The following is a 115,343-nucleotide window of genomic DNA, read 5'->3' as shown; positions in this document are numbered from 1 at the left end:
ACCCCCACCGGCCATGGTGATCTGCTCGCGCTTGCCGGTACGGCGGTCACCGCGCACGATGAACATCTCGTACTCTTCGCGGTAGGCCAGCGGGTCGCCCGCTGCGCCGCTGATGCCACCGGCGTTGCGCAGCGGAATGGCCACCTTCTTGCGGGCACCGTCAGGGCCGATATCGAGCGTGATGCCGTTGCCACCATTGTTCAGCGTGTTCTTGAAGCGGAACTGAAAGGTGATGTCCTCCGCTGCGTCGCCGTTGTTGTCGATGTGGATCTCGTACAGCGCATTCGAGTCCAGGCTAAAGTAGTTGGGGCCGCCATAGGCATCCTGCAGCGGCAGGTAGTTGGCGATCATGGTGACAAAACCCGCTCGACCCGGTTCGTAGCTGTTGAACAGGTAGAAGTCACTGCCGTCAACCTTGGGCTGGGTCGTGATGAACGGCGCCTCGCGGTGGCTGGACGCCAGACTGACGCCCGCTGCGCTGGCAGCCAGAACAGCCAGCACGGCCAGACTGATTTTTTTCAATGGCATGGGGATCTCCTCGTAGGTGGATGGTGGGGTGCCAAGCACCCCACCTTGAATACGACGAAGAGAAACCCGTGGATTCAACGGTGGCGACTATTCTTTTCTTTTGCCACCGGTTCTTCCAGACCTGTAAGCAACTGCCTGGAACCCGGGTGTCAGGTGGCCTTGCGGATCAGAGCGCCCTTGAACAGCACCGGCCCGGTCGGGCCTGTGGCGCTGGGCACACCCCCCTTGGGCTCCAGACTGATGGCCAGCGTGGGGACTTCTTTCACATCGCCCTCCTGGGCCACCAGCTTGAGCAGCTTGTCCTGTCCCAGCACGCCCAATGAGCGCGGGCCGCCAGCGGGCGGCAGCGCCCACAGTTGCAAGGACTTGTCCGCACCCTCCTGGAAACCGCCCACGCGCTGCAGCACGAGCTGGTTGTTCTTGGGGTCGAACGTCACCAGCATCGACGCGTCGGCCTTGTCATCGGCCAGCACCGCCACGTACTGGATCTGGGGTGTGGCTTGCAGTTGTTGCTGCAGTGCGGCGATCTGCGCGCCCGTGGTGGCACGCAGGCCTCCATTGACCTGCACGCCCACCACCACAGCCGCCAGCGTGGCGATGGCGCCCGCAGCCGCCGCACCGCGCCACACCAGCAGGTTGCGCCACCAGCCGCTGGGGGCCTCTGCGGCCTGGTGCACACGGGCAGCCTGCATGGCGGACGCAGCCCGGTCGGCCTGCACCAGGTTGTCGATGCGCGTCCACACGGCGGGCGCGGGGTGGATGGCGGGCTGCAGCTCGGTCAGGCCGGACCAGCGGGTCTGCCAGACCAGCGCGGCAGCGCGCACGGTGGCGTGTTCGCGGGCCAGGCTTTCAAATCGGCGGCGGGCGCCGCCACGCAGTGTGCCCAGGGCGTAGCTGGCAGCCAGGCGGTCGAGCAGTTCGGGGTGTCGGGTAATGTTCATGGCAACCTCACGCAAAACGCGCCATGCAGGTGCGCAGCTGTTCCAGGCCCCGGCGGATCCAGGTCTTGACGGTGCCAAGCGGCAGCTTGAGTTGCTCGGCCAGCTCGCCGTGGCTCTGGTCGCGCAGGTAGGCCAGGCTCACTACCTCGCGCTGCTTGTGATCGAGCTTTCCCAGACAGTGGTGCAGCGCAAAGGCCTGCTCGCTGGCATCGGCGGCGTCCATAGGGTTGGGCATGTCGCCCTCCAGCGTCTGCGCCATCTCGTCATCCAGCTCGTTCATCAGATCGGACCTGTCGGTGGTGCGCTTGCGCAGGGCATCCAGCGCCCGGCTGCGCACGATCAAACCCATCCAGGCCATGGGCGGACTCAGCGATGCGCGGTAGTTGCCCGCGCCGCGCCAGATGGTCAAAAACGCCTCCTGCAGCACATCCTCCGCCGCGTCGCGGTTGCGGACGATGCGCAGGGCCAGGCCAAAAAGCTGCGACGCGGTGCGCTCGTACAGCTTTTTCAGCGCGGAGTCGTCCTGCGCGGCGATGCGGTCTAGGAGGTCCATCAGTTCACTGTCTGGGTGGAGGGTGCTCATGCGCCCATTCTCGGGGATTGGTTGGGTGGGAGGTGCCTGCGGGGCTTTGCTGTGTGTGAATACGCCACTGCGGGCACTTTGGATGCGGCCGGGCACAAAAACAGGGCCCTGGCTCGGCAAATTGGTGTAGTCGGGGTATCGGGCACCCCAACCGCAACGGGCATGAATCCAGGCGGCGGGATCGTCCGTACTGCAAGAGTCACCTCTGCCCACAACGCTCGCGCTTTCCACCCCATGCTCCCCGCCATGCCTCTGCCTCGCCCACTGTTCCCTGTTCATTGGGTTGCCGTTGCGGCCACCTTGGTGTGGGGGGCCCACAGCCCCGTTGCGGCCCAGTCGGTGGAGCGTGGCGCTGCGCTGTACGCGGCGCATTGCAGCAGCTGCCACAGCCCGGACCAGCATGGAGACGGCCCGGCGCACCGGGGCGTGGTGGGGCGCCGCGCGGGCGCACTGAAGGATTTTGACTACTCGCCCGCGCTGCGCGCAAGCAAGCTGCTGTGGACGCGTGCCACGCTCAAGGCCTGGCTGACCGACCCCGAGGCGCTGATCCCCGGCCAGGGCATGGACTACCAGCTCGACGACGCACAGGGCCGCGAGGACGTGGTGGCCTACCTGGCCACACTCAAACGTCTGCCGGCGCCGACGACGGCCGCGCGGTGAAGGGCTTTCAGCCGCTCAGGCCGTGGGAAAGGTACCGGGCAGCAGGATCGACGAATCAACGTTGTTGATGTTGGTATGGCCACAGAACGCCATGGTGATGTCCAGCTCTTTCTGGATGATCTGCAGCGCACGCGTCACGCCCGCCTCGCCGTAGGCCCCCAGGCCATACAAGAAGCTGCGGCCGATCAGCGTGCCCTGCGCGCCCAAAGCGCGGGCCTTGAGCACGTCCTGCCCGCTGCGGATGCCGCCGTCCATCCACACCTCGATGTTCTTGCCGGCTGCTGCGGCAATGCCTGGCAGTGCGGCAATGGAGGATGGCGCGCCGTCGAGCTGGCGCCCGCCGTGGTTGCTGACGATCAGTGCGTCGGCACCGCTGTTGACGGCCAGGCGCGCATCTTCGGCGTCCATGATGCCTTTGAGGATCAGCTTGCCGCCCCAGCGCTTCTTGATCCACTCCACATCACCCCAGTTGAGCTGCGGGTCGAACTGTTCGGCCGTCCACGACGACAGCGACGACAGGTCGCCCACACCCTTGGCGTGGCCCACGATGTTGCCGAAGCTTCGGCGTTTTGTGCCCAGCATGCCCATGCACCAGCGCGGCTTGGTGGCCAGGTTGATGAGGTTGGCGATGGTGGGCTTGGGCGGGGCCGAGAGGCCGTTCTTGATGTCCTTGTGGCGCTGACCCAGGATCTGCAGATCGAGCGTGAGCTGCAGCGCCGAGCAGTTGGCCGCCTTGGCGCGGTCGATCAGGCGTTCGATGAAGTCGCGGTCCCGCATCACATACACCTGGAACCAGAACGGGTGGCGGCCCGTGTGTTCGGCCACGTCTTCGATGGAGCAGATGCTCATGGTCGAGAGGGTGAACGGGATGCCAAACGCCTTGGCCGCCTTGGCCCCCAGGATCTCGCCGTCGGCATGTTGCATGCCGGTGAGGCCGGTGGGTGCAATGGCCACGGGCATGGCTACGTCCTGGCCCACCATGGTGGTGCGGGTCGTGCGGCCTTCCATGTTCACGGCCACGCGCTGGCGCAGCTTGATGCGCTGGAAGTCGCTCTCGTTGGCGCGGTAGGTGCCCTCGGTGTACGAGCCCGAATCGGCGTAGTCATAGAACATGCGCGGCACGCGGCGCTCGGCAATGACACGCAGGTCTTCGATGCAGGTGATTTTGGACAGATTGGGCACGCAGGCTCTCCAGGATGGGGAATGCGCCGAATGGTAGGCGGTGGCGCGGGGGGCAGCCATCAAAATTTTTTCGACGGCTTGCAACAAATTTCCAGCGACGGACAGTGCCATGCCACCCGGACGCCCGGCTTCAGCAGGTGGACTACTGGGCCGCGGCCACTTGAGAGGGCTCGGGCAACACCACCTCGGGATCGGCATCCGGGCCCTGGTACAGCATGAAGCGCATGCGCCCGCCGCGTTTGGCCGCATACATGGCGCCGTCAGCATGGCGCGACAGCTCATCGAACGTGCTGCCGTGCTGCGGGAACAGCGCAATGCCGCCGCTCACGCCCACCCGCACCGGCTGCCCAGCCAGATCAAACGCTGCGTCACAGGCCGCCAGGATCTTGCGCGCCACCAGGCAGGCGGGCTCCACCCCATCCAGCCCCGGCAGCAGCACCACAAACTCATCGCCCCCCTGCCGGCACACCGTGTCGGACGCACGCACCGCTGCCTGCAGGCGCTGGGCAAACTGCACCAGCAGGACATCGCCCACATCGTGGCCCAGGCGGTCGTTGACTTCCTTGAAGCCATCGAGGTCCAGATACATCACCGCCAGAGACTTGCCGTCACGCCGCGCCTGGGCCATGGCCAGATGGGCGCGGTCCTGCAGCAGCACGCGGTTGGGCAGGTCGGTGAGCGCGTCATATTGCGCGAGGTGGGACATGCGCTCGGCCATGGCCACGGCCTCGGTCACATCGCGCAGCACCGCCACCGCGCCCGTCACCGCGCCATGGCGGTCGGTGATGGCACTGGCCGTCTCCTCCACCTGGAAGCGCTGGCCGCTGGTGCGGTGTACCAGCACGCCCCGCACGGGCTCTGTGGCCGCGCCTTGCTGAATCGCGGTGCGCAAGGTGTTGGGCAAGGGCTCGTCGTTGTCGGGGCAACGCAGGCTGACCACTTCGTCTGCGTTATGCCCGGCCGCATCAAACGCCTGCCAGCCCGTGAGGCGCTCGGCCACGGGGTTGAGGTAGGTCACCATGCCTTTGGCGTCCGAGCAGACCACGGCATCGCCGATGGATTGCAGGGTGAGGCGCACGCGCTCTTTCTCGTCGAACAGCTCGTTCTCCATGCGCTTGCGCTCGGTGATGTCCGTCACTTGCACAAAGAGCCCGGTGACCACGCCGCGCGCATCGGTGTCAGGCAGGTACGAGACGATGCTGTGACGCGGCTGACCCCGTGCGTCCTCGTCCGTCCGCTCAAAGCGCTGTGGCATTCCTGCCAACGCCAAGTCGTAATTGGGCTTGCTGGCCGCGTAGCGGGCCTCGCTGAGCAGCTCGCTGATATGGCGGTCCCGCACCGGTGCCGGGTAGGTGCCGAACTCCTCCAGCGCCGCACGGTTGGCAAAGCGGTTGTGCATGCTGGCATCCCAGTAGGCAATCATCGAGGGCACGTTGTCGAGCGTCGTGCGCAGGTCGTGTTCGGCCTCGGCCAGGCGCGCGGACACCTGCTGGCGCAGCAGGAGCTCGCGCACAAACATCAGGGCCAGCCCCAGGCTTCCCAGCATCAGCAGCACGGCGAAGCCCCCCAACACCCAGGCACTGCTGCTCCACTTGGCCAGGATGGTCTCTGTGGACTGCGCCACGTTCAGGATCAGCGGGTAGTTGCCCACAGGCCGGAAGGAGTAGAGGCGCTCCACGCCGTCGAGCGCCGCCTTGCCCACAAAAGAACCCGTGCCCTCCTTCTGAAAGCGCAGCAGGTTGGGGGAGCCGGCAATCGTTTTGCCCACATCCGAATCACCGTACGGGAAGCGGGAGATCACCACCCCGTCCTGACGGAACATGTTGATACCGCTGTTCGGGCCCAGGTCCAGCGAGCCGAACAGTTCGTTGAAGTAGCTCAGGCGGATGGCGCCGACCACTACCCCGGCAAAGCTGCCGTCTGCGTTGTAGTAGCCCCGCGAGATGGGCAGGATGTTCAGGCCCGTCACCCGCGAAGGCACAGGCTTGCCGAAGAACAGCCCCTGTTCGCCCCGATCGCGGAAAGCCAGAAAGTAGTCGCGGTCGGCAAAGTTGACCCGGCGGGGGGCATTGGAGCCCGAGTCCAGGATGACATTGCCTTGCGCGTCCAGCACCAGCACATCACCCGCGCCGCGCGCGCGCAGCGAGTTGTCAAACACCACCCGCGAGCGCAGGTCGGGGGGCAACGCCCACACCTCCGGGCGCGACACCTCGCGGGCCACGCCCTCCAGGGATTTATCGAACGAGTCCAGCGACCAGGCCAGGCCCTGCTCCAGGGTGCGGGCCAGGTTGGCGTTGGTTTGCACCGCGTAGCTCCACTCGTCGTTGCGAATGGTCCAGATGGTGCGGGCGAACAATGCCCCGATACCCAAAGCCACCAGCAAAGCCAGCCAGATCAGGCGGTGAGAGAAAAACTGGCGAAGCGAGGGCATAGAGATAGTTTGTAACTATTTTAAACAGTCGCCTGAACCGGGACTTGGCCCGAATTCACACCGTATTCCTCGGATTTGTCAGCGTCAATGCGCACCTGCCCGGGGGGGCGCCGCCACCACACCGGCACCACGCACCTCCAGCCGGACTTCGTCCAGCACCTTGCCCTGGGCATCGGTGATCTGCACGACATGCCGCCCAGGCCACGGCATCCAGGCCACCCGAGGCCCCCGGCCCAGGGTTTTGCCGTCCAGCCGCCACTGCACGGCATCGCCGGTGGCGGTGAACTGCAGGCGCTGGCGCATCGGCGGGATGTCCGGGTCCAGCGCGATCACCGTGCCGGACGCCGGGGCGGTGATGCGGGCAGAGGCACCGGCAGGAAGCGCCATAGGGGTCGAGGCAGCGTTTTTGGAGACTTTTTGGCCAGATGCGCTAGTGGAATATGGCTCGGAAGCTATTGAATCAATAGCAAACAAAGACTGCTGTGTGCCAGGCACAAACCATTCGTCGCGCGCAGCCTCCAGCGGCTGGAGCACGCCTGCAGAGGGCGGCTGGCCCGGACCAAACCGCACAGCCGCCCTGACCAGACCCCCAGGGGCCTTGGGGGCCCGGCTGGGCTCGCGGGCGTGCAGAAAGCCCATCACCGCTGCCCAGATGGGCGCCGCACCACTGGTGCCGCTGACCTCGTGCATGGCCGCGCCACTGGCATTGCCTACCCACACACCCACCGTGTAGCGCTCGGACCAGCCCACCGCCCAGTTGTCGCGCATGTCCTTGCTGGTGCCGGTTTTCACCGCCGTCCAGAAACGGGTGGCCAACACGCTGTCGGTGCCGAAGGTGCGGGCGCGTGCATTGCCGTCGGACAGGATGTCACCCACGATGTAGGCAGCGCGTGGGTCGATGGCCGGGGCCGCGGCGCTCACCCGCCCGCCATTGGCGAGCGTGACTGCAACAGGACTCGCCCGCCCGCCGTTGGCGAGCGTGCGATAGGCATTGGTCAGGTGCAGCAGCGGTACCTCGGGGCTGCCCAGTGCCAGGCTGTAGCCAAAGTAGTCGCCACTTTCACGCAGCGGCAATCCCATGGCCCCGAGCTGCCGGTGGAACGCATCGGGCGTGACCATGACCAGCGTGCGCACGGCGGGCACGTTGAGCGACGCCGCCAGTGCCGTGCGCACCGACACCCAGCCCTTGAACTGGCGGTCGTAGTTTTGCGGAATGTAGAGCCCGCCCGCCGTGGTGATCTGCGCGGGCGAGTCCTCCACCAGCGAGGCCGCCGTGAGCCGCCGCTCTGCAATCGCCTGGGCGTACAAGAACGGCTTGAGCGTGGAGCCCGGCTGGCGCAGCGCCAGCACCCCATCGACCTCGCTGGCCTGGCTGAGCTGGCCGGATGACCCCACCCAGGCCAGCACCGCGCCCGTGGCGTTGTCCAGCACCAGTACCGCGCCGTCTTCCACATGGCGCCCGCGCAACTCGCGCAGGTGCTGCTGCAGGCTCTGCATCGCAAAACGCTGCAACGGCGCGCGCAGGGTGGTGGCCACCCGCTCGGGCACAGCGCTGTCCTTGTCCCGCTGGCGCAGAAGGTAGCGTGCAAAGTGCGGCGCCACACCCTCGCTGGCATCAAAAGCGCGGCGTTGTAATGCGGCCGTGGTGAACAGATCCAGCGCATCGCAGTCCACGCGCACCGCCGGTGCAGCGGGCGAGGCGGGGGTGGAGGGGCGTTGCTGCATGTCGCGCAGCACGCCGCAGGCACGCTGTGCCACCAGCGCAGGCCTTGCGTTGGGTGCGCGCACCAGGGCCGCTGCCACCGCGGCTTCGCGGTCGTCCAGGCCGTGGGCCGCCTTGTCAAACAGAGTGCGGCTCAGGGCATCGATGCCCACCAGCTCGCTGCGAAACGGCACCAGGTTGAGGTACGCCTCCAGGATCTGGTCCTTGCGCCAGCGCCGGTCCAATACCTGGGCGGCCACGGTCTGGCCGACCTTCTGCACCACCGTGCGCCCCCCGGGGCCCTGGCGCCAGTCCCCGTCCAGCAGGCCCGCGAGCTGCATGGTGATGGTGCTGGCCCCGCGTGTGCGCTGGTTCCACAGGTTGCCCCAGGCGGCGGCCGACGCAGCACGCCAGTCCACGCCGCTGTGTTCAAAAAAGCGCTTGTCCTCGCTCAGCACCAGCGCCTGGCGCAACGCGGGCGACACATCGGCCAGTGGCACCCACTGGCCACGCCGCACGGTGGCGTCGGTGCGCAAGCGCTGCAGCACCTCGCCTTCGCGCGAGAGGATCAGGGTGTCCGAGGGCTTGAAGTCCGCGCGCACCTCGTCAAACGTGGGAATGGCCCAGGCGCCCGAGGCGCAGGCCGCCAGCACCAGAGTGGTGGCCTGCGTGCGCATGCGCAAGGTGGGGAAGGAAGCGAAAGGAAGGAACACAAACACACAGAAATGAAAGCACTATCAGCGCGCTGCGCGCAGGCGCACGGCGTCGCACCAGCGCTGCGCCACGCCCGGCACGGTGACACACACCGCGTCGTGCGTGGCGGTGGTCACAGCGCGCTCCAGCAGCTGGATGTCGGCCTCGTGCTGGCGCGCCACATGCGGGTCCTCAAAAAAAACGGCGCGGTGGCAACGACGCTCCAGCACCAGGTCGGCAATCTGCGCATCGCCACCCAGCGGCCCGCTGTTAAAACGCTGCACCCAGGGCTGCCCTTCGGGCCAGCCCTTGCTCCACGCCAGGGCGTTCAGTCGCTGGCCCGTGGTGCCGGTGGCCACCCGATGGCGAAACTGCGACAGCACATCAAAGTTGCGATCCGCAAAGTCGAGCATGGCCTGCTTGCACGCGTCGTGCGCAATCAGGGCCAGCGTCTGGGGGCCATGGTCATGAAACCGGTCGGCCTGCGGATCGGGCGGCAACCCGGCGTGGATGCGCTCCATCTCGATCCAGTCGCGCGCGCTGGCCACGGTGGAGAGAAACGGCTTGCCGTGGATCACACACTGCCGCTTGAGGGCCAGCGCCTCGGGGAAGATGGAAGAAGGGTCCACGGGGTCGGTGAGGTAGATCGCGCCATCGAGCGTGCGCCCTTCCCCCATGCCCACCACCTCTGCCACCACTTTCATCAGTCCACCGTCGCGCCCGTAGGGATAGCGCACCAGCGGCCGGTACCCCTGCAGCATGCCCGCAGCGACGATGGCATCGTGCGTGCGGCCCACGGCGTGCAGCCCCAGCTGCAGTTCCCGGATGCCCGCCTCGCAGGCGCGCAGCCAGGCAAAGAGCGCCGCATCTTCGGTGTGGTGGTGCAAGCGGTTGGCAGCGAGACCCAGGATCATGGTGGGTTGACTTTCTGAAAACGAAGGGATCTGAACATCGTAAGCGCCTCACGACTCAACGATCGGAGTGCTCCCGGTCAAACCGCCCCTCGGCCTCGGTCAGGTGGCGCAGCAGCACATGCGAGATCAGGTTGACGCCGATACCGCCGAACACCACCGGCAGCAGGTACAGCGCAATCGTCAGCTCGGAACTGAACCACGCATCATCGGCCAGCGACGGCGTGCTCTTGGCCTGTGCTGCCATGGACTGCAGCAGGTACACATCCACCCCCGCGATCAGCACCAGGGCCACCCCAAACCCCAGCACCGCCCAGCGCGAGATCGACCGCGTGACCAGCAGCAGCGCATAAATGCCCACCGGCAGCACCAGCGAGAACCCCACCAGCAGCCAGAACCGCAGCTCCAGAAAGACGCTGAGGCTCATGGCATGCAGGCCTGGGGTGGGCGATGGGCAAGGCTGTGCATGGCGACGTTATGACGAAGTGGCGTTGGGGTGTGGCGACTTATTTGGCCACCTGCACCTTCACCCGTGCGTTGGGCGACTCGCCAAACATCTCGGGCGCATACATGGCCTCGACGCGGCTCGGTGGCAGCGCAAAGTCGCCCGCGTTGTTCAGGCGCACGGTGTACTCCATCTTGACGGTGCCCTTGGGCAGGTACTCGTAGTAGCTGCGGAAGGACTCAAAACTGCGCTCCTCGAACGCGGGCCAGCCTGCGCCGCTCTTCTTTTCGCCCTGCGTGGCGATCTCGGAATCACGACCCAGGCCACTGCCCAGGATGGTGGCGCCACCCGGGATGGGGTCGGTGATCGCCACCCAGGTCATATCGGCCGTGGCGTTGACCTCCAGCGTCACGCGCAGCACGTCGCCCCGCGTGTACTGGCCGGCGGGCAGCGACTTGTTGGCCTGCTCCACCGGGGTGATGGTCTTCTTGATCGCATAGCCCGCCGCGAACGGGGCCTTGAGATCAATGGCCGCCACCGACTGCAGCGTGAGCCAGGGCTTGCCCGGGCCCTGGTGCGTGACGGCCAGCTGCTCCTTGCCGCCCGCCTTGCCCGCAGCACTTGCCCAAGGCAGGAACATGCCGTTGTTCTTGAGGTTGCCGGGCGATGCGGGTGCACCAAACCAGGTGATCTGATTGGGGGCGCCGGTGGCATCCGACGCCTTCACGCGGTCAACCTTGCTCCAGTCCACGCTGGCGGTGTTGCCACCCATGCTGGCCTTGGTGGTGCCCGACACGGGTGTGGCCTCGAACTTGGCGCTGAATTTTTCCAGCGCCAGGCCGCCCCACAGGTTGGCGGTGGTGGTGTGCCAGGCGCCTGCCTGCTGGCGGCTGATGAACCCGTTGGCCAGGCGGCCCATGTCGTCCTTCCAGGCCGGGTCGTCCATCACGGCCAGCATCAGGCGGGCGGTGTTCACGTCGCCGTTCTGCATCAGCCACCACCAGTAGTCGTCCTGCTCGTTGCTGAAGATGAGCTTGGTGCCCTGGAACGACAGGCGGCCGCGCAGGATCTGCAGGGCTTCGGCCAGGCGCTTGTCGCGCTCGGGCACATCGGCCACGCGCTTCAAGACATTGACCCAGTCGATCACCGTGTGGGTGGGCCACTGGTTGGGCGCGATGGTGATGCTGCTCACCATGCGGCCCTGGGCCTTGCCGTAGCGCGACAGCGCTTCGAGTGCGGCCACCTTGCGCATGTCCAGGTCCTTGCGCGGGCTCCAGAAGTTGCGCTGGATGCGGCCTTCCACAAACGCGATCAGGCCACGCTCCATGGGCGCGCGGGCCTCGTCGGGCAGTGCAAACGCGGGGTTGATGCTGGCGGCCTCGTGCGTGGCGGCCAGCACATAGGCCGTCAGGGTGTCGCTGCCCCGGTTGGCGTCGCCGTCGCGCGGCGGGAAGTAATTGGCCAGGCCATCGCTGTCGAGGTAGGTGGGCAACTGCGCCACCACGGTCTGCCACAGCGCCCCATCACGCAGGCCCACGGCCTTGCTGGTCTTTTGCTCCAGGCAGGCAAACGGGTAACGCGCCCACCAGTCGCGCACGCCGGGCAGGCCTTCGGCCAGCTTGGGCTGCAGCGACATCTTGAGGCCGCCCCGGCCGGGCAATGCGTCGGCGGGTGGGTTCACATCGAGGTTGTAGCTACCGTCCACCTGCACCAGCGTGGCCTGTTGCACCGTGAGCGGCACCGCCTGCACGATGCGCTGGCGGGCCTTGAGGGCATCGCGGGCGCCGCTGACCTGGTCCTTGGCTTCGATCTCCCACAGGATGGCCTCGGCGCGCGTTTGCGCCAGCTGCGCGGGGGCCGTTACGTCCCAGGCCACCTCACGCGCCTCTCCGGCCGGGATGTCGATGGTCTGCGGCTTCAGGTCCAGCAACGTGGCGCGTGGTGCCACCTCCACCTTCATGGCGGCCTTGGTGGTGTTGCGCAGCGTGATCTGCGCGCGGAACTGGTCGTCCTCGCGCACCAGCGGCGGCAGGCCACTGATGATCTGCAGGTCTTGCGTGGCGCGGATGCTGGTGCTGCCGGTGCCAAACAGCCCAGTGGACGCATCGGCCACCGCCACGATCTTGAAGGTGGTCAGCGCATCGTTGAGCGGCACGGTCACCTTGGCCTGGCCGTTGGCGTCGAGCTTGAGTGCGGGCTCCCACAGCAGCAGGGTGTCCAGCAACTCGCGCGTGGGCGACTTGCCCCCACCACCCCCAGCGGGCACGGCCTTCTTGCCGTAGTGGCGCCGGCCGATGATTTCCATCTGCGCGGTGGATGTCTCCACACCCCAGCTGCGGCGCTGCAGCATGGCTTCGAGCAGGTTCCAGCTGTTGTTGGGCATCAGCTCCAGCAGCGCCTGGTCCACGGCGGCCAGGGCCACTTCGGCGTTGGCGGCGGGCTTGCCGCCCGGCAGCGTGGCGGTGATGGTGACCTGGGCCTTGCCACGCACGGCGTAGCTCTCCTTGTCAGCCTGCACCTTCACATCAATTTGGTGGGCCTGTGTGCCCACGCGGATTTCAGCCACACCCAGACGGTAGGCGGGCTTGGACAGATCCACCAGCGCCGTGGGCGCCTGGTATTCCTTGCCTTCGTACCAGAACGAGGTCCACCACTCGCGCGGCGCCTTGAAGCCCCAGGTGAAGAAGCTGTACCACGGCACTTCGCGCAGGCGGCCCCGCAAGGCCAGCACGCTCACGTAGACATTGGGGCCCCAGTCGGGCTGCACCTTCAGGCTCACTGTGGGGTCCTGGCCGTTGAGCTGCACCACCTGCGTGTCGATGATGCCCTCACGTTCCACGGCCACCAGGGCCGTGGCAAAGCGGAACGGCATGCGCACCTGGAACTTGGCGGTCTCGCCGGGCTGGTAGCTCTTCTTCTCGGCCAGCAGGTCGATGCGGTCATGGTCTTCGCCGCCAAACCACAGCTCGCCCTGGCGCGTGACCCACACCGACGAAGCGGCCACGCTGGTGTTGCCGTCCTTGTCCGTGGCCGTGACCACCAGTTCCACCTCGCCCGCCTCGTCGAGCTTGGCCTCGCACAGCAACAGGCCGCGCGCGTCGCTTTTGCCGCTGCACAGTGTGCCCAGGTCCTTGGTATCGGTCTGGTTGTCGTAGCTGTAGAAGCCACCCACCATGCGCTTGCGCGTGGTGGTGGTGATGCGGGCCATGGCCTGCACTTGCAGCGCGGTGTCGGCCGCCGGCTTGCCGTTGTGTTGCAGCGCCAGCGCCTGGAAGCGGATCTTCTGGCGCGCAGACACCCAGCCCTCGGTCTTGATGCCCGCCACCACACCGGCGGGCCACAGCGTCTGCGTGCTGCGAAGGGTCTGCACCTCGCCATTGGGGTCGGCGTAGGTGGCCTCCAGCAGCAGTTCCTGCGGCTGGCGGGCCTGGGGCACATTGTCGATGGTGACCTTGCCCGCACCGTTCTTGTCGAGGGTGAGCGGCAGCTTGTCGGCAATCACGCGCGCGTCCTGGCTGGCGGTGGCCTCTTCGTCGTCGCTGTTGGCGTTGCTCTGCTCGCGCTTGCGGGGCGGGCTGAAGCGGAAGGTGTCGTAGTCGCTGAACTCCAGGGACTTGCCGCGCACCAGGGCCGACACGCGCACCGGCAGGTTGGCAGCGCCGCCACCGGCCACGTAGTTGATCTGAACGTCGGTGGGCACCGAACGCACGCGCACCAGCGCCTTTTTCTCGACCGGGGCGATGCGGCCTTCCAGCACCGGCAGGCGGAACTCCTCCACGCGGAACGAGCCCGACGCCAGGCTGCCATTCACCGTGCCGTTGCCCCCCAGCTCAACCTGATACACGCCCAGCTTGGCAGCGGGCGGAATGGCAAAGGTGCTTTGCGCACTGAGCCCCCCGGTGGCCGTGCCGCGCCACACGAGGGGTTGGGTGAACTGCTGGCCGCTGCCCAAGTGGGTGATGACGAGGGTATCGGGACGCGATGCCGACAGGGCAAAACCCTGGCGCGTTTCGGCGCGCAGCAGGTGCTTCATCGACACGGTTTCGCCCGCGCGGAACAGCGTGCGATCGAAGATGGTGTGGACGCGCTCGTCCGGCGAGGGTGCCCGGCTGGTGGGCACATTGAAGCGCCAGGGCTCGATGCCCCGCTGCCAGTCGCTCCAGGTGAAGGCCATGTCCTCCACGCCATCCACCCCCTTGTGGCGCGCGCTCACAAAGTACGACTGGCCGACCTCGTCCTCAGAATTGGAATTGCAGCCGGGCGGTTCGGACGAAAGGCCCTCCACACGGGCAATACCCTGTGCGTCGGTCACGGCCTGCGCCAGTTCGTTGCCTCGGCAGTCCGACACGCGCACCGTGGCGCCCTGCACGGGCTGGCCCTTGTCCAGCGTGGTGACCCAGGCCATGGCGTTTTCGCGGCCCAGCTTGAAATGCACCCCCAGGTTGGTCACCAGCGCCGAGGTGCGCACGTACATCGTGCGGCCTTCGCCATGGCGGTCGTCCAGCAGCGAGGCGCCGAGCTTTTGCGACGCGATCTCCACCACATGGAAGCCGGGTGTGAGCGGAATGCCCACCACCTCGAACGGGCGCGGGTCGTTGCTCGATGGCTTGGGCAGGTCCAGCGTCTTGACGCCGCCCTTGCCTGCCAGCAGCGACAGCATGCGCGACTGCACGTATTCCTTGTCGTCATCCAGCACCTTGGGCAGGGGGCCGGTCACGTCCTGGCGCGCCTGCTTGCGGTTGACCACGTAACTGTCATAGCGCTGCACCTTGCGAAACCAGGCAATGATGTCCGCGTCGGTGCGGGGCTTGAGCGTGCTCACCTTGCCCGCCGGTGCGGTGGCTGTCGCAACACCCGCTTGCAGGCCCTGCACGCGCAGGGCAGCCTCCACGTTGCGCAGCGTCACGGGCAACAGCGCAGGCGGGTTGTCCGACGCGGGGCCTTCGGCAAAACGCTCCACGATGCCAAATGGCGCCGCTGCAAACTTGGCCAGCGGCGGCATGCCGCCAGTGGACACCTTGAGCGGGAAGTTGTCCGCATTGCGCAGCGCGCGGCCCGAGGCGTCCTTGAAGTCCTTGGGCAGCTCGATGGTGAAAGCGGTGTTCTCGGCCAGCGGCGCGTTGAACTGCAGGCTGTTGACCAGGGCATCGGCCTGGGCACCTTCTGCGCCGCCATCGATCTGGGGCTTGAGGGTTTCCTTGGCGGACTTGAGGCGAATGGCAGCCGCCAGCTTGCGCGGCACGGGCGCATTGAACGACAGCATCATCGGCCGGATCGGCAGGCAGGCAGCCTGGGCGTTTTCGCGCTCGCAGCTGAACTCGGCCGAGAACGGCTCACGCACCTTGAAGTCAAAGCGTTTTTCCACCGTGTTGGCGACTCCGCTGGGGGTGGCCACCCCCTTGCCGAACACGATCTGCATGCGCGAGCCCGAGGTGAACCGGCGGTTGCAGGCCAGTGTGGCAAAGGACAGGGGCTCGCGTGCTGCGTCTTTCTCCAGGCCCAGGCCCTTGAGGATTTCGGCGCGCTGCGCCCCCTCGATCAAACGCACGGGGATGCGCTCGCCCACGCCTTCGGCCGTGCACCACACGTTGCTCTGCACGCTGGCCGTGGTGGCCGGACCATTGAGGAACAGCACAAAGAACTGCTCTTCGTCGATCTGCTCGTAGGTGCTGGGGCGGAGGTTCTGCACAAATGGCCCGCCGCTATTGAACTGATAGCTCTTGGCGCCCGTCAGTTCTGCGCCAGCGGGCGATTTGAAGCCCGGCTTGACGCTGGCGGTGCAACGCACGCCTGGCGGCAGGTCGCGCTCGAAGTCAAACACCCACTCGCGCTCGCCAGTCCAGCGGCCCGTGCCCTTGGTCACACTGGCGTCGCTGCAGCTCAGGCTCAGCGGCGCGGCCGCCTTGGGGTCCCCAAAATTGACCGCAGCAGCGTCGAACTTGGCCACCGCCTGGCGCACGCGCGCCACCTCGCCCTGGGGCGAGAAGCTGGTGATCTGCAGGGCCTGGGCCCCCCAGGCCACCAGAGACAGGCTGGCGGCCAACATCCATTTTTTTGCGTTCACGCTATCCCCTCCGAAGGAACCGGCAAGCGTAACAAAGTGCCATGTCGCCCGGGTGTGTGTTGCAAGCACTTACGTATCGGCCGGGCAAGCCGTCATCACCCGCGCCCGACGACGCGCCGATGGGGCCATGTCCTACCCGCTGGGAACGCTCAGCGCCCAAAGATGGTGGCTTCGTTTTACCCCACGCACCACCCAGGAGCGCCCATGGCACGACCCCCTACCTCGCGCAGCGCGGCCCACAAATCGCCGTCTGCCCTGCCTTCTTCCACCCAGTCCGATAACTTTCGCGGCAACGCGGGCGAGCTGCAGCAACAGGCGGGCGGCAAACACCCGGTGCTGACCACGCAGCAGGGTATTCCGGTTGCCGACAACCAGAACTCGCTGCGCACTGCGCCGCGCGGCCCCACGCTACTCGAAGACTTCATCCTGCGCGAGAAGATCACGCACTTTGACCATGAACGCATTCCCGAGCGCATCGTGCATGCACGGGGCACGGCAGCCCATGGTTTCTTTGAACTCACGCACTCGCTCAAGAAGTACACCACCGCCAAGGTGCTGACCGACATCGGTGTACAGACCCCTGTATTCACCCGCTTTTCGACCGTAGCCGGGGGCGCAGGCTCGGTGGACACGCCGCGCGACGTGCGAGGCTTTGCCGTCAAGTTCTACACGCCAGAAGGCAACTGGGACCTGGTGGGCAACAACATCCCCGTGTTCTTCATCCAGGACGCGATGAAGTTCCCGGACCTGGTGCACGCCGTGAAGATGGAGCCCGACCGGGGCTTTCCGCAGGCGGCCAGCGCGCACGACACCTTCTGGGACTTTGTCTCGCTGATGCCCGAAACCCTGCACATGGTGATGTGGGCCATGAGCGACCGCACCATTCCCCGCAGCCTGCGCATGATGGAAGGTTTTGGCGTGCACAGCTTCCGCCTGCTGAACGCGGCGGGCGAGAGCACGTTTGTGAAGTTCCACTGGCGGCCCAAGCTGGGCATCCAGTCCACCGTGTGGGACGAGGCCGTCAAGCTGCAATCGGCCGACAACGACTACCACCGGCGCGACCTGTTCGAAGCCATCGAGGCGGGCGACTTTCCCGAGTGGGAGCTGTCGGTGCAGCTGTTCACTGAGCAGGATGCCGAACGCTTCCCGTTTGACCATCTCGACCCCACCAAGCTCATCCCCGAAGAACTGGTGCCCCTGCAGCCCATTGGCCGCATGGTGCTCAACCGCTGGCCCGACAACTTTTTTGCCGAGACCGAGCAGGTGGCGTTCTGCCCCGCCAACGTGCCGCCCGGCATCGACTTCAGCAACGACCCCCTGCTGCAGGGCCGCCTGTTCTCGTACCTGGACACGCAGCTGTCCCGCCTGGGCGGGCCCAACTTTGCGCAGATCCCCATCAATGCCCCCAAGTGCCCGTTCCACAACATGCAGCGCGACGGCCACATGCAGATGCAGGTGCCCAAGGGCCGCGTCAACTACGAACCCAGCAGCCTGCAGCCTGACACGCCCCGCGCCTCGCTCGCGCAAGGCTTTCGCCACTTCGCGCAGGCCGACGATGGCGTGAAGGGCCGCGTGCGCGCCGAGAGTTTTGCCGACCACTACAGCCAAGCGCGCATGTTCTACCGCAGCCAGAGCCCGCTGGAGCAGGCGCACATGGCCTCGGCGCTGGTGTTCGAGCTGTCCAAGGTCGGCACACCCCATGTGCGCGAAGCGGTGGTGGGCCATCTGCTGCATGTGGACGCAGACCTGGCCCAGCGCGTGACCGATGGCCTGGGACTGCCAGCACTGCCCCCTGCACCGGCCACCACCGAGCCGGTGCAGGACCTGCCCCTGTCGCCCGCCCTGCGCATCATCGACCGCATGAAGCCCACGCTGCAGGGTCGCTCCATCGGCATTCTGGTGGCCGACGGCTCCAACGGCGCCTCGGTGGCCAACCTGCGCAAGGCGCTGGAGAAAGTCGGCGCCACCGTGAAGATCGTGGCCCCCAAGGTGGGCGGTGCCGTGCTGAAAGACGGCACGCTGCTGCCCGCCGACGGTCAGCTGGCGGGCACACCATCGGTGGTGTTTGACGCCGTGGCCTCCATCCTGTCGCCCGACATGGGCGCACAGCTGGCCAAGGAGGCGGCGGCCGTGGACTGGTTCCGCGACGCGTTCGGCCACCTCAAGGCCATTGCTGCCTGCAAGGGCACCCGAGCCATCCTGCAGGCCGGTGGTATCGAGCCCGATGCAGGCGTGGTGGACCCGGCCGACGCCCAGGGTTTCATCGCCGCTGCCCAGACCCGCCACTGGGAGCGTGAACCCAAAGTGCGCACCCTGGCCTGAAGCCCCACCTTTTCGTTCACCCCACCACCCCAAGGAGCCCCCATGCCCAAAAGCCACTACGACAGCCATCAACTCGACGACCTCGTCCTGCAGATGATGGAGACCGAACTCGGCGGCGAACAGGTGTACCGCACCGCGCTCACCTGCGCCATCAACCCCGACCTGAAGAAGGAGTGGCAAGGCTATCTCGAAGAAACGCTGGCGCACCAGAACGTGGTGCGCGGCATCTGCGATGCGCTGGGCCTGGACCCTGATACGCAGTCGCCCACGCGGGCCGTGGTCAAGCACATTGGCACGTCCCTGGTGCAGGCGATGCAGCTGGCCAAAAAGTCTGGCAGCCCCGACGCTGCACAGCTGGTGGCCTGCGAATGTGTGGTGCACGCGGAGACCAAGGACCACGCCAACTGGGAACTGCTGGGCCAGGTCGCCAAGGTGGCCACGGGCGATGTGGGCCACACCCTCAAGGTAGCGCACAAGGCCGTGGAAAAAGACGAGGACCACCACCTGTACCACACCAAAGGCTGGTGCCGCGAGCTGGCCATTCAGGCCCTGGGCATGCCCGCCGTGCTGCCCCCGCCCGAGGAGGTCAAGAACGTGGAGACCGCCATTGGCGCATCGCGCGCCGAGCAGCAGCGCACGGCCATGCTGTGACCGGGTTGCGGGGCTGCACGACGACAGGCCCGAGGCAGTAAACGCTCCTAAAAATATAGCTGCAAGCGCTTTATGTACTAGCGCCTGCAGCTATTTTTGCTTGATTTTCATGCAAAACATGCTTCTCAGGCCAACGGCGGCGGGGTCTCCTGCGGCAACTCTGCAGCGCCGGGGGCTTCGGCCAATGTGGCCAGCCCTTTGCCGCTGCGCTTGCTGGTGTACAGCGCCCGGTCAGCACGGTCCATGAGCGCGGGCATGGATTCCACAGCAGGGCCCTGGAACAAAGCGACCCCAACGCTTGCGCCGGTCAGCACGTGTTGGCCACTGTCGAGTCCAATGGGTGCCACCAGCGCTGCCAGCACCTTGTGGGCCAGTTCCATGGCGGCCTCCGGGGACGCCACAGCGTTCAGCACCAGTGCAAATTCGTCGCCGCCCAGGCGGGCGGCGGTGTCATTGGCGCGGGCCAGCCCGGCCAGACGCTGCGCCACACGCACCAGCACCTGGTCGCCACTGCCATGCCCCAGGCTGTCATTGACCGCCTTGAAACCATCCAGGTCCACCAGCAGCAACGCGCCCGCACGGTGGTCACGGTAGGCCGTCAGCACCGCCTGCGACAACCGGTCTTCAAACAGGCGCCGGTTGGGCAGCCCCGTCAGGCGGTCGTGGCTGGCCAGGGCCAGCACCTGCTGGTGGGCGCGCACCAGCCGTGCGCTCAACAGCCCCAGCACCAGCGCGAACGCGTAGGCCAGCATCACCACCAGCGCGGGTGCACGGCCTGCAGCCCCCCAGCCGCCGGTGGGGACCGCGCCCAGGATCCAGCTGCCGCCGCCCGGCAACGGCACATCGAGCGTGGCCGGCTCCTCGTCGAACAACTGAGGGCGGCCGATGAACACCGCGCCCTGCGCGCCCATGGCGTCCAGGCCGCGTGCCGCCACCTGAAAACCCATCTGGTCAGAGTTCAGGCCCACATCGGCGAACAGGGTGTCGGCATTGACGGTGAGCGACACGATGCCCCAGTACCGTGGCCCGCCCACCGGTGCACGCCCCGGCGGGTGGGCCAGAAACACCGGCGTGCGGCTGATGATGCCGAGCCCCCCTTGCACCAGCGGAATGGGACCTGCAACGACGGTGCGGCGGGTCTGGATGGCCCGCTCCACCGCGCCACGCTGCTGCGGGTTGTCCAGGTACCGCAGGCCAATCGCTCGCTCATTGCCCACGCGCGGGTACACATCGCTGATGACGTTGTCGGGCGCCAGAGCCAGGTTGCGGATATTGCGCTGGTGCTCCAGCAGGCGGCCCACCACGGTGGCAAAGATGTCGGGCGACATGCTGCCCTGTGCGGCAATGAAGGCGGATACCGTTTCGGGCACCGACAGCGTGCTCTGCAATTGCCTGTCCAAGCGGTCGCGGATCTGCAGCAGGTGGCTTTGCGCCTGCGCAGCAATCTCGGCGCGTGCCTTGGTGTGGGAGATATCGATGACCACCCAGGCCAGCAAGGCGGCCAGTGTGCTGCTGCACACGCCCACCGCGAGGGGCAGGTACCGGTGATGGATCCAGTTCGAAGGGAGGCGGCTGGTGGGCATGAATGAGGTCCGGGATGGGTGCCGGATGGTGCCATGGTCTGTGCAGACCGGCCAGCACCGACTGCGCAAGGCGGCCGCTTTGGAGACACCCAGCCGGTCGGTGAGACGGCCCCTTGTGACCACAGCCCCACAGCACGGACAGCACGTACCACACGCACAGCACGCACCGCCGGTGATGCGAATGCGGGCGGGGTCAGGCGGCTTCGCAGCAGCCCTCCCCGTCCTTTATTGCGCTACAAACCCGCTGGTCTTGATGATGCGCGTCCAGGCCTCGGTGTAGGCCTTCTCGCGCGTGGCCAGCTGCTGGGGCGACATGTAGCCCACTGTGAGGCCCATGGCGGTGAGGTGCTCGCGCACATCGGGCTGGGCCACCACCTTGGCCAGCGCGTTCGAGAAGTCGGTGATGAACTTTTGCGGCGTGCCGGTGGGTGCGTAGATGCCGTAGTACGGGAGGTCTTCAAAGCCCTTGAGACCCATCTCGTCGAACGTGGGCACGTCGGGCATGGAGGCCTGGCGCTTGGTGCCCAGCACGCCCACCACGCGTACCTTGCCGGCCTTGTGGTTTTCCATGAAGTCCTGCACCGAGGCCACGCCCGCGCTGATCTGGTTGCCCAGCATGTCAGCCATCATGGGGGCGCTGCCCCGGTACGGTGCCGAGACCAGGTCCAGCTGGTACTTTTGCCCGACCAGCTTGACCAGAAACTCTGGAGTGGAAGCTGGCGCAGGAATACCCACCGCGCCCTTGCTGCCACCGGCCGTCTTGACCCACTGCACGTATTCGGTGAACGACTTGGCCGGCGTGCCGCCCGACACGGCAAACGCATTCACAAACGTGGCAAAACCGCCCACCGCCACAAAGTCGCGCGCGGGTTCGTAGCCGGGGTTCTTCACCACCTGGGGCAGGATGGAGATGGTGTGGTCGTGCGTGAGGAACAGCGTGGTGCCGTCGGGCGCCGAGGCCTTGAGTGCCTGCGCGGCAATCTGGCCGCCCGCGCCGGGGCGGTTTTCGACCACCACGGGCTGGCCCAGCTCGTCCTTGAGCTTCTCGGACAGCGTGCGCGCAATGGCGTCCGTGCCGCCGCCGGGAGGAAAGCCCACAAGCAGGCGAATGGGCTTGGCCTGCTGGGCAGACGCCAGGCCCACGGCCAGCGCGGCGCCCACAAAAGCACCTGTGCGTACAAGGCGGGACAGCAGATTACGGCGGGAAGTCATTGTCATGGCGGAACTCGTTGATTTGAATGGTGTGGCTGCGGGGCGCGACCGTACAACAAGCACGGTTCAGGCCAGCGGCAGCCGCGCAAGGGCCGCCCCGCCGCGCTGGCTGCGTCTCCCTTCCCGAATTGCACAGCAATTCGAGAGAAGGGGGATGGCGCGCAGCGCCTCAGGGGGTTGACTCATTTTTCCAGGCGGGCGCGGTGGCGCGCCAGCTGGGCACGCACCTGCGCCGGGGCCGTGCCGCCCAGCGTGTTGCGGGCGTTGAGCGAGCCGCGCAGGCTCAGGCACTCGTACACATCCTTCTCGATGGCAGGGTGAAAGCCCTGCAGCACGGTCAGGGGCAACTCCGACAGATCACACGCATGGGTGGTGGCCGCCTTCACGGCGTGGGCCACCGTCTCGTGCGCATCGCGGAAGGGCAGGCCCTTCTTGACCAGGTAGTCGGCCAGGTCGGTGGCCGTGGCATAGCCCTTGAGTGCGGCCTGCTCCATGGCCTGGGCGTTGACGGTGATGCCGCCCTCTTTCTTGCCCGTGGCGGGGTTCAACTGGCCGCCGACCATCTCGGCGAAGATGCGCAGCGTGTCCTTGAGCGTGTCCACGGTGTCGAACAGCGGTTCTTTGTCTTCCTGGTTGTCCTTGTTGTAGGCCAGGGGCTGGCCCTTCATCAGCGTGATCAGGCCCATCAGGTGACCGACCACGCGGCCCGTCTTGCCGCGCGCCAGTTCCGGCACGTCGGGGTTTTTCTTCTGCGGCATGATCGACGAGCCGGTGGTGAAACGGTCGGCGATCTTGATGAAGCCGAAGTTCTGGCTCATCCAGATGATGAGTTCTTCGGACAGGCGGCTCACGTGCACCATGCACAGGCTGGCGGCGGCGGTGAATTCGATGGCGAAGTCGCGGTCGCTCACGGCGTCCAGGCTGTTCTGGCACACCACGGGGGACCCGTTCGCATCCACCATGCCCAGGGTTTTTGCGACGCGCTCGCGGTCCAACGGGTAGGTGGTACCGGCCAGGGCCGCGCTGCCTAGGGGTAGCACGTTGGTGCGGCGGCGCACGTCGGCCATGCGCTCGGCGTCGCGCTTGAACATCTCCACATAGGCCAGCATGTGGTGGCCAAAGCTCACGGGCTGGGCCACCTGCAGGTGGGTGAAGCCGGGCAGGATCACCTCGACGTTCTGCTCGGCCACATCGACCAGCGACACCTGCAGCTCTTTGAGCAGGTCGCCGATCAGGTCGATCTCGCCGCGCAGCCACAGGCGCACGTCGGTGGCCACCTGGTCGTTGCGGCTGCGGCCGGTGTGCAGGCGCTTGCCAGCGTCGCCCACCAGCTGGGTCAGGCGGGCTTCGATGTTCAGGTGCACGTCTTCCAGGTCCAGCTTCCACTCGAAGGCGCCGGACTCGATTTCCGACGTGATCTGGGCCATGCCGCGCTGGATGGAGGCGTGGTCTTCGGCACCGATGATGCCCTGTGCGGCCAGCATCTCGGCGTGCGCCAGGCTGCCGGCAATGTCGGCCTGCCACAGGCGCTTGTCGAAGAAAACGCTGGAGGTGTAGCGCTTGACCAGGTCGCTCATGGGCTCGGAAAACAGCGCCGACCAGGCCTGGGCCTTGGTGTCGAGCTGGTTGTGGGACGGCGCAGAGTCGGCGCTGGTGGCTTGGGCTTTGGACATAAGGAGGGCAATAATCCGGTGGTTCAGACACCCGGACTGTCCGGATGCCGCAATGCAAAACACCCAAATTTTATCGACCCAGCCCCCGCCGCCGGATTCCGCCCTGCCAGACAGGCCAGCGCGCAGCGTGCGGGCCGCTGCGGGCGCCGGGCCGGGCGGGCAGCCGCCACGTGGGCGGGCCCTGGTGTTCGATGCCTGCCAGGTCGGTGTGGTGCTGCGGGCCGTGCTGTTTGTGGAGGTGGTGGTGGGCGTGGGTGCCATGTATGGCGCCAGCAGCCCCGTCGAATGGCTGGCCAGCCTGGCACTGCTGACCGGCGGCGCGCTGCCGGCCACGCTGGTGTGGCTGATCACGGCCTGCAGCCTCAAGACGGTGCTGCAACGCCTGTCCACCGCGCAGCAATATGCCGCCGGGGTGCTGCTGGGGGCCGTGGCCGGTGCCTATGCCTGCGCCATGCTGGCGCTGGTGGGCCTGTCGGCATCGCCGCCGTGGCTGGCCAGCGCAGCGACAGGCGCGTTGCTGGCGGCCATGCTGGTGGCAGCGCTGGTGCTGCGCGCCCGGGGCCGCACCCCGGCCGCCACCACGGCGCGCCTGACCGAGCTGCAGTCGCGCATCCGCCCGCATTTTTTGTTCAACACACTCAACAGCGCCATTGCGCTGGTGCGTGAGGAGCCGGCCAAGGCCGAGTCGCTGCTCGAAGACCTGTCGGACCTGTTCCGCGTGGCCCTCATCGAGCAGGGCGAATCGACCACGCTGGCCGAGGAGATCACCCTGGCGCGCCGCTACCTGGGCATTGAGCAGGTGCGCTTTGGCAAGCGCCTGCAGGTGCAGTGGAACCTGGACCCACGCACCGACAGCGCGCGCCTGCCGCCGCTGCTGCTGCAGCCGCTGGTGGAAAACGCCGTCAAACATGGCGTGGAGCCCAGCGCCCGGGGCGGCAAGCTGCGCGTGCTGACCGAGCTGCGCGGCACCCGCGTGGTGGTGCGCATCACCAACACCCTGCCCCCCAAAGAGGGCAAAACCGGCAAACACGACGAGCCCAGCACGCGGGGCCATGGCATCGCACTGGCCAACGTGCGCGCGCGGCTGGCCTTGCTGCATGACGTGCAGGGCGAATTCACCGCTGGCGTGCAGGACGGGCTGTACCAGGTGCGCATCACATTGCCCGCCGCCGACCCCACCCCTGCCGCCCGCCCGCGCACGCCCTTGCGCGGGCGTGGCGACCTGCGGGGCGGCTACCGCCGAGGCGCGGTGGCGCCGACCGAACCTACCCCTTCCAAACCCCATGAACATCCTGATCGTTGACGACGAAGCCCTGGCGCGCAGCCGCTTGCGCACCCTGCTGTCCGACTGCTCGGACATCCAGCGCTGCACGGTGGCAGAGGCCTCCAACGCCGCCGAGACCATGGCGCTGCTGGGCCCCACCGGGGGGCGTGGGTACGACCTGGTGCTGCTGGACATCCACATGCCCGGCCAGGACGGCCTGGCACTGGCCCATGCACTGCAGGCCCTGCCCCAGCCCCCGGCCGTGGTGTTTGTGACGGCCCACGCCGACCACGCAGTGAGCGCGTTCGAGCTGGATGCCGTGGACTACCTGACCAAACCCGTGCGCCGCGAGCGCCTGCAGCAGGCCCTGGCCAAGGTGCAGCGCACCAGCCGCCCCGCAGGACCCAGTGCCGTGCCCAGCCTGCCCGAGGGCGAGACCCTGCTGATCCAGGACCGGGGCCGCACCGAACGCCTGCCGCTGACCGAGGTGCTGTACTTCAAGGCCGAGCAGAAATACGTGACCGTGCGCACCACCACGCGCAGCTACATCATGGACGGCTCGCTGAGCGAGCTGGAAGCCAAGTTTGCACCGCGCTTCCTGCGCATCCACCGCAATGCGCTGGTGGCGCGCCGCGCCGTGCGCGCGCTGGAAAAGCACTACGACCCTGAGGAGGGCGAAGGCTGGGCGGTGCGGCTGCAAGGCTCGACCGAACTGCTGGCGGTGTCGCGGCGGCAGGTGGCGGCCGTGCGCGAGGAGCTGGCGCGCTAGCAGCAGGGCTGCACAGGCCTTTGAGGGCCTTGGAACACCCCTACAGATATTTTTTGAACCATTTTGGCCGCCAGTGCTAGTTCCATATGCCTGAGAAGCTATCAATTAGATAGCAAATCTCCTGTGACTGCAGGCGGTGCGGCCACCAGCCGCCCCAGCGCCTCCACGCCCACAGGCGGCTGTGCCAGCCAGGGCAGCACGTAGGTACGCTGCGCCAGACCGCTGGCGATGCGCGCGGCCTGCTGTTGCTCGCCCGCCAGCCGGGCCTGCAGCAAGGGGTCGCTGGTGCCGGTGGCCGCCACGCTTTTGTTGATGACCCAGGCCCAGGGCTCGATGCGGGCGCGGCGCAGGTCGTCCTGCAGCGCGGCGGCTTGGCTCACGGGCGTGACCTCGGACAGCGTGACGATGACCACATGGGTCATGTCGGCGTCTTGCAAGCGCATCAGCGGCGTGATGATGTGCTTGGCGTTCACGTTGCCTTCGTACTGCTGCGTCATCTGCCGGTGGTAGGCGCCGGTGGCGTCCATCAGCAGCAGGCTGTGGCCGGTGGGCGCCGTGTCCAGCACCACAAAGGCGCTGCGGGCCTCGTTGACCACGCGGCTGAAGGCGTGGAACACGGCTACCTCTTCGGTACAGGGCGATCGCAGGTCTTCCAGCAGCAGGGCGCGGCCCGCGTCGTCCAGCGCCTTGCCGCGTGTGGCCATGATCTTGTCGATGTAGGCCTGGGTCTCGGCGTGCGGGTCGATGCGCCCCACCTTCAGGCCCGGCAGGCTGCCATCGAGCTGGCTTTGCACATGGGCCGCCGGGTCGGTGGTGGTGAGGTGCACGCTGTGCCCACGCTGCACCAGGCCCACGGCCAGCGCGGTGGCGATGGTGGTCTTGCCCACGCCGCCCTTGCCCATCACCATGATGAGGCCGTGGCCCTTGGCGGCCAGCGCGTCGGCCAGGGATGACAGCGGTTCTGCCTGCAACAGCACACCCGCCGTGGCAGCAGGCGCGCCCAATGGCACATCGCCACCGCCCAGCAATGCCCGCAGCGCAGGCAGGCCCACGGTGTCGAAGGCACGCAGCGGCACCTCGTCGCGCGGCAAATGCGCCAGCGCATCGGGCATCTGGTCCATGGCTTCGCGGCCCAGGGCCTCGATGGCGTCGGCCGCCGCGTCCTGCCCCGGCTGGCTGGCATGGAACACGCCGTTGATGGCCAGGCGCTGGTTGGCCAGGCCCAGGGCGCGCAGCTCCCGCGCGGTGCGCGCGGCCTCTTGCATGGGGCGGGGGTCGGGGCGGGTGACCAGCACCACGGTGGTCAGGGCCGGGTCGCTCAGCGCGGCCAGGGCGGCGTTGAAGCGCGCCTCCTGCATCTTGAGGCCCGAGTGCGGCCCCAGGCACGAGGCGCCCCGATCATTGCCGGCCAGGAATCCGGTCCAGGCCTTGGGCAGGCTCAGCAGGCGCAGCGTGTGGCCGGTGGGTGCCGTGTCGAAAACCACATGGTCGAACACATGGCCGGTGTCACTGCCCTCGCTGGCCAACAGCGCGGCAAATTCGTCAAATGCAGCGATCTCGGTGGTGCAGGCGCCCGAGAGTTGCTCGCGCACTGTCGCGCGTTCATCGCTGGTGGCGGTGGCCTCCAACTGCGCCAGCACACGCTGGCGGTAGGCCTCGGCGGCGGTATCGGGGTCGATGTTGAGCATGTGCAGCCCCGGCACCCCGGGCACGGCCACCGGCTGGTTGGACAGCGGCACGCCCAGCATTTCATCCAGGTTGGAGGCCGCATCGGTGCTGACCAGCAGCACCTGGCGACCCGCATCTGCCAGGACGATGGCCGCAGCCGTGGACAGCGATGTCTTGCCCACCCCACCCTTGCCCGTGAAGAAAAGGAAACGCGTGGGCTGGGCGAGCAGTCCGAGGGAGATGGGGGTAGCGTGTGGGGCAGTCATGGGCCCAGCATGGCAGAACCGTCCGGCACTGCCTTGAGCCAGGTCAAGTGCGTCAGTGCGCGTGCGCCGCCCCGCTCACCAGCGTGACCACCGCCATGCCGGCAATCAGCCAGGCAATCTGCAACACGGTTTCGCGCGCGGTCAGGCGTTTTTGCAGCTGGGGGATCAGGTCGGCGAGCGCCACGTACACAAAACTGCTCGACGCCACGGCCAGGAAGTACGGCAAAAAGTCTTGCAACTGCCCCACCAGGAAGTAGCCCACCACCCCGCCCAACGCCGTCACGGCCCCCGCCAGCGACACCTTCACCAGCGCCATGCGGCGGTTGGGGCTGGTCTGGCGCAGCACCACCAGGTCGCCCATGTGGTGCGGCACCTCATGCGCGAGCACCGACACGGCGGCAATCACCCCCAGGCGAATGTCGGCCATGAAGGCCGAGGCGATCAGGATGCCATCGCCAAAACAATGCACGCTGTCGCCCGTGAGCACCGCCCAGCCTCCCGAGCGCGGGCCGTGGTGGTGGTGCGCGTGGCCGTGGTCATGGCCGGTTTCGTGGCCATGGTCATGGTGGGCATGGTGAGCATGGCTATGGGCAGCGGTCTCTGCGTGGCTGTGTTCATGCCCGTGGTGCCACAGTTCCGCCTTGTCCAGCAAAAAGAAGAACACCACACCCACCAGCAGGGTGGCAAACAGGTCATGGGCGCCCGCCTGGCTCTCGAACGCCTCGGGCAACAGGTGCATGAAGGCCGTGGCCAGCAAGGCACCCGCGGCCAGGCTGAGCAGGTGCTGCGGCCCCACGCTGTCGCTCCGCCCACCCAGGCCCAGCCGCATGAGCAAGGCGGCCAGCCACACGCTGCCGATACCAGCGGCCAGTGTGGCCAGAATGATTGCTACCAAAGTCATAGCTTGTTGCGCTTTATCTTTAAGCCTTGGCTCATTTTTTTTTCAGGATCTGCACGCCCGATGCAAGATGAAAAAAGCCGCCCCGGGTATGGGGCGGCTGCGGGTGGCCTGGTGGGCCGGGGGTTTGTGCATCAAACCACACCGTGCGTCTTGAACCAGGCCAGCGCACGCTTCCAGCCGTCTTCGGCCGCTTCCTTGCGGTAGCTGGCGCGGTAGTCGGCATGGAAGGCATGCGGTGCATCGGGGTACACCACAAATTCCGACGCCTTGGCCTGTGGCGAGCCACTGGACAGGGCCGCTTTCATCTTATCAACCGTGTCAAGGGGGATGCCGGTGTCTTTTTCGCCATACAGGCCCAGCACCGGCGCCTTGAGGATGGGCGCCAGGTCCACAGGGTGCTTGGGGGTGAGCTCGCTCGCTTGCCCCACCAGCCGCCCGTACCATGCCACGCCGGCCTTGACGGGGCCGTGTGCGGCATACAGCCAGGTGATGCGGCCACCCCAGCAAAAGCCGGTGATCCCCACCCGGGCGCCATCGCCCCCGTTGGCTGCGGCCCATGCCACAGCGCCGTCCAGGTCGGCCATCACCTGGGCGTCGGGCACCTTGGACACCACTTCAGCCATCAGCTTGGCAATGTCGGTATAGGTGGTGGCATCGCCCTGGCGCGCGTACAGCTGTGGAGCAATGGCCAGGTAACCCGCCTTGGCAAAGCGGCGGCAGGTGTCGGCGATGTATTCGTGCACGCCAAAAATTTCCTGGATCACCAGCACCACGGGCAGGCCGGTCTTGCCAGCCGGTGCTGCGCGGTAGGCCGGCACCTTGAAGCCATTGACCGTGAAGCTCACTTCCCCCACCGTCAGGCCGTCTGCCGGCGTGGCAATGGCCGTCTGCGCCATGATGGGGGCGGCCGCCGCCGCATAACCCAGGCCCAGCGCTGCCTGCAGCGCAGTGCGGCGCGTGGCGCCCGCTTCGGTGGTGCGGCCCGGCAACAGCGCCTGGGCGTCGGCATGGAGGTCGTCATTGAACATCGGTTTTCTCCAAAAAAAGGGGGGATGGGCCACGGGGTGGAAACTGCCAGCCCCGGAGTCTATGGGGTTTGCACCGCCTCCGCATTTTCGGATACCGAAAAACGGGGAGCACTGCTAGACTTTCCGCGAGCACCGTCGCCGTGGGCATGCGCCACCGACCCGCTACCGCGCAAACGCCTGCTCGCCCGCCCACATTTGCTTTTTTCTTTCTTCGTCCACCCGCCCACTTCCCGCAGACCACCCGCACCGGCCCGAGCGCATGCCCCCTCATCCCACACCACTCCCCCTGCGCGGACAGCTGCTGGTCCGACTGGTGGTCGGGATTTGCGGCGCGGGGGGCTTGGGGTTGCTGACCTGGGCGCTGGCCCGCCAAAGCATGGACCCAGCCATGCGACTGGCCAGCGCGGGTGCCGGGCTGGCGCTGGTGGCCAGTGCGGTGCTGTGCTGGTGGCTGAGCCTCCGGTTGCTGGCGATGCATGCCACCGCCAGGGCCGCCCAGGATGCTGCGCAGCGGGCTACCAACCAGCTGTGCGCCACGCTGGACATCCTGCCCGACGGGCTGGCCATCTACGACGCTGACGACCGCTTGGTGCTGTGCAATCCCCGGTACCGGGAAGTCAGCCCCGGCACCACCATGGCGGTCGATTACGGCACCCGCTTTGAAGACGTGCTGCGCCGCGCTGCCGAATCCGGCCACATCGTGGCTGCGCGGCAGGACACCAATGCCTGGCTGGCCGACCGCATGGCCCGCCATCGCTCGCCCGGCCAGCCCGAGGTGCAGGAGGTCGAGGGCGACCGCTGGATGCTCATCACCGAGCGCCTGCAAGAGGGGGGCGGCATGGTGGTGCTGCGCGCCGACATCACGGACGCAGTGCACAAGGAACGTGCACTCAAGCAGGCCCTGCACGACGCCGAACGTGCCGAACGCAGCCTGCGCGAGGCCGTGAATGCCATGCCCGCCGGGCTGGACATCTATGACGAGCAAGACCGGCTGGTGCTGTGCAATGACCAGATGGCCCGCCTGCGTCCGCACCTGCCCGTGGCTGAGTCCCTGGGCAAGACGTATGAGGAACTGCTGCGCGAGGGCCTGCGCTACGGCATCCCCGAGGAGGCCAAAGACCAGGAAGAGCTCTGGCTGGCGCATGAGCTGGCCATCCGGGGCCATCGGCCCGGCCCCGAAGTGCGCCACTACCCCAACGGCACGTGGATGCACATGCACGAATGCCGCACCCCGTCCGGCATGACGGTGTGCGTGCGCCTGGACATCAGCGACCTGATCGAACAGCGCCAGAAGGTCGAGACCGCCCGACAGGAAAGCCAGCGCATGCGCCAGCTGCTGGAGCGCGCGGTGGAGGCCCTGCCCGTGGGCATCGAGATCTTCGACGAGCAGGACCGGCTGGTGCTCTACAACCAGCAGCTGTCCCGCATGTATCCGTACATCAACTATGCGGACCACCTGGGCAAGGGTTTTGTGGACATCCTGCGCTATTCGGTCTCGCGCGGCCTGATCCCTTCGGCCAAGGGGCGCGAGGAGGCATGGATCGCAGAGCGCCTGTCAGAGCACGGCAGCAGCACATCCACCCTGGTGCAGCGTCTGAGCGATGGCCGCTGGATCAACATCTACGAAACCCGCACCCCCGAGAACTACGTCGTGGCCGTACGGCTGGACATCACCAACCTCATCGAGCAGCGCCAGGCCCTGGAGGCCGCGCAGCAGGCGGCGCAGCAGGCCCGCCAGCTGCTGCAGGACGCCGTGGAGTCCCTGCCAGAAGGTTTTGCCCTGTTCGATGCAGAAGACAAGCTGGTGGTGTGCAACGCACAGTACCGGCGCCTGTACCCCATCTCGGCCCCCATGATCGTGCCCGGCAGCACGTTTGAACAGATCGCGCGCTACGGCGCCGAGCGCGGCCAGTACCCCGATGCCATTGGCAACGAAGAGGCCTGGCTCGCCCAGCGCATGGCCGACCACCGCGCGGCCAACCATGCCGTGCTGCAGCGCCTGCCCGAGGGCCGCTGGCTGCAGGCCGACGAGCGGCGCACCCCCCAGGGCGGCATCGCCGGTGTGCGCACCGACGTGACCCAACTGGTGCGCAAGGAGCAGGAACTGGCCGCCGCCAACGCCAAGCTGGCCCTTCTGTCCACCACCGATGGTGTGACGGGCATTGGCAACCGCCGGCGCTTTGACGAGCGGCTGGCCACCGAATGGATGCGCTGCGGGCGGCACCAGCTGCCGCTGGCCGTGATCCTGATCGATATCGACCACTTCAAGCTCTACAACGACCACTACGGCCATCTGGCCGGTGACGAATGCCTGCGCCGAGTGGCGCAGCTGCTGCAGGGCACCATCCGCCGGGCCGACGAGGTGGCCGCACGCTACGGCGGCGAGGAGTTTGTACTGCTGCTGCCCGATGTGCCCCTGCCCGAGGCAGTGACGGTGGCAGAGCGCTGCATGGCCAGCCTGCGCGAGGCGGCACTGGCCCACCCCCGCTCCCCCACGGCGCCCTACATCACGCTCAGCATGGGCATTGCCAGCCTGGTGCCACGCCCCGGCACCAGTTCTGACACACTCGTGCACGCGGCCGATGCGGCTCTGTACCGCGCCAAGTATGGCGGCCGCAACCGCTTCGAGGTCTTCACGCCTGCGCAGTGACGGTGTTGCCAGCGGGGGTGGCGACGGCCTGAGCAGGTCCGCGCCGGGCCTTCTGGTTTTTGCACGCTTCACCTTCTTTGCAGGACGACGCTGATGAACATTTTGCTCACCGGCTCCACCGGTTTTGTGGGCCGCACCGTGGCTTCCGCACTCACCCGTGCAGGACACCAGGTGCACGGCGGCGTATCACCCCGGCACCAGTCACACGGCGCCTTGCAGGTGCCCATGGACTTTGCGCGCGACACCTCGGCCCAGGCCTGGCTGCCGCGCCTGGCGGGCATCGATGCCGTGGTGAATGCTGTGGGGGTGCTGCGCGACAGCCGTGCGCGCCCCATCGACGCCGTGCACCAGCACACGCCCGTCGCGCTGTTTGATGCCTGCGCCCAGGCGGGTGTGCGGCGCGTGGTGCATGTCTCGGCCCTGGGCATTGAAGGCAGCGCCACCCGCTATGCCACCACCAAACGCGCGGCAGACACGCACCTGCTGGCGCTGGCCCAACAAGGTGCATTGCACCCCGCCATCCTGCGCCCCAGTGTGGTGTTTGGCAAAGGCGGCGACAGCAGTGCGCTGTTCATGAACCTGGCGCGCTTGCCAGTGGCGCTGTTCCCCGGCCCCATGCTCACGGCGCGGGTGCAGCCCGTGTCGGTGCACGATCTGGCCGCCGCCATCGTTTCACTGCTGGGGCCCGCCATCTCCACCCAGGGGATCGTCGAGTGCGCTGGGCCGGAGGCCCTGACCATGGGCGATTTCATTGCCAGCTTGCGCCAGCAACTGGGCCATGGCAAAGCCCATGTGCTGCGCCTGCCCGACCCGCTCACCCAGCTGAGCGCTCGCCTGGGCGACGCAGTGCCCAGCGTGCCCTGGTGCACCGAAACCCTCACCATGCTGGGCAGCGACAACGTGGGCAACCCCGCCGTGTTCGAGCAGCTGCTGGGCCGCAAGGCGGTGCATTACAGCCAGCTGGTGGCGACCGCCTGGCACTGACGCGTACCGGCTGTGCCCTCGTCACTGGGGCACGAAGTCCGACGGATACCGCAGCGAATCCACCAGCAGGTGCGACATGCGCATGCCCAGATTGATGCCATTTGGAGGAATGGGCTGGGTGAACCACTTGTCGTACAGGCGGTGCAGCTCCCGCGTCTGGATGAGCCGCCGCAGCTCCGTATCGACCACGGCCTTGAGCGCAGGGTCGTTGCGCTCGAACGCCACCGCATAGGGCTCGATGGTCATGGGCTTGCCAATCACCTTCAGGTCCTGCGGGCGGGCATGGCTGGCACGCAGGCCATAGAGCAGCACATCGTCCATCGCAAAGCCGTCCACCCTGCCATCCACCACCCAGCCAAAGCCCTCGGCATGGTCACGGGCGGGCTCGATCCGCAGGCGCACTGATTTGTTGGCAGCCTCGCGCGCCAGCGAATCGATGTTGGTGGTGCCCACCGTCGAAGCCACGGTCTTGCCGTCGAGGTCTTCGATGCGCTCGAAGGGGCGCTGGCTCTGCACCACGATGCGTGATGACGCAATGAAGTGCGCAATGGTGAAAGCCACCCGCTGCCTGCGCGCAGCCGTGTTGGTGGTGGAGCCGCATTCCAGGTCCACATCGCCGCGCTCGATGGCCTCAAAGCGGTTGCCCGACGTGACCTGACGGTAGTCCACCCGCAGGTCGCGCCGCTGCAGATGGCGACCGATGGCCTGTGCGATCTGCAGGCACACGTCCACGCTGTAGCCCACGGGCACCCCATTGGCCACATAGGACATCGGCAGAGAAGATTCGCGGTGGCCGATGACCACTCTTCCCGTGGCCTGGATGCGCTGCAGCGTCTGGCCCGGAGGCTCCGCTGTGCGCGCCAAGGCGGGGCTTGGCACTTCCGCCTTCGCTGAGGTCGATAGGTCCGCAGCGATCCCCGTGTTCTGCGCGATGACTCCCGCCGTCGCACACGCAGCGCAGGCAGCAGCCAGCGCACGCACCATCCCAAACCTCGCGGGGTTCGCTTCACATGTCATGGCTTGCCTCTTCGAAGTTTTCGTGATGCCGCCTGGGCAATGGCCTGTGCGCTGGCTGGCGTACCGGGGCGCAGCGGCACGAGGGCTCTACAGCGCTATACCGCAGCCCGCGAAGCTGAAGGCGCAGTGGGGGGCGGGGCTTCCATGCCCGTGTTTCCGTACGCATGCCGCGCCAAGGCAGCCGCCAGCACCATGGACGGGTTGACCAGCGTCAGCCCCTCCAGCCGGGGGTGCTCTGACAGTGCGAGTGGAATTTCTGTGCAGCCCATGATGAGCGTGGAGACCCCATAGCGCTGCTGCAGCACCAGCGACACGGACTCGAACCGCTGGCGGGCCAGCGCGTAGTTGCCGGCCTTCACGCCGTCGTAGATGCCCTGCATCAGCTGATCGCGCTCACGGGGTTCGGGCACAAAGCAGTCGATGTCGCGGTGCTCCAGTTCGCGCTGGTACAGACCCGCCTCGTAGGCACCCCGCGTGGCCAGCAGACCCACGCCATGCACCTTGTGCAGCGCCAGGTCTGCAGCGACCTCTTGCACACCATGCAGCACCATCAACTGCGGAAAGCGCTGCTGCAGCAGGCCATGCCAGGCATGCGCCGTGTTGCAGGCAATGGCCACCACGCGCGCGCCCAGGGCCGCCAGGCGGCCCGTGGCCTGCAGCATCGGGTCTGCAGGCTGGTGGGCCCCGGGGCGGGTGTCGTGCAAGGCCGCCGTGCGGTCGGGAATGGGCACCTGCGCCAGCCAATGCTCAGGGTAAGCCTGGTCGTGCACAGGGATGCCCAGCGCCGCCATGCGGTCAGTGCAGGCCTGCACAAACAGGCGCACAAAGTCGGCACCCGCAGCAGGCCCCATGCCCCCCAGAATACCCACCACCTGCGGGGCCGGAGGGTGCGGGGTGGACGGCAACATGCTCACACCCATCACAGCGCAGGCTTGTCGCTCTGGGCCACCAGGTTGTCGCGCAGCTCCTTGCTCATGGGCAGGTTGAGGTTCTGGCCGCGCGGGGGCACTGGCGACATGAACCACTTGGTGTAGAGCTTGTCGAACTCGCCCGACTTCATCATCCCGCCGATCACGCCGTTGACCAGCGTCTGGAACTGCGGGTCGTCCTTGCGCAGCATGCAGGCATAGGGTTCGACCTGCAGCGAGTCGCCCACCACCACCCAGTCGGCCGGGTTGCGCGTGTTGCCCATCAATCCAAACAGCAGGATGTCGTCCATGGCGAAGGCCTCTGCACGGCCGGTGTCCACCAGCAGCAGCGAGTCCTCGTGGTCCTTGCCCAGCACGATATCCATGTCCAGGTTATTGTCGCGGTTGTACTTGCGGATCACCTGCGCGTTGGTGGTGCCCGACGTGCTGGCCACCTTTTTCTTGGCGAGGTCGGCGTAGTTCTTGACGCCCGAGGCCTTCTTGGTCAGTAGCCGGGTGCCGGTGTAGAAATAGTTGATGGCAAATTGCACATCCTTGCCGCGCGCCGTGTTGTTGGTGGTCGATCCGCACTCGAGGTCCACGGTGCCGTTGGTCAGCAGCGGAATGCGGTTTTGCGAAGTCACGGCCTGCAGCTCCACCTTGATGGCAGGGTTGTTCAACCGTTTCTTCACCGCATCGACCACGGCGTTGGAGATGTCCACCGACATGCCCACCGGGTTGCCCGGGCCTGCCAGATAACTGAAGGGCACCGACGACTCGCGGTAGGCCAGCGTGATCTTGCCGGAGTCGGCAATCTTCTTGAGGGTGTCGGCACTGGCCACGGTACTGGCCAGCACACCGGCGACCACGAGGACAGCAGCGGTGACAGCGGAGAGCTTCATGGGAATCCCTTTGCAAAAAATCAGGTGAACAGACAGTCGGACAGACGAGAAAGCAAGATGCAGGGGCACTGTAAAAATTTGCGGCCGTCTTGAACAATTCATTTGCGCGGGTCCACCATGATGAAAAGTTATGGCTCTGTTTCGGTGCACCTCCGCGCACCATCGTGGATCGTCCTGCCTTCTTTGCGGCCCTTGCATCCCGGTGCCCCCACCCCTCTCCCGGCGGCCCATCCTGAAAACACCAGGCGCTGACCAGTGCATAACTTCCTGGCATGGCAAGGCACTGCTTTGGCATTGTTCAGCAGGTGCACTGCCGCCTACATTCGTTGTCATCTCCTCCAACCGTTTCACTCTCTCCGATGCAGGTATGTGTATTGGGCGCAGGCATCGTCGGCCTGGCCACGGCGTATGAACTTCGACAGCGCGGCCTGCAGGTCACGGTCATCGACCAGGCGCAGCCCGGCACGGGCGCCAGCGGTGGTAATGGCGCGCAACTGAGCTACAGCTATGTACAACCGCTGGCGGACGCCAGCATCTGGCGGCAGCTGCCACGGTTGCTGCTCTCACCCACCTCCCCACTCAAGCTGCGCCTGCAGTGGGATACCCACCAGTGGCGCTGGGGGCTGGAGTTTCTGCGCGCCTGCAACCGGCAGACTTCCGAACGCAGCACCGCACAGCTACTGGCCCTGGCCGCCCTGAGCCGCCATCATCTGGAAACCATGCTGCAGGCAGAGTCTCTGGACTGCAATTTCTCCAGCACCGGCAAGCTGGTGCTGTACGACACCGCAGCCGGCCTGGCCGCTGCCCAACGCCAGATGGACCTGCAGCGCCAGTGGGGCAGCGAACAGCAGGCGGTTTCGGCCCAGCGTTGCGTGGAGCTTGAGCCAGCGCTGCAGCACTACCACCCGCGCATTGCCGGGGCCATCTACACCCCCAGTGAATGCGCTGCCGACTGCCTCCAGGTCTGCCAAGGCTTGCAGGCCGTGCTGGCCGCACGGGGGGTGCGCTTCATGCTGGGCGCCACGGTCCAAGGCTTTGTGCGCGAGGGATCCCGCATTGCTGCGGTGCAGACCAGTGCAGGAGCCATCGAGTCGCAGCAGTTTGTGCTGGCCCTGGGCAGCCGCAGCCAACAGGCGGCGCAGACGCTGGGGTTGCGCTTGCCGGTATACCCTCTAAAGGGCTACAGCATCACGCTCGATACCACCCCCACACCATCGGCAGCGCCTCGCATCAATGTGACCGATGCTGCACGCAAGGTGGTGTTTGCGCGCATCGGCCAGCGACTGCGGGTGGCGGGCATGGCCGAACTGGTGGGGCACGATGCACGCATACCTGCCGCGCGCATCCAGGGCCTGTGCGATGCCACCCGCGCCGTTTTCCCAACCTGCCATCAAGGCGGAGAGCTGCATGCCTGGACCGGCATGCGCCCCGCCACGCCCACCGGGCTGCCGGTGGTGGGCAGTTGGGTGGGGGCACCGGACAACTTGCTGCTCAACACAGGCCATGGCTCTTTGGGGTTCACGCTGGCGTTTGGCACGGCGGCGCAGGTGGCCGAGCTGCTGGCACCCGCCTGACTCTCCCGCACTCCCACGCTCCGCAGCCGCACAAGGCACCACCCGCCTCGGCAGGTGGCGCGTTCACTCCACCTCGGGCTGCAGGCCCACCGCTTCCAGCGTCTCTGCCACCGCCTGGCGCATGCATTGCGTCATGGCACTGGCCAGCAGTGAGCTGGGGCGGTTGACGGTGCGCAGCGACTTGATGGGCACGGCAATGTGCGGCGCCAGCGCCAGTACATCCACCTTGCTGCGGTCGGCCGATGCCGCTGTGCAGGCGTCCACCAGCGCCACCGCGTGACCATGGTGCGCCAGCGCCAGCGCCGCATGGTAGGTCTGCACCGTGAACGCCGTCTGCAGGCCCACGCCCGCCTCGCGGCACGCGTGGTTGACCACCGTGCCGATGGGGTCGCGCACATCCAGCCGCACCACCGGCGTGTCTGCCAGGTCGGCCAGATGCACCACACCGGCCGCCACCAGCACAGCACCCAGCATGCCCTTGGGAGCCACACACACCATGCGCCCATCGGCCAGATGCTCCTGCGTGAGCGCGGGGTGGGCGATGGCGCTGAACACAAAGCCCACATCCGCCTCCTGCAGCACCAGGGCCGAGACGATCTGGGGCGAGTGCAGCGCGTCGATGGTCACCTGCACATCCGGGTGCTTTTTCCTGAAAAAACGCAACGCACGCGGCAGCACCTCGTAGCTCAGCGCCAGCACGCTCAGGATATGCAACTCACCCTCACGCCGGTCGCTCTTGAGGCTGTTGGCCAGGCGCTGCACATCATCGAGCTGGGTGAACAGGCGCTCGATGTGCGGGTACAGGGTCTGTGCCTCGGTGGTGGGTACCAGCTTGCCCTTGAGCCGGTGGAACAACGGAAAGCCCAGCTGCAATTCAGCATGCGCCAGGATGCGGCTGACCGCAGGCTGCGTGACGTTGATGAGGCGGGCCGCCGCGCTCACGCTGCCGGTGAGCATGACGGCGTTGAAGACTTCTATGTGGCGAAGGCGCATATGCTGACGATGCAAGGAATGGGCCGCAAGCGCAATCCTTGCATGTACCCATTGCGAAATCGCGCACTCAAACCGCGCGCCTCGCACGCGCTTGCAGCTAAAGCGACATCGACGGCCGCAGCGCCATGGCCGCACGCCAGCGCAGCAAGTGCGGGTGCTGCTCGCCGGGCTTGTGCTTGACCACACGCGCAAAGTCCACCGCCACCACCGCCGTGATGTCGGCCACGCTGAAGCGGTCAGTGGCAATGAATTCGCGGCCCGCCAGGCGCTCATTGAGCAGCTGAAAGAACTGCCCCACACGCACCAACCCACGCTCGGCCAGGGCCGGGATTTGCGGGTAGTCCACCGCGCCGGGCAAGGCCCGGTTGGCCATGGCGGGTGCGCTGTTGCGCAACGCCTCGGCAATGGCCAACAGGCCCTCGAACTCCATGCGCCAGTTCCAGCTGGCAATCTCGGCCTTTTCTGCAGGCGTTTCGCCCAGCAATGCAGGCTGCGGGTAGCGCGCCTCGACATACGCGGTGATGGCCGCGTTGTCGGTCAGCAGCAAACCCTCTTCGGTGCGCAGCGCGGGCACCGTGCACTGCGGGTTGATCTGGCGGTAGGCATCGCCCAGTTGCTCGCCATTGCGCAGGTCCACCTGCACGGTGTCGTGGGCCACACCCTTTTCTGCCAGCAGGATGCGCGCCCGGCGCGGGCTGGGGGCGGTGGAACAGTCGTATAGGGTGATCATGGAGACGCCTTGCAAAAACACTCAACGTGCGGGTAAAGAAGCTGCCGCCGCCTCGATCTTGTCCTGCGTCTTGGTGTCAAAGTCGCTCGCGTCATGCCGCTCGCGCAACTGGCTGGCCAGATCACCCTGCACGCGGTTCACCTTGCGCCCCCGCTGCACTGCCGGGCGCTTGGCCACCTGTTCGGCCCAGCGCACCACATGCGTGTATTCGTGCACCTGCAAAAACTCGCCTGCGTTGTAGGCCTGCCCTTTCACCAGCAAGCCATACCAGGGCCAAATCGCAATGTCAGCCACCGTGTATTCATCGCCCGCCACGTACTCGGTCACGGCCAGGCGCTGGTTCAGCACATCCAGCTGGCGCTTGGCCTCCATCGCGTAGCGGTCAATCGCGTACTCGATCTTGACCGGGGCATAGGCATAAAAATGACCAAACCCGCCGCCCACGAAAGGTGCACTGCCCATCTGCCAGAACAGCCATGACAGGCACTCGGCGCGGGCCGCGCCGTCTTTGGGCAAGAAGGCGCTGCCGAACTTCTCGGCCAGGTACATCAGGATGGCGCCGGACTCAAACACCCGCACCGGGTTGGCCGGGTCGGTGCGGTCCAGCAGCGCGGGGATCTTGGAATTAGGGTTCACAGACACGAACCCGCTGCCAAACTGCTCACCCTCATTGATGCGGATCAGCCACGCGTCGTACTCCGCCCCGCTGTGGCCCAGCGCCAGCAGCTCTTCCAGCATCACCGTCACCTTCACGCCATTGGGCGTGCCCAGCGAATACAGCTGCAGCGGGTGACGGCCTACGGGCAGTTCCTTGTCGTGCGTGGCGCCGGCAATGGGCCGGTTGATGCTGGCGAACTGGCCGCCGTTTTCTTTGTTCCACTGCCAGATGGCGGGGGGGGTGTAGGGGGTGGACATGGGACTCCAAACAATGAGGGGGAGGCTAGCGAACGGACTCGCCAGCCATTACCAAATTAGTTTAGCGATGCTGCTTGTTCTGCGCTGGCCCAGGGTGAATGGCCAAACAAGACGTTTGTCCGCGACTTCATCGGGCACTCAAGTAGTAGTCAGAGACCTGCCTCTCTGCCATGCTTCCAGGAGCGATTCTCGAAATTGTCAGTGACACAAGCCCAATAACCTTAGCAAAAACTGTCTCTCGACTCTGGTCTCCACCCGGTTCCAATGACATCCAAATCGGCTTGCCGGAAAAGCTTCGATAAAAGGTGGAATTGGCAGTACTGAAGTCAGCCTCTATGAGATGTGTCCAAGTCTTGGTCTCCGGTCTAGCCGTATGTGTGTAATGCAGGAGCGTATCGGCTGCAGTCTGGAAGGACGGAACCAAAGCGAATCCATCAAGTGTCCAGACGAAATCCACCAAGCTCTGCTTTTCAACGATCAGTTCGGAAACTTCGCGTCCGAAATTACTGAAACCAGAGTTAAGACCCACAACACCGATAAGCGGCTTATCACTCGAGCTATTGTCAAATCCGACGTACTTGTTGTATCTATTGAGTTCCCTGTCAGTCTTCAACGTCGAAGCACGGCCAGTTGAATCAATAACTTTGGCCAAATGATCAAGGGCATCCGCGAGAGTCTTTTTAGTGAGTGTGCGTTTTGCCTCAATCAATCCAATAGTTGCCTCGATCGGAAGCACTTCTATTGTTGAACTAGACAATTGCAGTAGCGGTGGAATGTGGTTGTCCGCAATCAACAAATCGCACTGTGGAAGATTCTTCTTTTCTGCAAGCAGCTCCGGGGTAGCAATGTATCCGCTGGTCACACGAAACTGCCCAGGAACAACATATTTGGAAAATGTTTGACGCAGGAACTGTTCGCACAGAGAGCCACTAGTCTTCAGCTCACCATCTAGCCCCCCCCTCCTTCTGCAACAACAGATCTGATTCAGCTAGAACCAACTCCAACTGCCGAAGATAAACCTTGTGTAGATCAGTAATCGTAGGCATGGAGTGGTCGTCAAAAACTAAATAACTAATCTTGCTATCAAGATGATCGATCTATGGCGCTTGAGTCTCACAATCTCAATGCGCCTTATCCCAGTTCGGCCCCACCCCCACCTCTGCCAATAACGGCACCTTCAGCGCCGCCACTTCCGCCATCAGGCGCGGGATGTGGGTCTTGAGCCAGTCCACCTCGCTCTCGGGCAGCTCGAACACCAGTTCGTCGTGCACCTGCATGATCATTTGGATGCCCGGCTTGTGCGCATCCAGCTCCTTCTGCACGGACACCATGGCCAGCTTGATGAGGTCCGCCGCCGTCCCCTGCATGGGCGCGTTGATGGCCGCACGCTCGGCCCCAGCGCGGCGGGGGCCGTTGGGGGAATTGATCTCGGGCAGGTACAGGCGGCGGCCAAACACGGTTTCGACATAGCCCATGGATTTGGCAGCGGCCTTGGTGTCGTCCATGTACTGCTTCACGCCGGGGTAGCGCTGGAAGTATTTGTCGATGTACGCGGCGGCGGCCTTGGTTTCTATACCCAGGTTCTTGGCCAGGCCAAAGCTGCTCATGCCGTAGATAAGGCCAAAGTTGATGACCTTGGCATAGCGGCGTTGCTCGCTGGTGACCTGATCCACCTCCACCCCAAACACTTCGGCAGCGGTGGCGCGATGCACGTCCAGCCCGGCGTGGAAGGCGTGCAGCAGCGAGTGGTCGCCGCTCAGGTGGGCCATGATGCGCAGCTCGATCTGCGAGTAGTCGGCACTCGCAATGACTCGACCTGCGGGGGCCACAAAGGCCTCGCGCACGCGGCGACCTTCGGGGGTGCGGATGGGGATGTTCTGCAGGTTGGGGTCGTTGCTGGACAAGCGCCCAGTCACAGCCACGGCCTGCGCGTAGTGCGTGTGGACGCGGCCTGTGCGTGGCAGCGCCAGCTGGGCCAGCTTGTCGGTATAGGTGCCTTTGAGCTTGACGAGGCCCCGGTGCTCCAGCAGTTTGGCGGGCAGGGGGTAGTCCTCGGCCAGCTTTTCCAGCACTTCTTCGTCGGTGCTGCGGGCGCCGGTGGCGGTCTTCTTCACCACGGGCATGCCCAGCTTGTCGAAGAAGATTTCGCCCAGCTGCTTGGGGCTGCTCAGGTTGAAGGGCTGGCCTGCAATCTCGTACGCCTCGGTTTCGAGCTGCAAGATGCGCTGGCCCAGTTCGTGACTTTGGGCGGCCAGCGTGGGCGCGTCAATCAGCACGCCGTTGCGTTCGATGCGGTACAGGGCTTCGCTGCTGGCAATCTCCAGCTCGTAGATGAAGCGCAGTTTGTCGTCTGCCTGCAGCAGCGGCCACAGGGCGTTGTGCACGTCCAGGGTCTGGTCCGAGTCTTCGCACGAATAGGCAGCGGCCTTGTCCACCGGCACTTGCGCAAACGGAATCTGGTGCGCGCCTTTGCCGCACAGGTCTTCGTAGGTGATGCCTTTGCGGCCCGTGTGGCGCTCGGCCAGGCTGGTCAGGTTGTGGGGCTTGTGCACTTCGAGCACGTAGCTTTGCAGCATGGTGTCGTGTGTGTAGCCCTGCACCTCGATGCCGTGGTTGGCGAACACATGGCGGTCGTATTTGATGTGCTGGCCCAGCTTGTGGTGCTTGGGGTCTTCCAGCCAAGGCTTGAGGCGGGCAAGCACTTCATCCAACGGCAGTTGCGCGGGCGCGTCGGGGCCTTCGTGCCGCAGGGGGATGTAGGCGGCCTCGCCGGGCTGCACGCTGAAACTGATGCCGACGATTTGCGCGCGCATTTCGTCGAGGGAGTCGGTTTCGGTGTCGATGGCGGTGAGTGGGGCTTTGTGCAGGCGCTCCAGCCACTGGTCGAAGTCCGCCCAGTTCAGGATGGTGTCGTACACCACGGTGCGGTGCTGGGCTTCTTCGGCCACGGTGCTGGCGGAGTGGTCGGCAAACAGATCGCCGCTCTGGCCGGGCATGGCGACGGTGGGGGCTGCTGTGGCCGGGGCTGCAGCACCCTTGATCGCACTGGCCAGGCCCTTAAAGCCATACTTTTCGTAAAACGGCAGCAGGCCGGCGTTGTCCGGCGTGTCCAGCGTGATGTCATCAAACGCGGGCAACCCGGGGATGTAGTCGGCCAGCGCGCAGTCGGTCTTCATGGTGACCAGCTGGCGGCTCAAGGCCAGCTGGCCGCTGGCAATCGCCTCGCGCAGGTTGTTGCCCGCCACGCCCTTGATGGCGTCGGCGTTGGCGATCAGGTTGTCGAGCGAACCATATTCTTCCAGCCACTTGGCGGCCGTTTTGGGGCCCACTTTGGTCACGCCGGGCACGTTGTCCACGGTGTCGCCCACCAGCGCCTGGTAGTCCACCATCAGCGTGGGTGGCACGCCAAACTCTGCTGTCACGCCCGCCACATCGCGGCGCTTGCCGCTCATGGTGTCGATGATCGTAATGTGCTCGTTGACCAGCTGGCTCAAATCCTTGTCGCCGCTGGACACGATGACCTCAATGCCCTGTGCGGCCGCCACGTGGGCCAAGGTGGCGATCACGTCGTCGGCCTCCACGCCGGGCACGGCCACCACCTTCCAGCCCAGCAGGTCCACCACCTCATGGATGGGCTCGATCTGGCTGCGCAGGTCGTCGGGCATGGGCGAGCGCGTGGCCTTGTACTCGGTGTACAAGGCATCGCGGAAGGTGGGGCCCGATGCGTCGAACACGCACACAGCGTAGTCGGCCACCACCTCTTTGCGCAGGGCCTGCATCATGTTGATCATGCCGCGAATGGCACCGGTGGCAGGGCTTGTGGGGTCGCCCGGCGCAGCCCGCAGGTCGGGCATGGCGTGGAAGGCGCGGTAGAGGTAGCTGGAGCCGTCCACCAGCACCAGGGTCTTTTTGTTGCTCATCCGGCAATTGTGCACGGGCAGCGCCCGCCGGGCGGCGCTCTACAATCGCCCGATGCGCGCTGTTCACCTTCTCCTGCTGCTGGGCATGGCCTGCGGCAATGCCTTGGCCCAAACCCCATCTCCATCCCCTGCACCCGCCGCTGCGGGCACCCAGCGCGAGGCGCTGCCCGACCCCGAGCCCCTGTCAGGCCGCACCAACCAGCGCACGGAGCGCATCCAGATCGAAGACGCAGGCAGCCGTGTGGACGAGCTGCGGGTCGGCGGGCAAACCCAGAACATCTCGGTGCAGCCCAAGACCGGCAACCTGCCCGCCTACGAAGTGCAGTCGCCTGATGGCGCGCGCAGCCGCGCCGGTGGCAACAATGGCGCCGAAACCACCACGGCGCCCCGCGTCTGGAACGTGTTCAAGTTCTGATGGGTGGCAGGGTGGCGCGCATGCACTGCGTTGCCACCGGTTAAGCCCCGCCCGTTGTCCCGCCCCTTCCCCTTCTCTTTTCTTCGACCCCCTGAGCGATGGCCGTTTTTACCGAAGTCTCCAATCCCGAGGCGCGCGAGTTGCTGCGCCGTTTGCAACTGGGCGAGCTGGTGGAGCTGCGCGGCATTGAGGGCGGCATCGAGAACACCAACTACTTTCTGACCAGCGACCAGGGCGAGTTCGTGCTGACACTGTTCGAGCGCCTCACGGCCGAGCAGCTGCCTTTCTACCTGTACCTGATGAAGCACCTGGCGCACGGCGGCGTGCCCGTGCCCGACCCGCGTGCTGACAAGAACGGCGACATCCTGCACACCGTGAGTGGCAAACCCGCCGCCGTGGTCAACAAGCTGCGCGGCAAGAGCCAGCTGACCCCGCAGGGCGTGCACTGCGCGGCCGTGGGCACCATGCTGGCCCGCATGCACCTGGCGGGCCGCGACTTTGACCGCCACCAGCCCAACCTGCGCGGGCTGCCCTGGTGGAACGAGACGGTGCCGGTGGTGCTGCCCCACATTGACGACGCACAGGCCGCATTGCTGCGGTCCGAGCTGGCCTACCAGAACCATGTGGCCGCCAGCTCCGCCTATGCCGCCCTGCCGCGCGGGCCCGTGCATGCCGACCTGTTCCGCGACAACGTGATGTTCGAGGGGGAAGAGCTGACGGGCTTCTTCGACTTCTACTTTGCAGGGGTGGACACCTGGCTGTTTGACCTGGCCGTGTGCCTGAACGACTGGTGCATCGACCTGCCCACCGGCGCCCACGATGCCGAGCGCGCCACGCGCATGCTGGACGCTTACCAGGCCGTGCGTCCGCTGACGGCCGCCGAGCGCGAGTTGCTGCCCGCCATGCTGCGCGCAGGGGCGCTGCGGTTCTGGATCTCACGCCTGTGGGACTTCTACCTGCCGCGCGAGGCCTCCATGCTAAAGCCGCACGACCCCACGCACTTCGAGCGCGTGCTGCGCGGGCGCCTGGCCCTGCCCGTACACGCGGGCTGATCCCACCACAGGCGAGCAGCCTCTAACCCCTGGCCCCGCCACCGGTTTGGGGCAGTGGGGTAAATTCGACCTCATTCGCCCCCTCGACATCCGATGCCGCTAGGTGCCCCCCATGGGCGCTGGGGCGCAGTCGGCGGTGCGGGCCCCTCCTCCTTTCCAACGTATTCATGAAACTCCATATCGTCCCCGCGCGCACCGGCATGGCCTGGGTCAAGCTCGGCGTTCGGGCGTTCTGGCGCCAGCCCATGGCGCTGGCTGCGCTGTTCTTCATGACCATGGCGGCCATGTCGCTGGCCACCATGATCCCGCTGGTGGGTCCGGCCATTGCACTGGCACTGCTGCCGTCTGCCACGCTGGCCATGATGGTGGCGGCAGCGCAGGCATCGCAAGGGCGGTTTCCGATGCCCACGGTGCTGCTGGTGGCGTTTCGCACTGGGCGCGAGCGGCTGCGCGACATGCTCACATTGGGTGTGCTGTATGCGGTGGCTTTTCTCGGCATCATGGGCCTGTCGGCCCTGCTGGACGGCGGCCAGTTTGCGCAGGTTTACCTGGGTGGCGCGCCCATGACCCGGGAGATTGCCGAGAACCCGGACTTCCAGCGCGCCATGTGGCTGTCGATGCTGCTGTACCTGCCGCTGTCGCTGCTGTTCTGGCATGCACCGGGCCTCGTGCACTGGCATGGCGTGCCGCCGGTCAAGGCGCTGTTCTTCTCCATCGTGGCCTGCGTGCGCAACTTTGGTGCGTTCCTCGTCTACGGGCTGGGCTGGCTGGGTGTGTTTCTGCTGGGCGGGCTGGTGGTCAGCATCGTGTCGGCCCTGCTGGCCGTGGCGGGGCTTGCGGGATCGATGGCCGGTGGCATCATGGTAGGCGCTGCCATGATGATGGCGGCCATGTTCTTCACCTCGGTGGTCTTCACATTCCGCGACTGCTTCGAGCCCCCCTACACCCCCCAGCAAGAAGAGGCGCCCCATGACAACCCGCCCCCCAGCCCCCCCGGCGCACCACCTGCAAGGCCGCTCTGACGACGAGCTGGTCTGGTTCCAACGGCGCAGCGTGGTGCAGGCTGCCGCGCTGTGGGTGGCAGGCGGTGGCTGGGTGGCCGCCCATGCCCAGGCGCGCAGCAACATCGTGGAGGTGCGCGGCGACGTACTGCGCAATGGCGAGCCCCTGACGGCCCAGCACACCATCACCGCCAACGACCGCATCGAAACCGGGCCGGGCGCCAGCCTGGTGTTCTCGGTGGGTGACAGCGCCTTCATGGTGCGGCAGAACTCACGCATGGCGATGGAGAGCGACACCCCCACGGCCGTCAAGCTGTTGCGCCTGCTCAGCGGTGCGGTGGCCACGGTGTGGGGGCGCGGCCCCGACCGGCAGATTGCGCTGCCCACCGCCACGGCGGGCATCCGCGGCACAGGGGTGTATGCCGAGGTATTTGCCGACCAGGACCAGCGCGGCTACCTCTGCAACTGTTATGGCACGGTGGAGCTGATGGCGGGCGGCGAACGCCTGGTGAGCCAGTCCAGCTACCACCAGTCGTTCTGGGCCGAGCCCGCGCCCCGCAATGGCCGGCTGCTGACACCGGCCGGTGCCATCAACCACACGGACGAAGAGATGGAGTTCTTGGCGGGGCTGGTCAACCAGCGCACCGCGTGGCAGGTGTCGGGCCGCAAGGGCATCAAGGACGGCAGCGGCGGCGCGGCCGCACCGTCCAACAACTACGGAACCGGCAACTCCTACGGCCCGCCCGGCTCCCGGGACTGAACGCTGCTCGGCGGTATTCAGCCGCACTGCCCTGCAGCGCACGCGCCGCAATGGCTGCGCGGCGCGCCTTGAGGTGCCGTTACGCAGTGCGCAAGGCACCGCGTCAAACCGTCACACAAACGTCAAACCACTGTCACGGGGCGTTCCTAGGATCGCGGGCTGGACTCCATGCCACCCGCCTACTACGCCTTTTCCAACAAGGCTCCCGGTCGGATCAGGGCGTGGCATGCCCGTTCGCATACCCACTTGGAAACACCCCGAAAATGACCCAACCGACGATGCCCACCCGCCGCAAGGCCCTGCAACTGCTGGCCGGCGTTCCCATGCTGCCGCTCAGCGCCAGCGCCTCGGCCGCCCTGCTGACCGCCTGCGGTGGCAGCGACTCCGCCGCGCCCGGCTATGTGTCGGCCAGCTTCACGTCGATGGCAGCCCCTACCCTGGCCAACGCCGCTGCCATGGCCACCACCACCGTGGGCTCCACGCTCAACCTCAAGCTCAGCGACGACTCGGTGCGCTCGTACCAGCTGGCTTACCAGCCGTTCTTCGTGACGGGCGACATGGTGTCCGACGGCAAGGGCGGCACCATCCTGTCGGGTGGCTACTACGACATCAACAACAAGCCCATCATCGACGCCACGGTGGCTGGCAAGGAGCGCCAGTACTTCTCGGACTCGCCCGACGGCACCTCGCTGCTGACCGTGGCCAACCCCACCGTGACCGGCCTCAAAGGCAAGGCCGTGTTTGCCGTGGTGCAGTTTGAATACACCACCTGGGCGCAAGACGGCAAGACCGACATGTACGGCAAGCTGCCCTCGCCCATCGCCGTGCTGACGCTGGACCAGGACCAGACCACCGGCAAGCTGAGCCTGGTGAAGTACCACAACGTGGACACCTCCAAGGTGCACGGCCTGTGGATCACCTGCGGCGCCAGCCTGTCGCCCTGGGGCACCCACCTGTCGAGCGAAGAGTACGAACCCGATGCGTTCAGCATCGCCAGCAACGCCATGTTCAAGGCCTACAGCAAGAACCTGTATGGCGACGAAACCAAGGCCAACCCCTACCACTACGGCCACATGCCCGAAGTGACGGTGAACCCCGACGGCACCGCCAGCATCAAGAAGCATTTCTGCATGGGCCGCATCTCGCACGAGCTGGTACAGGTGATGCCTGACAACCGCACGGCGCTGATGGGCGACGACGCCACCAACAGCGGCTACTTCGTGTTCGTGGCCGACAAGGAAAAAGACCTGTCGTCCGGCACGCTGTACGTGGCCAAGGTGGGCAGCGGCTTCTCCATCGACCCCAAGGTGGGCACGGCGGCGCCCCTCACCTGGATCAAGATGGGCTCGGCCACCAGCGCCGAGATCGAGAACCTGGCCAACACGCTCAAGCCCACGGACATCATGACCGTGAAGACCACCGACCCGGCCGATGCCAGCTACACCAAGATCGTGGCCAACGGCAAGACCGAGTGGATCAAGCTGAACCCCGGCATGGAAAAGGCCGCTGCCTTCCTGGAAACCCACCGCTACGCCGCCTACCTCGGCGCCAGCCTGGGCTTCACCAAGATGGAAGGCACCACGGTCAACGCCAAGGACAAGATTGCCTACTCTGCGCTGCAGAACATCCAGTCGTCCATGGTGGCAGGCAATGCCGCCAACGTGCCGGGCAACGGCATCTCGGTGCCCAAGCAACTGGTGGCCGGCGCCGTGATGGCGCTGAACCTCAAGGGTGGCCAGAAGGACACCGCTGGCGGCACCATCAACAGCGAATGGATGCCCGTGGACACCAAGGTGCTGCTGGCCGGTGAGGACATCACCGCCGACGCCCTGGGCAACACCGCCAACCCCAACAACATCGCCAACCCGGACAACCTCAAGTTCTCCGAAAAGATGCGCACCCTGTTCATCGGCGAAGACAGCAGCCAGCACGTCAACAACTTCCTGTGGGCCTACAACGTGGACACCAAGCAGTTGTCGCGCGTGATGTCGATCCCCTCGGGCGGCGAGTCCACCGGCCTGCACGCCGTGGACGAGATCAACGGCTGGACGTACATCATGAGCAACTTCCAGCACGCCGGTGACTGGGGCGCCATCCACAGCGTGGTCAAGGACACGCTGGACCCGATGATCAAGGCCAACTACAAGAACAAGAACGGCGCGGCCGTGGGCTACCTGACGGCAGCGGCCAAGCAGCCCAGCCTGAACCAGGCCTGAACTCAGCCTGAGCGAAGGGCCAACAGGGCTGCACCCGGTGCGGCCCGCTTCAAAAACCAACGGGGCCTCAGGGCCCCGTTGTCATTGGCGGCCCCGGTTTGCTATACAAACAATAGCTACCAGGGCATAAGGTACTAGCGCTAGCAGGCGATCTGGCTCAAAACGCGCTATTCAACCACCGTCAGCTTGGCCACCGACAGCGCCAGCCACTTGGTGCCGTGGCGCGGAAAGTTGACCTGTGCACGTGCGTCGTCGCCGGTGCCTTCAATGGCCAGCACCTTGCCCTCGCCAAATTTGGTGTGAAAAACGGCAATGCCCGCGCGCAGGCCATGCGAGGGCACCGCCTTCTGCACAGGCACCGGGGGGCTGGCAAATGTCTCGGATTTGAAGCCAAATTGGCCTCTAGTGCCAGATCCATATGCGCCACCAGCTCCTGAATTAGTAGCAAAACTGGGCGCATACGAGCCAAAGCCCTGCTGCTTGGGCGTGATCCACTTGAGGGCCGCTTCGGGCAGCTCGTCAAAAAACCGGCTCTTGATGTTGTAGCGCGTCTGCCCGTGCAGCATGCGCGTTTGCGAGTGGCTCAGGTACAGGCGCTTGCGGGCGCGGGTGATGGCCACGTACATCAGACGGCGCTCCTCCTCCAGGCCGTCGCGGTCGCTGGCGGAGTTCTCGTGGGGGAACAGGCCCTCCTCCATGCCGCCGATGAACACGCAGTCAAACTCCAGCCCCTTGCTGGCGTGCACCGTCATGAGCTGCACAGCGTCCTGCCCAGCTTGGGCCTGGTTGTCACCGGCTTCGAGCGCGGCGTGGGTCAGGAAGGCGGCCAGGGGCGAGAGGGTTTCGCCGGTGTCGGCGTCCACGATGCCGGGCACAGCGGGTTTCAAAGGCTCGTCGAGTACGGGCGCGTTCGGGTCCAGCCCTTGGCTGACCACGCTTTGGGCGAGCGGCGTGCCGTGCTCGTCCAGCGGCAGCGCCACCGCGTCACGGCCAAAGCCCTCTTGCGTGACAAAGCTCTCGGCGGCGTTGACCAGTTCCTCCAGGTTCTCGATGCGATCGGCGCCTTCCTTCTCGGTGCGAAAGTGCTCCACCAGCCCCGTGGATTCGAGCATCTGCTCGATGATGCCGCGCAGGTTCAGGCCCTGGGTCTGCTCGCGCAGCACATCCACCATGGCCACAAACGCGCCCAGGTTGGCCCCCGCCTTGCCGGGCACGGCGCTCACCGCGTCGTGCAACGAGCAGCCTGCGGCGCGGGCCGCGTCCTGCAGCACCTCGATGCTGCGCGCGCCAATGCCACGCGGCGGAAAGTTGACGACCCGCGTGAAGCTGGTGTCGTCGTGCGGGTTCTCCAACAGGCGCAGATAGGCCAGCGCGTGCTTGATTTCGGCACGCTCAAAAAACCGCAGGCCGCCGTACACACGGTAGGGCACGCTGGCATTGAACAATGCCGATTCGATCACCCGGCTTTGCGCATTGCTGCGATAGAGCACAGCGATTTCCTTGCGCTCAAAGCCGTCGTTGCGCACCAGTTGCTTGATCTCATCGACCATCCACTGCGCCTCGGCCAGGTCGGAGCTGGCCTCGTACACACGCACGGGCTCGCCCGCGCCCTGCGTGGTGCGGAGGTTCTTGCCCAGGCGGCGGCTGTTGTGGCTGATGAGGTGGTTGGCCGAGTCGAGGATGTTGCTGTAGCTGCGGTAGTTCTGCTCCAGCTTGATCTGGCGCTGCACATCGAATTCGCGCACAAAGTCGGTCATGTTGCCCACGCGCGCGCCACGGAAGGCGTAGATGCTCTGGTCATCGTCGCCCACAGCGATCACGCTGCCACGTGCCTCGTAGCGCCCGCCCACGTCGTTGCCCGCCAGTTGCTTGAGCCAGGCGTACTGCAGCTTGTTGGTGTCCTGGAACTCATCGACCAGGATGTGCTGGAACCGGCGCTGGTAGTGCTCGCGGATCGGGTCGTTGTCGCGCAGCAGCTCGTAAGACCGCAGCATCAGCTCGCCGAAGTCCACCACGCCTTCGCGCTGGCATTGCTCTTCGTACAGCTGGTAGACCTCGACCTTCTTGCGGGCGTCGCTGTCGTGCGTGGGAACGTCGCCGGGACGCATGCCCTCTTCTTTGCAGCTGGCGATGAAGTACGACAGCTGCTTGGGAGGAAAGCGCTCCTCGTCCACGTTGTGCTGCTTGCACAGGCGCTTGATGGCCGAGAGCTGGTCTTGCGTATCCAGGATCTGGAACGACTGCGGCAGCCCCGCTGCCTTGTGGTGCGCGCGCAGCAGCCGGTTGCACAGGCCATGGAAGGTGCCAATCCACATGCCACGCACGTTGACCGGCAGCATGGCCGACAGGCGGGCCACCATCTCCTTGGCAGCCTTGTTAGTGAATGTGACGGCCAGAATGCCGCCGGGCGTGGCGTAGCCGTTTTGCAGCAGCCAGGCAATCCGGGTGGTCAGCACCCGGGTCTTGCCCGACCCCGCCCCCGCCAGGATGAGCGCATGGCCTGCGGGCAAGGTCACCGCAGCCAGTTGTTCATCGTTCAGGTGGGCCAGAAGGGGGGATGCGGCCGAGGGCGCACCGGAGTGTGGGGGCACCAGGGCATCTGGCACACCCGAAAACGGGTCTTGTGGGAACATCCAGCCATTGTAGAAAGCACCCTGCCCCACGCCGCCTCGCACCATGAAAAACATTGCCCTCACCCTGGCCAGCCTGTGGCTGGCCCTGGCGCACGCCCCCCAGGCGATGGCCCAGGCCAGTTGCAGCAGCGACGGCACACCCAGGCCTGTGGCCGTGTTCGAGCGCTTCATCAGCGCCGACTGCGAGTCCTGCTGGGGCGATGCGGCCGCCCCGGCACCGTCAGCCAAGGCAGGTGCCGTGGTGCTGGACTGGATCGTGCCGGGCAAGGCGGGCGACGACGCCCCCCTGTCGGCTGCGGCCTCGACCGACGCGCTGCCCCGCCTGCAAACCCTGGGGCGCAAGCCCCCCATCTCCACCGATGTGTACGTCACCCAGGTCGGTTTAGCCGCGCGTGGCCGGTTGCGTGTGGCCCATGGGGTGGCGTTCAATGACTATGTGGGCACAGGCATCGCCTTCACCCCCTCCCCTGCGGCGCCACAGCGCACTGCGACTGCCACGCCCCTCGCCTTTTACCTGTTGCTGGTAGAGGCCATACCCGCAGGTACTGACGGCACCGTTGTACCCCGCTACATCGTACGCAATCAGTTCGAGGGTGCCTGGCCCCTGGCACAGCGGCCCGCACGCAGCAAGGGCAAGCCGTGGGCATGGATGGAAACCCGCTCTATGCGCATCCCCGATGGCGCACAGGCCGACAGGCTGCATCTGGTTGGCTGGGTGCAGGATGCCTCGGGCAGCATCGTGGCGGCCGCCCAATCCGTATGCAGGTAATACCGGTGCCGTTATGACGGCCCTTTGGCAGGCGGGTAGAATCAATCACCGGGCCCAAGTTTCTTGACGCCCGGTTTTTTGTGCCTGCGCTCAGCAGGGTTCGGAGTGACTGTCACGTCCACTCCCGCAAAGCCGGTCTGACAGCCAAGCGCCCACCGCCGTCGAAATCGTTTGGCGGCGTCCCTTTATGGAGCTTGGAATCTCATGGAAATCTTCGACTACGACAACATCCTGCTGCTGCCCCGCAAGTGCCGCGTGGAAAGCCGCTCGGAATGCGACGCCAGTGTGGAGCTGGGCGGTCGCCGCTTTCGCCTGCCGGTGGTGCCCGCCAACATGAAGACCGTGGTGGACGAAACCATCTGCACCTGGATGGCGCAGAACGGTTACTTCTACGTCATGCACCGCTTTGACCTGGACAACATCCAGTTCGTCAAGGATATGCATGCCAAGGGCTGCTATGCATCGATCTCGCTCGGTGTGAAGCAACCCGACTACGCCACCGTGGACCAGCTGGTGGCACAGGGCATCACGCCCGAGTACATCACCATCGACATTGCCCATGGCCATGCCGACAGCGTGAAGAACATGATCGGCTACCTGAAAAAGCACCTGCCGCAGTCGTTTGTGATTGCTGGCAACGTCGCCACGCCCGAAGCCATCATCGACCTGGAAAACTGGGGCGCCGACGCCACCAAGGTGGGCGTGGGTCCGGGCAAGGTGTGCATCACCAAGCTCAAGACCGGTTTTGGCACGGGCGGCTGGCAGCTGTCGGCCCTCAAGTGGTGTGCCCGCGTGGCCACCAAGCCCATCATTGCCGACGGGGGCATCCGCAGCCACGGTGACATTGCCAAGAGCATCCGCTTTGGCGCCAGCATGGTGATGATCGGCTCGCTGTTTGCGGGCCACGAGGAATCCCCCGGCAAGACGGTGGAAGTGGACGGCGCGCTGTTCAAGGAGTACTACGGCTCGGCCAGTGACTTCAACAAGGGCGAATACAAGCATGTCGAAGGCAAGCGCATCCTGGAGCCCATCAAAGGCAAACTGGCCGAAACGCTCATCGAGATGGAGCAGGACGTGCAAAGCTCCATCAGCTACGCGGGCGGCACCAAGCTGATGGACGTGCGCAAGGTGAACTATGTGATCCTGGGCGGCGACAACGCAGGCGAACATCTGCTGATGTAATTCAGCACCCTGGCGCGGATCGTCGCCCGGTCATCAGGCCCGCAGCAGGTTCTGCGCCATGTGGTGCAGGTCATGCCCGGGCTTGGCCAGGGCATCGACGATGCTGAAGTGGTTCAACCCCGGCAAGGCCACGCTGCGGGGTACAAAATGGCTGCCCCAGGCATCCTGCATGAGCTGGTTCTGGCGCAGGAACTCGGGGCTTTCATCCGCCCCGACGGCGCAATACAGCCTGCCGGTGGGCGGCTCCAGCAAGCGCGCGGGGCTGCATTGCAGCACCTGCTGTTCGGTCAGGTGCAACACCGACTGGTACATGGGCGTGTGCATGATGGGCTCCAGGTCGTGCACCCCCGAGATCGACAGCGCATTGCGCACCAGGCCATCTGGCAAACCCTTTCCGATGAGCGGCCACACGCTGGTCAGCAGCAGCGCCGCCAGTTGCCCGCCGGCAGAATGCCCTGCTACCGTGATCCGCCGGGGGTCGCCACCATGGGCGGCGATCTGGTGCCACACCCAGCCCAGCGCCTTTTCCATCTGCCGCGCGATGTGGGGAATGGTCACCGGCGCATCGGGGGTGCCCGGGCACAGCGCGTAGTTCACCACCACCACACAAAACCCGGCCTGGGTGAAAGGCGGTGCGATGAACGAGTGATCCGATTTGTCGAGTGACCGCCAGTAACCGCCGTGAATGAACACCAGCACCGGCACCGGCCCACCCCCGGCACGGGCGGACGGAAACACGTCCAGGGTTTCCCCGGCACCCGTGCCATAGGCCACATCCAGCGCACAGGGGACAGTGGCTCGCACCTGGGCAGAGTCTTGAGCCCAACGCTCGAAGTAGTCCATGTGGTCAGGGACCAGGGCGCGGTTGTTGTACATGCGCTCCAGCCAGGCAGGGTCGTACAGGGGCAAGGTCATGGGCAAGGGTCTCCGAGTTATGTGGGCTGCCTTCGGTGCCATACCGCAGCCCGGCCAACAGGCTCGGCAGACGCAGGAACGGCGCTGGCGCTGCAGAATCATCTGGCCAATCGCCATACGCTGCAAGCTCCGTGACAGACTGGAGCGCCAAAAAGGCACATGATGACAACAGAGACACCCTTGTATCCCTCTTTGCAGCAGAACAACGCCATGACCACCACACCGCTTCGCATCGCCGTTCTTGGCATTGGCATGATGGGGTTGCCCATGGCCAGGCGGCTCAGCGAAGCAGGCCACAGGGTGCACGCATGGAACCGCACTCGCGCCAAAGCAGAACCGCTGGCGCAATGGGGTGTCACCGTGCACGGCAGCCCTGCCGATGCCGTCAAGGACGCGGACATTGTCATCAGCCTGCTCGAAAACGGTCCTGTCGTGGGCCAGGTTCTCTTTGAACAGGGCGCCGCGCGGGCAATGCGCCCGGGTGCTCTTTTCATCGACATGGCCTCCATCCAGCCCAGCGAGGCCCGTGACCACGCAGCCCGCCTGGGTGAGCTGGGCCTGACCCACCTGGATGCACCGGTATCCGGGGGCACCGTTGGCGCCGAAGCCGGCACTCTGGCCATCATGGCCGGCGGAAGGCCCGAGGACTATGCCCGCGCCCAGCCCGTGTTTGCCTGCCTGGGGCACGCCACGCACGTGGGGCCACACGGTGCCGGGCAGCTGGCCAAACTGGCCAACCAGATGATCGTGGGCATCACGATTGGCGCCGTGGCCGAAGCGCTGCTGTTTGCCGCCAAGGGTGGTGCCGACATGGCCAAGGTCCGCGAGGCCATTAGCGGCGGTTTTGCCGACAGCCGCATCCTGCAGCTGCATGGCCAGCGCATGGTGGAACGCGACTTCGCCCCCAGGGGCCGCATGGCGGTCCAACTGAAGGACATGCGCAATGCGTTGGCCACCGCCCGGGAAACAGGTTTCGACGCCCCCATCACAGCCCTGTTTGAGGCCTTGTATGCCGAGGGTGTGGACCACGGCCTGGGCGAGCTGGACCACAGCGGCCTCTTCGTCGAGCTGGCCAGCCGCAACGCAATGCAATAATTTTTGGGCGCGACTTGCAGAGTGTCCAAAAACTAGTGCATAATTCGAGGCTCTGCAGTGATGCAGACAAATTTTAAAGATTTGGGTTCTTAGCTCAGTTGGTAGAGCAGCGGACTCTTAATCCGTAGGTCGAGTGTTCGAGTCACTCAGGACCCACCAAATCAAGCCGCAAGGCACAAAAAGCCTGCTACCCATAAGTAGCAGGCTTTTTTGTTTCCAGACCGATTGTTTCTCCGCTCGCGGCAACCCGGCCCCATGGCCCGGAGTCGTCTGCCGGCAGCACCATCGTCTGGCCGCCTGGGGCCCACGGCCCCGGTGTCCACCTTCCACGGGTGGCAACGGATGTGTCTTTGCAAGAACCACCGCGTGTTCTGTCCGCCGTCAGCCCGCCAGGCAGCATGCCATCCGCCATGCCATGGTGACCAGCCAGAGCTACAGACGCGCACCGTTTTTTCGAACCATGAATCCAGGCAATCACTCTTCACGTACCTGCTGCAGTCGGGCAACAACACTGCTGGCAAAGCAATTGCAAACAAATGTCCTGCGAAGCGGCACAACCCGGCCCCATCGATACACTTTGTCATACAAGTGACACCACCCAGGCATGGGTCCGATGCGCCCATCCTTCAGGTACGAGCCAGCAAAAAAGAACACTGTGAAATCCACATCTGCAACCCGCGCGCTCCCTCTTTTTGTCGCGCTGATCACTGCCGGGCTGATCTCAGCCCCCGCCCCGCAAGCCAACGCCCAGACCAGCAAGGCCCGCAGCGCTGCGGCCAAGGAAAAGGCTCAGACCCGCCAGGAGCGCGAGTCAGCACGCGCAGTGCAGGCCAACGACAGCGCGATCGGAGCCAGCCCATCGGACACTCCTACGCTGCCCGCACGGCAGTGGAAAGTCAGCCTCAAGGAACTGGGCGTGGGGCGCCCTGTTTCTTTGCGAGGAGTGGAGAGTGAGGCCAGTGTGGGTGTGGGGGTGCGGCGCGACGAGATCGTCGAAGCCGCCAAGCTGCGCCTGACCTTCACACTGTCACCTGCGCTGATCCCGTCACTGTCGCATCTCAAGCTGATGCTCAATGACGAAACCCTGCAGACCGTGGTGCTGGACAAGGAGCGCCTGGGCACCCCGCAGACGGTCGAGCTCAACATCGACCCGCGCTACTTCACGGATTACAACCGGTTCCGCTTCCAGTTCATCGGCCACTACACGATGGAATGTGAGACGCCAACCCATTCCAGCCTGTGGGCAACCATCAGCAACGACAGCCAGCTGGAGCTTTCGTTGCGGCAGATCCCTCTGCGAAATGACCTCGCGCTGCTGCCTGCGCCGTTTTTCGACCCCCGGGACAACCGCCCCGTCAAGCTGCCGTTTGTGTTCGGCAATCAACCCAGCACCGGTACGCTCAAGGCGTCAGGCTCCATCGCCAGCTGGATTGGCATGCTGGCAGGCTACCGAGGCAACCAGTTCCCGGTGCTGGAAAACCAGCTGCCCCGCTCGCACGCCGTGGTGCTGGCCACCAACAGCCACCGTCCCGCGTTCCTGCAGGACATGGCACCTGTGACCGAGCCCACGATCTCGGTGGTCAACCACCCCGAAGTGCCAGGCGCCAAACTGCTGCTGGTGCTGGGCAAAGACGATGTTCAGCTGCAGATGGCGGCAGATGCCCTGGCCCTGGGGAAAGCGGTTTTGTCCGGGCAAACCATTGCTGTCAAATCGCTGGACTATCCCGCGCTGACCAAGCCCTATGACGCGCCTCGCTGGATCACCACCCAGAGGCCCGTGAAACTGGCCGAGCTGGTGGGCAGTCCTTCGGACCTGCAACTGCGTGGCACGGTGCTCAACGACACGGTGAACATCTACACCCGCATGGCCCCGGACCTGTTCACCTGGAACGCCAAAGGCGTGCCGCTGGACCTGGCCTATCGCTACACCCCCAGCAGCGTTTCGGACCATGGCAGTCTGAACATCTCTATCAACAACCAGTTCATCCAGTCCTATCCACTGCAGTCGCGAGACGACCGCACCAGCGGCAAGAACACGGTGATGTTGCCCCTGTTCGATGATGGGAACGCCCAGAACCGTTCGGACCTGAAGATTCCTGCCTTCATGATTGGCGGCGACAACCAGCTGCAGTTCGCATTCCAGATCCCGCCCAACGACCTGGGCCGTTGCAAGTCCGCGCCGCCCACCGAACTGTTTGCGGCCATCGATCCGCAGTCCACCATCGACCTCACGGGTTTTCGCCACTACCTGGCCATGCCCAATCTGGCGGCCTATGCCAACAGCGGCTTTCCGTTCACCCGGCTGCCCGACCTGGCCCAGACGTCCATCATCCTGCCCAACCAGCCCAGCACCGCAGACATCGAGGTCTTCCTGACCTCCGTAGGCCGCATGAGCGCTTCTACCGGCTATCCAGGCACCCGCTTTCAGCTGCTGCGTGCTGCGGACGCCAACAAGGCGGGTGACACGGACATCCTGATCGTGTCGCAGGCCGACGCCGATGGTTTGCTGGAGCAATGGAAGAACCATCTGCCGGCGCTGCTGGCCGCTGGCGCCCGGTCGGTGCAGCCCCTGGAACGCGCACTGGGATCGTTCATTGAACTGTTCAACCTGGAATCCGAACACCGCCTGTCCGCCTCAGGCGGGCAAGCTGTGCTGCAAGGCACAGGGCCGCTGGCAGCAGTCACCGGCTTTGAATCGCCCTTGCACAGTGGTCGCAGCGTGGTGGCGCTCACCGCCACCGACAAGGAAGCCATGGGGCTGCTCAGCCAGAGTCTGAACGATGCGGGCAAGATCAAGAGCCTGCGCGGAGATCTGGGCTTGATGCGCGGCGACGCCATCGAAAGCTTCCGCATCAAGCCTGTGTACTACGTGGGCGACCTGCCATGGTGGCAACGCCTGTGGTTCCACCTGCACAGCCACCCCTTGCTGCTGGCCTTGGCGGGCATCGCCACCGGCCTTCTGCTGACCTTTATCGTTTATGGCGCTTTGCGCACCATGGCGCGCCGCCGACTGGCATCCCAGCATGACTGAGTCCCTTCGTCGGCGCACGGCCCTGCAGGCTGGCGGCGGTGCTGTACTGCTGTCCTGGCTGCCAGGCCTTCGCGCGCAACCCCAATCCACGGCAGAACGCCCCGGGTGGCCCGCCTGGGAAGCGTTCAAGGCGCAGTTCATCAACGAAGGCGGCCGCGTCATCTCGGATGATGCGGGAGGAGGACAGACCTACTCCGAAGGCCAGGCATACGCCTTGTTCTTTGCCTTGGTGGCCAATGACCGAACCACCTTCGACAAGCTGCTGCGCTGGACGGAAAACAACCTGTGCGACGGCGATATGACAGCCCGCCTCCCGGCCTGGCTATGGGGTAAACGCCCCGATGGCACTTGGGGTGTCATCGACAGCAACGCCGCCTCGGACGCCGACCTCTGGATGGCCTACGCGCTGGGCGAGGCAGGCCGCCTGTGGAATGTGCGCACCTACCGCGCACTCTCTGCCTTGCTAGCGGCCCGCATCCTGCGTGAAGAAACCGCGCAACTGCCCGGCCTGGGACTGACCCTTCTGCCAGCGCCCCAGGGCTTTGCACAGAAGGACGGACGCTGGCGCCTGAACCCCAGCTACATGCCCATGCACCTCATGCACTGGCTGGCAGCAGTGGACCCACAGCCCGAATGGAAGCAACTGGTGGACAGCTCGCTCAAGGTCATCCAGGGCGCTTCACCCAAGGGCCTCACGCCCGACTGGACCGTGTACGACCCTAAGCAGGGCTTTCTGGTGGATGACAAGGGCAAGGAAAAAGGCCAGGGCAGCTACAACGCTATCCGCGTCTATCTTTGGGCGGGCACGTTGCACGCCAACGCTCCCGGTCGCAAGGCCTTGCTGGATACCCTGCAGCCTATGGCACGCTTCGTGCGCGAACAGGGATACCCGCCTGAGTCCATCGACATCCTGACAGCCCAAGCCTCGGGCCCCGCCCCCTCCGGGTTCTCGGCTGCAGTCCTGCCATTTTTGCGGGCAGTGGGCGACGACCGCACCCTGCAATCGCAGCGCATGCGCCTGGAGGCCCGCCCCTTGCGTCCCACGGCCTACTACGAGCAGGTGCTCGGCTTGTTTGGGCTGGGCGCCATGGAGGGGCAATATCGCTTCACTGCAAACGGCCAACTCACTGTGCGATGGAAACCGTGAAACGCCGCGCACACCGCTGGCTCCCCTCCCTGACCTTGCTCGCCGCCGCCTGCCTGCCCGGGCAGCACGGCGTGCACGCCAGCACCCCACCCGCCATCGAAGCTGAGCTGCTCAGCGGCGCCCGCCTGTGGGCCAGCAAAAACCGGCCGGATATGGCCCGCCAGCTGGTGGACAAGCTGCTGGCCATGGACCCGAACTCTCCCGAAGGGCTGGCGACGCTGGGCGACTTAGCGCTGCGCGAAAAGAAAAGCGACGAGGCCCAGCGCGTGCTGGCCACCTTGCGCGCACGCCACCCCGGCCATGTGCTGACCCAGGAACTGGAAACCCTGGTACGCGTGTATGGCCCCGACCGCGAAAAACTGGCCCAGATGCGCTTGATGGCGCGCGCAGGCCGCAAGGCCGAGGCCGCCGACTTGGCGCGCGAGCTGTTCCCGCAAGGCCCGCCCACGCTCGGCGGACTGGCGCTGGAATACCACCAGATCATGGGCTCCACCGCCAAGCAGAGCACCGAATCCCAGCGCCAGCTAGCCAGGCTGTACCAGCAGACCGGGGAGTCCCGTTACCGGCTGGCACAACTGGAGCTGCGCATGTACCAGGGGGGCAACCCGACGGCCGTGGTGCAGGAGATCGAGGCCCTGGCAAAGCAGCCCGATACCAACGCCCCACAGCTGCAAGACCTTTGGCGTCGCGCCCTGGACCGGCTGGCCAATACCCCGGCCAACCTGCCCCGCGTGCGCGCATTTCTGCAGCGCTACCCGGCTGACAGCGCCATGGTGGAACGATTGGCCGCCATGCAACAGGCGGTCGAGCGCGCAGAGCGCGCGGCCCGTGACCCCGCCAACATCGCCCGCCAGGCAGCGCGCACTGCCCTTGACCAAGGTGATATGGAGTTGGCGGAAGAGCAGGTCCAGGCGACGCTGGCTTTGCGCCCCCAGGACGGAGAAAGCCTGGGAAACCTGGGATTGATCCGACTGCGCCAAGGCCAGCATGCACAGGCGCAGGACCTCTTCAGCCAGGCCTATGCGCTCACACGCCAGAGCCGCTGGAAGGACTTGCAGGCCACTGCCAGATTCTGGGGACTGCTGCGACAGGCCGACAGAGCCGTCGAACAGAACGAACTGGTCACGGCAGCCAGCCTGGCCGAACGCGCGCTGCAGATGCAACCCCAAAGTGCTGACGCATTGACCACCCTGGCGAGCATTCGCGACCTGCAAGGGGACCATGCGCTGGCAGAGAATTTCTACCAACAAGCCATCCAACAGGAGCCCAACAGCACCTCCGCCATCAAAGGCCTGGCAAGTCTCTATGCCCGCACCGGGCGGGTGACCAAAGCGCTGTCCCTGCTGGCCGAGGCTGCCGCACGTGACACCACACTCTCAGAAAAACTCGCCAGTGCCCAGGCCGACGTGCTGGTGGCCCAGGCGGAGGACGACCTGCAGGCCCAGCGCCTGGGCCCCGCACTGCGTGCCTTGGAGTCGGCAGTGGTACTGACCCCCGACGATGCTTGGATAAGACACCGCCTCGCACGTATTTACATACGCCTGGGCCGCCCCCAAGAAGCACTGCACGCCATGGATGAGGGTGTGGCGCGTATTCCGTCCGGCGCCGTCGGTGCCGAGATGTTGTATGCCCGCGCCCTGATACGTTCTGCCCTGGACGAAGACAGCGCTGCCCTCGCGGACATGCAGCGGATACGCTCCGCCGATCAGACAGACGCCATGCGCTCGCTGGTGCGGCGCTCTCAGGTCAAGTCGCTCGTCACTCAGGCCCTGAAACCCCTGCCGGCAGCTGAAGTCGAGGCACTGCTACAGCAAGCGGAACGGACAGCAGGCAATGAAGCAGACCTGCTCTACAGCGTTGCCAATGCCTGGTTTCGCCGCGCACAGCCCGCGCGGGGCGTGGCAGTCTTCCATCGCCTGGCAGCGCGTGTCCCCACGCTGGCGCCAGACACGCAGCTGGACTACGCACAGCTGCTCAACCGGGCGGAGGACGATGCCGGCCTCGCCGAGCAATTGCCTCGTCTGCTGCAAGCCAAGGGCTGGAGCGCGGAGCAGGAAGACCGGCTGGTAGCGCTGTATGCAGCGCACCAAGAGCGGCTCATCGAGAAGCAGCGGCAGGCCGGACGTACCAACGAAGCCTCGCGCCTGGCACGCCAGGCGACACCCCTGCCGGACACACTCTCCACACCACGCCAACGCAGCCTAGCCCAGGCACGGTTGCTCATGGCTGCAGCCGAATATGCCGATGCCGCCCAGTTGCTCAAGCCTTTGGCATCCGCACAACCGGATGATCTGTCTGTTCGCATGGCGCTGGCGGACACCCTGTCACGACTGCAGGACACCGGAGACCGGCGGGCTGCGGCCAATGAGGCCGACTGGTTGAAAGACCGCATCCCTCCGAGCGATGTGGGGCAGCAACTGGCACTGCTACGCATCTGGCAACGTATTGGCCGCATGGACGAAGCGCGTGCATTGGCGACCCGTCTGCTGGACGGTTTTCCGCAAGACAGTGACGTGCTGCTGCATGCAGCGCGCCTGGAGCGGGCCAACCGCAACTACGCACAGGCCATGGTGTTCTTCCGCAGTGCGCTCATGCTGGAGACGCGCGGAAAGATCACCCCCCCTGCTGCAACGGCCCCAGAAAGCCAGGCCCCGGTGCCGATTGATTCCGACCGACCACTGGCTCTCCAGCAGAGTTACACACTGTCCGTCCCCGCCGACCCGGCCGTCGTTGCCAAGATCCAGGGCGAGATCGATGCCATCGAGGCACGGCGTCAGCCTCGGATCGAAGCGGGACACCAGGCGCTGAGCAAGCGCTCCACGGACGGAATCTCCAGCCTGCGCGGCTGGGAACGTCCTGTGGTGGCGTGGATGCCGCGTGCCTACGACGGGCACTATTTCTTGCACGTGGATCGGGTGCAGCTGGATGCAGGCGATCTCCCCGCCGATGGTCCAGACCTGCTCACTTACGGGCAGGTGGCGGCACTACCACCCGGGTCCTCCTTTGCCACCGAGCGACGCCAACGGGGCCAGGGCACCAACCTGGGTTTCGGCTATGTGGGAGACGATGTCCAGTGGGACATCGGAACCACTGGGGTTGGATTTCCGGTGACCAATGTCGTAGGGGGCCTGTCCAAAACCGGCGATCTGGGCCGCTATAGCTACAAACTCGAAGCGTATCGGCGCCCCATCACTGGCAGCCTGCTGTCGTACGCAGGGGCACGCGATCCCATCACAGGCCAGGTATGGGGCGGCGTGGTAGCAACGGGCGCTGCAGGCCGTCTTTCTACCGACATTGGGCCCTACAGCACCTCGCTGAGCCTGAGCCTGGCCGCCCTCACCGGAAAAAATGTGGCAACCAATACCCGCGCCCAGCTGCGCTGGGCACTGGACCGCGATGTATGGCGCCACAACGATAGCGTGGTCAACCTCGGTGTTGCCGTCTCAGCTTGGCACTATGGCAAAGACCTGTCCGAATTCAGCTTCGGCCACGGCGGCTATTACAGCCCACGCAACTACGTATCCGTCGCCCTGCCACTGGAATGGAGTGGACGCCGCGGCGCACTGACCTGGCTGGCACGCGGGTCCGTCTCTGTATCGCGCAGTAGCAGTGGCGACAGCGACTATTTTCCGCAGAGCGCACTCCTGCAGGCACTGGCGCGTGCCCGGCTGGCGGCCGACGGTGGCGTTCCGGTGTACGCGGGCAGTTCGGGCTCGGGTTTCGGGCGTTCGTTCCGGGGGGCACTGGAATACCAGGTCACACCCCATCTCGCACTGGGTGCACAGCTGGAGCTGGATCGCTCGGCCTACTACGCGCCCACCAATTTCATGGTGTATGGCCGCTACCGCTTTGAGCCCGGGAACGCTCCACTGGACAACCGCCCACGGCCGGTGCAGACCTATTCCAGCTTCTGACATGTTCCCCGCCCCTTCATCCCCACGCAAGAGCCCACCTGCAACAAGTGTGCTGCACGCGCTCGCCCAGCACCTTTGGCCCTCTTTGGGTACAGCCAGCGCCATCCAGCGACCGACAAGCATCGGTATCGCAGGCCTGCCAGACGGCATTGGCCAGTTGCCATCCCATGTGCCCGTGTCTCTGGTTGCCGCCGACAGCAGAAGTGCTGCAGCATGGTTCCCCGCGCTGATCGAAGACGCTTTGGCCGCTGGCCCCTTGGGGCTCGTGGCGTCCAGCACACAGTGGCTGGACGAGTTGCTGGAGTACCCCGAGCTGCGAGCGGCTTACCGCGCTGGTCGGCTGAAGCTCTGGGTGCTATCGTCTGGGTTGCAGGCGCAAGTACAGCGCCATGGACTCAGTCCACTCGTGCAGGAGCTTGAGCAGACCGGCCTGCTGCCACAGCACGCGCTGTATCTGTGGGACGCACAGAACCTGCTGTCCGGACTGAACGTTGCCCAACTCGCACATGTCAGCGACCAGCTCAGCGCCCTGTGCCGTCAACGGCAGCGCCCGGTGGTACTGGGGTTCACCCCGCCGCTCGATGCCACCGCCCTTTTGCCAACGCTGCGCAACCTGTGCCAGATGTCCATGCACATCGCCACCTTGCATGCCGACGCTGACCGCTGGCGCCTGAGCCTGGACCGCTGGGGTTCGGACACCGGGGCGCTGTTTCAGACCGGCTTTGGCCTGGTGCAAGACGCCAGCACACACCGACTGACTGCCGACGGCACGCGCACCCAAGGCGCCACCCCCGAACTGGTCACTGCAGCCGACCAATGGGGCGTGCTGGCCACCCGTGCATCGGTGGAGGGGCAACGCGGTATCCCTGGCCACTGGCGCATCGTCGATGGGCTGGAGGACATCGAAGTGGCTGCTGCGACCTGCGTGGCCTCCACGGTGCTGATCGACGCGGGCTCTGCGGGCGATTTTGAATCCCGCGCACGCCTGGTGCACCACCTGCGTCTCTCGCGCCCCCCAACGCTCAAGATTGTGGTGCGCGAGAACCTCGGCAAGTTGCGCACCCACAGCGAACAGGCAATGCTGCAACTGGGCGCCAGCGCGGTGGTCTACAAAGAGGTGGGTTTCTCGCGACTGCTGCAACTACTGCAGGACATCAACGCTCAGAGCCACACCCGCAAAGTCCACCCCGACTACGCTCAGGCGCTCGACAGCTTCATGCCCCCCCGCGAGCGGGGCTACCAGGCCCCGGGACGATTCTGTACGTTGGTACGCGGCATGCTCGACCGCACCCATGACATTGGCCTGTCGCACAGTCTAGTACGGCTCAACATGCTGGACCGGATGCCGCACCTCGATGCTTTGCGCGCCTGCCACACCTCGCGCGATGGCGACTTGTTCACGGCCGACCACGAAGCGATCTACGTGTTCCTGTTCGCCTGCCGGGAGCCCGATGTAGAGCTGGCACTGCAACGGGTATTCGCGCTGCCGCTGACCCAGCTTTTCACTTCGCAAGCTACGGACTGCTCAGCGCCGGGCATACGCGCGATGACTGAACAGTTGCAAGAATCCCTGCGCAAGGGCGTACCTGACTACAGTGCCATCTTGGCAACAGTCAGCGCCCCCACACCTGCCGCCCTGGAGGCTCCTCCTGCCACGCCCTTGGCGCAGTTAAGAGAGGATGCGCTGGCACTGCCAAAGCACACCAACATAGAGAACCAACAGTCCGCGGCCTCGCCGCTCGTTGTGACAAGACCGCAAATGCGACCACGCCCTATCGGACAGCGCGCCGCGCCACGCCCCCTTGGAAGGACGTCTGCATGACGGCATGGATGCTTGTTTACGTGCTGCTGGGTGTCTTGCTGGCTTGGCCGTGTGGTTGGCTGCTGCGCCGCGTGCTGAAGGCGCGCCAGCCGTTACGCTGCGTGCAGCCCTATCGGCCAAACCTTCCGCAAAGCGAATCGCCCATTACCCCAAAAGGTGGGATGACCAAAGCCCCATGAACAAAGAGTTTGCATGCGCGTGATTGCTGTCGTTTCGCCGCTCGGCGGGTCCGGGCGCACCACCATGGTCGCCCACCTGGCGTCCATTGGTGCCCGTCAAGGCCAGCACACCTTGGCCGTAGAACTCTGCGCCCAGAATCTGCTGGGCATACACCTGGGCATGCCCCGCCCCGCCAGTCAGGGATGGGCAGCACTTGCTGCCACAGGCTCTTGGTGGGCAGACGGCAGCTTCGACAACACGGACGGCGTCTGCGTTCTGCCCTTTGGCCCAGCGGCACCAGAAACCATCACGACGCTCCACCAGTTGCTCGCTGCCAACCCACAGTGGCTGCAAGACCAGGTGGAACTGCTCGACGTGCCAGAGGATTGCACGGTGCTGCTGGACACACCGCAATGGCCTTCGCCGCTGGCCCAGGCGGCGCTGCGCTGCGCAGATGCGGTGTTGGTGGTCATGGAAGCGTCTGCGCGCGGATGTGCCAGCACGGACGCCGTACGCGCCATGCTGCAGGCGTCGCCAGCAACGCCCAACGTGCAGGGCATCGCAGTCACGCGTTTTGACCCGCGCCGCGTATCGCAACGGGAGGCGCTCAGCACATTGCGCCAGCAGTGGGGAAGCCAATTGCTGCCCTATACCGTGCATGAAGACGAGAACCTTTCACGTGCACTGGCCGCATCGCAATGCGTGAACGGCATGGCACCGCATGCACAGTCCGCGCACGATCTCCAGGGCATCTTCCATTGGCTGTCGGCAGTGCCTCCGTTGGCGCCGCTGCCTGCGCCCGCAGCTGGAGTGGTTGCACCATGACAGACCAGGCGCCCTCGGGCACCACCACACCTACCCCGGCCACCGAACAAGCGGACGCACTGGTGCCCACTCGCAAGGCACTGATGTGGCTCGGGCGCCAGCTTGAGGTCGGGCATGAGGCTCCCTGGTGGATGTGGTTGTGGCGCTGTTTCGTTCTGCCACCCTCGCCACAGCGCGCATTGCGCCCCTGGTTGCTACGCCCAGTGCGGGGGCTTTGGGCAGGCCTCGGCTGGGCCATGCGCTGGCTCTGGCGAGTCCTGGCACTGGCGCTGACACTGGTTTTCTGGCCCATCCGGCTTTTCCTGCGTGCCATGGACCGCCTGGCCACCCACGTCAACGTGGGCAAGGGCATGCGACTGGCAGACCAGTGGCTCACACCGGCCCTGGAGATTCCTGGCCTGCGCTGGGTGATCCTGGCGGTGGGGGCGGTCACCGGTCTGGTCGTCATGACCACCCCATTCAACTGGTTCGGGCAACTGTTGTTCATGCTGCTCTGCTGGGGACTGTCCCTGGTGCTCCGGCGCCTGCCAGGCCGCTATCCTTCGCTGGCGCTTGCAGCGATCAGCCTGCTGGCGATGGGGCGTTACGCCTGGTGGCGCCTGACTTCATCGATTGAATTCGACTCGGTCATCGAGTCCTTCCTGGGCTACGGCCTGCTGGCGGCAGAGGCCTACACCTGGTTGGTGGTGGTGCTGGGCTTCATACAGACTGCCTGGCCCCTGCACCGCAGTCCGGCGGAGCTGCAAGGCGCGCCCGCGTCCTGGCCCACGGTGGATGTGTACATCCCCACCTATAACGAGCCGCTGAGTGTGGTGCGCACCACGGTGCTGGCGTCGATGGCACTGGACTGGCCCAAAGACAAGGTCAAGGTCTTCATCCTGGACGATGGGCGGCGCGAGGAATTCCGTGCCTTTGCCGAATCCATGGGCGTGGGCTATATCGTGCGGCCCGACAACAACCACGCCAAGGCTGGCAACCTGAACCATGCGCTGGGCAAGACCGATGGTGAGCTGGTCGCCATCTTCGACTGCGACCACATTCCCACACGCTCCTTCCTGACCACGGCCGTGGGCTGGTTCCAGCGCGACCCGAAGTGCGCCATGCTGCAAACGCCTCACCACTTCTTCTCACCCGACCCGTTTGAGCGCAACCTGGGCACCTTCCGCCGTGTGCCCAACGAAGGTGCCCTGTTCTACGGTCTGATCCAGGATGGCAATGATTTCTGGAACGCCACGTTCTTCTGCGGTTCCTGCGCCGTAATACGCCGCGGCCCACTGCTGGAGGTGGGCGGCATCGCCGTGGAAACGGTGACCGAGGATGCGCACACCGCCCTCAAGCTGCACCGGCGCGGCTACACCACGGCTTACATCAACGAGACGCAGGCCGCTGGCCTGGCCACGGAAAGCCTGTCGGCCCATGTGGGCCAACGCATCCGCTGGGCGCGCGGCATGGCGCAGATCTTCCGCGTGGACAACCCCTTCCTGGGCAAGGGCCTCACGATGTGGCAGCGCATCTGCTATGCCAACGCCATGGTGCACTTCTTCTTCGGGCTGCCGCGGCTGGTGTTCCTCACCGCGCCCATGGCCTTCCTGTTTTTTGAATGGCATATCATCAACGCGGGCGCCATCATGATCGCGCTGTATGTGCTGCCATACATCCTGCAGTCCAACATCGCCAATGCGCACGTGCAAGGCGAGCACCGGCACACGTTCTGGGCTGAGGTCTACGAAACGGTGTTGGCCTGGTACGTGGCCCTGCCCACCACGGTGGCGCTGATCAATCCGCGCCTTGGCAAGTTCAACGTGACAGCCAAGGGCGGGCTGGTGGATGAGCCGTACTTCGACTGGGTGATCTCCCGCCCCTACACCGTGCTGGTCCTGCTCAACTTCGCAGCCTTCGGCATGGGGCTGCTGCGCCTGTTCTTTTGGAATACAGAGGAAACCGCCACCGTACTCCTCAATCTGCTATGGACGGTCTACAGCATCCTCATGCTGGGTGCTGCGTTGGGTGTGGCATCCGAAGCACGCCAGGTGCGGCGAATGCACCGCGTGGCCACGCAATTGCCCGCAACCTTGTACCAGGACGACGGAACCGTGCTTCAGGCCCTTTGCATCGACTTTTCCATGACTGGTGTAGGCCTGCAATTGCCTGAAGGCACTCCACTGGCCGTGGGAGACAAGGTGCAGGTGGGACTGTGGCGCAACGATATGGAATGCACCTTTCCAGCCACGGTGATGTTGCACAGAGGCCAGAGCGCCACCGGTTTTCAGTTTGACCCCATGACGCGCGAACAACAAATCGACCTGGTGCAGTGCACCTTTGCCCGCCCCGACACCTGGAGGCAATGGAACGACAGCCACGATACCGACCGACCTTTGCATGGCCTGCAGGAAATCGCGCAGCTGGGCGTGCTGGGCTACCGCAAGTTCTGGACTTCGCTGGTGGAGTCGGCACGCAGCCGATGGCCCCTTCGCAAGCAGCGCGGGCAAGAAAGGCTGCCGGCATGAGCTTCTGGCATTTGATTTTCCTTGCCAAGGTGGGCCTGTACTTTGGTGGCTATATCGGCTTGAACTGGTGGCTGAACCTGCTGTTGTGGGCGTCCATGCTGCCCCCCATTGCGCACAAGGGGTGGCGCCGTGTACGCGCTGCAGTCGCCGTAGCGGCTGCCATCGCACTGCTGTATGCCGACTCTTACCTTCCCAGCCCAGGACGCGTGCTGTCGCAGCTCAAAGCGCTGAGTGGCTTCAGCGCGGACTACTGGCTGGAACTTGCCCAGCGGGTGTTCAACCCTGAAATGCTGCTGGTGGGACTGGTCGGCATCGTGCTTTATGCAGCACTGGCCCGGCGGGTGCGTGCGGGGACGTTTGCATTGCTGGCGTTGTTGAGCGTACCGGTGGTAGCGGCCCTGCAGGAGCAGGCGGCTACGCCCCAGGCCACCATGGCCGCAGCAAGCGGATTGAACTCGGCCGCCGCGCCCAACGACAATCAGGACACGTCGCCAGACGCTCTGCTGCAACGCTTTTACGCGAGCGAAAGCCAAAGGCGCGTCCAGTTCACCGCGCCCAATACGCCCCCGGCATTCGACATCGTCCTGCTGCATGTGTGCTCCTTGTCGTGGGATGACATGGACTTTGTAGGACAGCGGGACAACCCATTCCTCAAGCGTTTTGATGTGTTGTTCACCAACTTCAACAGCGCTGCCAGCTACAGCGGGCCAGCCTCTTTGCGGGTATTGCACGGCACCTGCGGTCAAACACCACACAACAAGCTGTACGAGGGCATTGATCCGCAGTGCTACGTGTTTCCCAACCTGGAAAAAGTGGGCTACCAGACCGCTGCACTGCTCAACCACGACGGGGTGTACGAAGAGTTTGCCCATGCGCTGGAACAGCGCGGAGGCCTTGCTGGCAAGCTGCAGTCCAATCAGGGCGCGCCCGTGCACATGCAGAATTTTGACGGCTCGCCCATCTATAACGACCACGCCTTGTTGGCGCAATGGTGGAAGAAGCGCAGCACTGACCGCAGCACCGGGCCCGTGGCGCTGTACTACAACACCATCTCCCTGCACGACGGAAATCGCGTGCCAGGCATGGCTTCGCGCAACAGCCTGGAGACATTCAAGCCCCGCCTGGTACAGCTGCTCGCCGACTTCGACAAGTTCATCTCCGAACTGGAGGCAGCAGGCCGCCCTGTGGTCGTGATGCTGGTCCCTGAGCACGGCGCATCGCTGCGCGGAGACAAAATCCAGATGTCGGGCATGCGGGAGATTCCTGGACCCCGCATCACCCTGGTCCCCGCTGCGGTGAAGCTGGTGGGCATGAAGCCATCTGAGGCATCCGCCCCAGCAGCGCCCGTGGTTGTGAACCAGCCGATGAGCTACCTGGGCTTGTACACCTTGCTAGGCGATCTGATTCGCGACAACCCTTACGTCGACTCCGCGCGCCCGTTGGCGGAGCGGCTCGCAGCCCCGGTCACTACCCCCTTTGTGTCAGAGAACGCCGATGTGATCGTGATGCGCAACATGGAAGGCAAGTACGTGATGCGCTCGGGGAACGGTGAATGGGTTCCCTACAACTATTGACTACGTTGGCTTGAAGCCCGAACGGGGCGTGACGAGGGGTTGCGCGACAGCCCCCTTCTCCGCACCCTGCCGCATGCGTCCCGCATAATCCATCCGCACTGCCGCGCCATCCCGCGATGCCACGGCGGTGCGATGTCCTTCGCGTGCCCGCAACCCCCATCTGCCACCACTCATGAACCCACAAGCCCATCTGCTCTGGAAAGCACCCCGCTGGGCGCTCGCGATCCTGCTGGCGGTGCTGGGCATGCTCGGGCCTTTCTCCATCGACACCTACATCCCCGCGTTCTCAGGCATCGCCGCGGCGCTGGGAGCCACACCGGTGGAAATGCAGCAGACGCTGTCCGCCTACCTGTTCGGCTTTGCGTTCATGAGCCTGTTCCACGGCGCGCTGGCAGACAGCTTTGGGCGCAGGCCCGTGATCTTGTGGGGCATCGCCGTGTTCACGCTCGCTTCCGCAGGGTGTGCGCTGTCGCAAACGATCGGGCAACTGGTCTTTTTCCGGGCACTGCAAGGCCTGTCCACGGGAGCAGGGATCGTGGTCTCCCGCGCGGTGATCCGCGACATGTTCCCTCCAGCACAAGCGCAGAAGGTTATGAGCCAGGTGACCATCTACTTTGGAGTGGCTCCAGCGATTGCTCCCATCATCGGAGGCTGGCTGTTTGTCCACACCGGGTGGCACAGCATTTTCTGGTTCCTGACCTTCGTGGGAGTGGCCCTTTGGACCGCCAACTTCAGGCTGCTGCCAGAGACCTTGCATGTGGAGCAGCGCCAGCCCTTTCATGTGCGCCATCTAATGCGCGGCTACGTGCAGTTGGGCACCAGTGCGCGCTTTGTGCTGCTGGCGCTGGCCAGTGGCGTGCCCTTCAATGGCATGTTCCTGTACGTTCTCTCGGCTCCAGCATTTCTTGGCGATCACCTGTCGCTGGCGCCTACGCAGTTTTTCTGGTTTTTTGTCCTGACCATCTCGGGGATCATGGGCGGTGCGTGGCTCAGTGGACGGCTGGCAGGGCGTATCCCGCCCAAGCGCCAGATCCGCCACGGATTTGTCATCATGTTTTCGGTGGCTGTGTTGAACCTGGTCGCCAATCTGCTGTTCACACCCCACGCTTGGTGGGCTCTGGCGCCCATTGCGGTCTTCTCTTTTGGCTGGGCACTGATGGTGCCGGTGGTGACGCTGCTGGTGCTGGACCTCTACCCGGAGCGCCGAGGCATGGCCTCATCCATGCAGGCGTTTGTCGGCTCTTCGGCCAATGGCCTGGTGGCAGGCGTCATCGCTCCGCTGGTGATGCACTCTACCGTTTTGCTGGCGCTGTCATCACTCCTGATGTTGTGCATTGGCATGCTGTCCTGGATCTGTCTGCACCATCGCTGGCCCGAGATCGGGCGTACGCCGGTCCATCTCTGATCAATACCCGACCGATCAAGGACTGGGCTGCCGCCGGTCCACGTTTTTTTGCTGGTAATAGCGGTTCTTCTCCGCATACATCGCCTGGTCTGCGCGATGGATCGCCGCTTCTACCGCATCTCCAGACTGGCAACAGGCAATCCCCATGGCCAGGCTCAGATGCTGGCCAGGGTAGAACTGGTTGTTGAGTTCGAGCATCGACAAAATGCGTTCCTGCAAAGCCATGGCTCCTCGCTCATCCGTGCCTGGCAACAACACCGTGAACTCGTCACCACCAATGCGGGCTGCGCAGGCCGGAGCATCCACGGCCTTGGCCAAGACCTCGCCAACGCGGCGCAGCATGGAGTCCCCCGCCGCATGGCCTTGCTCATCGTTCACCACCTTGAGACCATTCAGGTCGATGGCGATGATGGACAGCGGCCAAGGGCCCTTGCGGGTCAGGCGGTTGAGCTCCTCTGCATAAAAGGCTCGGTTGCGCAATTGCGTGAGCACATCGTGCTTGCCCAGGTACTCTAGGTAAGCCTCGGCCTTCTTGCGTGCCGTGATATCCACCAATGACAGGAGCACCAGGCCCCAGTCGCTCATGTGATCGGCCAGCACCGAGAACTGCATGTGGATATGCACGGCATCCCCGGACAGTGCGTAGTTAACCACTTCGCGCTGCTGAAAGGTCTTGCCCTCCCACAGGTCCAGCAATTGCTCCGCAAAGGACTCGTGCATCTCACCGCGAAACACCCGGCCAATGTTGTTCAGCAGCATTTCTTTGCTCTCTGCGCCAAACATGCGCAGGGTCTGCTGGTTCACATCGATCACCCGGATTTCGTGCATGCAGCGTGTCACGAACTCGGGATGCACCCGGATGAAAGTCTTGAAATCATCAATACCCTGCGCACGGACACCATCGAGCAGGCTCTTGACCGCACTGAAGTCCTCGACCCACAAGGACACGGGTGAGTGCTCGAACAAATCGCGTGCGTACCGCTCGCTGCGTCGCAGCTCGGCACCTGCACGCACGGTGGCCGTAACATCCTCCAGAGACACCAGCACACGGCTCCAGTTGTCCTCGTAACCGGGCAGGATGCGCGCACGGATCTGCACATCCAGCCGACGTCCGTCGAGCGCGTAGTTGACTGTTTGGTTAGAAAACTCCAGCTGCCCGTCCCACAACTGAGACAGCTCATCCGCCACCGCGTCGTGCATGTCGTCCCTGAAGACCTTATCCAGATTGGCTTCCAGTACCTGCTGGCTCTCGGCGGCAAACAGATCCAGCGTGCGCTGATTCACCTTGAGCACCTTCAGGGCTGCACTGCAGGCCCGCAGGCGGGCCGGGTCCTCTGCTAGGAACTGGCGGATGTCGGTCACGCCTTCGGCGCGCCACTGCTCAAAAAGCTGCTTGAGCGCACTGTAGTCCTCCAACCAGAGCGACACTGGCGCCAGCCCGAACATGTGCTCAAAGTCCGCACCCGAAGATAAAGAAGACGACACAGCAGATTCCTCCGGCGGCCATTATTGACGAGGCGCCGTTGGCATCCGCAGCTGAAATAGCCTCCCCAATGAAAAAAGGCCAGCACCTTACGGTACTGGCCTTTGCACAAAGGGCGGCGCTAGCGCCACACAACAATCAGCGCGCGGGGCGTGCAGGACGCTTGCGGGCATCGTGGGCCACAAAGGGCTTGCCACCACCACCGGCAGGCTTGGCAAATGCAGGCTTGCGAGGAGCGAAATCGCCGCGCGGTGCACCCGTATCGCCACGAGGAGCAAAGCCACCACGGCCTGTATCACCAAAACCAGGCTTGCGGCCATAACCGTCACCGTCACGACGCGGCGCAAAACCACGGTCGCCGCCACGGTCATCACGGCCAGCGAAACCGCCGCCGCCTTCACCACGGGCAGGGGCGCCACGGTTGTCACGACCGGCAAAGCCGCCGCCAAAGCCACCACCGAATCCACCACGATCATTGCCACCACGTGCGGGACCACCGAAGCGACCGCGCGACTGGTTATCACGGTTGTCATACGAACGGCCCGGGGCGCCACGGCCACCACCAAAATCGCCACCGCGAGGTGCCTGCGGAGCGCGCTGTGAAGGCTCCATGCCCGGAATCACTTCGGCCTTGAACTGCTGGCGGCTGTACGACTCAATGTCGTAGATCTTGCGGCGATCGCGGAACTCGGCAAACGTGATGGCCAGGCCATCGCGGCCCGCACGGCCGGTACGACCGATGCGGTGGGTGTAATCCTCAGCCTTCATGGGCAGGCCGAAGTTGAACACGTGGGTGATGGTAGGCACGTCGATGCCCCGTGCTGCCACGTCAGTAGCCACCAGAATCTGCACCTGACCTGCGCGCAGCGCCATCAAACGGCGGTTGCGCAGGCCCTGGCTCAGGGCGCCATGCAAAGCGACGGCCGAGAAGCCTTCTTGCTGCAGGTCGTTGGCCAAACCGTCGCACTCCACCTGGGTGCTGGCAAAGACAATGGCTTGGTTGATCGTGGTGTCACGCAGCCAGTGGTCCAGCATCTTGCGCTTGTGCTGGGCATTGTCGGCCCAGTACAGAACTTGCTTGATGTTGGCGTGCTTCTCTTGCGGAGAATCGATGGTCACCTTCTGCACAGACGAACCACCGTCGTGCATCACGCGCATGGCCAGTTGCTGGATGCGGGGCGCAAATGTGGCGCTGAACATCATGGTCTGCTTGCGCTGCGCGGTCAGCTGGTTCAGTTCAGCCAGGTCATCCGAGAAGCCCAGGTCGAGCATACGGTCCGCTTCGTCAACGACCAGGAACTGCACCTTGTCGAGCTTGATTTGCATCGAGCGCTGCAGGTCCAGCAGGCGGCCAGGGGTTGCCACCACGAGGTCAGCGTTTTGCAGTTTGGCGATCTGCAACTGGTAAGGCATGCCACCCACCACATTGGCCACACGCAGGCCACGGCAATGCTTGACCAGGTCGATGGCATCGTGCGCGACTTGCTGCGCCAGTTCACGGGTCGGGCACAGGATCAGGGCACCAGGGGTGGCAGCCTTGAAGTTGCGCGAACTGGTAGGGTCCTTGCGTTTGGCGCGCTTGGGAGCAGGTTCGCCACGGGCAGTGGCTTCGGCCACGGCGCGTTCAAAAGCGGCGCGCTCTTCGGCTTCGGCAGCAGCTTGCTGGTTGATCAGTGTGTGCAGCACAGGCAGGAGGAAGGCGGCGGTCTTGCCGCTGCCCGTCTGGCTGGAGACCATGAGGTCGATGAACTTGGTGGAGTCGTTGCCACCGCCCATCGCCAGAGGGATCGCCTTGAGCTGCACGCTGGTGGGCTGGGTGTAACCCAGATCAGCCACGGCTTGCACGAGTTCAGGGGCCAGGCCCAGCTCGATGAAGCCATTGGGCTCAGCGGTCACACCAGCATCGGCTTCGACGGCTGATACCACGGCGTCCAGGGGAGAAGACTGCACGGAAATGTCGGCAGCAAAGGAAGTGTCTGCAGGCGCGAATTCGCCCTGCACCAAAGAGGTGTCGGTCATGATTTTTCTCTCACGAAGACGGTCGCGGGCGCAGCCCACGATTGGCTTCGTCAAATGGTTAAAAAACATCAACCATCAAACGAAACCTGCGCTGGCTCAGAGAAGGCCGGAGCGGGTGGGCGTTATTCGCCAGTCCTGCACTGTCGATTAACAGTCGGCTGGCAAGCCCGGTGTGTGAGGGGAGATGCACAATCTGCGAGGGATTCCTGCGCAGCCAGAGATTATTGCACGATTAAGGGTTTGCCCGCAATACCCTCCTTCCCTTTTCGCCGGTGGCAATGCCTTCACCGCCAGGAATCCAGTCCCGCGTCGTAAAACACGCGCCCCAAGAGCACGGACCTCACAAGGGCTCCCCCGCCCCTCACAAAAGGGATGAGAAGCAGTGGCTTAAGACGTTTTCACATCCACGGCCAACAGGTGCTGACGGTAATGCGCCAGCTCGTCGATGGACTCATGGACATCGGCCAGGGCCGTGTGTTTTTGCGCTTTCTTGAAACTGGTGTATGCCTCGGGCTTCCAGCGCTTGGCCAGCTCCTTGAGCGTGCTCACATCCACATTGCGGTAGTGAAAGAACCGCTCGAGCTTGGGCATGTAACGCACCAAAAAACGCCGGTCCTGACCGATGCTGTTGCCGCACATGGGCGCAGTGCCCTTGGGCACGTACTGGGCCAGGAAAGCAAGGATCTTCTGTTCCGCTTCCTCCTCCGTCACCGTGGACGCCTTCACCTTGTCGATCAGGCCGCTGCGGCCGTGCGTGCCTTTGTTCCAGGCATCCATCTTGTTCAGCAATTCATCCGGCTGGTGAATGGCAAACACGGGGCCTTCGACGCGGGGTTCCAGGCTCGGACCGGTCACGACCACGGCGATCTCCAGCAGGCGGTCGGTGTCGGGCTCCAGGCCGGTCATTTCACAGTCCAGCCAGACCAGGTTCTGGTCGGATTTGGCAAGCGTGGCAGGGGTGGGGTTGTTGGCTTCTGACATGGCGCGCATTGTCGCCGATGGCCTAAACTAGCCGCACATGCCCACCTCCGACGACATTTCCCCCTCTTTGCTGTTCACCCTGGCCTTTGCAGCCGCGCTGCTTCTGGGCCTGGCCCTCAAGTTCTGGCTGGCGACGCGCCAGGTCCGGCATGTTGCACGCCATCGCGCTGCGGTCCCGGCACCGTTTGCCGAGCGCATCGCCCTGGCGGCGCACCAGAAGGCGGCCGACTACACCATCACCAAGGCCCGGCTGGGCATGCTGGAGATGGCGTTGGGCGCGGCCGTGCTACTGGGCTGGACCTTGCTGGGCGGCCTGGACGCCCTGAACCAGGCGCTGCTTGGCGTGCTGGGCGGCGGCATGTGGCAGCAGATGGCATTCCTGGTCGCCTTTGCTGCCATCAGCGGCCTGATCGACCTGCCCCTGTCGCTGTACCAGACGTTTGTTGTGGAAGAACGGTTTGGGTTCAACAAGATGACCTGGCGCCTGTGGCTGGCGGACGCCCTCAAGGGCCTGCTGGTGGGCGCCATCATCGGGCTGCCCATTGCCGCACTGATCCTCTGGCTGATGGGCGCTGCAGGCCCGCTGTGGTGGCTGTGGGCCTGGTGCTTCTGGATGGGTTTCAACCTGCTGCTGATGGTGATTTACCCCACCTTCATCGCACCGTTGTTCAACAAATTCCAGCCGCTTGAAGACGAGTCGCTCAAAGCCCGCGTGACTGCGCTGATGCAGCGTTGCGGCTTCTCGGCCAAGGGCCTGTTCGTGATGGACGGCAGCCGCCGCAGCGCCCACGCCAATGCCTATTTCACTGGCTTTGGTGCCGCCAAGCGCGTGGTGTTCTACGACACCCTGCTGCGCCAGCTGGCACCTGGCCAGGTCGAGGCTGTGCTGGCCCATGAGCTGGGCCACTTCAAGCACCGCCACATCATCCAGCGCATCGTGATGATGTTTGCGCTCAGCCTGGCGGGCTTTGCGCTGCTGGGCTGGCTTTCCACACAGGTCTGGTTCTACACCGGACTGGGTGTGCGGCCCAACATCTCGCTGGACCCGGCCATGGCCGCCGCACCCAATGATGCGCTGGCACTGCTGCTTTTCATGCTGGTCGTTCCGGTATTTACCTTCTTCATCTCGCCGCTGTTTTCGCAACAATCGCGTCGCCACGAGTTCCAGGCAGACGCGTATGCTGCGGCCCAGGCCAGCGGCGCAGACCTGTCGTCGGCCTTGCTCAAGCTGTACGAAGACAACGCCTCCACGCTCACTCCAGACCCGGTCTACGTGAAGTTTTACTACTCGCATCCACCCGCCACAGAGCGGCTGGCGCGCATGCAAACCCCTGCTCACCCATGACTACCATGTTGAAGAAAAAAGACTGGTCCACGCTGACCCGCCGCGCCCTGACAGCTACAGAAATAGTAGCAAACCTGGCCAAACTGGAGGGCTGGAGCCTCAGCGGCGACGGCGCCAACGTCGCCATCGAGAAAACCTACCACTTTGCCAATTACTACGAGACGATCTCGTTCGTGAACGCCTTGGCGTTCATCGCCAATGCGCAAGACCACCACCCCGATCTGTCTGTGCACTACAACCGCTGCGTGGTGCGACTGAACACGCACGACGTGCATGGCTTCTCCAGCACCGACTTCGAGTGCGCCACCCAGTTCGACGCACTGGTCTCACTGTGAGGCAGGCCCACCATGGCTGAACGCAGCGCCCTCACGGAAGGTACCGTGGTGGCCAGCCATGGGCGCCACTGCATGGTCGAGACCCCGGATGGGGAGCGCCGCATCTGCCACCCCCGCGGTAAAAAAAGCCAGGCCGTCGTTGGCGACCATGTGCTATGGCAGGCACCGCCGCCCGGGCAAGGCGAAGAAGGCACCATCGAAAAGGTCAAGGAACGGCGCAACCTGTTCTACCGACAGGACGAGATTCGCACCAAATCTTTCGCCGCCAACCTCGATCAGGTACTCATCCTGATTGCGGCGGAACCGGTGTTCTCCGAAAGCCAGCTATCACGGGCACTGATTGCTGCAGAGGCGGAGGGCATCAAACCCATCATTGCACTCAACAAGAGTGATCTGGTCGAACCCTTCGCCCGCGCATGGGAGCGACTGCTGCCGTACCGGCACATGGGCGCCGGCAAACACTATGGCGTGCTGCCGCTATCTCTGGCGCTGTCCAGCGATGTGGACCGTGCCCTGCTCATGGAACACTTGCAGGGCAAGACCACGTTGGTGCTGGGCCCGTCGGGGTCCGGCAAGAGCACGCTGATCAACCTGCTGGTGCCGGGCGCCTCGGTGCTGACCGGAGAAATCTCGCAGGCCCTGAATTCAGGCAAACACACCACCACCAGCACCCACTGGTACTGGATGGATGCGGCGCGCACCACGGCACTGATCGACTCGCCAGGGTTCCAGGAATTCGGGCTGCACCATATCGCCCCCATGCAGCTGGCGGCCTGTATGCCCGACATCGCCGAGCATGCAACGGCCTGCAAGTTCTACAACTGCACCCACCTGCATGAGCCGGGGTGCGGTGTGCTGGATGCAGTCAAAAAGGGCCAAGGCGCTGGAGGTATAAGCCCCTCTCGCTACAAAATATATAGTGATTTGTTTGAAGAGTTGAGTCACACCCGGTATTGACCGGCGTATGCCAGCGGCGCCATGCGAGATGGCGCGACAGGTGAACGGGCTAGCCGAGCAACCGGGCCAGCGTCAGCAGCGCCAGCAGCAGCATCCAGACCACCACCGAGCGCCACACCAGGCCCACCACGCTGCGAAGGTGGCCTACTTCAGGCTCGCGGCCGGGGGTGGAGTCGCTGTCGCCCATGTCGGCATCAATCTCCAGACCCTGTGGCGCATGCAGCTCGGTGCGCGCCTTCAACGCCTCACCGCCCAGGCGCACATTGATGGCCCCTGCAGTGGCGGCAAGAACCACACCATCGTTGTCGTTGGGAAACCGCTGCGCATGAAAACGCCAGCCTTCAATCGCTTCTTCAAAACTGCCTACCACCGCAAAGCTCAGTGCCGTGAGCCGCGCAGGCAACCAGTCGATGGCAGTCCAGGCCTGGGCGGACGCCTGCTGCAAGGACTCGCTGGCGGGCAATGCGCCCGTGCGCTGCTTGTAATGCCAGTAGCGAGAGACAAATTCAGCCAGGCGATACAACACCGCCCCCGTCGGCCCCAGACCCAGCGCAGCCAGCACCGAGAACCACGCCAACACCCCAAATACATGCCGGTGCGCAGCCAGCACCGAATACTCGATCACATGGCGCACGATCTCGCTGCGCGGCAGCGCGCCCACATCCACCTGTTGCCAGTGCGCGAGGCGCTCGCGCGCCGAGTCTTCGTCACCCTCTTCCAGCGCATCGCGGATGCCGGTGAAGTGGTGGCTGAACTGCCGAAAACCCAGCGTGACATATAGCACCGCCACGCTCCAGAGCACCGCAAACGGCCAGCCGAGACCCCACAGCAGCAGCCAGTGGATGCCCAGTGTGACCAGTGCGGGAACGAGTACCGCGAGGCTCCACGCCACCCACCCGTGGTGCGATTTGCCCGCGTCGAAATTGCGGCTCACGGACAAGGCCCATGCACGCAGCCCCGCGTGGATGGGATTGCTGCGAGCCAGAGGGCGTGCCTGCTCGATCAGCAGAGCGAACAGGATGGCAAAGAAACTCATGGGGGGCAATGATACTGGCGCCAAGCCACGGGAGCACGTGATTCCGCCGAACCTCAGCAACACATCCTCCAATGAAGCGGGGACCCCACCCGCAGCCCTCAAAGCCCACATGGCCGAAGCCAGAGCCCCACGTGAGGGGTCGCGCTGCCACACACCGGGTGCGTCCGCGCGAAGCGCCTCAGGGGTGCTTCATTCAGCCATCATGAACCGGTAGAAATTGCGCAGCATGCCAGCCGTGGCGCCCCAGATGAAATGGGTCTTGTCGCCTTGCTGGTAGGGCATGGAGAACCATTCGCGGTGCACGCCATCGCGGTCAAACACATGGCGGCGATGGTGAGCTGGGTCGAGCAAAAAGGCCAGCGGTACCTCAAACAGGTCGGCCACCTCATACGGGTTGGGCCGAAGCACACAGTCCGGCTGCACAAGGGCGACCACCGGGGTGATGATGAATGACGAGCCGGTCACGTAGGTGGGCAAGGTCCCCAGTACCTCGACAAATTCACGGTCCAGGCCCACCTCCTCCTGCGCTTCGCGCAAGGCGGTTTCAGCAGCACTGGCGTCTTCCGGATCAGCCCGCCCGCCCGGGAAGGCCACCTGCCCGGAATGGGTGGACAGATGTGCGGTGCGCTCCGTCAACAGCACCATGGGTTGCTCGCGCAACACGATCGCCAGCAACACGGACGCGTGGGCTGGCTCGCGGTTCATGAACTTCTTTTCCAGCACCACCTCCGGCTCCCACTGGGGTGGCTGTGCAAAACGCGCACGCAGCGCATCAGGCGTCTGCACAGCCAGGGGCACGGCGGGCAGGTGCACGTCCACCCCGACCACTGGCACCGTGCGAGGGTCAAAGTCGGGCAGGCTCGACAGAGGCGCAATGACCGATGAAACAGCAGGAGGAGAAGAAGTGTTCACAAAAAGCAGGTTCTACGGACCAAAAAACAAAAAGCCGCTACAGGCAGATGCTGTAGCGGCTTGTCAGGACAGGCCCTCGCCTTGCTTGAATTAAGCGGCGGTAGCAGCAGCCTTGACGCGCGAAGGCAGCTTTTCCTTGATACGTGCCGACTTGCCGCTGCGGTCACGCAGGTAGTACAGCTTGGCACGGCGCACATCACCGCGGCGCTTGACTTCGATGCTGGCAATCAGCGGGCTGTAGGTCTGGAACGTACGCTCCACGCCTTCGCCGCTGGAGATCTTGCGCACGGTGAAGCCGCTGTTCAGGCCACGATTGCGCTTGGCAATCACCACGCCTTCGTAAGCCTGCACGCGCTTGCGGGTACCTTCCACCACGTTCACGCTCACGATGACGGTGTCACCAGGGGCGAATTCGGGGATGGTCTTGTTCAAGCGGGCAATTTCTTCCGCTTCCAGGGTCTGGATCAGGTTCATGTGAGTTTCCTAGTGATCTTGTCCGCGCCAAAAATGGCTGCGTCGGGATTGACGTCTCAGTGTTTTGCGGGAGAACTCCCAGTCAAAACGGCCGGCCAGAGGATCGAAAAGCCTTTGATTATAGCAATTCAGCCGAGCTTGGCCAATACAGCTTCATCGGCGGGCGCCAAACGCCCCGCTTTGCGCGCGGCGTCGATGAGATCAGGCCGGTGGCGGGCCGTGGTGGCCAGGCGCTGATCACGCCGCCAGCGCTCGATCTGCGCATGGTGACCCGACATGAGGGCCGCTGGCACCTGCTGCCCTGCCCACTCTTCGGGCCGCGTGTAATGCGGGCAGTCCAGCAGGCCATCGAGCGCGGGATTGAAGCTGTCGAGCCGGTGGCTGCCCTCATCGTTGAGCACCCCGGGCTGCAGGCGCGCCACGGCGTCCAGCAGCGCCATGGCGGCAATCTCGCCGCCCGAGAGTACGAAGTCGCCCAGGCTCATCTGAACATTCACATGGGTGTCAATGAACCGCTGGTCGATGCCTTCATAGCGTCCACACAGCAACACAGCCCCCTCGCTGGCAGACCAGCGCTCCACGGCGGCGTGGTTCAGCGACTCGCCGATGGGAGAAAAAAGAACCAGCGGCGCCTCGCCGCCCTCGGGCTCACCGCGCTCTGCCCGGATGGCCGCAAGGCACCTCGCCAAGGGCTCGGCCATCATCACCATGCCCGGGCCACCGCCAAACGGGCGGTCATCCACCCGGCGGTAGTTGCCGTCGGCGTAGTCGCGCGGGTTCCACAGGCGCACATCGACCTGGCCGCTGGCATAGGCGCGCCGGGTCACACCGCTCGCCAGGAAGGGCGCGAACAGCTCGGGAAAGAGGGTGATGATGTCAAAGCGCATAGGGCGCGGCTCGTGACGGCGCGGTCAGTAGTCGGGCTGCCAGTCCACGGTGATGCGTTTTTCAGCCAGATCCACCTTGTCCACGAAGGCCGAGACAAACGGAATCATGCGCTCCTGTGCCTTGCCGTCCTGCTCAAAGGCCAGCACCAGCACGGTCTGTGGACCGGTGGACATCAACTCGCGCACCTCGCCCAGCGCCACACCTTCACGGTTGAAGACCGACAGACCGATCAGATCGACCCAGTAGTACTCGTCTTCTGAGGTGGATGGAAAACTGGATCGCGGCACAAAAATCCGCGCACCGCGCAACGCCTCAGCACCATTGCGGTCATCAATGCCCTGCGCCCAGGCCACCACGGAGTCCGAATGATCCTTGGCCTGGCGGATGGGCAGCAGCACGGTGCCGCTGAAGGTCTTGGCACCACGCTCGGAGGGCTGCAAATACCAGCGTTTGGACGAAAAAAGCGCCTCGGGATTGCTGCTGTGCGACAGCACCTTGAACCAGCCCTTGATGCCCCAGGCATCTGCGATGCGCCCCACTTCAACGGCGTCGGCAGGCAGTTCTGCGGGTTCGAGGGTCAACGGTGTGGTGGCCATGGCAGTGAGTCCAGAATGAGAAAAGGGCGGGTTCCGCCAGACCAGCCGACGGAACCCGCCCTTTTCAGGGAGCTTTAAGCAGCCTTCTTGGCGGCTTGCTTGATCAGGCGGTCCACCGTGGGGGAGGACTGGGCGCCAACGCCCACCCAGTAAGCCAGACGGTCTTGCACGATGCGCAGGCCTTCTTCAGATTCCTTGGCGGTGGGGTTGTAGAAGCCGATGCGCTCGATGAAGCGGCCATCACGGCGCACGCGCTTGTCAGCAACGACGATGTTGAAGAAAGGACGGCCCTTGGAGCCGCCGCGGGAGAGTCGAATGACGACCATGATTTATCCTTCGGGTGGTGAACTCCGGCAACATTTGCCGTAAGCCACAGTGTTCGCAACCATATTCGCAACGCTTGAGACACGCGACATGGCCACCCGGCCAGCGACACGCTGCAAAGCCTGCGATTATATCCATTTCCCCAAAATGCCCTCTATCCGCCCCAGCACTGACAGCGATATTCCTGCCATCACGGCCATTTACCAACACCATGTGCTCCACGGCACGGGCACCTTCGAGATAGATCCCCCCTCCGAAGCCGACATGGCAAGCCGCCGCGCTGACGTGCTGGCGCGTGGCCTGCCCTGGCTGGTTGCGGAGAAAGACGGTCAAGTGCTGGGCTTTGCCTATGCCAACTGGTTCAAGCCCCGCCCGGCCTACCGCTTCTCGGCCGAAGACTCGATCTACGTGGCCGATCAGGCCCGCGGCATGGGCCTGGGCCGCAAGCTGCTGGCCGAGCTGGCGGTACAGGCCGAAGCGGCTGGCGTGCGCAAGCTGCTGGCGGTGATTGGAGACTCTGCCAACGCAGGCTCGATCGGCGTGCACCGGGCCCTGGGCTTCACCGATGTGGGCATCATGCGCTCAGTCGGCTGGAAGTTCGGCGCCTGGCGCGACATCGTGCTCATGGAAAAGACCCTGGGCGCGGGCGACACCACTTCACCCGAATAGCGCAGCACCCATGAAAAACAAAACCGTAGCCGCCTGGCTCGCCTTTGTCGGCGGCCCCCTGGGCCTGCACCGCTTTTACCTTCATGGCCTGTCCGACATGCTCGGCTGGTTGTTGCCCATCCCCACGGCGCTGGGCATCTATGGCATTCAGCGGGTGCAGCAACTCGGCCAGGACGACCACTACAGCTGGGTGCTGATACCGCTGCTGGGCTTCACGATTGCCGCCTGTGCGCTGCGCGCCATCCTGTACGCGCTGATGACACCCGAGGCATGGAATGCGCGCTACAACCCCAGCGCCGCACCGGACGCCGCGCCGGGCAGGACGCAATGGATCACCGTGGGCGCCATCGTGGTGTCCCTGCTGATCGGGACCACGGTACTGATGGCCAGCCTGGCGTTCAGTTTCCAGCGGTACTTTGAGTACCAGATCGAGGAAGCGCGCAAGATCTCGCAGTGATCCGCTGGCAGGCGCCAATGCAAACGCCCCATCAAATTCACACTCAATGGGGCGTATGCGCTAGTGTTGATTGCCTTGAATGCTATCTATTCAATAGCATTCACGGCAACTCCGCCATCAGAACAGCTGCAGGCTGATCCAGTAGGCGACGGCGGCCACAAAGGCGCTCGCCGGGATGGTCAGAATCCACGCCCAGATGATGTTGCCGGCAACGCCCCAGCGCACGGCGCTGGCGCGCTGGGTGGAGCCCACACCGACGATGGCGCCCGTGATGGTGTGCGTGGTGGACACCGGAATGCCGAGCGTGGTGGCCAGGAATAAGGTCAGCGCCCCGCCCGTTTCGGCACAGAAGCCGCCCACAGGCTTGAGCTTGGTGATCTTCTGGCCCATGGTCTTCACAATGCGCCATCCGCCAAACATGGTGCCCAGGCCAATGGCCACGTAGCAGCTGATGATGGCCCAGGTGGGGGGCGAGGCATCAGACGCCGACGCATACCCGGTGGCAATCAGCAGCAGCCAGATGATGCCGATGGTCTTTTGCGCATCATTACCGCCGTGCCCCAAGCTGTAGGCGCCGGCAGATACCAGCTGCAACCGGCGGAACCACTTGTCCACCTTGCTCGGGCGCGTGCGCCTGAAGATCCAGGCCACGGCCACCATCATGAGCGAGCCCAGCGCAAAACCCAGCAGCGGCGAGACAAAGATGAACGCCACGGTCTTGAGGATGCCCGCCGAGATCAGCGCGCCCGCACCAGCCTTGGCAATCACAGCGCCCACAATGCCGCCGATGAGGGCGTGCGAGGAGCTGCTGGGGATGCCGTAGTACCAGGTGATCACGTTCCAGGTGATCGCACCCACCAGGGCGCCAAACACCACGTGCGTGTCCACAATGCCGGGCTGCACGATGCCCTTGCCCACCGTCGCTGCCACGCTCAGGTGAAAGACAAAGATCGCCACAAAGTTGAAGAAGGCGGCAAACAGCACCGCCTGCGCGGGCTTGAGCACGCCGGTGGAGACCACCGTGGCGATCGAATTGGCCGCGTCGTGGAACCCGTTCATGAAGTCGAACAGGATTGCCAGGGCCACAAGCAGAACCACAACCCAGAGGGCCGTCTGTACGGTTTCCATACTGGTCAGCCTGCGCGGATCAGGAGTTCTCGAGGACGATGCCCTCGATGCAGTTGGCCACGTCCTCGCACTTGTCGGTGATCGTCTCCAGCAGTTCGTAGATGGCCTTGAGCTTGATCACCTCGCGGACATCGGGCTCCTCGCGGAACAGCTTGCTCATGGCGCTGCGCATCACACGGTCGGCGTCGGATTCGAGCTTGTCGATCTCCTCGCAGGTCTTGAGCGCGGCCTCGGCCACAGCCGGGTCGGCGATCTTGTCGAGCAGCTTGACGGCATCGCGCAGGCGCTCGCAGCACTTGAGGCTCAGGTCCGTGAGACGGGTGATTTCTTCCGTCATGTGCCGCACGTCGTACAGCGCCATGGTTTCAGCCGAGTCCTGGATCAGGTCGGCCACATCGTCCATGGTGTTGATCAGCGTGTGGATCTGCTCACGGTCGATGGGGGTGATGAAGGTCTTGTGGATGGCCTTGTTCACCTCGTGCGTCACTCGGTCGGCGGCACGCTCGGCGTTGTCCACATCCTGGTTGTACTTGTCGCGCAGGTGCGGGTCGCTGTAGTTGGCCACCAGTTGCGAGAAGGCCCGGGCCGCCTCGACGATGCGGTCCGCATGCTGGTTGAACATTTCGAAAAAATTGCCTTCGCGTGGCAACAGCTTGGCAAACAGCATGGAGACTCCTGGATCGGGAACGAATGGTGAGAAAAGGCCGCGCCATGACAGAACCATGACGCTTTCGTGACCCGGCGAGTTTAACCGTGCGCCCTGCAGGGACTGATGCCGCTGCCTCATGCAGTCATGCGCACGGCGCCGTGGGCGACGACACACTGGCCGTTCAGGCCCTGTGCCTTCAGGCGCCCCGGAAGATGAAATACACCGCCCCCACCAGGCACAACCCCGCCCAAAGGTAGTCCCACTTCAGGGGTTGCCCCATGTAGAACACGGCGAAGGGCACAAACACACCCAGCGTGATGACCTCTTGCATGATCTTGAGCTGCCCCACGTTGAACTGGGTGAAGCCAATGCGGTTGGCCGGCACCTGCAACAGGTATTCAAACAGTGCGATACCCCAGCTGACGAGGGCCGCGACATACCACGGCGAAGACGCCAGGTTCTTCAGGTGGCCGTACCACGCAAAGGTCATGAAGATATTGCTGGCAGTGAGCAGCAATATCGTTTGCAAAGAAATAGGCAGGGATTGGAGCGCGTTCATGGTGGAGCGGCAGGCTGGGGAAGTGAACGAAGCGGCCGATTATGAACAAAACCGATCGATTGCGCTGGTGTTACATACCTTGCCAGCTATATTTTTAATAGCAATTTACTGCAACACTACTCCCATCAACAGACACAAAAAAAGGCACTCCCGAGGGAGTGCCTTGCTGGACAGCCGCCGCACCACACCAGCGGTGCGCAGGCTTGCGGTCGCTTATTCGCCCAGGTAGGCAGCGCGCACCTTGGGGTCATTGAGCAACTGCTGGCCAGGGCCCGACATGGTGATCAGGCCGGACTCCATCACGTAGCCGCGGTCGGCAATCGCCAGCGCGCGGCTGGCGTTCTGCTCGACCAGCACGATGGTCACGCCCAGCGCGTACACGTCGCGCACCACCTCAAAGATCTTGTCCACCATGATGGGGGACAGGCCCATCGAGGGCTCGTCCAGCAGCAGCACCTTGGGCTGGCTCATCAGCGCGCGGCCCATCGCCAGCATCTGCTGCTCACCGCCCGACATGGTGCCGGCCAGCTGGTCCTTGCGCTCGCGCAGGCGCGGGAAAATGGTGAACATCTTCTCGATGTCAGCCAGGATGCCGGCCTTGTCGGAGCGCGTGTAGGCGCCCATTTGCAGGTTTTCGGTGATGGTCATGCGCGCAAACACGCCACGGCCTTCCGGCACCATCACCAAGCCCTTCTTCACCAGGTCCCAGGCGCCCTTGCCCTTGATGCTTTCGCCCAGGTACTCGATATCGCCGTCGTTCATGGCCAGGGTGCCAGTGATGGCCTTCATGGTGGTGGTCTTGCCCGCACCGTTGGAGCCGATCAGCGAGACCAGCTCGCCTTCACGCACTTCGAAGTCCACGCCCTTCACGGCCTGGATACCGCCGTAGGCCACTTTCAGGCCCTTGACCTGCAGCAGTACCTTATTGGATTTTTCGGCCATTCTCAATGTCCTCCGGTGCCCAGATAGGCCTCAATCACTTTTTCGTTCTTCTGCACTTCGGCAGGGTTGCCTTCGGCGATCTGCTTGCCATAGTCGAGCACCGTCACACGGTCGCACAGGCCCATCACCAGCTTCACGTCGTGCTCGATGAGCAAGATGGTGCGGTTGTCTTTGCGGATGCGGTCGATCAGCTCGCGCAGCAGCACCTTCTCGGTGGCGTTCATGCCGGCGGCGGGCTCGTCCAGCGCAATCAGTTGCGGATCGGTGGCCAGGGCCCGGGCGATCTCCAGGCGGCGCTGGTCGCCGTAGCTCAGGGTGCGCGCCTTGTAGTCGGCAAACTTGCCAATGCCCACGTAGTCGAGCAGTTCCTGTGCGCGCTTGGCGATGGCCAGCTCTTCTTCCTTGAAGCCCTTGGTACGCAGCACAGCGCCCAGCAGGCCAGACTTGGTACGGATGTGGCGGCCCACCATCACGTTTTCCAGTGCCGTCATTTCTGCAAACAGACGGATATTCTGGAAGGTGCGCGCGATGCCCGCCTTGGCCACTTCATGCACGGCCGTCGGCTCGTAAGGCTTGCCAGCCAGTTCAAAGGTGCCGCTGTCGGGGGTGTACAGGCCGGTGATCACGTTGAAGAACGTGGTCTTGCCTGCGCCGTTGGGGCCAATCAGGCCATACACCTGGCCTCGCTCAATGGTGATGCCCACGTCGGAGAGGGCTTGCAGGCCGCCGAAGCGCTTGGAAATGCCCGCAACCCGCAGCACCACGTCGCTGGCTGATTTCTGAATGTTCTCTGCCATGTTCTAACTTTCTGCGGTGTTCAGGTCTTCTGCGTGAGGCTCTTGCCATGGTCGGGCGCAGGCCACAGACCACGGGGACGCATCAGCATGATGATGATCATGGCCAGCGCGATCAGCAGCTGGCGCAGGATGGCGGAGTCCAGGCGACCGTCCGTCATGGCCTGCAGAGGGCCTGCCACATAGCGCAGCACTTCGGGCAGGGCCGACAGCAGCACGGCGCCCAGGATCACGCCAGGAATGTGGCCGATACCGCCCAGCACCACCATGGCGACGATCATGACCGACTCCATCAGGCTGAACGACTCGGGCGACACAAAGCCCTGGAACGCACCGAACATCGCACCCGACACGCCGCCGAACGAAGCCCCCATGCCGAAGGCCAGCAGCTTCATATTGCGGGTGTTGATGCCCATCGCCTTGGCAGCGATTTCATCTTCACGGATGGCCATCCAGGCGCGGCCGATGCGCGAGTCCTGCAGGCGGTAGCAGATGATGATGGACACCACCACCAGGGTCAGGAACAGGTAATAGTACAGGGTGACGGAATTGATGTCGAAACCGAACACCTCCAAGCGCTTGCCCAGGTCCAGGCCAAAGATCTTGACCGAGTCGATCTGGCCCAGGCCCTTGGGGCCGTTGGTCAGGTTGACCGGGTGGTCGAGGTTGTTCAGGAAGATGCGGATGATTTCGCCGAAGCCCAGCGTCACGATGGCCAGGTAGTCACCGCGCAGCTTCAGCGTGGGCGCCCCCAGCATGGCGCCAAAGAACGCCGCTAACAACGCCGCCACCGGTATCACGATCCACAGCGAGGTGTGCAGCCCGTTGGGGAACATGGCGGCAAACGCCGCAAAGTTGTCCGCCAGGTGCGGCGAAGCCATCAAGGCAAACAGGTAGGCGCCCACGGCGTAGAACGCCACGTAGCCCAGGTCCAGCAGGCCGGCGTAGCCCACCACGATGTTCAGGCCCAGGGCCAGCAGCACGTACAGCAGGGCCAGGTCGGCGATACGCACCCAGGCGTTGCCGAAGGATTGCAGAATCAGCGGCAGCACCAGCAGCGCGACGGCGCCGATGATCCAATTGGTTTTGGTGTTCTTCATGGTGTGAGGCTCCTCAGGCGCGATCGGCCACACGCTCACCCAACAGGCCCGAGGGGCGCAGCGTCAGGATGATGATGAGCACGATGAACGCAAAGATGTCGGTGTAGTGGCTGCCCAGCAAACCGCCCGTGAGCGTGCCGATGTAGCCGGAGCCGATGGCTTCGATGAGGCCCAGCAGGATGCCGCCCACCACCGCACCGGCCAGGTTACCGATACCGCCGAACACCGCCGCCGTGAAGGCCTTGAGCCCCGGCAGGAAGCCCATGGTGTGCTGCGCCGTGCCGTAGTTGGAGGCATACATGATGCCGGCGATGGCCGCCAGGATGGCGCCGATGATGAAGGTGGCCGAGATCACCATGTCGGGCTTCACGCCCATCAGGGAGGCCACGCGGGGGTTCTCCGCCGTGGCGCGCATGGCGCGGCCCAGGTTGGTGTGGTTGACCAGATAGACCAGCGAAGCCAGGGCCACCGCCGTCACCCCCAGGATCAGGATCTGGGTGGGAGTGATGTAGGCACCACCCAACTGGAACGGCGTGCTGGGCAGCAGCGTGGGATAGGGCTTGTAGTTGGGCTTCCAGATGATCATGGCCAGCGTCTGCAGCAGGATCGACATGCCGATGGCAGTGATCAGGGGGGCAAGACGGGGGCTGGTGCGCAGTGGCTTGTAGGCCACCTTTTCGATCACGAAGTTGAGCGTGGCAGCGACCACGCAGGCGATGAGCGTGGCCAGCAGCAGGATGACCCAACCCGGCGCGCCGGGCATGGCAGCCTGCATCATTCCAATACAGCTCCAGCTGGTGAGGGCGCCGATCATGAGCACCTCGCCATGGGCGAAATTGATGAGTTGAATAATGCCGTACACCATCGTGTAGCCCAAGGCTATCAAGGCGTACATGCTGCCGAGTACCAGACCGTTGATGATCTGTTGCAGCAAAATGTCCATAAGAGAAGTCCTTCGTTTGTGACGTACCCACCGCTTTGGCACCGGAATCGGTACAGCCTTGTGGGCCCGACTGCCATCTAGCAAAAAACCCGCCAGGAATGCAGCTGTGCGGGTTTGTGGACGGGATTGTAGCGAGTAGTCACAACCGCCCCAATCCAAGCCGGGCGGGGTTTTCCCTCGGGTTTTGGTCACATCAGCGCGCCACGCACTGCATAAGGAATTTTGATGCACGCAAGATAATTGATGTGCAAACTTATTACCTTGATCATGCAGAATCGGCATAAAGCAGGCTGCGCAGCACCTTGGGCCTGCCGCAGGACATGCGCGGCCACCTCGCCCCACCGAGCAGGTCTCGGATCAGGAGGCGGTGTCTGAATCCTGAAGGCCGGGAGTGGCTGCTGCGGCATTGCGTTCGCGCAGCTCACGCAGCTTCAGGGCAATCTTGATTTCGAGACCCCGCTCCACGGGCTGGTAGAAGCCAGGCTCTGGCATGCCTTCGGGCAGGTAGCTCTCCCCCGCCGCAAAGCCACCCTCTTCGTCGTGGGCGTAGCGGTAGCCCTTGCCGTAGTCGAGCTCTTTCATCAACTTGGTGGGCGCATTGCGCAGGTGCATGGGCACCGGGCGTGTGCCATCCTGTTTGACCCAGGCCCGCGCCGCGTTGTAGGCCTTGTAGACCGCGTTGGACTTGGGCGCCACCGCCAGGTACACCACGCATTCGGCCAGCGCCAGCTCGCCCTCAGGGCTACCCAGGCGCTCGTACACCTCGCTCGCGTCCAGTGCCAGGCGCAATGCGCGCGGGTCGGCCAGGCCCACGTCCTCGGCTGCCATGCGCACCAGCCGGCGCGCCATGTAGCGGGGGTCAGCACCGCCGTCGAGCATGCGCACCAGCCAGTACAACGCAGCGTCGGGGTCAGAGCCCCGCACCGATTTGTGCAACGCGCTGATGGTGTCGTAGAACTGCTCGCCGCCCTTGTCGTAGCGGCGCATGCGCTCGCCCAGCACCTTGAGCAGCCAGGCATCGGTGATCTCGGAAAGCTTCTCCTGCGCAGCCGCCATGGCCAGGGTTTCGAGCGTGTTGAGCAGGCGACGCGCGTCGCCATCGGCATAGGCCACCAAGCGGTCGATTGCTACACCTTCGATAGCAGGTAGCGCATCTTCCTCCTGCGCCAGGGCCACAATCTGCTTCAAATCTTGCTCAGACAGCGGCTGCAGCACGTAGACCGCCGCTCGCGACAGCAGCGCGGAATTCACCTCAAACGAAGGGTTCTCGGTGGTGGCGCCGATGAAGGTGAACAGGCCTGATTCAACGTGTGGCAAGAACGCGTCTTGCTGACTCTTGTTGAAGCGGTGCACCTCGTCCACAAACACGATGGTGCGCTGCTGCATCAACCCATCGCGCGCGGCCTGGGCCTGCTCCACCGCCTCGCGAATGTCCTTGACCCCGCCCAACACGGCGCTGATGCTGATGAACTGCGCATCGAACGCATCGGCCATCAGGCGCGCAATGGTGGTTTTGCCCACTCCAGGTGGGCCCCACAGGATGCAGCTGTGCGGCCGGCCTGACTCGAAGGCCAGGCGCAGCGGCATGCCCGGGCCCAGCACATGCTGCTGCCCGATCACCTCGCCCAGCGTACGGGGCCGCAGGCGTTCTGCCAGGGGCTGATGGGCGGAGGGTTGTGCCGGAGAAGGGGCGGAGGCACCGCGTGCTGCCATGTTCGTATCCTGTCTACAGTACGCTGATTTTCAAGCCAAATTGGCTTCTAGCGCCTAAAAATCATGCGTTGGCAGCTATTGTTTCAAGAGCAGAAACTACTGCTTCACCACATCAGCCCCTGCCGGAGGCTTGAACTGGAACGTGCTGGCAGGCAGCGCCGCATTGGCCTGCATACCGGTAAAGCGAATCAGCGAGCGCTGGCCAAAGCTGTCCAGAATGTCCAGGGCCGCCAGCTGCTCGCCCGCAAAGCCCACACGCACGCTCTTGAGCTGGCCGTCCTTGGTCCTGGGGCTGGCCAGCACCCATTGCAGGCCATCCGCATCCGGCGAGGCCTCCAGCGTGAACTCGGCCTTCAGCGCCGACAGGTCCGGCGCGGACGCCAGCAGCGCAGCGGGCGTGCTACCCAGCGCCTGGGACTGCGAGCGCTGCGTGACCTGGTTCAGGTCCACGTCGTACAGCCACAAAGTCTGGCCGTCAGCCACGATGGTCTGCTCAAAAGGTTTTTTGTAGACGAACTTGAAGCGCCCGGGGCGCTGGAACTCAAAGCTGCCGCTCGATGTCTTGGTGCGCGCGGTCTGGCCGTCCTTGGGGGGCGAGGTCACAGTCTGGGTGAAGTCGGCCTTGCCCGTCTGCGTGCCCTTCATGAAGGATTCCAAGCTTTTCAGCCCGTCAGCGCTAGCCATGCTTGCCGCAGCAGCTATCAAAATTGCAGTAGCGATCTTTTTCAACAGAAACTCCTGTGGGGTAGGGTCCGGCCTTGCGGTCCGGCCGATCATTCGCTGCGGTTGGGTACCAGCACTTCACGCTGGCCGCTGGTGGTCAGGCCACTGACGAGTCCGGCCTTCTCCATGTCTTCCAGCAGCCGCGCCGAGCGGTTGTAGCCAATGCGCAGCTTGCGCTGCACGTAAGAGATGCTGGCCTTGCGGTCTTTGAGCACCACTTCGACGGCTTGGTCGTACATGGGGTCCTTCTCGCCCCCTTCGCCGCCACCGCCCTCCCCTGACAGATCACCCTCGCCATCCACAGTTCCACCTTCGAGCACGCCTTCTATGTAGTCCGGCTCCCCTTGTTCCTTGAGGTAACTGACGACACGGTGTACTTCTTCGTCCGACACGAAGGCGCCATGCACCCGGATCGGCAGGCCCGTGCCGCTGGCCATGTAGAGCATGTCGCCCATGCCCAGCAACGCCTCGGCACCCATCTGGTCGAGGATGGTGCGGCTGTCGATCTTGGAGCCCACCGAGAACGCGATTCGGGTGGGGATGTTGGCCTTGATCAGGCCGGTGATCACATCCACGCTGGGGCGCTGGGTGGCCAGGATCAGGTGGATGCCGGCCGCGCGCGCCTTTTGCGCCAGGCGGGCGATCAGTTCTTCGATCTTCTTGCCCACGACCATCATCAGGTCGGCCAGCTCGTCGATGATGACCACGATGTGCGGCAGGCGCTGCAGCGGCTCGGGCTCCTCGGGTGTGAGGCTGAAGGGGTTGTAGATGAACTCTTCCTTGGCCTTGGCCTCGTCGATCTTGGTGTTGTAGCCCGCCAGGTTGCGAACGCCCAGCTTGGACATGAGCTTGTAGCGGCGTTCCATCTCGGCCACGCACCAGTTCAGGCCATGGGCCGCCTGCTTCATGTCGGTGACCACGGGCGCCAGCAGGTGCGGAATGCCTTCGTAGACCGACATTTCCAGCATCTTGGGGTCGATCATCAACAGACGCACATCGCGCGCCTCGGCCTTGTACAGCAGCGAGAGGATCATCGCGTTGATCCCCACCGACTTGCCCGAGCCCGTGGTACCGGCCACCAGCACGTGCGGCATCTTGGCGAGGTCTGCCACTACCGGGTTGCCCACGATGTCCTTGCCCAGGCCCATGGTGAGCATGCTCTTGGCCTCGTGGTAGACCTGCGATCCCAGGATTTCGGACAGGCGGATGGACTGCCGCTTGGCGTTGGGCAGTTCCAGCGCCATGTAGTTCTTGCCGGGGATGGTCTCCACCACGCGGATCGACACGAGGCTGAGCGAGCGCGCCAGGTCCTTGGCCAGTCCCACGATCTGCGAACCCTTCACGCCCGTGGCGGGTTCGATCTCGTAGCGTGTGATCACCGGGCCGGGCATGGCCGCGACCACGCGCACTTCCACGCCAAAGTCCTTGAGTTTTTTCTCAATGAGTCGGCTGGTCATCTCCAGCGTCTCGGGGGCTACGGTTTCCTGGCGCTGCAGAGGGCCGTCCAGCAGGTCCACCAGCGGCAGCTTGCTGTCGGGCATCTCGGTGAACAGGGGCTTCTGGCGCTCTTTCACCACACGGGTGCTCTGTGGCACATCCACCAGAATCGGCTCGATGATTTGCACGGGCTCTGGGTGGTGCACCTCGCTTTCGGTGCGCTCCTCCAACACCACCACTTCGCGCTCGCGAGCCGCCTTGCGGCCCACGGCGACGTCCTTGGCCACCTCGCGTTTTGCCAGGCGCGCCTGTACCAGCGCATCAAGGCGCCCTCCGAGAAACTCCGCCACATGGCCCCACGAGAAGCGGAACACCAGCGCCGCCCCCGCCACAGCCAGAACGATCGCCAACAAGCCGGAGCCCGTAAATCCCAGCCACTTCACGCCAGCTGGCCCCACCAGGTACCCCAGCACGCCACCCGCATGTCCAGGCAGGAACGATTCAAACCGGTACAAACGCGACCATTCCAGCGCCGTGCTGGAACACATCAGCACCACCAGTCCACCCCAGAACGTGGCCCGGCGCACAAGAGGGCTGGCGGCGCCCGCCACCACTTCGCCCCCGCGCATCCAGCGCGCCAGCGACGACAGCCAGGCCCGCACGCCAGCCGCCACACACCACCAAACTGAAAACCCCAGCGCAAAGTAGCTGCCATCGGCCAGCCAGGCGCCGAAGCGCCCCGCCCAGTTGGCAACGGAGCGCGCGTCGCGGGCGCCCGAGGTGGACCAGGCCGCATCCTGGGCCGAATAGCTGACCAGCGCCAGCAGCCAGAAAACCAGGGCCAGCAAGCCCACCACCAGGGCGATTTCGTGGCCAAAACGGGCGGCGCCCGTGCGGGGCGGCGACTTGGCCGCCGCCGATGCATTCAGGGTATTGAGGGAATAGGTCATAAACGTGCAGGGTGAGCTTACCCCATGCGTTGCGCTGGGCGCACCTCCCGGCGCAGGGTCCGCCCCCTCGATTTCAGCCCAGCGCGTTCAGCCGGTCCTTGAGCAGGGTAGCCCCGCTGGGCAGCGCCTCGATGAAGCCGCGCTCCTCCAGGTCTTTCATCACGCGGCTGACCATTTCGCGGGAAGCTCCCACCATCTTGGCCAGGTCCTGGCGGGAGATTTTGTCCTTGATCAGCAGCTGCCCCTGCGCATCGGGCACCGCAAAGTCCAGCAAGGCATGGGCCACACGGCCGTACACATCCAGTAACGCGAGTGACTCAATCTTGCGATCGGCATGGCGCAGCCGCTTGACCAACCCGCGCATCACCACCAAAGACATGGACGCGTTCTCGGTGAGACAACGCGCAAACTCCGCACGTCCCAGCATCAGCACGTCGGTCTGCACCTCGGCACGCACCGTGGCCGAGTGGGGTTCGTTGTCGATGATGCTCATCTCGCCCAGGTAATCGCCCTGGGCGAGGGTGGCCAGGATCACCTCACGCCCCCGGCTGTCCGAGGTCATGACCCGGGCGCGCCCTGTGAGCAGGATGAACAGGGCATTGGACTTTTGCCCCTGCTCCACCAGCGCCTCGCCCCGCTTGAAGCGGCGTTTGATCACTGCGCCGCTGATCACCTCGGCCTGCGCCACCGTCAGCAGCGAAAACAAAGGTACCCGGCGCAGCAGGTCGAGGTTGGACAACATCGTGGACATGCAAACATCTCCTTTCAGGGGTGCGACCCAACCGGAGCCGCAACGGGTTATCAATGGGTTCTTACAATCACCGTGATTGAAAACGGGGCCACTCTCGCGAGCGGACGCCGGTTGATACTCGGCGGCTCAACCCCCAGCTTTCCCAACAGCGCCCCATGTAGCGGGCGCAAAACACAGGCTTTTACCATGTCCACCACCCAACACGCGAAAGTTCTGATCCTCGGCTCGGGCCCTGCGGGCTACACCGCAGCGGTTTATGCCGCCCGTGCCAACCTGAACCCGGTGCTGATCACCGGCATGGCCCAGGGTGGCCAGCTGATGACCACCACCGAGGTGGACAACTGGCCTGCCGACGTGCACGGCGTGCAGGGACCAGAGCTGATGCAGCGTTTTCTGGAGCACGCAGAACGCTTCAAGACCCAGATCATCTTCGACCACATCAACAAGGTCGATTTCAGCAAGCGGCCCTTCACACTTACCGGCGACAGCGGTACCTACACCTGCGACGCATTGATTCTGGCCACTGGCGCATCGGCCAAATACCTGGGCCTGCCTTCGGAAGAAGCCTTCATGGGCAAGGGCGTGTCCGGCTGCGCGACCTGTGACGGCTTCTTCTACCGCGAGCAGGATGTCTGCGTGGTCGGTGGCGGCAATACGGCGGTGGAGGAAGCGCTGTACCTGTCGAACATCGCCCGCAAGGTCACCCTGGTGCACCGCCGCGACAAGTTCAAGGCCGAACCTATTCTGGTGGACAAGCTCAACGAGAAAGTCGCAGCGGGCAAGATCGAACTCAAGTTGTTCCACACCCTGGATGAGGTGCTGGGCGACAACACGGGCGTGACCGGTATCCGCATCAAGAGCACGAAGGACGGCAGCACGGAAGACATCAAGCTGCAAGGTTGCTTCATCGCCATCGGCCACGCGCCCAACACCGAGATCTTCCAGGGACAGCTGGAGATGGAAAACGGCTACATCATTACCCAGGGTGGGCTCAAGGGTTTTGCCACACAGACCAGCGTGCCCGGCGTGTTTGCCGCAGGCGACGTGCAGGACCATGTGTACCGCCAGGCCATCACCAGCGCGGGCACCGGCTGCATGGCCGCGCTGGACGCCCAGCGCTTCCTCGAACAAGAGTCTTGATGAAAAAATGAGCCGCAGGTTATAATCTGCGGCTTTGCTGAATTCGGCCCGTTTTTGCGGTCCTCCGAAACCGGCAAATCGGGTTACCGCCACCCTTTCTGGCGAGGTGAGGCCGCAAGCCAACCTGGGCACACAGCCCAGGGCTCAGCGAACGGCCGTTAATCAGTATCGGAGTGTCCTCATGGCACGCGTCTGCGACGTAACGGGCAAGAAGCCCATGACGGGGAACAATGTTTCCCACGCCAACAACAAAACCAAGCGCCGGTTCCTGCCGAACCTGCAATACCGCCGTTTCTGGGTCGAGACCGAAAACCGTTGGGTGCGCCTGCGTGTTTCGAGCGCTGCCCTGCGTTTGATCGACAAGAACGGTATCGACTCGGTGCTCGCAGACCTGCGTGCCCGTGGCCAGGCTTAAGGAGTAGCACCATGGCAAGCAAAGGCGGACGCGACAAGATCAAGCTGGAATCCACTGCGGGTACCGGTCACTTCTACACCACGACCAAGAACAAGAAGACCATGCCCGAGAAGATGCTGATCATGAAATTTGATCCCAAGGCTCGCAAGCATGTGGAATACAAGGAAATGAAGCTGAAGTAATTCAGTCTCTTTCTTGTCATCCCAAAAGCCGCCCGGCATTCAGCCTGGCGGCTTTTTTCATGGCTGCAATCCATGCAGCCCGATGACTACAGCACCGCCTCCCGCCATCGACGACTTGTTCACCACCAACTTCGAGCGCCAGCAGGTCCACAGCCAACAAAAAACCGCTGAGGGCACAAAGCCCTGCAGCGGTTTATGGGGAGGTGCGCCATGGTCAGGGGTCCGACCGACAGCGCCACCAAGGCACTACATCAGGCCCGTGCAGCGCGCAGACTGATGGAGAACTCGCGCAGAGTGGCAATACCGCTCTCCTCGGCACGACGGCACCAGGCCTGCAAGTCGGCAGTGAGTTGCTCACGGGATTGCGAGGTATTGAGCCACAGCTGACGCAGTTCTTCGCGCATGGTCACCATCTTGTCCAGGGCCGGATGCGCAGCGCGGGCCTGAGCCAACTGGGGCAAGGCCCCCGCCGGCACCTTCTCGGCATCGCGATGCAGCCAGCGCTTGGCTGCCTTGAGCACCGATACATCGGCCTGACGGGCCTGCAGCGCGGCAATCTCATCCTTGCACGCCTTGCGCACACCGCGCGCATAGCCCGCCATCACTTCATAGCGGTTGGCGATCAAGGCCTCCAGCGTCTTTTCATCAGCCACCGGCTTGACATCGCCCAGTTGCAACTTGGGTGGCACCTTCTTCACGGTAGCCCAGCCGATTTTCTTCATGAGGCTGATGTACACCCAGCCAATGTCAAATTCATACGGCTTGACCGAGAACTTGGCCGACGTGGGGTAGGTGTGGTGGTTGTTGTGCAGCTCTTCGCCGCCAATGATGATGCCCCAGGGCGACAGGTTGGTGCTGGCGTCCTGCGCCTCAAAGTTGCGGTAGCCCCAGTAGTGGCCCACACCATTGACCACCCCTGCTGCCCAGAACGGAATCCAGAGCATCTGCACCGCCCACACCGCGGCGCCGAGGGCGCCGAAGAGGGCCAGATTCAGGATGAGCATGAGGCCCACGCCTTGCCAGCCGTAGCGGGTGTACACATTGCGCTCCATCCAGTCATCGGGCGTGCCGTGGCCGAACTTCTTGATGGTTTCCATGTTCTTGGACTCGGCGCGGTACAGCTCAGCGCCGCGCCACATCACGGTGTCCAGCCCGCGGGTCTGGGGGCTGTGGGGGTCATCCACGGTTTCACACTTGGCGTGGTGCTTGCGGTGGATGGCCACCCATTCCTTGGTCACCATGCCGGTACCAATCCACAGCCAGAAGCGGAAGAAATGCGAGGGGATGGCATGCAGGTCCAGCGCGCGGTGTGCCTGCGCGCGGTGCAGGAAGATCGTGACCGCAGCGATGGTGATGTGGGTCGTGGCAAGGGTGTACAACACGATCTGCCACCAGGACAGGTTCCACAACCCATTTCCCAGCCAGTCAATGGCGGCGTTCAGTACAGCCCAGTCGGGTAACAGCATATTCACAAAAACCTTACTACAGAGAACCCGCTCACCAACGAAACAGGTCATTAATTTTAGAGGGCCCGTTTCTGAACGGATCAGGGGAATCCACAGTATTTACGCTGGTTTAGGGTGTTTAGAGCCCTACCTCCAGCGTTTCAGTCCTTTTTGGCCCAGATGGCGGCAAAAAAACCGTCGGTCTGATGCAGATGGGGCCATAAGCGCAAATAACCACTGCCCGATGCACCCCCGCTGCACAAACCCTTGGCCCCCTCGACCTTGAGCTGCTCCAGCAGTTCACCAGCATCCAGCAGCTGGAAGTCGGGGTGTGTTGCGCTGAAGGCCTCGGCAATGGCCTCGTTTTCTTGCGGCAGGATGCTGCAGGTGGCATACACCAGACGGCCGCCCGGCTTGAGCAGGCGGGCTGCGCTGTCCAGGATGGCCGTCTGCTTGGCCACCAGCTCCTCGATGGCCTTGGGCGACTGGCGCCATTTGAGGTCGGGGTTGCGCCGCAGGGTGCCCAGGCCCGAGCAAGGCGCGTCCACGAGGACGCGGTCGATCTTGCCCGCCAGGCGCTTGACGCGGTCGTCGCGCTCGTGGGCGATGGCGGCGGGGTGCACGTTCGACAGGCCGCTGCGGGCCAGGCGGGGCTTGAGCGCATCCAGGCGGTGAGCTGACACGTCGAACGCGTACAGGCGCCCGGTACTGCGCATGCTCGCACCAATGGCCAGTGTCTTACCCCCTGCACCAGCGCAGAAGTCCACCACCATCTCGCCACGCTTGGCGTCGAGCAGCAGGGCAAGCAGCTGTGAGCCCTCGTCCTGCACCTCGATGGCGCCCCGCGTGAAGGCATCGAGCTTGGTCAGCGCGGGCTTGTCATCAATGCGCAAGCCCCAGGGTGAATACGGTGTGGGATGCGCCTTGATGCCAGCTTTGGCCAGCTCCTTTTGCACATCGGCGCGCTTGTCCTTGAGGGCATTGACGCGCAAATCCAGGGGGGCGCTCTGGGCCAGACTTTCCACCAGCGGCCAGAAGCCATCGCCCAGCTGGTCCTTCAGGGGCTTGACCATCCATTCGGGCAGGTTGTGACGATGGCGCTCCATCAGGTCATCGACCGTGACCGCATCACACTGGTCCAGCCAGTTTTTCTCCTGGTCGGTCAACGCACTCTTGAGGAAATCGCGCGGGCCATAGAAACCCAGGATGGCCAGGCGGCGCTCCTTGGGACCCGAGCCTGACGGGGCCATGTGGTCAAACAGGAGCTTCTTGCGCAGAACGGTGTAAACCGTTTCAGCCAGCGTGGCGCGCTCGCGCGGCCCCAGGCCCCGGTTGTCGCGGAAGAAACGCGACACCACCGCGTCGGCGGGGTGTTCAAACGTGAGGGTGAGCCTGACCAGTTCGGTGCAGGCGTCGAGAAGAACTTTGGGATGCATCCTGCGATTGTCCCATTCCCGGCCAACCTGGCGACCTCGCCCCCACCCGTCCAACGCGGGAGCCAAACCTCAACGGCCAAGTCGCTCCATGCGCGGCCTGGGCGTCAACGGGTATAGATCGGCTCGAACGCCGAGCGCTCGATCTGCTCCAGCGTCGGTGACTCGCCCGCCCACAGCACCAGCGCGGGGCCGGGCAGGCTCAGGTTACGCTCCAGCGCGCGGCACAGGTGGTAGCGGCTTTCATCGTCCATGCCCGGCAGCTCGACAAACACCAGGTAGGCCCTGCGCTGGGGGTACTCGCGCAGATTCTTGCGCACCAGCCAGCAGCGGGCCAGAGGAGCGCAGCGGGCCAGTTCGGACTGCAGTTCGGCCAGCTCGAAGGAGCTGAGGTCGTGCCGCACGATCTGGCTGAAGAACGAGGTGCCCGACAGCTCTTCCCAGGCCCGCTCTTCGGATTCTTGCGCGCGTTCCAGCCGCTTGCGCCACTGCTTGAAGGCGGCTGCATCGTGGTCCAGCCCCAGGCGTGGGGTCTCCAGCTCGGCCAATGCCGTGCGCGCGGCCCAGTAGCGGTCGCTGCTGCCTGTTTCCCACAACCGGTGCAGCAACTGGAGCTTGCCCTCCCGATCATCGTCCGCCAGGCAAGGCACCAGCCCACGCAGCGCAGCGGGGTATTCGGGGCTGCGCTGCAGGGCCAGCTCGTACAGGGCGCGCACATCGGCATGCGGATCCAGGTGGCGCTTGAGGCGGGCCAGTTCCACCAGGTCGGCCGCACTGCTCTGTGCCGTCGATGCCCCCAGGGCCTCGGCGCGTGCGCGCACGCGCCCCAGCCAGGCGTGATGCTGCTTCCATTCGCTGGCATTGTCGCGGCACCATTGCTTGTCGAAATGTGCCACCCAGCGCTTGGCATCCGGCCCCAACAGGGCCAAAGCGTTGCCGCGCGACCAGTCGGGCAGCGTGGGCGTGGCATCCAGTGCCTCGATGCGGTCGCGCAGGCCGGGGTGGGTGTCGTCCAGATTGCTCAGGCGCTTGAGCGCCTGGCGCAAGGCGTCGTTGGCAAAGGCTGCATCGGGGGCCTTGGCCAGGGCACGGCGCATGCTGCGGTAAGGGCCCACCGGCAATGGATTGCCCGCCGCTGCACACCAGTGGCTGCCCCAGAACTCTGCCTGCAGCCACGCGCCCCGGATCTCGATCTCGGCGAGGGCCGCAGCGGTCACGTCGCGACCCAGCAGCTTGCCAGCGATCCGATCGGCTTCGTATTCATCCTGGCGGGCCAGCGCAAAGGTCTTGGCAGAGAAACGCGGAAAGTACCAGCGCATGAACAGCTGGGTGGCGGCAGCGACCGGGCCTTCATCGTCGGCCAGGCTGTGGTTCAGGCGCATCCACGACAGGCGCGTGCGGTAGATCCAGGCCGCAAAGCGGCCATGGTCGCCCCGCAGGTGGCCATACTCGTGCGCCAGCACCGCCAGGAACCGCGGCCGGTCGAGCGCCATCAAAAGGGGCAGGCCAATGCTCAGGTGATTGACGGCGCCGCCCAGCAGCCCAAAACGCGGCAGTTGCTGGATGCTGGCATTGAACTCGTCGGTCAGGGTGACCTTGTGGATGGGGGGACCCTTGATCTTGCGGCGGATGCGCGCCAGCGCTTCAAACAGGTCGGGGGCATCCAGCGCTGTGATCTCCACGCCCTGGGGCTCATCAAACCGCACCCACAGCGCACGCAGGCTCACCCACAGCAGACCTCCGGCACCGAGCAGGGCCCACAGCATCGCGAAACGAAAGCGCCCCTGCAGCAACTGGGGTACCACCCACAGCAAAATACCCACGGCCAGTGCCATACACCCCAGCACCCATGCATAACCCAGGGCGGCAAACGCAGCCACACTGCGGCGGTATGCGCGACTGTTCTCGGCGCTGGCATGCTCGCTCATGCGCACCATGTGCACAAAATCTGCCTGATCCACGGGCGTCCCTCACTCTGGTTGATTTTTTTCAGCCGCCATCCTAACCATTCACGCCACCGCAACACCATGACCGACGACGACCTGCCCGAACTCATCCACACGCCACCCGGCCTGTACCGCCACTACAAGGGCATGCTCTATGAAGTGATCGACACCGTGCGCCACAGCGAAACGCTGGAGCCCATGACGCTGTACCGCGCGCTGTATGGCCAGCGCGGCCTGTGGGTGCGGCCGGCCGCCATGTTTGAGGAGCAAGTGCTCATCGATGGCGTGCTGCGCCCCCGGTTTGAAAAATGGGAGGGCGAAGCTCCCGCCGCCTGAGCCCTACTGATATCCGGCGACAGCGCGCGGAAACACCGCGGCCACCACCAGCCCACCGCCCGGTGCATTGCGCAGCGCCAGTTGGCCACCGTGGCGCCGCACGATGTCGCTGGCGATGGTGAGCCCCAGCCCCACCCCGCCGCTCTGGCGATTGCGCGAGGCCTCCACACGGTAGAAGGGCTCCAAGACCCGGTCCAGTTCCTCGGGCGGCAGGCCAGGGCCATGGTCGCGCACCTCGATGGTCAGGGCGTCTGCCGCATCGCGCAGCGTGACCTCGGCGCTGCCGCCGTAGCGCACGGCATTCCCCACCAGGTTGTCCAGGCAACGCCGCAGTGCCACGGCCTGCACGCGCAAGGGGGCAGCCTGCCCCGCCACGGTGACGGCGTGGCCCATCGCCACCTGGTCGTCCGCCATGCTGTCGACCAGGGCCTGCAGATCCAGTTGCACCCAAGCCTCCGCACCCGCCACGCCGCGCAGGTAATCCAGCGTGGAGGCAATCATGGCGTCCATTTCGGCAATGTCGCGCCGAAACAGCTGCTGCGCCTGGGCGTCGCACAGGCTTTCGGTGCGCAGCCGCAGCCGCGTCAGGGGCGTGCGCAAGTCGTGCGACACGGCCGCCACAAAGCGGTCGCGCTCGGCCAGTTGCTGGCGGATGCGCGCCTGCATCTGGTTGAACACACGGCTGGCGTCGCGGCATTCCAGCGTGCCGTCCTCGGGCAACGGGGTGCGGTGGATGTCACGCCCCAGCTCCTGTGCGGCCGTGGCCAGCCGGCGCATGGGGCGCGACAGCCAGCGCGCAGCCCACCAAGCTGCAGCCACCAATGCGGCCAGGCGCACACTGATGTCCAGCAACAGGCCCAGCTGCAGCGACGGTGGTGCGTTCCACAAGCCCGGTGCGGGCCCCGGCGGCGGCAGTGGGCGCCCATCGGCCGCCAATGCGTGCGGCGGCGGGCCGGGCGGGCGGCCTGGATGGGCAGGGCGCAGCTCGAACATCAGCGTCAGCGCCAACACATGGCTCACGATGACGGCGGCGATGAGCAGCAGGGCGAGCCGGCCAAACAGGGTGTCAGGCACGCAGCGCTGGACTGCAGCGCGCAGCTGCGATTGCGTGGGCGTCAGTGGGGCCACCCTACCTGCCCTTGCAGCGACTGCACGTTGAACAGATACCCGGCACCGCGCACGGTGCGGATCATGGAAGGCGACCGCGGGTCGTCCGCAAGCTTGCTGCGCAGGCGTGACACCAGCAGGTCGATGCTTCGCTCGAATGCATCCATGGCCCGGCCGCGGGCCTGCTCCATGAGCTGGTCGCGGCTGAAAACGCGGCGCGGCATGCGCAAAAAGGTGCACAGCAAACGGAACTCGGCATTCGACAAGGGCACCACCATGCCCCCGGGCGACACCAGATGCCGCTCCAGGCTGTGCAGCGTCCAGCCATCAAACCGCACCACTTCGTCGGGGCCCTGCCGCACAGGTGCCTCGGCGCCGCGCGTGCGGCGCAGCACGGTCTGGATGCGGGCTACCAGCTCACGCGGCTCGAAGGGTTTGCCCATGTAATCGTCCGCGCCCATCTCCAGCCCCAGCACGCAGTCATACGGGTTGGCGCGCGCGGTGAGCATGATGATGGGCACCCGCGAGCGCTCACGCAGCTCCCTTGCCAGCGTGATCCCGTCGGTGCCGGGCAGCATCACATCCAGCACCACCAGGCCGATGGGCTGGGCGGCCATCTGGGCGCGCATCGTCTGCGCGTCACAGGCCGCGTGGGCGGCATAGCCAAAGCGGGTCAGGTAGTCGGTGAGGAGTGTGGTGATCTCGACATCGTCGTCCACCACCAGGATGTGTTGCATGGGCAGGCACAGGCACAAAAGAACGCACCAAGTTTAGGGAGGCTTCGCACCCTGCGCGGGGCAATCTGGCGGGCCTTTGCCCCCCTGTTCATGCCTTGCATCTGCCCTTTGTATCGGCCTTGGTACAAAGCGGACAAACCCTGGAGACACGCGCACCCAAGAATGGGATCGGGCCATGGCTGAGGGCTTCCGCAGTGGAGGGCCCGGCACCGGTCCACCTTTGGAACGAAAGGAACAACGATGACGACCATCAGTAGCGTCAGCAGTGCCTGGTCCAGTGCGAGCGTGCAGCGGGCATCGCGCCCGGGGCCTTCGCCGGAGCGGCTGCTGTCCAAGATCGATACCGACGGTAGCGGCGGCGTGAGCGACACCGAATTGCAGGGCCTGCTGGACAACGTGGCGAAGAAAACCGGCGTCAGCAGCCAGACCAGCGCGGCCGACTTGGTGAAGCAATACGACGCCAACGGCGACGGCAGCCTGAACGCCGACGAGCTGGGCAACACTCTGCAAAGCGCGCTGCCACCGCCCCCCTCCACCATGGCATTTGCCCAGTCGCGCGGTGGCGAAGGCAGCAGTTCGGCCACCAGCGCCACCGGCCAGGCGGGCGACGACCTGTTTGGCAAAGTGGACAGCGACGGCGATGGCGCCGTGAGCAAGACCGAGCTGCAGGCCCTGCTGGAGGCCATGTCCGGCGGCACCGCCAGCCAGACCGGCGTGAGCAGCGACGACGTGTTCAGTCAGCTGGATACCGATGGTGATGGCAGCCTGACGCAGGCCGAGTTCGATGCGGGTCGCCCCTCAGGCCCCGGCGCGGGTGCCGATGGCATGCAGGCCATGGGCGGCATGCCACCGCCTCCGGGTGGTCCGAGGGATGCAGGTGGCGCTGGCGCCGCATCCGACAGCAGCTCGGCGACCAGCTACGACCCCCTGGACACCAACGAGGATGGCAAGGTCTCCGCCGCCGAGCGCCTGGCGGGCGGAACCAGCACAGCCGAGCAGGACGCCATCACCGCTCTGTTCAACGCCATCGACACCGACGGCGATGCCAGCATCAGCGCCAGCGAGTCGAAGGCGTTCATCGACCAGCTGACCAGCCAGGTGCAGTCCACCACCAGCACCAGCATCGAGTCCACCGGCCGCAACGACCTGGCGCGGCTGGCCGACTTTGCGCGGCAGCAGTACGAACGCGCCGCCAGCGACTGGCGCACGGCGTCGAACACCAGCAGTCTGAGCGCCGTGGCCTGACAAGGTGTGAACGACCCGGCGGCGCCCTCCGGGCACCCCTGATTTCTGGCCGCACAGTGCGATTCGCCCGTCAGTTGACGAGCTGTGCGAGCCAGAAACCGGCCCCGGGGCTGGTGGATGGGCCCTGGGACACGAAATCTGATCCAAATCGGCCAGATGCGCTAGTGCATCATGCCTTGATAGCTATAAATTCAGTAGCAATTTCCCTGCCAGCGTGGGAGCGGTGGGCACCCCACGCGCCCGGCCTGCCTCGCCCCGACCTCACCTCCTACAGGGAGCGCACCAGCGCCCGCACGGCGCGGGGGTAGATCACATGCTCCTGGGTCAGCACACGGGCGGCCAGCGTCTCGGCGGTGTCGCCCGGCAGCACCGGCACCACGGCCTGGTCCAGGATGGGGCCCACATCCAGCTCGGCCGTCACCTGGTGCACCGTCACGCCCGCAAACTTGCAGCCCGCGTCGATGGCGCGCTGGTGCGTGTGCAGCCCGGTAAAGGCCGGCAACAGCGAAGGGTGGATATTGATGAGCCGCCCGGCGTAGTGCGCCACAAACCCTGGCGTCAGGATGCGCATGAACCCCGCCAGCACCACCAGGGCAGGCTGGTGGCGGTCGATGGTGGCCGCAAGCTCGGCATCAAAAGCCTCGCGGCTGGCAAACGCCTTGTGGTCCAGCGCCTCGGCGGCGATGCCCTGCTCGCGCGCAAACACCAGCCCGGCGGCCTCCGGTTTGTTGCTGATGACGGCCGCCACGCGGGCGCCGTAGCGCTGCTCCCAGCGCTCCTGCTGTGCCGTGCGGACGATGGTGGCCATGTTGGAGCCGCCGCCAGAGATCAGAATGACGATGTTCTTCATAAATTGCCCCGGATTATCCCAGCCATGCCTTTTGATCCTGCGACCCGCCCCCTTACCCCCAACGAAGCCCGCGTGCTCGCCACCCTGATGGAAAAGGCGCGCACCGTGCCCGACAGCTACCCCATGTCGCTCAACGGCCTGGTCACCGGCTGCAACCAGAAAACCAGCCGCGACCCGGTGATGAACCTCAGCGACGCCGAGGCGCAGGAGGCACTGGATTCGCTCAAGCTGCTGACGCTGGCGTTTGAGAGCAGCGGCAACCGCACCACACGCTGGGAGCACAACTTTCAGCGTGGCGTGGGCGTGCCCGAGCAGTCGGCCGTGCTGCTGGGCTTGCTGATGTTGCGCGGCCCGCAGACGGCGGGTGAGCTGCGCATCAACGCTGAGCGCTGGTACCGGTTTGCGGACATTTCGTCGGTCGAAGCCTTTCTGGACGAGTTGCAGGAACGCAGTGCCGAAAAGGGTGGCCCGCTGGTCGTGCAGCTGCCCCGCGCTCCCGGCGCGCGCGAGCAACGCTGGGCGCATTTGATGTGCGGGCCGGTGGACACCACCGCCAGCCATGCGCCCGCAGGCAGTGCGGGCGCCAGCCCATCGCCTGCGCTGCAGGCCCGCGTGGACGCCCTGGAGGCCGAAGTGGCAAGCCTGCGCAACACCGTGCAGCGCCTGTGCGCCGAGCTGGGCATTTCCCCTGAGTTCAGTCCAATGTCGCCACCCGGACAGGAATAAAACGAACGACCGTGCTACAAATGCAGTATCACTAGGAGACGCACCGCATGGATCTCGCATTCACCCCCGAAGAGCAGGCCTTTCGCGAAGAGATTCGCGCTTGGGTTCACGCCAATCTGCCCAAAGAAATCTCTCACAAGGTCCACAACGCCTTGCGCCTGACCCGCGAGGACATGCAGGGCTGGGCCAAGATTCTGGGAAAAAAAGGCTGGCTGGGCTTTGGCTGGCCCAAAGAGTTTGGCGGCCCGGGCTGGACGGCCGTGCAAAAGCACCTGTTTGAAGAAGAGTGTGCGCTGGCCGGTGCGCCCCGCATCATCCCCTTCGGCCCCGTGATGGTGGCCCCGGTGATCATGGCGTTTGGCAACGCCGAGCAGCAAAAGCGCTTTTTGCCCGGCATCGCCAGCGGCGAAGTCTGGTGGAGCCAGGGCTACAGCGAACCGGGCTCGGGCTCGGACTTGGCCAGCGTCAAGACCCGAGCAGAGCGCGTGGGCGACAAGTACATCGTCAACGGCCAGAAGACCTGGACCACCCTGGGCCAGCATGGCGACTGGATGTTCAACCTAGTGCGCACCAGCACCGAGGGCAAGCCCCAGACCGGCATCTCCTTCCTGCTGCTGGACATGAAGTCCAAGGGCGTGACCGTGCGCCCCATCAAGCTGCTGGACGGCGAGTGCGAGGTGAACGAGGTGTTCTTCGACAACGTCGAAGTGCCTGCCGAGAACCTGATCGGCGAAGAGAACAAGGGCTGGACCTACGCCAAGCACCTGCTGAGCCACGAGCGCACCAACATCGCCGACGTGAACCGCAGCAAGCGCGAACTGGAACGCCTGAAGCGCATCGCCAAGACCGAAGGCGTGTGGGACGACCTGCGCTTCCGGGACCAGATCGCCCTGCTCGAAGTGGACATCGTCGCCCTGGAAATGCTGGTGCTGCGCGTGCTGTCCGCCGAGAAGTCGGGCAAGAACTCGCTCGACATCGCGGGCCTGCTCAAGATCAAGGGCAGCGAGATCCAGCAACGCTACGCCGAGCTGATGATGCTGGCCGCCGGCCCCTTTGCCATGCCCTTCATCGAAGAGGCCATGGAAGCTGGCTGGCAAGGCAACTTCCCCGGCGGCGTCACCGCCAACGCACCGCTGGCATCCACTTACTTCAACCTGCGCAAGACGACCATCTACGGTGGCTCCAACGAGGTGCAGCGCAACATCGTGGCGCAGACCGTACTGGGCTGACGCCCAGTACGGTCTGCGCCTTGCGCGACAGGACTGCTCCCCCGTGCCCCCTCCGGGAGGGGGTTCCCGATAGAGCTTCGCTGGTTGTTGAGGGCGCCACGGCGCCACGACCGGCACAAGGAGAGACAAATGGATTTCGATTTTTCTGACGACCAGGAACAACTGCGCGACGCCGTGCGCAAGTGGGTGGACAAGGGCTACACGTTTGAGCGCCGCCGCGCTGCCGTGGCCGCAGGCGGTTTTGACCGCGCCGCCTGGGGCGAACTGGCCGAGCTGGGCCTGACCGCCCTCACCGTGCCCGAAGCGCACGACGGCATGGGCCAGGGCGCCATTGATGCGATGGTCGTGGCCGAAGAACTGGGCCGCGGCATTGTGCTGGAGCCGATTGCGCAAGCCTTCATTGCCAGCAGTGTGCTGTCGCACTACGCACCGGCCGACGTACAAGGCGCCTGGCTGCCCCGCGTGGCCAGCGGCGAAGCCCTGGTGGTGCTGGCCCAGCAGGAGCGCAAGGCGCGCTACCGCCTGGACGTTTGCGATGCAAAAGCGGCCAAAGCGCAATCAGGATATGCGGTAACAGCTATCAAAAGCGTAGTACCCACTGGCGACAAGGCCGACGCCTTCATCGTGCCTGCGCAACTCGACGGCAAGATAGCACTCTTCCTGGTCGAACGCACTGCGAGCGGCGTGACCACGCAGGGCTACGTCACTCAAGATGGCAGCCGCGCCGCCGAGGTGCAGCTGGCCAACGCCCCCGCCACGCTCATCACCACCGACGGCCTGGCCGCGCTGGAACTGGCCGTGGACACCGGCATTGCCGCCGCCTGCGCCGAAGCCGTGGGCGTGATGGACAAGACTGTGGCCATCACCGTCGAATACATGAACCAGCGCAAGCAGTTCGGCGTGTTCATCGCCAGCTTCCAGGCGCTGCGCCACCGCGTGGCCGACATGAAGATGCAGCTGGAGCTGGCCCGCTCGATGAGCTACTACGCCAGCCTGAAGCTGGGCGCCCCCGCCGCCGAACGCCGTGCCGCCATGGCCCGCGCCAAGGTGCAGCTGGGCCAGTCGATGCGCTTTGTCGGCCAGCAAGCGGTGCAACTGCATGGTGGCATTGGCGTGACGGACGAATACATCGTGAGCCACTACTTCAAGAAGCTCACGCAGCTGGAAGTGACTTTTGGCGACACGCTGCACCATTTGGGCGAAGTGTCCGCCCGCATGCAAGACACGGCGGGCGTGTTTGCCTGATGTGAACTGACGCAGGCGCGTAACACCCGCAAACGATGCTCGTGGATTACCCAGTCCACGGGCATTTTTTCTTTTTGGAGACTCCCCCATGAATCACGCATTCCTGTTGCCACGCCGATCCCTCTTGCTGGCAGCCGCTGCGGCCGCCGGCCTGGCGCTGGCAGGCTGCGCCACCCAGAGCCCCAGCCTGGCAGAAGCACCGCCCATCGTCTTTGTGCATGGCAACGGCGACACCGCCGCGCTGTGGCAGACCACCGTCTGGCGGTTCGAGTCCAACGGCTGGCCCCGCGAGCGCCTGCACGCCATCGACGTGCCCTACCCCCTATCGCGCGATGAGGACGCCAAGCCCCAGCCGGGCCGCACCTCGGCCGCAGAGCACATGGCCTACCTCAAGGCCGAAGTGGACAAGGTGCTCAAAGCCACAGGCGCCCGCCAGGTCGTGCTGGTCGGCAACTCGCGCGGCGGCAATGCCATCCGCAACTACATCTACAACGGGGGCGGCGACAAGACGGTGAGCCACGCAATCCTCGGCGGCACACCCAACCACGGCGTGTGGGCGATACCGGGGTTCCGAGAAGGCAACGAGTTCTCGGGCACAGGCCCCTTCCTTAAAGCGCTGAATGCCCCCAAGAACGCTGCGGGCGACGAAGTGAGCGGCCCGGTGAAATGGCTGACCATCCGCTCGGACAACAACGACAAGTTCGCCCAGCCCGACGGACTGTGGATCGGCCAGAAAGGCACGCCCACCAACGTGACCGCCACCGGCCCCGAACTCAAGGGTGCCACCAACGTGGTGATTCCGCGCATCGACCACCGCGAGACTTCGTACTCCCCCGCTGCGTTTGAAGCCACCTACCGCTTCATCACCGGCAAGGCCCCCGCACGCACCGAGATCGCCGCGGAGAAATCCGTAGTGATCAACGGCAAAGTCACGGGCCTGGGGGTGGACTCTGCCGACCCCAAGACCGGCAACTTCAGCAACAACCTGCCCCTGGCGGGTGCCCAGCTGGAGGTGTACGCCACTGACTCCGCCACTGGTGCTCGCACGGGCAACCCGCTGCTGCGAAAGACAGTGGGTGCAGATGGCCAATGGGGTCCGTTGGTGGTTGCACCTGGCGCACCCATCGAGTTCGTGATCACTGCGCCTGGATATGCCACCACCCACATCTACCGCAGCGGCTTTCCGCGCAGTAGTGACCTCATCCATCTGCGCGCAGAACGCATGGCCGATGCCGACAAGGGCGCCGAGAGCGTTGTGACCTTGACCCGCCCGCGCGGCTACCTGGACCCGGCGCGCGACAAGATGCTGCTGGATGGTGCAGTGCCTGCGGGCGTGCCCGCTGGCGCCGGCGTGGCATCTGCTAAGGTCAAGCCCGCTGGGGGCGTGCGCAGCATTGCGGGCGAATTCAACGGAGAACGGGTGGTGGGGCAGACTTGGCCTGCTGCGCAAGGCCACTTGGTGATGCTGGAAATCAGCCAGTAGTTGGCCGATATTTCGCCGCCTGCGTCAAGGCGACGCACTGATTTGAGGGCACAGGCTCGTCAGTGCGAGTGCCCTGCATGTCCGTGGCTTTCCGCGCGCTTGCGGTCTTCCACGACGTTCACAGTCGCTCCATTGGGCAGCACCATGTCCCCTGCCCGCTGCGTTGCGCCACACGCACCCAACCAGCGGCCCTCGAACTCGGTACGCCCTGGAGCGAAACGCACAGGTTTGGAATAAGTGACCTCAAAGACGCCACGGTAGGCGGTTTGAAGGTCGCCTGACAGTTGTACCGTGGCGTCCACGCGGTTATCGTGCACATAGCAAACGGTGCGCACCTCACTGCCACGTGCATTTTTCTTTACTCTCACTTTGTGACAATGCTCCTGGCCGGGCACGATCGCAAGCAACATGATCGGCTCCGCCTGGCGATCAGTGCATTGCAAAACCTTCTGCTCATTCGCTACCGAGTTGCCGGTACTGCGGACCGTGACCTCCCAGAGCCCCGGCTTTCGCGCTGGCATCTGCTGCGCATTTGCAGATTGGATAGCGACAACACCCATCCACACGCCCAGGCCAGCAAGGCACGACCAGCGTGCGACATGCGCAATCTGTCTCATCAAAAATCTCCAGTAAAAAGGGGCTGGCCGCGCTTGACAGAACACTCCAGCCCCAAGCTTCACGCTTCCTGACAGGCTCAGCGCGCCTGTCGGCGGTGGAAGTAGATGAAGAACGCAGCCATCAATGCTGACAATATCAATAGCCCCCATTCGGACAAAGTTGGAATGGATGCTGGAACGGCGATCGCCACAAAAGTCACGCTCACCGTACAAGACGCGTTGACCGGGTTCGTCGTATAGGTATTGCCAACCAGGGTGCCCCCGCACGCTCCGCCACTGGTTGCGATACGCGCCACAAAGCCAGGGTCGGGCGTCACTGTGTAGACCACGGTGTTACCGGGGGCTGCAACATTGGTCACCCCCAAGGGCGTGACAGTGCCATTGGCGCCTGCGGTTGCCGTCACGGTCAGCGGTGCAAAGCTGAAAGCCACATTGCAATCGGCGGTCACTGGGTTGACGGTGTAGGTGTTGCCGGTCAGCACGCCAATGCAGGATCCACTGGCGCTGGCGACGTTGCCTGCGTTGGGGGTGAGCGTGTAGGTCACAGTCCCTCCCACTGGCACAGTGCGCGAGCTAGCGGGAGTCACAGTTCCCCCGGTTCCAGACGTCATCGTGACAGTAGCGGACAGCGCGAAATTGGCGACTACAGCGGCGTCCGCAGTCATGGCAGGCACGGTACATGGGTTGGCGGTGCCCGTACATGCACCCGACCAGCCGGTGAAAATGCTTCCCGATGCCGCCGTGGCCGTGAGTATGGCCTGGCCGCCGTCTGCCACTGGCAGCGTGCAGGTGGCACCGCAGTTCATGCCGGCAGGCACACTGACCACCGTGCCACTGCCCGCACCCGACTTGGTCAGGCTCAGGTTGTGCAGCGTTGCGGCTACCGAGTTGGTGTCGCCAGCAGTATTGTTGGCGGTGTTGCTGTCGGTGATGCCTGCGGGAGTTCCAATGTTGAAGACCGTGGATGCCGAAGTCGGCCCAGTCACGGTCGCACCGAAGGTGAGCGTGACACTCCCCCCTACCGGGATGTCCAGCAGCACGCCGCCTCCGGTCAGCGCGCCCGCAGCAGGCGCTCCGCCCTGACACGATCCCCCCCCTGTGCCGCTGCATGTCCAGTTGCCCACCGTGAGACCCGTCACAGTCGGCTGAGTCAATGTCGCTCCAATCACAGGAACCGGCCCGTTATTGCTCACCACCACGGTGTATGTGGAGGAGCTGCCCACAGCGCTGGCCGATGCACCATCGCTCACACTGACCACCAAATCCGTCAACGTTGCGCCACTGACAACACGGGTCTGCACCAAAGGGCCCAGTACCGTGCTGGCCCCAGTGGCCGACATGGAGTAAGTGCCATGGTTGAGCGAGTTGGTCGGACTGCTAGTACTTGCACCAGCCGGCACACCCCATACGATCTCGAAAGTCCCGCTCTGGTGGTCGACCAACGAGCCGAAGTCGCAAGTCACCGTACCTGCCGAACCCACCGCCGGTGTCGTGCAGGTCGCGCCGGCAGGTGCGGTCACCGACTGAAACACCGCATCGACGGTGGCAGTGTTGGCAGCGTTCCGCACTTGCGGGCTCTGAGCGTTGACTATGCTGTTGAAAACCATTACCCCGCTGTTGTTGCTATAGGTGTAGGTGTAGGTCACGTTGTCGCTCTGCTGGGCCGTGGTGGGGCCAGTGGCAGTGACCAGCAAACCGGCAAAGAAGGGACCGATCGAATCCACATAGACCTCCCCCGAGTGACCACCCTGACTGCAACCTGCTGCGATCACCTCGACTTCGACGGTATCGCCTACATCCAACAGTCCATTCCCAGGAGCAACGTCAATTGCCTGCCAGCCGGTGTACTGGTAGCCGCCCAGGGTCTGCCATGGCACACCGGGCTGCGCTGCAAAGTTGAATGTGTAGAACAGGCGCGTGCCCTTGGTGACGTTACGCACTTCGACGTAGAAATAGGCTTGCTGCTCAGGGCTGTGGCCGCCGTCCTGGATCACCGGTGCGACAGCCATGCGCAAGTGCACTTTGCCATCCACAGGGTCCACATCGGCAAGCAACATCTGGGCGGACTGCTGGATTCCGCTGGCACGGTTGTTGTTGCCCCGTGCGTTGATCCGTGCGCTGTATGAGCCCTGAAACGGGATGGCGAGGGCTTGTCCTGGTGCGTCCGGCGCGCTCGCTGGCGTACCGGATGCCGTACTCACCACCTGCGTCACCGGGGCTGTGACCGGGGGCTGCAAATTCAGATGGCTTTTCTGGGTGGGAGGAAACGTAGCAATACCGTTGTTGCGGTAGTTGGTCACCGTCCAGCCCGTGAAATCTCCACTTTCGAAATTGCCGTTAACCACCCCCGCCTGTGCGGTGGATGCAAAACACAGCGCCCCAACAAAGAGCGCGAACACTCCACGCAGGCAGCGCAGAACTACGGTCCGCAGTGCCATCCAGTTATCGATCGTTTTCAACACTTTCCCCTCTTGGTAAACCGCAAAGCTCCACGGATAGCTGCGGGCTGACTCACACGAAAAATTCGCACCCAACGACAGGCGTGCAGAC

93 protein-coding genes and 1 tRNA gene (2 of these 94 cut by a window edge) are annotated in these 115,343 nt (G+C 64.7%); 41 read left to right on the top strand and 53 right to left on the bottom strand.

The features are described 5' to 3' along the window. The 3 genes from ASC83_RS09680 to ASC83_RS09670 form a co-directional block, all read right to left on the bottom strand. A protein-coding gene (locus tag ASC83_RS09680) for a DUF4331 domain-containing protein (RefSeq protein WP_056061224.1) crosses the window boundary here: on the bottom strand, positions 1-528 show its start. The gene continues 1,026 nt to the left of window position 1, outside the view; the window shows 528 of its 1,554 coding nt (coding positions 1-528); it begins with the start codon at positions 526-528; the stop codon falls past the left edge of the window. 149 nt (positions 529-677) lie between these two features. Next, positions 678-1,469 carry an anti-sigma factor domain-containing protein gene (locus ASC83_RS09675; RefSeq protein ID WP_056061220.1) on the bottom strand — a complete coding sequence of 264 codons (792 nt, stop codon included), beginning with the start codon at positions 1,467-1,469 and terminating at the stop codon, positions 678-680. A gap of 7 nt (positions 1,470-1,476) precedes the next feature. Next, positions 1,477-2,052, bottom strand: a complete 576-nt coding sequence (locus tag ASC83_RS09670; RefSeq protein WP_056061217.1) for an RNA polymerase sigma factor — start codon at positions 2,050-2,052, stop codon at positions 1,477-1,479. A 246-nt stretch (positions 2,053-2,298) separates the two neighbouring features. Here ASC83_RS09670 and ASC83_RS09665 point away from each other — a divergent pair, with 246 nt between their 5' ends. Then, positions 2,299-2,712, top strand: coding sequence for a cytochrome c family protein (locus ASC83_RS09665; RefSeq protein WP_056062123.1), 414 nt, complete (start codon positions 2,299-2,301; stop codon positions 2,710-2,712). A 15-nt stretch (positions 2,713-2,727) separates the two neighbouring features. On the opposite strand, the gene ASC83_RS09660 is transcribed toward ASC83_RS09665, so the two are convergent. The 6 genes from ASC83_RS09660 to ASC83_RS09635 form a co-directional block, all read right to left on the bottom strand. After that, positions 2,728-3,894, bottom strand: a complete 1,167-nt coding sequence (locus tag ASC83_RS09660) for an alpha-hydroxy acid oxidase (RefSeq protein ID WP_056061214.1) — start codon at positions 3,892-3,894, stop codon at positions 2,728-2,730. Positions 3,895-4,036: 142 nt separating this feature from the next. Then, on the bottom strand, positions 4,037-6,325 hold the full coding sequence (locus ASC83_RS09655) for a diguanylate cyclase domain-containing protein (RefSeq protein ID WP_056061211.1): 2,289 nt from the start codon (positions 6,323-6,325) through the stop codon (positions 4,037-4,039). An 84-nt stretch (positions 6,326-6,409) separates the two neighbouring features. Further along, positions 6,410-8,704: a penicillin-binding protein 1C gene (gene pbpC, locus ASC83_RS09650; RefSeq protein ID WP_056061208.1), complete on the bottom strand. Its 2,295-nt coding sequence runs from the start codon at positions 8,702-8,704 to the stop codon at positions 6,410-6,412. Between the two features lie 60 nt (positions 8,705-8,764). After that, positions 8,765-9,634 carry a methylglyoxal synthase gene (locus tag ASC83_RS09645; RefSeq protein WP_056061207.1) on the bottom strand — a complete coding sequence of 290 codons (870 nt, stop codon included), beginning with the start codon at positions 9,632-9,634 and terminating at the stop codon, positions 8,765-8,767. 55 nt (positions 9,635-9,689) lie between these two features. Next, on the bottom strand, positions 9,690-10,058 hold the full coding sequence (locus ASC83_RS09640) for a hypothetical protein (protein WP_200938914.1): 369 nt from the start codon (positions 10,056-10,058) through the stop codon (positions 9,690-9,692). Between the two features lie 79 nt (positions 10,059-10,137). Next, a complete protein-coding gene (locus tag ASC83_RS09635; protein WP_056061200.1) occupies positions 10,138-16,122 on the bottom strand; it encodes an alpha-2-macroglobulin in 5,985 nt (1,994 codons plus the stop codon). 222 nt (positions 16,123-16,344) lie between these two features. Here ASC83_RS09635 and ASC83_RS09630 point away from each other — a divergent pair, with 222 nt between their 5' ends. Then, the gene (locus ASC83_RS09630) at positions 16,345-18,462 is read left to right on the top strand and encodes a catalase (RefSeq protein ID WP_056061197.1); all 2,118 of its coding nucleotides are present in this window, start codon (positions 16,345-16,347) and stop codon (positions 18,460-18,462) included. Positions 18,463-18,504: 42 nt separating this feature from the next. Further along, positions 18,505-19,113 carry a hypothetical protein gene (locus tag ASC83_RS09625; RefSeq protein WP_056061194.1) on the top strand — a complete coding sequence of 203 codons (609 nt, stop codon included), beginning with the start codon at positions 18,505-18,507 and terminating at the stop codon, positions 19,111-19,113. 125 nt (positions 19,114-19,238) lie between these two features. Here ASC83_RS09625 and ASC83_RS09620 read toward each other — a convergent pair whose 3' ends face one another. The 3 genes from ASC83_RS09620 to argH form a co-directional block, all read right to left on the bottom strand. Further along, the gene (locus tag ASC83_RS09620) at positions 19,239-20,696 is read right to left on the bottom strand and encodes a diguanylate cyclase domain-containing protein (RefSeq protein ID WP_056061189.1); all 1,458 of its coding nucleotides are present in this window, start codon (positions 20,694-20,696) and stop codon (positions 19,239-19,241) included. 225 nt (positions 20,697-20,921) lie between these two features. Further along, a complete protein-coding gene (locus ASC83_RS09615; protein ID WP_056061186.1) occupies positions 20,922-21,914 on the bottom strand; it encodes a Bug family tripartite tricarboxylate transporter substrate binding protein in 993 nt (330 codons plus the stop codon). 176 nt (positions 21,915-22,090) lie between these two features. Continuing rightward, on the bottom strand, positions 22,091-23,581 hold the full coding sequence (gene argH / locus ASC83_RS09610) for an argininosuccinate lyase (protein ID WP_056061183.1): 1,491 nt from the start codon (positions 23,579-23,581) through the stop codon (positions 22,091-22,093). Positions 23,582-23,633: 52 nt separating this feature from the next. On the opposite strand from argH, the gene ASC83_RS09605 reads away from it, so the two are divergent. Beyond that, positions 23,634-24,884 (top strand): sensor histidine kinase, encoded by a 1,251-nt coding sequence (locus ASC83_RS09605; protein ID WP_056061180.1) that lies wholly within the window; start codon positions 23,634-23,636, stop codon positions 24,882-24,884. Continuing rightward, positions 24,865-25,614, top strand: a complete 750-nt coding sequence (locus tag ASC83_RS09600) for a LytTR family DNA-binding domain-containing protein (protein WP_056061176.1) — start codon at positions 24,865-24,867, stop codon at positions 25,612-25,614. The genes ASC83_RS09605 and ASC83_RS09600 overlap by 20 nt, the downstream gene beginning before the upstream one ends. Before the next feature lie 101 nt (positions 25,615-25,715). Here the strand turns inward: ASC83_RS09600 and arsA are convergent, their stop codons facing one another. From arsA to ASC83_RS09585, 3 genes are all read right to left on the bottom strand, one after another. Then, on the bottom strand, positions 25,716-27,548 hold the full coding sequence (gene arsA, locus ASC83_RS09595; protein WP_056061173.1) for an arsenical pump-driving ATPase: 1,833 nt from the start codon (positions 27,546-27,548) through the stop codon (positions 25,716-25,718). 52 nt (positions 27,549-27,600) lie between these two features. After that, the gene (locus tag ASC83_RS09590; RefSeq protein WP_056061171.1) at positions 27,601-28,449 is read right to left on the bottom strand and encodes a ZIP family metal transporter; all 849 of its coding nucleotides are present in this window, start codon (positions 28,447-28,449) and stop codon (positions 27,601-27,603) included. Between the two features lie 131 nt (positions 28,450-28,580). Continuing rightward, positions 28,581-29,477 carry a dienelactone hydrolase family protein gene (locus ASC83_RS09585; protein WP_056061167.1) on the bottom strand — a complete coding sequence of 299 codons (897 nt, stop codon included), beginning with the start codon at positions 29,475-29,477 and terminating at the stop codon, positions 28,581-28,583. A 259-nt stretch (positions 29,478-29,736) separates the two neighbouring features. Between ASC83_RS09585 and ASC83_RS09580 the strand changes: the two genes are divergently transcribed. Together ASC83_RS09580 and ASC83_RS09575 are read left to right on the top strand one after the other, a co-directional pair. Beyond that, a complete protein-coding gene (locus ASC83_RS09580) occupies positions 29,737-32,127 on the top strand; it encodes a GGDEF domain-containing protein (RefSeq protein WP_056061165.1) in 2,391 nt (796 codons plus the stop codon). A 93-nt stretch (positions 32,128-32,220) separates the two neighbouring features. Continuing rightward, positions 32,221-33,111 carry an NAD-dependent epimerase/dehydratase family protein gene (locus tag ASC83_RS09575; protein WP_056061162.1) on the top strand — a complete coding sequence of 297 codons (891 nt, stop codon included), beginning with the start codon at positions 32,221-32,223 and terminating at the stop codon, positions 33,109-33,111. 21 nt (positions 33,112-33,132) lie between these two features. Here the strand turns inward: ASC83_RS09575 and ASC83_RS09570 are convergent, their stop codons facing one another. From ASC83_RS09570 to ASC83_RS09560, 3 genes are all read right to left on the bottom strand, one after another. Next, entirely contained in the window at positions 33,133-33,975 is an 843-nt protein-coding gene (locus ASC83_RS09570) for an amino acid ABC transporter substrate-binding protein (RefSeq protein WP_235509347.1), read from the bottom strand. Positions 33,976-34,223: 248 nt separating this feature from the next. Then, complete coding sequence (locus tag ASC83_RS09565) at positions 34,224-35,036, bottom strand: aspartate/glutamate racemase family protein (protein WP_056062120.1); 813 nt, start codon at positions 35,034-35,036, stop codon at positions 34,224-34,226. A gap of 11 nt (positions 35,037-35,047) precedes the next feature. Beyond that, the gene (locus ASC83_RS09560; protein ID WP_056061154.1) at positions 35,048-35,938 is read right to left on the bottom strand and encodes an amino acid ABC transporter substrate-binding protein; all 891 of its coding nucleotides are present in this window, start codon (positions 35,936-35,938) and stop codon (positions 35,048-35,050) included. Between the two features lie 359 nt (positions 35,939-36,297). Here ASC83_RS09560 and ASC83_RS09555 point away from each other — a divergent pair, with 359 nt between their 5' ends. Continuing rightward, positions 36,298-37,512, top strand: a complete 1,215-nt coding sequence (locus tag ASC83_RS09555) for a D-amino acid dehydrogenase (RefSeq protein ID WP_056061151.1) — start codon at positions 36,298-36,300, stop codon at positions 37,510-37,512. Between the two features lie 63 nt (positions 37,513-37,575). Here ASC83_RS09555 and ASC83_RS09550 read toward each other — a convergent pair whose 3' ends face one another. The 5 genes from ASC83_RS09550 to polA form a co-directional block, all read right to left on the bottom strand. Continuing rightward, positions 37,576-38,505, bottom strand: coding sequence for a LysR family transcriptional regulator (locus tag ASC83_RS09550; RefSeq protein ID WP_056061149.1), 930 nt, complete (start codon positions 38,503-38,505; stop codon positions 37,576-37,578). Positions 38,506-38,602: 97 nt separating this feature from the next. After that, positions 38,603-39,235, bottom strand: a complete 633-nt coding sequence (locus tag ASC83_RS09545; RefSeq protein WP_056061147.1) for a glutathione S-transferase family protein — start codon at positions 39,233-39,235, stop codon at positions 38,603-38,605. 21 nt (positions 39,236-39,256) lie between these two features. Beyond that, positions 39,257-40,150, bottom strand: a complete 894-nt coding sequence (gene yghU, locus ASC83_RS09540; RefSeq protein WP_056061143.1) for a glutathione-dependent disulfide-bond oxidoreductase — start codon at positions 40,148-40,150, stop codon at positions 39,257-39,259. A 127-nt stretch (positions 40,151-40,277) separates the two neighbouring features. After that, a complete protein-coding gene (locus ASC83_RS23930) occupies positions 40,278-41,090 on the bottom strand; it encodes a DUF6602 domain-containing protein (RefSeq protein ID WP_369816969.1) in 813 nt (270 codons plus the stop codon). A gap of 181 nt (positions 41,091-41,271) precedes the next feature. Next, positions 41,272-44,070, bottom strand: a complete 2,799-nt coding sequence (polA, locus tag ASC83_RS09535) for a DNA polymerase I (RefSeq protein ID WP_056061142.1) — start codon at positions 44,068-44,070, stop codon at positions 41,272-41,274. Positions 44,071-44,122: 52 nt separating this feature from the next. Here polA and ASC83_RS09530 point away from each other — a divergent pair, with 52 nt between their 5' ends. The 5 genes from ASC83_RS09530 to ASC83_RS09510 all read left to right on the top strand — a co-directional run bounded on the left by ASC83_RS09530 (position 44,123) and on the right by ASC83_RS09510 (position 49,514). Then, positions 44,123-44,485: a hypothetical protein gene (locus ASC83_RS09530; protein WP_056061139.1), complete on the top strand. Its 363-nt coding sequence runs from the start codon at positions 44,123-44,125 to the stop codon at positions 44,483-44,485. Between the two features lie 98 nt (positions 44,486-44,583). Then, positions 44,584-45,537 (top strand): homoserine kinase, encoded by a 954-nt coding sequence (locus ASC83_RS09525; RefSeq protein WP_056061136.1) that lies wholly within the window; start codon positions 44,584-44,586, stop codon positions 45,535-45,537. Between the two features lie 167 nt (positions 45,538-45,704). Continuing rightward, positions 45,705-46,559 (top strand): BPSS1780 family membrane protein, encoded by an 855-nt coding sequence (locus ASC83_RS09520; protein ID WP_056061135.1) that lies wholly within the window; start codon positions 45,705-45,707, stop codon positions 46,557-46,559. Further along, on the top strand, positions 46,507-47,298 hold the full coding sequence (locus ASC83_RS09515; protein WP_056061132.1) for a FecR domain-containing protein: 792 nt from the start codon (positions 46,507-46,509) through the stop codon (positions 47,296-47,298). The genes ASC83_RS09520 and ASC83_RS09515 overlap by 53 nt, the downstream gene beginning before the upstream one ends. 263 nt (positions 47,299-47,561) lie before the next feature. After that, positions 47,562-49,514: a PhoX family phosphatase gene (locus ASC83_RS09510; RefSeq protein ID WP_056061129.1), complete on the top strand. Its 1,953-nt coding sequence runs from the start codon at positions 47,562-47,564 to the stop codon at positions 49,512-49,514. A gap of 167 nt (positions 49,515-49,681) precedes the next feature. On the opposite strand, the gene ASC83_RS09505 is transcribed toward ASC83_RS09510, so the two are convergent. Continuing rightward, positions 49,682-52,147, bottom strand: coding sequence for a UvrD-helicase domain-containing protein (locus ASC83_RS09505; RefSeq protein ID WP_056062118.1), 2,466 nt, complete (start codon positions 52,145-52,147; stop codon positions 49,682-49,684). 43 nt (positions 52,148-52,190) lie between these two features. On the opposite strand from ASC83_RS09505, the gene ASC83_RS09500 reads away from it, so the two are divergent. Both ASC83_RS09500 and ASC83_RS09495 read left to right on the top strand, forming a co-directional pair. Continuing rightward, positions 52,191-52,916, top strand: a complete 726-nt coding sequence (locus ASC83_RS09500) for a hypothetical protein (protein WP_056061126.1) — start codon at positions 52,191-52,193, stop codon at positions 52,914-52,916. 204 nt (positions 52,917-53,120) lie between these two features. Further along, the gene (locus tag ASC83_RS09495) at positions 53,121-54,098 is read left to right on the top strand and encodes a GMP reductase (protein WP_056061124.1); all 978 of its coding nucleotides are present in this window, start codon (positions 53,121-53,123) and stop codon (positions 54,096-54,098) included. Positions 54,099-54,131: 33 nt separating this feature from the next. Here the strand turns inward: ASC83_RS09495 and ASC83_RS09490 are convergent, their stop codons facing one another. After that, positions 54,132-55,013, bottom strand: a complete 882-nt coding sequence (locus ASC83_RS09490) for an alpha/beta hydrolase (protein WP_056061120.1) — start codon at positions 55,011-55,013, stop codon at positions 54,132-54,134. A gap of 210 nt (positions 55,014-55,223) precedes the next feature. Here ASC83_RS09490 and ASC83_RS09485 point away from each other — a divergent pair, with 210 nt between their 5' ends. The 11 genes from ASC83_RS09485 to ASC83_RS09440 all read left to right on the top strand — a co-directional run bounded on the left by ASC83_RS09485 (position 55,224) and on the right by ASC83_RS09440 (position 72,492). Then, positions 55,224-56,108: an NAD(P)-dependent oxidoreductase gene (locus ASC83_RS09485; RefSeq protein ID WP_056062115.1), complete on the top strand. Its 885-nt coding sequence runs from the start codon at positions 55,224-55,226 to the stop codon at positions 56,106-56,108. Between the two features lie 83 nt (positions 56,109-56,191). Next, positions 56,192-56,267 (top strand) — tRNA-Lys (locus tag ASC83_RS09480). Between the two features lie 496 nt (positions 56,268-56,763). Then, a complete protein-coding gene (bcsB, locus tag ASC83_RS09475) occupies positions 56,764-59,139 on the top strand; it encodes a cellulose biosynthesis cyclic di-GMP-binding regulatory protein BcsB (protein ID WP_235509346.1) in 2,376 nt (791 codons plus the stop codon). Next, a complete protein-coding gene (gene bcsZ / locus ASC83_RS09470) occupies positions 59,132-60,286 on the top strand; it encodes a cellulose synthase complex periplasmic endoglucanase BcsZ (protein ID WP_056061117.1) in 1,155 nt (384 codons plus the stop codon). The genes bcsB and bcsZ overlap by 8 nt, the downstream gene beginning before the upstream one ends. Further along, positions 60,274-64,200 (top strand): cellulose synthase subunit BcsC-related outer membrane protein, encoded by a 3,927-nt coding sequence (locus ASC83_RS09465; RefSeq protein ID WP_056061114.1) that lies wholly within the window; start codon positions 60,274-60,276, stop codon positions 64,198-64,200. Before bcsZ ends, ASC83_RS09465 begins: the two co-directional genes overlap by 13 nt. A 1-nt stretch (position 64,201) precedes the next feature. Next, the gene (locus tag ASC83_RS09460; RefSeq protein WP_162245487.1) at positions 64,202-66,022 is read left to right on the top strand and encodes a BcsE family c-di-GMP-binding protein; all 1,821 of its coding nucleotides are present in this window, start codon (positions 64,202-64,204) and stop codon (positions 66,020-66,022) included. Beyond that, entirely contained in the window at positions 66,019-66,201 is a 183-nt protein-coding gene (locus ASC83_RS23925; RefSeq protein ID WP_133246241.1) for a hypothetical protein, read from the top strand. The genes ASC83_RS09460 and ASC83_RS23925 overlap by 4 nt, the downstream gene beginning before the upstream one ends. Before the next feature lie 13 nt (positions 66,202-66,214). After that, positions 66,215-67,006 (top strand): cellulose biosynthesis protein BcsQ, encoded by a 792-nt coding sequence (gene bcsQ, locus ASC83_RS09455; RefSeq protein ID WP_056061109.1) that lies wholly within the window; start codon positions 66,215-66,217, stop codon positions 67,004-67,006. 83 nt (positions 67,007-67,089) lie between these two features. Continuing rightward, on the top strand, positions 67,090-69,513 hold the full coding sequence (gene bcsA / locus ASC83_RS09450; RefSeq protein WP_369816968.1) for a UDP-forming cellulose synthase catalytic subunit: 2,424 nt from the start codon (positions 67,090-67,092) through the stop codon (positions 69,511-69,513). Further along, entirely contained in the window at positions 69,510-71,087 is a 1,578-nt protein-coding gene (gene bcsG / locus ASC83_RS09445; protein WP_056061103.1) for a cellulose biosynthesis protein BcsG, read from the top strand. The genes bcsA and bcsG overlap by 4 nt, the downstream gene beginning before the upstream one ends. A gap of 172 nt (positions 71,088-71,259) precedes the next feature. Further along, on the top strand, positions 71,260-72,492 hold the full coding sequence (locus ASC83_RS09440; protein WP_056061100.1) for a multidrug effflux MFS transporter: 1,233 nt from the start codon (positions 71,260-71,262) through the stop codon (positions 72,490-72,492). A gap of 15 nt (positions 72,493-72,507) precedes the next feature. On the opposite strand, the gene ASC83_RS09435 is transcribed toward ASC83_RS09440, so the two are convergent. The 3 genes from ASC83_RS09435 to orn form a co-directional block, all read right to left on the bottom strand. After that, on the bottom strand, positions 72,508-73,977 hold the full coding sequence (locus ASC83_RS09435; RefSeq protein ID WP_056061097.1) for a GGDEF domain-containing protein: 1,470 nt from the start codon (positions 73,975-73,977) through the stop codon (positions 72,508-72,510). Positions 73,978-74,113: 136 nt separating this feature from the next. Further along, complete coding sequence (locus ASC83_RS09430; protein WP_056061093.1) at positions 74,114-75,994, bottom strand: DEAD/DEAH box helicase; 1,881 nt, start codon at positions 75,992-75,994, stop codon at positions 74,114-74,116. 387 nt (positions 75,995-76,381) lie between these two features. Then, entirely contained in the window at positions 76,382-76,975 is a 594-nt protein-coding gene (orn, locus tag ASC83_RS09425) for an oligoribonuclease (RefSeq protein WP_056062110.1), read from the bottom strand. Positions 76,976-77,012: 37 nt separating this feature from the next. Here orn and ASC83_RS09420 point away from each other — a divergent pair, with 37 nt between their 5' ends. From ASC83_RS09420 to rsgA, 3 genes are read left to right on the top strand one after another with little or no spacing between them, the layout of a single operon-like run. Then, on the top strand, positions 77,013-78,320 hold the full coding sequence (locus tag ASC83_RS09420; protein ID WP_056061091.1) for a M48 family metallopeptidase: 1,308 nt from the start codon (positions 77,013-77,015) through the stop codon (positions 78,318-78,320). Then, the gene (locus tag ASC83_RS09415; protein WP_056061088.1) at positions 78,317-78,655 is read left to right on the top strand and encodes a 4a-hydroxytetrahydrobiopterin dehydratase; all 339 of its coding nucleotides are present in this window, start codon (positions 78,317-78,319) and stop codon (positions 78,653-78,655) included. Before ASC83_RS09420 ends, ASC83_RS09415 begins: the two co-directional genes overlap by 4 nt. Before the next feature lie 12 nt (positions 78,656-78,667). Next, positions 78,668-79,612, top strand: coding sequence for a ribosome small subunit-dependent GTPase A (gene rsgA / locus ASC83_RS09410; RefSeq protein ID WP_056061085.1), 945 nt, complete (start codon positions 78,668-78,670; stop codon positions 79,610-79,612). A gap of 49 nt (positions 79,613-79,661) precedes the next feature. Here the strand turns inward: rsgA and ASC83_RS09405 are convergent, their stop codons facing one another. From ASC83_RS09405 to rpsP, 6 genes are all read right to left on the bottom strand, one after another. Further along, a complete protein-coding gene (locus ASC83_RS09405) occupies positions 79,662-80,648 on the bottom strand; it encodes a CobD/CbiB family protein (RefSeq protein WP_056061083.1) in 987 nt (328 codons plus the stop codon). 189 nt (positions 80,649-80,837) lie between these two features. Continuing rightward, positions 80,838-81,560, bottom strand: a complete 723-nt coding sequence (locus ASC83_RS09400; protein WP_235509344.1) for a CoA pyrophosphatase — start codon at positions 81,558-81,560, stop codon at positions 80,838-80,840. Between the two features lie 90 nt (positions 81,561-81,650). Continuing rightward, complete coding sequence (rplS, locus tag ASC83_RS09395; protein WP_056061081.1) at positions 81,651-82,034, bottom strand: 50S ribosomal protein L19; 384 nt, start codon at positions 82,032-82,034, stop codon at positions 81,651-81,653. A gap of 128 nt (positions 82,035-82,162) precedes the next feature. Next, a complete protein-coding gene (trmD, locus tag ASC83_RS09390; protein WP_056061078.1) occupies positions 82,163-82,921 on the bottom strand; it encodes a tRNA (guanosine(37)-N1)-methyltransferase TrmD in 759 nt (252 codons plus the stop codon). A 24-nt stretch (positions 82,922-82,945) separates the two neighbouring features. After that, on the bottom strand, positions 82,946-83,518 hold the full coding sequence (gene rimM, locus ASC83_RS09385; RefSeq protein WP_056061074.1) for a ribosome maturation factor RimM: 573 nt from the start codon (positions 83,516-83,518) through the stop codon (positions 82,946-82,948). A gap of 74 nt (positions 83,519-83,592) precedes the next feature. Then, the gene (gene rpsP / locus ASC83_RS09380) at positions 83,593-83,844 is read right to left on the bottom strand and encodes a 30S ribosomal protein S16 (RefSeq protein WP_015013104.1); all 252 of its coding nucleotides are present in this window, start codon (positions 83,842-83,844) and stop codon (positions 83,593-83,595) included. A 145-nt stretch (positions 83,845-83,989) separates the two neighbouring features. On the opposite strand from rpsP, the gene ASC83_RS09375 reads away from it, so the two are divergent. Continuing rightward, positions 83,990-84,511, top strand: coding sequence for a GNAT family N-acetyltransferase (locus ASC83_RS09375; RefSeq protein WP_056061071.1), 522 nt, complete (start codon positions 83,990-83,992; stop codon positions 84,509-84,511). A gap of 10 nt (positions 84,512-84,521) precedes the next feature. Continuing rightward, a complete protein-coding gene (locus ASC83_RS09370; protein ID WP_056061068.1) occupies positions 84,522-84,968 on the top strand; it encodes a TM2 domain-containing protein in 447 nt (148 codons plus the stop codon). Positions 84,969-85,085: 117 nt separating this feature from the next. On the opposite strand, the gene ASC83_RS09365 is transcribed toward ASC83_RS09370, so the two are convergent. From ASC83_RS09365 to ASC83_RS09355, 3 genes are all read right to left on the bottom strand, one after another. After that, positions 85,086-86,096 carry an inorganic phosphate transporter gene (locus ASC83_RS09365; RefSeq protein ID WP_056061065.1) on the bottom strand — a complete coding sequence of 337 codons (1,011 nt, stop codon included), beginning with the start codon at positions 86,094-86,096 and terminating at the stop codon, positions 85,086-85,088. Positions 86,097-86,115: 19 nt separating this feature from the next. After that, on the bottom strand, positions 86,116-86,763 hold the full coding sequence (locus tag ASC83_RS09360) for a DUF47 domain-containing protein (protein ID WP_055403060.1): 648 nt from the start codon (positions 86,761-86,763) through the stop codon (positions 86,116-86,118). A gap of 178 nt (positions 86,764-86,941) precedes the next feature. Further along, on the bottom strand, positions 86,942-87,304 hold the full coding sequence (locus tag ASC83_RS09355; protein ID WP_056061062.1) for a DMT family protein: 363 nt from the start codon (positions 87,302-87,304) through the stop codon (positions 86,942-86,944). Between ASC83_RS09355 and ASC83_RS24080 the strand changes: the two genes are divergently transcribed. Further along, positions 87,234-87,533, top strand: coding sequence for a hypothetical protein (locus tag ASC83_RS24080; protein WP_162245485.1), 300 nt, complete (start codon positions 87,234-87,236; stop codon positions 87,531-87,533). The genes ASC83_RS09355 and ASC83_RS24080 overlap by 71 nt on opposite strands. Here ASC83_RS24080 and ASC83_RS09350 read toward each other — a convergent pair. The 8 genes from ASC83_RS09350 to ASC83_RS09315 all read right to left on the bottom strand — a co-directional run bounded on the left by ASC83_RS09350 (position 87,518) and on the right by ASC83_RS09315 (position 96,657). After that, a complete protein-coding gene (locus tag ASC83_RS09350; protein WP_056061060.1) occupies positions 87,518-88,246 on the bottom strand; it encodes an ABC transporter ATP-binding protein in 729 nt (242 codons plus the stop codon). The two genes, ASC83_RS24080 and ASC83_RS09350, sit on opposite strands and share 16 nt — an antisense overlap. A gap of 2 nt (positions 88,247-88,248) precedes the next feature. Continuing rightward, positions 88,249-89,043: an ABC transporter ATP-binding protein gene (locus ASC83_RS09345; RefSeq protein ID WP_056061058.1), complete on the bottom strand. Its 795-nt coding sequence runs from the start codon at positions 89,041-89,043 to the stop codon at positions 88,249-88,251. Positions 89,044-89,063: 20 nt separating this feature from the next. Next, a complete protein-coding gene (locus tag ASC83_RS09340; protein WP_056061055.1) occupies positions 89,064-90,140 on the bottom strand; it encodes an ABC transporter ATP-binding protein in 1,077 nt (358 codons plus the stop codon). 13 nt (positions 90,141-90,153) lie between these two features. Then, on the bottom strand, positions 90,154-91,083 hold the full coding sequence (locus tag ASC83_RS09335) for a branched-chain amino acid ABC transporter permease (RefSeq protein WP_056061051.1): 930 nt from the start codon (positions 91,081-91,083) through the stop codon (positions 90,154-90,156). Positions 91,084-91,440: 357 nt separating this feature from the next. Continuing rightward, complete coding sequence (locus ASC83_RS09330; RefSeq protein WP_056061048.1) at positions 91,441-92,796, bottom strand: replication-associated recombination protein A; 1,356 nt, start codon at positions 92,794-92,796, stop codon at positions 91,441-91,443. Positions 92,797-92,892: 96 nt separating this feature from the next. Beyond that, positions 92,893-93,525: an outer membrane lipoprotein chaperone LolA gene (lolA, locus tag ASC83_RS09325; RefSeq protein WP_055403072.1), complete on the bottom strand. Its 633-nt coding sequence runs from the start codon at positions 93,523-93,525 to the stop codon at positions 92,893-92,895. 44 nt (positions 93,526-93,569) lie between these two features. After that, a complete protein-coding gene (locus tag ASC83_RS09320; protein ID WP_056061046.1) occupies positions 93,570-95,906 on the bottom strand; it encodes a DNA translocase FtsK in 2,337 nt (778 codons plus the stop codon). A gap of 73 nt (positions 95,907-95,979) precedes the next feature. Continuing rightward, complete coding sequence (locus ASC83_RS09315) at positions 95,980-96,657, bottom strand: Crp/Fnr family transcriptional regulator (protein WP_056061043.1); 678 nt, start codon at positions 96,655-96,657, stop codon at positions 95,980-95,982. A 186-nt stretch (positions 96,658-96,843) separates the two neighbouring features. Between ASC83_RS09315 and trxB the strand changes: the two genes are divergently transcribed. The 3 genes from trxB (at position 96,844) to rpmG (ending at position 98,394) form a co-directional block, all read left to right on the top strand. Continuing rightward, positions 96,844-97,797 carry a thioredoxin-disulfide reductase gene (gene trxB / locus ASC83_RS09310; protein ID WP_056061042.1) on the top strand — a complete coding sequence of 318 codons (954 nt, stop codon included), beginning with the start codon at positions 96,844-96,846 and terminating at the stop codon, positions 97,795-97,797. A 181-nt stretch (positions 97,798-97,978) separates the two neighbouring features. Next, positions 97,979-98,212, top strand: coding sequence for a 50S ribosomal protein L28 (gene rpmB, locus ASC83_RS09305; RefSeq protein ID WP_010463481.1), 234 nt, complete (start codon positions 97,979-97,981; stop codon positions 98,210-98,212). A gap of 11 nt (positions 98,213-98,223) precedes the next feature. Further along, positions 98,224-98,394 (top strand): 50S ribosomal protein L33, encoded by a 171-nt coding sequence (rpmG, locus tag ASC83_RS09300; protein ID WP_008904999.1) that lies wholly within the window; start codon positions 98,224-98,226, stop codon positions 98,392-98,394. Between the two features lie 251 nt (positions 98,395-98,645). Here rpmG and ASC83_RS09295 read toward each other — a convergent pair whose 3' ends face one another. The 3 genes from ASC83_RS09295 to ASC83_RS09285 all read right to left on the bottom strand — a co-directional run bounded on the left by ASC83_RS09295 (position 98,646) and on the right by ASC83_RS09285 (position 103,233). Continuing rightward, the gene (locus tag ASC83_RS09295) at positions 98,646-99,860 is read right to left on the bottom strand and encodes a fatty acid desaturase (protein WP_056061039.1); all 1,215 of its coding nucleotides are present in this window, start codon (positions 99,858-99,860) and stop codon (positions 98,646-98,648) included. 140 nt (positions 99,861-100,000) lie between these two features. Then, entirely contained in the window at positions 100,001-101,275 is a 1,275-nt protein-coding gene (locus tag ASC83_RS09290) for an RsmB/NOP family class I SAM-dependent RNA methyltransferase (protein ID WP_056061038.1), read from the bottom strand. A 104-nt stretch (positions 101,276-101,379) separates the two neighbouring features. Continuing rightward, positions 101,380-103,233 carry a M48 family metalloprotease gene (locus ASC83_RS09285; RefSeq protein ID WP_056061035.1) on the bottom strand — a complete coding sequence of 618 codons (1,854 nt, stop codon included), beginning with the start codon at positions 103,231-103,233 and terminating at the stop codon, positions 101,380-101,382. Between the two features lie 66 nt (positions 103,234-103,299). On the opposite strand from ASC83_RS09285, the gene ASC83_RS09280 reads away from it, so the two are divergent. Then, the gene (locus ASC83_RS09280) at positions 103,300-103,554 is read left to right on the top strand and encodes a DUF1653 domain-containing protein (RefSeq protein WP_056061032.1); all 255 of its coding nucleotides are present in this window, start codon (positions 103,300-103,302) and stop codon (positions 103,552-103,554) included. Between the two features lie 3 nt (positions 103,555-103,557). Here the strand turns inward: ASC83_RS09280 and ASC83_RS09275 are convergent, their stop codons facing one another. Next, a complete protein-coding gene (locus tag ASC83_RS09275) occupies positions 103,558-104,628 on the bottom strand; it encodes an ATP-binding protein (RefSeq protein ID WP_235509343.1) in 1,071 nt (356 codons plus the stop codon). A 41-nt stretch (positions 104,629-104,669) separates the two neighbouring features. After that, entirely contained in the window at positions 104,670-105,398 is a 729-nt protein-coding gene (locus ASC83_RS09270) for a response regulator (protein WP_056061026.1), read from the bottom strand. Between the two features lie 240 nt (positions 105,399-105,638). Between ASC83_RS09270 and xopAW the strand changes: the two genes are divergently transcribed. After that, the gene (gene xopAW, locus ASC83_RS09265) at positions 105,639-106,643 is read left to right on the top strand and encodes a XopAW family type III secretion system calcium-binding effector (protein ID WP_056061023.1); all 1,005 of its coding nucleotides are present in this window, start codon (positions 105,639-105,641) and stop codon (positions 106,641-106,643) included. Between the two features lie 268 nt (positions 106,644-106,911). On the opposite strand, the gene purN is transcribed toward xopAW, so the two are convergent. Next, the gene (purN, locus tag ASC83_RS09260) at positions 106,912-107,493 is read right to left on the bottom strand and encodes a phosphoribosylglycinamide formyltransferase (RefSeq protein WP_056061020.1); all 582 of its coding nucleotides are present in this window, start codon (positions 107,491-107,493) and stop codon (positions 106,912-106,914) included. Between the two features lie 24 nt (positions 107,494-107,517). Here purN and ASC83_RS09255 point away from each other — a divergent pair, with 24 nt between their 5' ends. The 4 genes from ASC83_RS09255 (at position 107,518) to ASC83_RS09240 (ending at position 112,176) form a co-directional block, all read left to right on the top strand. Next, positions 107,518-108,219, top strand: coding sequence for a YceH family protein (locus ASC83_RS09255; protein WP_056061016.1), 702 nt, complete (start codon positions 107,518-107,520; stop codon positions 108,217-108,219). A gap of 47 nt (positions 108,220-108,266) precedes the next feature. After that, positions 108,267-109,448, top strand: coding sequence for an acyl-CoA dehydrogenase family protein (locus ASC83_RS09250; RefSeq protein ID WP_056061013.1), 1,182 nt, complete (start codon positions 108,267-108,269; stop codon positions 109,446-109,448). A 129-nt stretch (positions 109,449-109,577) separates the two neighbouring features. Continuing rightward, entirely contained in the window at positions 109,578-110,693 is a 1,116-nt protein-coding gene (locus ASC83_RS09245; RefSeq protein WP_056061011.1) for an acyl-CoA dehydrogenase family protein, read from the top strand. A gap of 88 nt (positions 110,694-110,781) precedes the next feature. Continuing rightward, complete coding sequence (locus ASC83_RS09240) at positions 110,782-112,176, top strand: alpha/beta fold hydrolase (RefSeq protein WP_056061008.1); 1,395 nt, start codon at positions 110,782-110,784, stop codon at positions 112,174-112,176. A gap of 59 nt (positions 112,177-112,235) precedes the next feature. Here ASC83_RS09240 and ASC83_RS09235 read toward each other — a convergent pair whose 3' ends face one another. Beyond that, positions 112,236-112,793, bottom strand: coding sequence for a DUF3617 family protein (locus ASC83_RS09235; protein WP_056061005.1), 558 nt, complete (start codon positions 112,791-112,793; stop codon positions 112,236-112,238). A gap of 77 nt (positions 112,794-112,870) precedes the next feature. Further along, positions 112,871-115,343, bottom strand: partial view of an IPTL-CTERM sorting domain-containing protein gene (locus ASC83_RS23920; protein WP_156379464.1) — the 3' portion only. 2 nt of this gene lie beyond the right edge of the window; the window shows 2,473 of its 2,475 coding nt (coding positions 3-2,475); only part of the start codon is in view: it crosses the right edge, with 1 base visible at position 115,343; it ends in the stop codon at positions 112,871-112,873.

The organism is Acidovorax sp. Root402, from assembly GCF_001425125.1.
Taxonomy (GTDB): Bacteria; Pseudomonadota; Gammaproteobacteria; order Burkholderiales; family Burkholderiaceae_C; genus Acidovorax; species Acidovorax delafieldii.
This window is presented reverse-complemented; position numbering and strand designations above follow the sequence as displayed.

What these genes read in the sequence shown, in the direction of transcription:
- ASC83_RS09675 (WP_056061220.1), bottom strand. Translation starts at nt 1,469, where the DNA reads ATGAACATTACCCGACACCCCGAACTGCTCGACCGCCTGGCTGCCAGC.
- ASC83_RS09670 (WP_056061217.1), bottom strand. Translation starts at nt 2,052, where the DNA reads ATGAGCACCCTCCACCCAGACAGTGAACTGATGGACCTCCTAGACCGC.
- ASC83_RS09665 (WP_056062123.1), top strand. Translation starts at nt 2,299, where the DNA reads ATGCCTCTGCCTCGCCCACTGTTCCCTGTTCATTGGGTTGCCGTTGCG.
- ASC83_RS09655 (WP_056061211.1), bottom strand. Translation starts at nt 6,325, where the DNA reads ATGCCCTCGCTTCGCCAGTTTTTCTCTCACCGCCTGATCTGGCTGGCT.
- pbpC (WP_056061208.1), bottom strand. Translation starts at nt 8,704, where the DNA reads ATGCGCACGCAGGCCACCACTCTGGTGCTGGCGGCCTGCGCCTCGGGC.
- ASC83_RS09645 (WP_056061207.1), bottom strand. Translation starts at nt 9,634, where the DNA reads ATGATCCTGGGTCTCGCTGCCAACCGCTTGCACCACCACACCGAAGAT.
- ASC83_RS09640 (WP_200938914.1), bottom strand. Translation starts at nt 10,058, where the DNA reads ATGAGCCTCAGCGTCTTTCTGGAGCTGCGGTTCTGGCTGCTGGTGGGG.
- ASC83_RS09635 (WP_056061200.1), bottom strand. Translation starts at nt 16,122, where the DNA reads ATGTTGGCCGCCAGCCTGTCTCTGGTGGCCTGGGGGGCCCAGGCCCTG.
- ASC83_RS09630 (WP_056061197.1), top strand. Translation starts at nt 16,345, where the DNA reads ATGGCACGACCCCCTACCTCGCGCAGCGCGGCCCACAAATCGCCGTCT.
- ASC83_RS09625 (WP_056061194.1), top strand. Translation starts at nt 18,505, where the DNA reads ATGCCCAAAAGCCACTACGACAGCCATCAACTCGACGACCTCGTCCTG.
- ASC83_RS09620 (WP_056061189.1), bottom strand. Translation starts at nt 20,696, where the DNA reads ATGCCCACCAGCCGCCTCCCTTCGAACTGGATCCATCACCGGTACCTG.
- ASC83_RS09615 (WP_056061186.1), bottom strand. Translation starts at nt 21,914, where the DNA reads ATGACAATGACTTCCCGCCGTAATCTGCTGTCCCGCCTTGTACGCACA.
- argH (WP_056061183.1), bottom strand. Translation starts at nt 23,581, where the DNA reads ATGTCCAAAGCCCAAGCCACCAGCGCCGACTCTGCGCCGTCCCACAAC.
- ASC83_RS09605 (WP_056061180.1), top strand. Translation starts at nt 23,634, where the DNA reads ATGCAAAACACCCAAATTTTATCGACCCAGCCCCCGCCGCCGGATTCC.
- ASC83_RS09600 (WP_056061176.1), top strand. Translation starts at nt 24,865, where the DNA reads ATGAACATCCTGATCGTTGACGACGAAGCCCTGGCGCGCAGCCGCTTG.
- arsA (WP_056061173.1), bottom strand. Translation starts at nt 27,548, where the DNA reads ATGACTGCCCCACACGCTACCCCCATCTCCCTCGGACTGCTCGCCCAG.
- ASC83_RS09590 (WP_056061171.1), bottom strand. Translation starts at nt 28,449, where the DNA reads ATGACTTTGGTAGCAATCATTCTGGCCACACTGGCCGCTGGTATCGGC.
- ASC83_RS09585 (WP_056061167.1), bottom strand. Translation starts at nt 29,477, where the DNA reads ATGTTCAATGACGACCTCCATGCCGACGCCCAGGCGCTGTTGCCGGGC.
- ASC83_RS09580 (WP_056061165.1), top strand. Translation starts at nt 29,737, where the DNA reads ATGCCCCCTCATCCCACACCACTCCCCCTGCGCGGACAGCTGCTGGTC.
- ASC83_RS09575 (WP_056061162.1), top strand. Translation starts at nt 32,221, where the DNA reads ATGAACATTTTGCTCACCGGCTCCACCGGTTTTGTGGGCCGCACCGTG.
- ASC83_RS09565 (WP_056062120.1), bottom strand. Translation starts at nt 35,036, where the DNA reads ATGTTGCCGTCCACCCCGCACCCTCCGGCCCCGCAGGTGGTGGGTATT.
- ASC83_RS09560 (WP_056061154.1), bottom strand. Translation starts at nt 35,938, where the DNA reads ATGAAGCTCTCCGCTGTCACCGCTGCTGTCCTCGTGGTCGCCGGTGTG.
- ASC83_RS09555 (WP_056061151.1), top strand. Translation starts at nt 36,298, where the DNA reads ATGCAGGTATGTGTATTGGGCGCAGGCATCGTCGGCCTGGCCACGGCG.
- ASC83_RS09550 (WP_056061149.1), bottom strand. Translation starts at nt 38,505, where the DNA reads ATGCGCCTTCGCCACATAGAAGTCTTCAACGCCGTCATGCTCACCGGC.
- ASC83_RS09545 (WP_056061147.1), bottom strand. Translation starts at nt 39,235, where the DNA reads ATGATCACCCTATACGACTGTTCCACCGCCCCCAGCCCGCGCCGGGCG.
- yghU (WP_056061143.1), bottom strand. Translation starts at nt 40,150, where the DNA reads ATGTCCACCCCCTACACCCCCCCCGCCATCTGGCAGTGGAACAAAGAA.
- polA (WP_056061142.1), bottom strand. Translation starts at nt 44,070, where the DNA reads ATGAGCAACAAAAAGACCCTGGTGCTGGTGGACGGCTCCAGCTACCTC.
- ASC83_RS09530 (WP_056061139.1), top strand. Translation starts at nt 44,123, where the DNA reads ATGCGCGCTGTTCACCTTCTCCTGCTGCTGGGCATGGCCTGCGGCAAT.
- ASC83_RS09525 (WP_056061136.1), top strand. Translation starts at nt 44,584, where the DNA reads ATGGCCGTTTTTACCGAAGTCTCCAATCCCGAGGCGCGCGAGTTGCTG.
- ASC83_RS09520 (WP_056061135.1), top strand. Translation starts at nt 45,705, where the DNA reads ATGAAACTCCATATCGTCCCCGCGCGCACCGGCATGGCCTGGGTCAAG.
- ASC83_RS09515 (WP_056061132.1), top strand. Translation starts at nt 46,507, where the DNA reads ATGACAACCCGCCCCCCAGCCCCCCCGGCGCACCACCTGCAAGGCCGC.
- ASC83_RS09510 (WP_056061129.1), top strand. Translation starts at nt 47,562, where the DNA reads ATGACCCAACCGACGATGCCCACCCGCCGCAAGGCCCTGCAACTGCTG.
- ASC83_RS09505 (WP_056062118.1), bottom strand. Translation starts at nt 52,147, where the DNA reads ATGTTCCCACAAGACCCGTTTTCGGGTGTGCCAGATGCCCTGGTGCCC.
- ASC83_RS09500 (WP_056061126.1), top strand. Translation starts at nt 52,191, where the DNA reads ATGAAAAACATTGCCCTCACCCTGGCCAGCCTGTGGCTGGCCCTGGCG.
- ASC83_RS09495 (WP_056061124.1), top strand. Translation starts at nt 53,121, where the DNA reads ATGGAAATCTTCGACTACGACAACATCCTGCTGCTGCCCCGCAAGTGC.
- ASC83_RS09490 (WP_056061120.1), bottom strand. Translation starts at nt 55,013, where the DNA reads ATGACCTTGCCCCTGTACGACCCTGCCTGGCTGGAGCGCATGTACAAC.
- ASC83_RS09485 (WP_056062115.1), top strand. Translation starts at nt 55,224, where the DNA reads ATGACCACCACACCGCTTCGCATCGCCGTTCTTGGCATTGGCATGATG.
- bcsZ (WP_056061117.1), top strand. Translation starts at nt 59,132, where the DNA reads ATGACTGAGTCCCTTCGTCGGCGCACGGCCCTGCAGGCTGGCGGCGGT.
- ASC83_RS09465 (WP_056061114.1), top strand. Translation starts at nt 60,274, where the DNA reads ATGGAAACCGTGAAACGCCGCGCACACCGCTGGCTCCCCTCCCTGACC.
- ASC83_RS09460 (WP_162245487.1), top strand. Translation starts at nt 64,202, where the DNA reads ATGTTCCCCGCCCCTTCATCCCCACGCAAGAGCCCACCTGCAACAAGT.
- ASC83_RS23925 (WP_133246241.1), top strand. Translation starts at nt 66,019, where the DNA reads ATGACGGCATGGATGCTTGTTTACGTGCTGCTGGGTGTCTTGCTGGCT.
- bcsQ (WP_056061109.1), top strand. Translation starts at nt 66,215, where the DNA reads ATGCGCGTGATTGCTGTCGTTTCGCCGCTCGGCGGGTCCGGGCGCACC.
- bcsA (WP_369816968.1), top strand. Translation starts at nt 67,090, where the DNA reads ATGTGGCTCGGGCGCCAGCTTGAGGTCGGGCATGAGGCTCCCTGGTGG.
- bcsG (WP_056061103.1), top strand. Translation starts at nt 69,510, where the DNA reads ATGAGCTTCTGGCATTTGATTTTCCTTGCCAAGGTGGGCCTGTACTTT.
- ASC83_RS09440 (WP_056061100.1), top strand. Translation starts at nt 71,260, where the DNA reads ATGAACCCACAAGCCCATCTGCTCTGGAAAGCACCCCGCTGGGCGCTC.
- ASC83_RS09430 (WP_056061093.1), bottom strand. Translation starts at nt 75,994, where the DNA reads ATGACCGACACCTCTTTGGTGCAGGGCGAATTCGCGCCTGCAGACACT.
- orn (WP_056062110.1), bottom strand. Translation starts at nt 76,975, where the DNA reads ATGTCAGAAGCCAACAACCCCACCCCTGCCACGCTTGCCAAATCCGAC.
- ASC83_RS09420 (WP_056061091.1), top strand. Translation starts at nt 77,013, where the DNA reads ATGCCCACCTCCGACGACATTTCCCCCTCTTTGCTGTTCACCCTGGCC.
- ASC83_RS09415 (WP_056061088.1), top strand. Translation starts at nt 78,317, where the DNA reads ATGACTACCATGTTGAAGAAAAAAGACTGGTCCACGCTGACCCGCCGC.
- rsgA (WP_056061085.1), top strand. Translation starts at nt 78,668, where the DNA reads ATGGCTGAACGCAGCGCCCTCACGGAAGGTACCGTGGTGGCCAGCCAT.
- ASC83_RS09405 (WP_056061083.1), bottom strand. Translation starts at nt 80,648, where the DNA reads ATGAGTTTCTTTGCCATCCTGTTCGCTCTGCTGATCGAGCAGGCACGC.
- rplS (WP_056061081.1), bottom strand. Translation starts at nt 82,034, where the DNA reads ATGAACCTGATCCAGACCCTGGAAGCGGAAGAAATTGCCCGCTTGAAC.
- trmD (WP_056061078.1), bottom strand. Translation starts at nt 82,921, where the DNA reads ATGCGCTTTGACATCATCACCCTCTTTCCCGAGCTGTTCGCGCCCTTC.
- rimM (WP_056061074.1), bottom strand. Translation starts at nt 83,518, where the DNA reads ATGGCCACCACACCGTTGACCCTCGAACCCGCAGAACTGCCTGCCGAC.
- rpsP (WP_015013104.1), bottom strand. Translation starts at nt 83,844, where the DNA reads ATGGTCGTCATTCGACTCTCCCGCGGCGGCTCCAAGGGCCGTCCTTTC.
- ASC83_RS09375 (WP_056061071.1), top strand. Translation starts at nt 83,990, where the DNA reads ATGCCCTCTATCCGCCCCAGCACTGACAGCGATATTCCTGCCATCACG.
- ASC83_RS09370 (WP_056061068.1), top strand. Translation starts at nt 84,522, where the DNA reads ATGAAAAACAAAACCGTAGCCGCCTGGCTCGCCTTTGTCGGCGGCCCC.
- ASC83_RS09365 (WP_056061065.1), bottom strand. Translation starts at nt 86,096, where the DNA reads ATGGAAACCGTACAGACGGCCCTCTGGGTTGTGGTTCTGCTTGTGGCC.
- ASC83_RS09360 (WP_055403060.1), bottom strand. Translation starts at nt 86,763, where the DNA reads ATGCTGTTTGCCAAGCTGTTGCCACGCGAAGGCAATTTTTTCGAAATG.
- ASC83_RS24080 (WP_162245485.1), top strand. Translation starts at nt 87,234, where the DNA reads ATGAAGATATTGCTGGCAGTGAGCAGCAATATCGTTTGCAAAGAAATA.
- ASC83_RS09355 (WP_056061062.1), bottom strand. Translation starts at nt 87,304, where the DNA reads ATGAACGCGCTCCAATCCCTGCCTATTTCTTTGCAAACGATATTGCTG.
- ASC83_RS09350 (WP_056061060.1), bottom strand. Translation starts at nt 88,246, where the DNA reads ATGGCCGAAAAATCCAATAAGGTACTGCTGCAGGTCAAGGGCCTGAAA.
- ASC83_RS09345 (WP_056061058.1), bottom strand. Translation starts at nt 89,043, where the DNA reads ATGGCAGAGAACATTCAGAAATCAGCCAGCGACGTGGTGCTGCGGGTT.
- ASC83_RS09340 (WP_056061055.1), bottom strand. Translation starts at nt 90,140, where the DNA reads ATGAAGAACACCAAAACCAATTGGATCATCGGCGCCGTCGCGCTGCTG.
- ASC83_RS09335 (WP_056061051.1), bottom strand. Translation starts at nt 91,083, where the DNA reads ATGGACATTTTGCTGCAACAGATCATCAACGGTCTGGTACTCGGCAGC.
- ASC83_RS09330 (WP_056061048.1), bottom strand. Translation starts at nt 92,796, where the DNA reads ATGGCAGCACGCGGTGCCTCCGCCCCTTCTCCGGCACAACCCTCCGCC.
- ASC83_RS09320 (WP_056061046.1), bottom strand. Translation starts at nt 95,906, where the DNA reads ATGACCTATTCCCTCAATACCCTGAATGCATCGGCGGCGGCCAAGTCG.
- ASC83_RS09315 (WP_056061043.1), bottom strand. Translation starts at nt 96,657, where the DNA reads ATGTCCACGATGTTGTCCAACCTCGACCTGCTGCGCCGGGTACCTTTG.
- trxB (WP_056061042.1), top strand. Translation starts at nt 96,844, where the DNA reads ATGTCCACCACCCAACACGCGAAAGTTCTGATCCTCGGCTCGGGCCCT.
- rpmB (WP_010463481.1), top strand. Translation starts at nt 97,979, where the DNA reads ATGGCACGCGTCTGCGACGTAACGGGCAAGAAGCCCATGACGGGGAAC.
- rpmG (WP_008904999.1), top strand. Translation starts at nt 98,224, where the DNA reads ATGGCAAGCAAAGGCGGACGCGACAAGATCAAGCTGGAATCCACTGCG.
- ASC83_RS09295 (WP_056061039.1), bottom strand. Translation starts at nt 99,860, where the DNA reads ATGCTGTTACCCGACTGGGCTGTACTGAACGCCGCCATTGACTGGCTG.
- ASC83_RS09290 (WP_056061038.1), bottom strand. Translation starts at nt 101,275, where the DNA reads ATGCATCCCAAAGTTCTTCTCGACGCCTGCACCGAACTGGTCAGGCTC.
- ASC83_RS09280 (WP_056061032.1), top strand. Translation starts at nt 103,300, where the DNA reads ATGACCGACGACGACCTGCCCGAACTCATCCACACGCCACCCGGCCTG.
- ASC83_RS09270 (WP_056061026.1), bottom strand. Translation starts at nt 105,398, where the DNA reads ATGCAACACATCCTGGTGGTGGACGACGATGTCGAGATCACCACACTC.
- xopAW (WP_056061023.1), top strand. Translation starts at nt 105,639, where the DNA reads ATGACGACCATCAGTAGCGTCAGCAGTGCCTGGTCCAGTGCGAGCGTG.
- purN (WP_056061020.1), bottom strand. Translation starts at nt 107,493, where the DNA reads ATGAAGAACATCGTCATTCTGATCTCTGGCGGCGGCTCCAACATGGCC.
- ASC83_RS09255 (WP_056061016.1), top strand. Translation starts at nt 107,518, where the DNA reads ATGCCTTTTGATCCTGCGACCCGCCCCCTTACCCCCAACGAAGCCCGC.
- ASC83_RS09250 (WP_056061013.1), top strand. Translation starts at nt 108,267, where the DNA reads ATGGATCTCGCATTCACCCCCGAAGAGCAGGCCTTTCGCGAAGAGATT.
- ASC83_RS09245 (WP_056061011.1), top strand. Translation starts at nt 109,578, where the DNA reads ATGGATTTCGATTTTTCTGACGACCAGGAACAACTGCGCGACGCCGTG.
- ASC83_RS09240 (WP_056061008.1), top strand. Translation starts at nt 110,782, where the DNA reads ATGAATCACGCATTCCTGTTGCCACGCCGATCCCTCTTGCTGGCAGCC.
- ASC83_RS09235 (WP_056061005.1), bottom strand. Translation starts at nt 112,793, where the DNA reads ATGAGACAGATTGCGCATGTCGCACGCTGGTCGTGCCTTGCTGGCCTG.